The organism is Streptomyces sp. NPDC101490, from assembly GCF_044767145.1.
In the GTDB taxonomy this organism is placed as follows: domain Bacteria; phylum Actinomycetota; class Actinomycetes; order Streptomycetales; family Streptomycetaceae; genus Streptomyces.
Genome location: NZ_JBIWNI010000014.1, coordinates 47406 through 162748, shown reverse-complemented (window position 1 = coordinate 162748; position 115343 = coordinate 47406). Strand labels below are relative to the sequence as shown.

General features: G+C 73.4%; 75 protein-coding genes, 1 tRNA gene and 6 pseudogenes (1 of these 82 only partly in view). 43 read left to right on the top strand and 39 right to left on the bottom strand.

The window, feature by feature from the left end; all coding sequences use genetic code 11:
* Positions 1-303, top strand: partial view of an amidohydrolase family protein gene (locus ACIRQY_RS23885; protein ID WP_403928992.1) — the end only. 564 nt of this gene lie to the left of the window's left edge; 303 of the gene's 867 nt are visible here — the last part of the coding sequence; its start codon lies beyond the left edge, outside the window; the stop codon is at positions 301-303.
* 47 nt (positions 304-350) lie between these two features.
* On the opposite strand, the gene ACIRQY_RS23880 is transcribed toward ACIRQY_RS23885, so the two are convergent.
* Genes ACIRQY_RS23880 through ACIRQY_RS23870 form a run of 3 tightly spaced genes read right to left on the bottom strand, consistent with a single transcriptional unit; the run spans position 351 to position 2877 of the window.
* Entirely contained in the window at positions 351-1514 is a 1164-nt protein-coding gene (locus tag ACIRQY_RS23880) for an oxygenase MpaB family protein (RefSeq protein ID WP_351784915.1), read from the bottom strand.
* Positions 1515-1553: 39 nt separating this feature from the next.
* A complete protein-coding gene (locus ACIRQY_RS23875) occupies positions 1554-2609 on the bottom strand; it encodes a polyprenyl synthetase family protein (protein ID WP_403928989.1) in 1056 nt (351 codons plus the stop codon).
* Positions 2599-2877, bottom strand: coding sequence for a polyprenyl synthetase (locus ACIRQY_RS23870; RefSeq protein ID WP_351784910.1), 279 nt, complete (start codon positions 2875-2877; stop codon positions 2599-2601). The genes ACIRQY_RS23875 and ACIRQY_RS23870 overlap by 11 nt, the downstream gene beginning before the upstream one ends.
* Positions 2878-3252: 375 nt before the next feature.
* Between ACIRQY_RS23870 and ACIRQY_RS23865 the strand changes: the two genes are divergently transcribed.
* Positions 3253-4275: a metallophosphoesterase family protein gene (locus ACIRQY_RS23865; RefSeq protein WP_403928985.1), complete on the top strand. Its 1023-nt coding sequence runs from the start codon at positions 3253-3255 to the stop codon at positions 4273-4275.
* Between the two features lie 144 nt (positions 4276-4419).
* On the opposite strand, the gene ACIRQY_RS23860 is transcribed toward ACIRQY_RS23865, so the two are convergent.
* The gene (locus ACIRQY_RS23860) at positions 4420-5709 is read right to left on the bottom strand and encodes an MFS transporter (protein ID WP_403928982.1); all 1290 of its coding nucleotides are present in this window, start codon (positions 5707-5709) and stop codon (positions 4420-4422) included.
* Positions 5710-5874: 165 nt separating this feature from the next.
* On the opposite strand from ACIRQY_RS23860, the gene ACIRQY_RS23855 reads away from it, so the two are divergent.
* The 6 genes from ACIRQY_RS23855 (at position 5875) to ACIRQY_RS23830 (ending at position 12278) form a co-directional block, all read left to right on the top strand.
* Positions 5875-6915, top strand: coding sequence for an ABC transporter substrate-binding protein (locus tag ACIRQY_RS23855; protein ID WP_403928979.1), 1041 nt, complete (start codon positions 5875-5877; stop codon positions 6913-6915).
* A 259-nt stretch (positions 6916-7174) separates the two neighbouring features.
* On the top strand, positions 7175-8182 hold the full coding sequence (locus ACIRQY_RS23850) for a FecCD family ABC transporter permease (protein ID WP_403928977.1): 1008 nt from the start codon (positions 7175-7177) through the stop codon (positions 8180-8182).
* Positions 8179-8994 carry an ABC transporter ATP-binding protein gene (locus tag ACIRQY_RS23845; protein WP_403928974.1) on the top strand — a complete coding sequence of 272 codons (816 nt, stop codon included), beginning with the start codon at positions 8179-8181 and terminating at the stop codon, positions 8992-8994. Before ACIRQY_RS23850 ends, ACIRQY_RS23845 begins: the two co-directional genes overlap by 4 nt.
* Positions 8995-9338: 344 nt before the next feature.
* Positions 9339-10292: a Rossmann-like domain-containing protein gene (locus ACIRQY_RS23840; protein WP_403928971.1), complete on the top strand. Its 954-nt coding sequence runs from the start codon at positions 9339-9341 to the stop codon at positions 10290-10292.
* The gene (locus tag ACIRQY_RS23835) at positions 10289-11317 is read left to right on the top strand and encodes a GHMP kinase (protein WP_403928969.1); all 1029 of its coding nucleotides are present in this window, start codon (positions 10289-10291) and stop codon (positions 11315-11317) included. The genes ACIRQY_RS23840 and ACIRQY_RS23835 overlap by 4 nt, the downstream gene beginning before the upstream one ends.
* Positions 11238-12278: a pyridoxal-phosphate dependent enzyme gene (locus tag ACIRQY_RS23830; RefSeq protein WP_403928966.1), complete on the top strand. Its 1041-nt coding sequence runs from the start codon at positions 11238-11240 to the stop codon at positions 12276-12278. Before ACIRQY_RS23835 ends, ACIRQY_RS23830 begins: the two co-directional genes overlap by 80 nt.
* A gap of 98 nt (positions 12279-12376) precedes the next feature.
* Here ACIRQY_RS23830 and thpD read toward each other — a convergent pair whose 3' ends face one another.
* The 4 genes and pseudogenes from thpD to ectA form a co-directional block, all read right to left on the bottom strand.
* Entirely contained in the window at positions 12377-13276 is a 900-nt protein-coding gene (thpD, locus tag ACIRQY_RS23825; protein ID WP_403928963.1) for an ectoine hydroxylase, read from the bottom strand.
* A 160-nt stretch (positions 13277-13436) separates the two neighbouring features.
* A pseudogene (locus ACIRQY_RS23820) lies at positions 13437-13832 on the bottom strand (ectoine synthase); the annotation flags it as partial.
* A gap of 53 nt (positions 13833-13885) precedes the next feature.
* The gene (gene ectB, locus ACIRQY_RS23815; RefSeq protein ID WP_403928960.1) at positions 13886-15193 is read right to left on the bottom strand and encodes a diaminobutyrate--2-oxoglutarate transaminase; all 1308 of its coding nucleotides are present in this window, start codon (positions 15191-15193) and stop codon (positions 13886-13888) included.
* 98 nt (positions 15194-15291) lie between these two features.
* The gene (gene ectA / locus ACIRQY_RS23810) at positions 15292-15873 is read right to left on the bottom strand and encodes a diaminobutyrate acetyltransferase (RefSeq protein ID WP_403928957.1); all 582 of its coding nucleotides are present in this window, start codon (positions 15871-15873) and stop codon (positions 15292-15294) included.
* A gap of 432 nt (positions 15874-16305) precedes the next feature.
* Here ectA and ACIRQY_RS23805 point away from each other — a divergent pair, with 432 nt between their 5' ends.
* Positions 16306-16557: a hypothetical protein gene (locus tag ACIRQY_RS23805; RefSeq protein ID WP_403928954.1), complete on the top strand. Its 252-nt coding sequence runs from the start codon at positions 16306-16308 to the stop codon at positions 16555-16557.
* Between the two features lie 280 nt (positions 16558-16837).
* On the opposite strand, the gene ACIRQY_RS23800 is transcribed toward ACIRQY_RS23805, so the two are convergent.
* Positions 16838-18127, bottom strand: a complete 1290-nt coding sequence (locus ACIRQY_RS23800) for an FAD-dependent monooxygenase (RefSeq protein ID WP_403928951.1) — start codon at positions 18125-18127, stop codon at positions 16838-16840.
* A 98-nt stretch (positions 18128-18225) separates the two neighbouring features.
* On the opposite strand from ACIRQY_RS23800, the gene ACIRQY_RS23795 reads away from it, so the two are divergent.
* Positions 18226-19230, top strand: a complete 1005-nt coding sequence (locus ACIRQY_RS23795) for a helix-turn-helix transcriptional regulator (protein WP_403928948.1) — start codon at positions 18226-18228, stop codon at positions 19228-19230.
* Positions 19231-19328: 98 nt separating this feature from the next.
* Here the strand turns inward: ACIRQY_RS23795 and ACIRQY_RS23790 are convergent, their stop codons facing one another.
* On the bottom strand, positions 19329-21494 hold the full coding sequence (locus ACIRQY_RS23790) for an ATP-binding protein (RefSeq protein ID WP_403928945.1): 2166 nt from the start codon (positions 21492-21494) through the stop codon (positions 19329-19331).
* Between the two features lie 1226 nt (positions 21495-22720).
* On the opposite strand from ACIRQY_RS23790, the pseudogene ACIRQY_RS23785 reads away from it, so the two are divergent.
* Positions 22721-24125: pseudogene (locus tag ACIRQY_RS23785) on the top strand (hypothetical protein).
* 231 nt (positions 24126-24356) lie between these two features.
* Here the strand turns inward: ACIRQY_RS23785 and ACIRQY_RS23780 are convergent.
* From ACIRQY_RS23780 to ACIRQY_RS23750, 7 genes are all read right to left on the bottom strand, one after another.
* Positions 24357-24776 carry a hypothetical protein gene (locus ACIRQY_RS23780; RefSeq protein WP_403928942.1) on the bottom strand — a complete coding sequence of 140 codons (420 nt, stop codon included), beginning with the start codon at positions 24774-24776 and terminating at the stop codon, positions 24357-24359.
* 454 nt (positions 24777-25230) lie between these two features.
* Positions 25231-28029 carry a hypothetical protein gene (locus ACIRQY_RS23775; RefSeq protein WP_403928940.1) on the bottom strand — a complete coding sequence of 933 codons (2799 nt, stop codon included), beginning with the start codon at positions 28027-28029 and terminating at the stop codon, positions 25231-25233.
* Between the two features lie 550 nt (positions 28030-28579).
* On the bottom strand, positions 28580-30493 hold the full coding sequence (locus ACIRQY_RS23770) for a hypothetical protein (protein ID WP_403928937.1): 1914 nt from the start codon (positions 30491-30493) through the stop codon (positions 28580-28582).
* Positions 30490-34644, bottom strand: coding sequence for a DUF5682 family protein (locus tag ACIRQY_RS23765; RefSeq protein WP_403928934.1), 4155 nt, complete (start codon positions 34642-34644; stop codon positions 30490-30492). The genes ACIRQY_RS23770 and ACIRQY_RS23765 overlap by 4 nt, the downstream gene beginning before the upstream one ends.
* Entirely contained in the window at positions 34641-35795 is a 1155-nt protein-coding gene (locus ACIRQY_RS23760) for an AAA family ATPase (RefSeq protein ID WP_351784873.1), read from the bottom strand. Before ACIRQY_RS23760 ends, ACIRQY_RS23765 begins: the two co-directional genes overlap by 4 nt.
* A gap of 340 nt (positions 35796-36135) precedes the next feature.
* The gene (locus ACIRQY_RS23755) at positions 36136-41052 is read right to left on the bottom strand and encodes a DNA-binding protein (RefSeq protein WP_403928931.1); all 4917 of its coding nucleotides are present in this window, start codon (positions 41050-41052) and stop codon (positions 36136-36138) included.
* Positions 41049-41903 carry a DUF4132 domain-containing protein gene (locus ACIRQY_RS23750; RefSeq protein ID WP_403928928.1) on the bottom strand — a complete coding sequence of 285 codons (855 nt, stop codon included), beginning with the start codon at positions 41901-41903 and terminating at the stop codon, positions 41049-41051. Before ACIRQY_RS23750 ends, ACIRQY_RS23755 begins: the two co-directional genes overlap by 4 nt.
* Before the next feature lie 465 nt (positions 41904-42368).
* On the opposite strand from ACIRQY_RS23750, the gene ACIRQY_RS23745 reads away from it, so the two are divergent.
* A complete protein-coding gene (locus ACIRQY_RS23745; protein ID WP_403928925.1) occupies positions 42369-43130 on the top strand; it encodes a class I SAM-dependent methyltransferase in 762 nt (253 codons plus the stop codon).
* Between the two features lie 24 nt (positions 43131-43154).
* Here ACIRQY_RS23745 and ACIRQY_RS23740 read toward each other — a convergent pair whose 3' ends face one another.
* Both ACIRQY_RS23740 and ACIRQY_RS23735 read right to left on the bottom strand, forming a co-directional pair.
* Complete coding sequence (locus ACIRQY_RS23740) at positions 43155-44087, bottom strand: endonuclease/exonuclease/phosphatase family protein (RefSeq protein WP_403928922.1); 933 nt, start codon at positions 44085-44087, stop codon at positions 43155-43157.
* A gap of 313 nt (positions 44088-44400) precedes the next feature.
* Entirely contained in the window at positions 44401-45816 is a 1416-nt protein-coding gene (locus tag ACIRQY_RS23735; RefSeq protein WP_403928919.1) for a lamin tail domain-containing protein, read from the bottom strand.
* Positions 45817-46066: 250 nt separating this feature from the next.
* Between ACIRQY_RS23735 and ACIRQY_RS23730 the strand changes: the two genes are divergently transcribed.
* Both ACIRQY_RS23730 and ACIRQY_RS23725 read left to right on the top strand, forming a co-directional pair.
* Positions 46067-47185 (top strand): acyl-CoA dehydrogenase family protein, encoded by a 1119-nt coding sequence (locus ACIRQY_RS23730; protein ID WP_403928917.1) that lies wholly within the window; start codon positions 46067-46069, stop codon positions 47183-47185.
* 797 nt (positions 47186-47982) lie between these two features.
* Positions 47983-49008 carry a peptidoglycan-binding protein gene (locus ACIRQY_RS23725; RefSeq protein WP_403928914.1) on the top strand — a complete coding sequence of 342 codons (1026 nt, stop codon included), beginning with the start codon at positions 47983-47985 and terminating at the stop codon, positions 49006-49008.
* A 360-nt stretch (positions 49009-49368) separates the two neighbouring features.
* Here the strand turns inward: ACIRQY_RS23725 and ACIRQY_RS23720 are convergent, their stop codons facing one another.
* A complete protein-coding gene (locus tag ACIRQY_RS23720; protein WP_351784857.1) occupies positions 49369-49905 on the bottom strand; it encodes an NUDIX hydrolase family protein in 537 nt (178 codons plus the stop codon).
* Positions 49906-50201: 296 nt separating this feature from the next.
* Positions 50202-51191 carry a GAF domain-containing protein gene (locus tag ACIRQY_RS23715; protein ID WP_351784855.1) on the bottom strand — a complete coding sequence of 330 codons (990 nt, stop codon included), beginning with the start codon at positions 51189-51191 and terminating at the stop codon, positions 50202-50204.
* A gap of 511 nt (positions 51192-51702) precedes the next feature.
* Here ACIRQY_RS23715 and ACIRQY_RS23710 point away from each other — a divergent pair.
* From ACIRQY_RS23710 to ACIRQY_RS23680, 7 genes are all read left to right on the top strand, one after another.
* Positions 51703-53667 carry a beta-ketoacyl synthase N-terminal-like domain-containing protein gene (locus tag ACIRQY_RS23710; protein ID WP_403928909.1) on the top strand — a complete coding sequence of 655 codons (1965 nt, stop codon included), beginning with the start codon at positions 51703-51705 and terminating at the stop codon, positions 53665-53667.
* On the top strand, positions 53664-55208 hold the full coding sequence (locus tag ACIRQY_RS23705) for an amino acid adenylation domain-containing protein (RefSeq protein ID WP_403928907.1): 1545 nt from the start codon (positions 53664-53666) through the stop codon (positions 55206-55208). The genes ACIRQY_RS23710 and ACIRQY_RS23705 overlap by 4 nt, the downstream gene beginning before the upstream one ends.
* An 87-nt stretch (positions 55209-55295) precedes the next feature.
* Positions 55296-56480, top strand: a complete 1185-nt coding sequence (locus tag ACIRQY_RS23700) for an NAD(P)/FAD-dependent oxidoreductase (RefSeq protein WP_403928904.1) — start codon at positions 55296-55298, stop codon at positions 56478-56480.
* A 219-nt stretch (positions 56481-56699) separates the two neighbouring features.
* Positions 56700-59453 (top strand): nitrate- and nitrite sensing domain-containing protein, encoded by a 2754-nt coding sequence (locus ACIRQY_RS23695; protein ID WP_403928901.1) that lies wholly within the window; start codon positions 56700-56702, stop codon positions 59451-59453.
* Positions 59454-59489: 36 nt separating this feature from the next.
* Positions 59490-59918, top strand: a complete 429-nt coding sequence (locus ACIRQY_RS23690; protein WP_351784845.1) for a roadblock/LC7 domain-containing protein — start codon at positions 59490-59492, stop codon at positions 59916-59918.
* Positions 59911-60282, top strand: a complete 372-nt coding sequence (locus ACIRQY_RS23685; protein ID WP_351784843.1) for a DUF742 domain-containing protein — start codon at positions 59911-59913, stop codon at positions 60280-60282. The genes ACIRQY_RS23690 and ACIRQY_RS23685 overlap by 8 nt, the downstream gene beginning before the upstream one ends.
* Complete coding sequence (locus tag ACIRQY_RS23680; RefSeq protein ID WP_351784841.1) at positions 60263-60847, top strand: ATP/GTP-binding protein; 585 nt, start codon at positions 60263-60265, stop codon at positions 60845-60847. The genes ACIRQY_RS23685 and ACIRQY_RS23680 overlap by 20 nt, the downstream gene beginning before the upstream one ends.
* 75 nt (positions 60848-60922) lie before the next feature.
* Here ACIRQY_RS23680 and ACIRQY_RS23675 read toward each other — a convergent pair whose 3' ends face one another.
* From ACIRQY_RS23675 to ACIRQY_RS23650, 6 genes are all read right to left on the bottom strand, one after another.
* Positions 60923-61897: a hypothetical protein gene (locus ACIRQY_RS23675; RefSeq protein WP_403928897.1), complete on the bottom strand. Its 975-nt coding sequence runs from the start codon at positions 61895-61897 to the stop codon at positions 60923-60925.
* Complete coding sequence (locus ACIRQY_RS23670; protein WP_351784837.1) at positions 61894-62475, bottom strand: sigma-70 family RNA polymerase sigma factor; 582 nt, start codon at positions 62473-62475, stop codon at positions 61894-61896. The genes ACIRQY_RS23675 and ACIRQY_RS23670 overlap by 4 nt, the downstream gene beginning before the upstream one ends.
* 401 nt (positions 62476-62876) lie before the next feature.
* Entirely contained in the window at positions 62877-64895 is a 2019-nt protein-coding gene (locus tag ACIRQY_RS23665; RefSeq protein WP_403928894.1) for an ABC transporter ATP-binding protein, read from the bottom strand.
* Between the two features lie 478 nt (positions 64896-65373).
* The gene (locus tag ACIRQY_RS23660) at positions 65374-65706 is read right to left on the bottom strand and encodes a hypothetical protein (protein WP_403929060.1); all 333 of its coding nucleotides are present in this window, start codon (positions 65704-65706) and stop codon (positions 65374-65376) included.
* A gap of 479 nt (positions 65707-66185) precedes the next feature.
* On the bottom strand, positions 66186-67559 hold the full coding sequence (locus tag ACIRQY_RS23655) for an SLC13 family permease (RefSeq protein WP_403928891.1): 1374 nt from the start codon (positions 67557-67559) through the stop codon (positions 66186-66188).
* A 230-nt stretch (positions 67560-67789) separates the two neighbouring features.
* A complete protein-coding gene (locus ACIRQY_RS23650; RefSeq protein WP_403928888.1) occupies positions 67790-68545 on the bottom strand; it encodes an IclR family transcriptional regulator in 756 nt (251 codons plus the stop codon).
* A 99-nt stretch (positions 68546-68644) separates the two neighbouring features.
* On the opposite strand from ACIRQY_RS23650, the gene ACIRQY_RS23645 reads away from it, so the two are divergent.
* The 4 genes from ACIRQY_RS23645 (at position 68645) to ACIRQY_RS23630 (ending at position 74976) form a co-directional block, all read left to right on the top strand.
* Positions 68645-69811: a pyridoxal-phosphate-dependent aminotransferase family protein gene (locus ACIRQY_RS23645; protein ID WP_403928885.1), complete on the top strand. Its 1167-nt coding sequence runs from the start codon at positions 68645-68647 to the stop codon at positions 69809-69811.
* A gap of 231 nt (positions 69812-70042) precedes the next feature.
* Entirely contained in the window at positions 70043-73048 is a 3006-nt protein-coding gene (locus ACIRQY_RS23640; protein ID WP_403928883.1) for an FAD-binding and (Fe-S)-binding domain-containing protein, read from the top strand.
* A 302-nt stretch (positions 73049-73350) separates the two neighbouring features.
* The gene (locus tag ACIRQY_RS23635; RefSeq protein ID WP_351784824.1) at positions 73351-73971 is read left to right on the top strand and encodes a nitroreductase family protein; all 621 of its coding nucleotides are present in this window, start codon (positions 73351-73353) and stop codon (positions 73969-73971) included.
* Positions 73972-74334: 363 nt separating this feature from the next.
* Positions 74335-74976, top strand: coding sequence for a DUF1326 domain-containing protein (locus ACIRQY_RS23630; RefSeq protein WP_403928880.1), 642 nt, complete (start codon positions 74335-74337; stop codon positions 74974-74976).
* 112 nt (positions 74977-75088) lie between these two features.
* Here the strand turns inward: ACIRQY_RS23630 and ACIRQY_RS23625 are convergent.
* Positions 75089-75162: transfer RNA gene (locus tag ACIRQY_RS23625), tRNA-Trp, on the bottom strand.
* A gap of 201 nt (positions 75163-75363) precedes the next feature.
* On the opposite strand from ACIRQY_RS23625, the gene ACIRQY_RS23620 reads away from it, so the two are divergent.
* From ACIRQY_RS23620 to ACIRQY_RS23605, 4 genes are all read left to right on the top strand, one after another.
* Positions 75364-76341, top strand: a complete 978-nt coding sequence (locus ACIRQY_RS23620) for a hypothetical protein (protein WP_351784820.1) — start codon at positions 75364-75366, stop codon at positions 76339-76341.
* A 304-nt stretch (positions 76342-76645) separates the two neighbouring features.
* Positions 76646-78538, top strand: coding sequence for an HSP90 family protein (locus ACIRQY_RS23615; protein WP_403928877.1), 1893 nt, complete (start codon positions 76646-76648; stop codon positions 78536-78538).
* The gene (locus ACIRQY_RS23610) at positions 78539-81598 is read left to right on the top strand and encodes a hypothetical protein (protein WP_403928874.1); all 3060 of its coding nucleotides are present in this window, start codon (positions 78539-78541) and stop codon (positions 81596-81598) included.
* 231 nt (positions 81599-81829) lie between these two features.
* Entirely contained in the window at positions 81830-82198 is a 369-nt protein-coding gene (locus ACIRQY_RS23605) for a PRC-barrel domain-containing protein (protein ID WP_351784814.1), read from the top strand.
* Between the two features lie 277 nt (positions 82199-82475).
* On the opposite strand, the gene ACIRQY_RS23600 is transcribed toward ACIRQY_RS23605, so the two are convergent.
* Positions 82476-82817, bottom strand: a complete 342-nt coding sequence (locus ACIRQY_RS23600) for a YkvA family protein (RefSeq protein ID WP_403928870.1) — start codon at positions 82815-82817, stop codon at positions 82476-82478.
* Between the two features lie 236 nt (positions 82818-83053).
* Between ACIRQY_RS23600 and ACIRQY_RS23595 the strand changes: the two genes are divergently transcribed.
* Positions 83054-83914 (top strand): RNA polymerase sigma factor SigF, encoded by an 861-nt coding sequence (locus tag ACIRQY_RS23595; protein WP_403928867.1) that lies wholly within the window; start codon positions 83054-83056, stop codon positions 83912-83914.
* A 154-nt stretch (positions 83915-84068) separates the two neighbouring features.
* Here ACIRQY_RS23595 and ACIRQY_RS23590 read toward each other — a convergent pair.
* Positions 84069-84503, bottom strand: a pseudogene (locus ACIRQY_RS23590) (TetR-like C-terminal domain-containing protein); the annotation flags it as partial.
* On the opposite strand from ACIRQY_RS23590, the pseudogene ACIRQY_RS23585 reads away from it, so the two are divergent.
* Positions 84488-85069 (top strand): annotated as a pseudogene (locus ACIRQY_RS23585) (SRPBCC family protein); the annotation flags it as partial. The pseudogenes ACIRQY_RS23590 and ACIRQY_RS23585 sit on opposite strands and share 16 nt — an antisense overlap.
* Before the next feature lie 149 nt (positions 85070-85218).
* Here ACIRQY_RS23585 and ACIRQY_RS23580 read toward each other — a convergent pair.
* Together ACIRQY_RS23580 and ACIRQY_RS23575 are read right to left on the bottom strand one after the other, a co-directional pair.
* Positions 85219-86376, bottom strand: coding sequence for a pyridoxal-phosphate dependent enzyme (locus tag ACIRQY_RS23580; RefSeq protein WP_403928864.1), 1158 nt, complete (start codon positions 86374-86376; stop codon positions 85219-85221).
* 350 nt (positions 86377-86726) lie between these two features.
* Positions 86727-87437, bottom strand: a complete 711-nt coding sequence (locus ACIRQY_RS23575) for a PLAT/LH2 domain-containing protein (protein ID WP_403928861.1) — start codon at positions 87435-87437, stop codon at positions 86727-86729.
* Positions 87438-88200: 763 nt separating this feature from the next.
* Between ACIRQY_RS23575 and ACIRQY_RS23570 the strand changes: the two genes are divergently transcribed.
* Positions 88201-89292, top strand: coding sequence for an ABC transporter ATP-binding protein (locus ACIRQY_RS23570; RefSeq protein ID WP_403928858.1), 1092 nt, complete (start codon positions 88201-88203; stop codon positions 89290-89292).
* Between the two features lie 319 nt (positions 89293-89611).
* Here ACIRQY_RS23570 and ACIRQY_RS23565 read toward each other — a convergent pair whose 3' ends face one another.
* Both ACIRQY_RS23565 and ACIRQY_RS23560 read right to left on the bottom strand, forming a co-directional pair.
* Positions 89612-90757 carry an ROK family protein gene (locus ACIRQY_RS23565; RefSeq protein ID WP_403928855.1) on the bottom strand — a complete coding sequence of 382 codons (1146 nt, stop codon included), beginning with the start codon at positions 90755-90757 and terminating at the stop codon, positions 89612-89614.
* A gap of 116 nt (positions 90758-90873) precedes the next feature.
* Positions 90874-92139: a LacI family DNA-binding transcriptional regulator gene (locus ACIRQY_RS23560; RefSeq protein ID WP_403928852.1), complete on the bottom strand. Its 1266-nt coding sequence runs from the start codon at positions 92137-92139 to the stop codon at positions 90874-90876.
* 234 nt (positions 92140-92373) lie between these two features.
* Here ACIRQY_RS23560 and ACIRQY_RS23555 point away from each other — a divergent pair, with 234 nt between their 5' ends.
* The 5 genes from ACIRQY_RS23555 to ACIRQY_RS23535 all read left to right on the top strand — a co-directional run bounded on the left by ACIRQY_RS23555 (position 92374) and on the right by ACIRQY_RS23535 (position 100092).
* The gene (locus tag ACIRQY_RS23555) at positions 92374-93669 is read left to right on the top strand and encodes an ABC transporter substrate-binding protein (protein ID WP_403928849.1); all 1296 of its coding nucleotides are present in this window, start codon (positions 92374-92376) and stop codon (positions 93667-93669) included.
* A gap of 16 nt (positions 93670-93685) precedes the next feature.
* Complete coding sequence (locus ACIRQY_RS23550; RefSeq protein ID WP_403928846.1) at positions 93686-94657, top strand: carbohydrate ABC transporter permease; 972 nt, start codon at positions 93686-93688, stop codon at positions 94655-94657.
* Complete coding sequence (locus ACIRQY_RS23545) at positions 94657-95577, top strand: carbohydrate ABC transporter permease (protein WP_351784791.1); 921 nt, start codon at positions 94657-94659, stop codon at positions 95575-95577. The genes ACIRQY_RS23550 and ACIRQY_RS23545 overlap by 1 nt, the downstream gene beginning before the upstream one ends.
* A gap of 48 nt (positions 95578-95625) precedes the next feature.
* Positions 95626-96879, top strand: coding sequence for a glycosyl hydrolase (locus ACIRQY_RS23540; protein ID WP_403928843.1), 1254 nt, complete (start codon positions 95626-95628; stop codon positions 96877-96879).
* A gap of 180 nt (positions 96880-97059) precedes the next feature.
* Positions 97060-100092: an alpha-mannosidase gene (locus ACIRQY_RS23535; protein ID WP_403928840.1), complete on the top strand. Its 3033-nt coding sequence runs from the start codon at positions 97060-97062 to the stop codon at positions 100090-100092.
* Between the two features lie 295 nt (positions 100093-100387).
* Here ACIRQY_RS23535 and manA read toward each other — a convergent pair whose 3' ends face one another.
* The 4 genes and pseudogenes from manA to ACIRQY_RS23515 form a co-directional block, all read right to left on the bottom strand.
* Positions 100388-101557: a mannose-6-phosphate isomerase, class I gene (gene manA / locus ACIRQY_RS23530; protein WP_403928837.1), complete on the bottom strand. Its 1170-nt coding sequence runs from the start codon at positions 101555-101557 to the stop codon at positions 100388-100390.
* 245 nt (positions 101558-101802) lie between these two features.
* Positions 101803-102204, bottom strand: a pseudogene (locus ACIRQY_RS23525) (TetR/AcrR family transcriptional regulator C-terminal domain-containing protein); the annotation flags it as partial.
* Positions 102205-102440: 236 nt separating this feature from the next.
* Positions 102441-102692: pseudogene (locus ACIRQY_RS23520) on the bottom strand (TetR/AcrR family transcriptional regulator); the annotation flags it as partial.
* A gap of 113 nt (positions 102693-102805) precedes the next feature.
* Positions 102806-104344: an FAD-dependent oxidoreductase gene (locus ACIRQY_RS23515; RefSeq protein ID WP_403928834.1), complete on the bottom strand. Its 1539-nt coding sequence runs from the start codon at positions 104342-104344 to the stop codon at positions 102806-102808.
* 362 nt (positions 104345-104706) lie between these two features.
* Between ACIRQY_RS23515 and ACIRQY_RS23510 the strand changes: the two genes are divergently transcribed.
* From ACIRQY_RS23510 to ACIRQY_RS23500, 3 genes are read left to right on the top strand one after another with little or no spacing between them, the layout of a single operon-like run.
* Positions 104707-105129 carry a hypothetical protein gene (locus tag ACIRQY_RS23510; RefSeq protein WP_403928831.1) on the top strand — a complete coding sequence of 141 codons (423 nt, stop codon included), beginning with the start codon at positions 104707-104709 and terminating at the stop codon, positions 105127-105129.
* Positions 105126-105854, top strand: a complete 729-nt coding sequence (locus tag ACIRQY_RS23505) for a hypothetical protein (protein WP_403928829.1) — start codon at positions 105126-105128, stop codon at positions 105852-105854. The genes ACIRQY_RS23510 and ACIRQY_RS23505 overlap by 4 nt, the downstream gene beginning before the upstream one ends.
* Positions 105851-109459, top strand: coding sequence for a WD40 repeat domain-containing protein (locus tag ACIRQY_RS23500; protein ID WP_403928826.1), 3609 nt, complete (start codon positions 105851-105853; stop codon positions 109457-109459). The genes ACIRQY_RS23505 and ACIRQY_RS23500 overlap by 4 nt, the downstream gene beginning before the upstream one ends.
* Positions 109460-109782: 323 nt before the next feature.
* Here ACIRQY_RS23500 and ACIRQY_RS23495 read toward each other — a convergent pair whose 3' ends face one another.
* Positions 109783-110526, bottom strand: a complete 744-nt coding sequence (locus ACIRQY_RS23495; protein ID WP_351784773.1) for a carbonic anhydrase — start codon at positions 110524-110526, stop codon at positions 109783-109785.
* Positions 110527-111222: 696 nt separating this feature from the next.
* Between ACIRQY_RS23495 and ACIRQY_RS23490 the strand changes: the two genes are divergently transcribed.
* From ACIRQY_RS23490 to ACIRQY_RS23480, 3 genes are read left to right on the top strand one after another with little or no spacing between them, the layout of a single operon-like run.
* Positions 111223-112218: an esterase family protein gene (locus tag ACIRQY_RS23490; RefSeq protein ID WP_351796520.1), complete on the top strand. Its 996-nt coding sequence runs from the start codon at positions 111223-111225 to the stop codon at positions 112216-112218.
* Positions 112219-112231: 13 nt separating this feature from the next.
* Complete coding sequence (locus tag ACIRQY_RS23485; RefSeq protein ID WP_403928822.1) at positions 112232-113755, top strand: peptidoglycan DD-metalloendopeptidase family protein; 1524 nt, start codon at positions 112232-112234, stop codon at positions 113753-113755.
* 11 nt (positions 113756-113766) lie between these two features.
* Complete coding sequence (locus tag ACIRQY_RS23480; RefSeq protein ID WP_403928819.1) at positions 113767-115236, top strand: hypothetical protein; 1470 nt, start codon at positions 113767-113769, stop codon at positions 115234-115236.
* Positions 115237-115343 lie beyond the last annotated feature (107 nt).

The window sequence follows — 115343 nt, the reverse complement described above, 5'->3', positions numbered from 1 at the left end:
CTGCGGGAGTTCGCGGCCCGCCCGAACACCGTGTGCAAACTGTCGGGCCTGGTCACCGAGGCCGACTGGCGCACCTGGTCGCTCCGGGACCTGCGCCCGTACGCCGACGTTCTCCTCGACGCGTTCGGCCCGGCGCGGCTGATGTTCGGCTCGGACTGGCCGGTGTGCACCCTGGCCGCGTCGTACGGCCGGACGCTGGCGGTGGCGGAACGGCTCACGGACGCGCTGAGCCGTACGGAGCGGGCGGCGGTGTTCGGCGGCACGGCGACGCGGGCGTACGGGCTGGACTCGCTCACGGGCTGAACGCCGGGCCGGGGACGGCCACGAGGACGTCCCCCCGCCCGGCCGGGTCAGGGCGCGACCGTCGCCGCCGGGGGTGTCCAGCGCGCGGTGCGGGACGGCGCGGTGGGGACCCCGTACTCCTCCCTGAGGTGCTGGGGGACGGCGTAGTGCATGATCCGGCCCCGGGTCAGCGAGGACAGCTCGAAGAGCGTGGTGAAGTGGCCGAGCCGGTCCAGGGCCCAGGCGCCCAGCGGGGACTTGTCCTCGATGGTCTCCAGGACGCCGAGGAGGTGCGGCACCGCCTTGACGAGGGTGTCCCAGGGGGTGCTGCGGACCTCCAGCCAGTCCGCGCAGGTGTCCCCGACGAGATAGCGGATCAGGGCGGGGACCACGGGGTCGAAGAGGGTCCCCGGCACGACCTCCTCGTACAGGTCGACGAGCTGCCGGGTGAGATGGACGCCCTCGGGGGACGGCCCCATGTGCCGGACCATGTAGAGGTCGAGGAACTCGCGGGCCTCGTCGAGGGTCTCGGGCACCGCCTCCTGGTCGACGCCGAGCATGGCGCCGACCACCCGCCAGGCGTAGTAGTAGGCCGCCGCCCCCTCCTCGGACATGTGGATGCCGAGCCGGTGCAGACTGTCCAGGACGAGCATCGAGAAGAACATCTGCCCGCCGATCATGTCCTCCTGGCAGATCGGCACCCCGAGGCGGGCCGTGTCCCAGCGGTCCGCCCGGACCAGGTGGTGGCGGATGGAGGCGTGCAGCAGCCGGACCTTCTGCGCGGCGGGGATGAACCGGCTGCCCTCCTCGAAGGCGCCGGGCTGCATCAGCTGCACCGTGAACTGGCCCGTCGCCGCCATCCGGTTGGACGGGTAGTTCAGGCCGTGCGACGCGGACAGGAGCTTCGCCACGTGCGGGACGAGGTAGCAGGCGGGCATCGAGGCGAACGAGAGCGCCGTGGAGATGTGCACGTTGTTGTCGATGAAGAACAGGCGCGCCTTCTCCATCTCGTCCCAGTCCACCCAGGACGGCGGGGCGGCGGTGACCCGCAGGTACTCCCGGGCGACGTCGGGCAGTCCGTCCGGCAGCGGGGCGCCCGCCGTGGAGACGAAACGCATCAGGGTGTTGAACGTGCCGGTCTCGCCGCGTTCGAAGAGCGTGGCGACGGTGGCGTCGGCGAGCTCGTCGCCGCTCTCGCGCAGGGCGTTCATCGACGCCTCGGTGCGGGGCATGGGAGGACTCCTCTGAGGGGGAAGGGGGGTGGGGCGCGGTCAGGAGAGGCGGACGGTCGCCGAGTGCGCCAGGGAGGTCAGGGCCGAGGCGGCGGGTGCGGACACGTCGAGGCCGTGCAGGGCGCCGAGGGCCTCCTCCACCCGGGCGGCGATCATGCCCTCGACGCGCTCGGGCGTCCGCAGCCCGCGCATCACCTCCCGTACGGCCTCCAGACCTTCCCGGTCCAGGTCGGGGCGGCCGAGGAGGGCACGCAGCCGCTCGCGCTCCCCGGCGTCCGCGAGCCGCCAGGTCTCGGCGAGGAGGGCGGTCGGCCGCTGCCCCCGCACGTCGTCGGAGTCGGACTTCCCGGTGCGCAGCGGGTCGCCGAAGAGGCCGAGCAGGTCGTCCCGGAGCTGGAAGGCCTCGCCCAGTGGCAGCCCGTACGCCGTGTACCCCTCGCGCAGTCGCTCGTCCGCCCCGGCCAGGGCGCCACCGATCAGCAGCGGCTGCTCGACGGTGTACTTCGCGGTCTTGTACCGGATGACCTTCAGCGAGGCGGCGGTGTCCGGGGCGGTGCCGGTGTGGAGGATCTCCAGGCACTCACCGGCGACCAGGTCGCGGGCGAGCGCCGCCCACAGCGGCCGGGCCCGCCCCAGATAGGCGGCGGGCAGACCGCTGGTGGCGAACAGCTGCCCGGCGAGCGACATGAGGAGGTCGCCCACCAGCATCGCCAGTGACCGGGCGGCGCCCGCCGCCCGGGGATGGTGCCGTACGGCCCCGGCCAGGGCCACGTGCGCGGTGGGCCGTCCGTGCCGCAGCGGACTGTCGTCGATGAGGTCGTCGTGGACGACCGCCGCCGCGTGCACCAGTTCCATCGAGGCCGCCGCCCGCAGCAGGGCGTCGCTCTCGGGCTGCCGCGCGGCCCGCCAGCCCCAGTAGCAGAAGGCCGCCCGCAGCCGTTTGCCGACCGAGACCGCCGCCTCGACCTGTTCGGCGACCGGCTCCAGCGCCGGATCGACCGCCGCGAGCCGGTCGGCCTCCTCGGCGACGAACCGGTGCAGCACCTCGTCGACGCGCGCCGCGAACGCCGCCGCCTCCCAGCCCTCAGCGGCCATCGCGGGTCCGGGTGGCCAGGACGTGCTGGGCGAGGACCTCCAGATGCGCCGGTGGCACGACCGCGTAGCGGTCGAGGACCAGCCGTCCCCGCGCCATCAGGTCCCGCTCGGCGTCCGCCACCAGCTCCGCCGCGTCCGAACGGCCCGCAAGACCCCGTACCGTTCCCAGGGCCGAGCCGAGGGTGCTCACCGCGACGTCCGCGAGCCCGGCGAGGATCAGCACCGCCTGTTCGCCCGGCCCCTGGTGCTGCCCCGTCTCCCGTGTCATGCCGTCACTCCCACGCAGCTCGTCCGCGCGGCGCGGGTCGTGCGCCGCCGTGCGCAGTCTGGCGGCGCACGACCGGCGACCGGGGCCGGAACTCACGAACGAGTGATCTTCTCCGACGGACTGCCGAAGGAGCGGGGGGCTCGGGCCGCCCGGCACGGTAACCTCCGCCCTTCCGACGGCCGGGAGCCCGTCCGACGGGGTCTGTTCACCGGGTGGACACGCCCGCGCCGGGTGGCGGGCCGGGCGGACTGCGTATCCATGACGGGTCTGGACCGAAGCGCGGCGGACCGGGAGCGCGCGCGTGCGGGCCCACGCGTGGGGGCGCGGGGACGCGCGCGGCCCGGTGGCGCCGCACCCGTACGAAAGGAACTCCCCGTGGATCGCAGGTCTCTGCTCACGGCCGCGACAGGAGCGGTGGGCGCGGTCGCCGCGTCCCAGGCACCGGCCGGTGCGACGCCCCCGGCACATCCGGGTCCGGGCCGCCGCCCGGTCACCGCGTTCAACGTCATCAGCGACATCCAGGGCGACCTCCGCGACCTGGGCGTGGCCCTGGACGACATGCGGCGCACCAATCCGGCGAGTTCCGGGCTCGCCGTCGCCGGAGACATCACCCCGCGCGGCTACGACGCCGAGTACGCGGCGGTGACCGCCGAGCTGAAGCGCCACAGCCACCCGCGTACGGTCGCCTGGGCCATCGGCAACCACGAGTTCTACGTCCCCAAGTGGCGCGACCCCGAGACCCTCGCGCAGGACACCTGGCCCAACGGCACCACGGAGGACTCGCTGTTCCGGAGCTTCTACCGGTTCGCGGGCCGTGGTTCGGTGCGGGCGGAGCACTCCTTCGGCGGCGTTCCGGTGCTGAGCATCGGCACCGAGAAGTACATGCACTACCACGACCCGAAGCTCTGGGACGAGGTGTGGATCGGCGAGGCGCAGTTCGCCTGGCTGGAGGAGCGCCTCGCGTACTGGGCGCGGCGCCGCAAGCCCGTCATGGTCGTCACCCACCACCCCCTCCCGAACACGGTCTCGGGCAGTCACAACCGGCTGTACTCCCGCGACTACCTCCAGGCGGACCGTCTCCTCGGCATCCTCGGCCGCCACCGGGACGTCTTCCTGTTCTGCGGGCACACCCACTGGGACCTCGCCCTCTCGGACTGGTACGTCCGCCGGGTCGTCCCCGGCACGGCGAACCCCGAGGGCTTCTCCGTCGTCAACACCGGGGCCGTGCAGACGGGTTACACGGACGACGGCAAGGGCGGCGAGGTCACCGTGCCGGGCGCGTTCAACCAGGGCCTCCAGGTCGAGGTCTTCCGCGACCGGGTGGTGGTCCGCGCGCGCGACTTCGCGGCGGGGGCGTGGCTGAAGCAGATCACGGTCCCGCTCTCGACATGGATCTGAGCCGCCCGGCGTGATCCTGCCGGTCCACGGCCGCCACCCGAGGGGGTGGCGGCCGTGGACGTGGGCGGGCCGGGGGTGCCGCCGGGCGGAGAGCGGGCGTCTGCCGGAGGGCGGGCGTCGGTCACCTCCCGTTCCGGGCCGTCCTCACCCCTTCGCCGTCGGCGCCGTGCGCGCGAAGTGACGGGCCGTGGGGACGAGGGCCGCGGCGGCCGGTACGAGGAAACAGGCGGCGGCGCACACGGCGAGCACGGGGGTCACCCCGAACCGTCCGACGGCGGGCGCGATCAGGGCGAGGCCGACCGGTGCGAGACCGTACGAGACCAGGAAGTCGAGCGAGGAGACCCGGGCGAGCTTCTCCGGGGCCACTTCCCGCTGGGTCGCGGTGAACCAGGGCACGTTGAACAGTTCGATGCCGGTCCCGGCGGCGGCGTACGCGGCCACGACGACGACCGGGTGCACCGGAAGCATCAGGCTCAGCGGCGCGAAGCCGTAGGCCGCGAGTCCGGCGAGTGCCACCAGACCCTGTGAGCGGGGCCGCCACCGGGACATGACGAGCGCCCCGCCGAGCGCGCCCACCGTGTACGCGGTCATGGCCGCCGCCAGGACCCACTCGGAGCCGTAGCGGTCCCGGCTGACCAGCGGCAGGATCACGCCGGTCGCCGAGTACCCCAGGGCGATGACGGCGACGAGGGCGCCGAGCCCCGCGAGGAACCAGGGGTGACGGCGCGCCTCCCGTATGCCCTCCAGGAACTCCGCGCGGAACCCCGGACGCGCGGCGGGCCCTTCGGGCTGTGTGCTGTCCGCCGTCGCGGTGCCGTCCTTCGGCAGGGGCGCGCCCCTGCCCGGCACCAGCGCGGCGACGAGCCAGAGCGTCCCGATGCCGAACAGGAGCGTCCGGACGTCGAGGAAGGCCGCGAGCAGCGCCGTCAGGGCGGGCCCGGCGAGGGTGGCGGACCGTACGGCCAGGGTCAGGGCGGCGTTGGCCCGCTGACGGTGTGCCGGGTCGACGGTCTCGGCGGTGAGCGCCTGGAAGGCGGGGCGGCAGGCCCCCTGCCCCGCCCCGGCGAGTACGGCGGCGGCCGTCATCAGGGCGAGGGAGCGGTCGAGCCCCCCGGCGAGCAGCGGGGCCGACGCCGCCGCGGCGAGGCCGGACCAGAGCACCACCGCGCGGCGCGAGTGCCGGTCGGCCAGCACGCCGCCCACGGCGACGGCGACGAGGAACCCGGCGGTGCGCGCGGCCAGGACAAGCCCGAGTCCGGCGGCGTCCAGCTGGCGGTGGAGCACGGCGAGCCCCAGGACGAAGGGCAGGGCCCAGGTCGCGAGTCCGGAGGCGGTGGTGCCGGTCCAGAGCCGCAGGAAGGCGGGGTCGCGCAGGACCGTACGCGGTGGCGGTGGCGGGGACTTGGCCGGGGTCGGCGCGGGGGTGGTGGTCACGGCGGCAGGGCTCCTGGGAGGCCGGGGGGCGGCACGGAGGACCACCCCGGGGTCGTTAATGAAAATGATTGCCATTACAGTACCCTTCGAACGCGGCACTCCCGACCGGTGCACGCCCCACCCACCCCTGCCCGCACCCCGCCGCCCTCCCCGACCGGAGCACCCATGCGCCACCCCGCCCGAACGGGCCTCGCCCTGACCCTGGCCCTCGCCTTCGCGGCCACCGGCTGCGCCACCGCCACCGACGGAAGACCCACGAGCGGCCGCCCCGGGGCCGCCGGATCCGCCGGGACCGTCTCCGCGGTCAGCTGCGGCCACGAGGTGGCCCCCGCCGCCCCGCCCCGGCGGGCCGTCACCCTCGACCAGACCTCCACCGAGATCCTGCTCGCCCTCGGACTCCAGGACCGGATGGCCGGCACCGCCAACCTCAAGACGAAGATCCCCGCCGCGTACGAGGCGGCCTACGCCGACGTCCCCGTCATCGCCCCGAAGATCGCCACCGGGGAACAACTGCGGGCCGCCGCGCCCGACCTCGTGGTCGCCGGATCGGCCGACCTCTTCACCAGGGACCGGGCGGGCACCCGCGAGGAACTGGCCGCGCTGAAGGTCCCCACCTTCGTCAGCGCCGTCGACTGCCCCCGGCTCGACCCGGCGGACCGGAACCCCTTCGAGCTCCTCTTCTCCGACTACGAGAACCTCGGCGGGCTCTTCGGCGGCGACACCGCGCAGCGGGGCCGCCACCTCGCGGCCGAACAGCGCGCCGCCGTCCTCCGCGTCCGTGAGGGCAGCCCCGTGCGGCGGGACGCGGACCGCCCGACCATCGTCTTCCTCTACTCGGTCTTCAACGGAATGCCGTACGTGGCCGGGGGCACCGGACTGCCCAGCGAGATGAGCCGGATCGTCGGCGCGAAGAACGCCTTCGACGACATCGGCGAGGACTGGCCGGAAGTCTCCTGGGAGGAGGTCGCCCGCCGCGACCCCGACCTCATCGTGGTGGGCGACCTGTCCGAACGGGGCCGCCCCGGTGACAGCGCGGCGGAGAAGCGGGCCGAACTGGCCGCCCACCCGGTGGTCTCCCGCCTCCACGCGGTCCGCGACGACCACATCCTCCAGGTCCCCGGCATCGAACTGGACCCCTCGGTCCGCTCCGTGCACACCCTCGGGCTGCTCGCGGACGGCGTGAAGGACCTGGGCCGTGCCCACTGAGGGCGCGGGCACGCCGGTCGGTTCGATGGCCGCGCGCGCCGGGGCGCCCGACCCGCACGGCGGCTCAAGTGCCCTTCCTGTGAGCGTGGTTGATCCGCCCGTCGGCGCCGGGGCGGTGTCCGGCGGGTCCGTGCCCGCGCCCGGCTCGGCACCCGGATCCGTGCCCGACGGACCTGCGCCCGGTGGACCCGCGTCCGTACCGTCCAACGCCGGTGGGGAGCACGGTGGTCCCGGGGCCCCGACTCCCGTGCCCCGGGCCGTGTTCGCCCGGGGGTGGCGGGCGTCCCTTCTCGCCGTCGCCCTCGTCTGTTCGGTCGTGGCCGCCGTGCGGGTCGGCACCGCCGGGGTCGGCTGGGCCGACCTCGCCCGCGTCCTCGGCACCCGGCTCGGTCTGGACGTCGAGCCGCTGCCCCCGCTCATCGACTCGCTCGTCTGGGACCTGCGGCTGCCCCGCGTACTGACGGCCGCGCTGGTCGGCGCCTCGCTCGCCGTGTGCGGCACCGTCCTCCAGGCCGTCACCCGCAACGCCCTCGCCGACCCCTATCTGCTCGGCGTCTCCTCCGGCGCCTCCGCCGGGGCGGTGACCGTGGTCGTCCTCGGCGTCGGCGCGAGCACCCTGGGGGTCACCGGCGGCGCCCTCCTCGGCGCCCTCCTCGCCTTCGCACTGCTCCTCGCGCTCCTGCGCCGCACCGGCCCGGACTCCGTCCGTATCGTCCTCACCGGCGTCGTCGTCGGCCAACTCCTCGCGGCCGTCACGTCGTTGATCCTGATGGCGGCGGCGGACGCGGACACCACCCGGGCGGTGACCCACTGGCTCCTCGGCTCCATGGCACCCGCCCGCTGGAGCACGGTCGTCCTCTGCGCGCTCGTCGTCCCACCGGGCCTCGCGGCGGCCTGGTGGTGCGCGAACGCCCTCGACGGACTCGCGTTCGGCGCCGACACCGCCGCCTCCCTCGGCATCGGCGTGGCACGGACCAGGACGTTCCTGCTCGTCGTGACGGCCGCGCTCACCGCCGTCGCGGTCGCCACCGTCGGCGCCGTCGGCTTCGTCGGGCTGATCGTCCCGCACGGCGTCCGCTTCCTCGTCGGCCCGCTCCACCGCGCCCTGCTGCCCTGCTCGGCGCTCGCGGGGGCCGTCTTCCTGGTGTGGACGGACGCCCTCGCCCGGATCGCGTTCGCACCCCGGGAGATGCCCGTCGGAGTGATCACCGCCCTCATCGGCGTCCCCCTCTTCCTCCTCGTCCTGCGCAGGCGGGGTGAACTGTGAGGATCACCGCCGAGAACCTGAGCTGGTCCGTCGCGGGCACCCCCGTGGTACGCGGGGTCGGCGCGGACGTCGAACCCGGCGAGACCGTCGGACTGATCGGCCCCAACGGCTCCGGAAAGTCCTCCCTGTTGCGCTGCCTGGCCGGGCTCCGCGACCCCGACACCGGCACGGTCCGCTACGACGGGCGGCCCGTGCGCGACTGGACCGCCCGCCGGATCGCCCGGCACACCGCCTTCGTCGCCCAGGACCCGGCCGCCGACACCGATCTGCGCGTCGCCGAGGTCGTGGGCCTCGGCCGCACCCCGTACCGCGACCGCTGGCGCGGACCCGACGCCACCGACCGCGCGGTGACCGCCGCCGCCCTCGAACGCCTCGGGCTCACCGCGCTCGCCGGACGCTCCTGGAAGGCCCTGTCCGGCGGCGAACGGCAACGCGCCCACATCGCCCGCGCACTGGCCCAGGAGCCGCGCGCCCTGCTGCTCGACGAACCCACCAACCACCTCGACGTCCGCCACCAGCTGGAACTGATGGAACTGCTCACCGGCACCGACCGGACGGTCCTGGTCGCCCTGCACGACCTGTCGCTCGCCGCCCGGTACTGCGACCGGCTCCTGCTCCTGCACCACGGCCGCCTCGTCGCGGCGGGAACACCCGCCGAGGTCCTCACCACCGAACGGCTCGCCGAGGTCTTCGGGGTCGACGCCACCCTCACCACCGACGCCCTGGGACACCCGGCCGTCACCTACCGGGGCCCACTCGGGACGACCGGCCGCACACCCCGGCAGACCCGAACCGTCCACCGGTCCGGCTGACCGCGACCGCCGGGGCCGTCGCGTCCTGCCACGACCCGCCACGACCCGCCACACCCCGCACACCCCGCCACCTCCGCCCACCGGACGGGCCGTACGACCTCCGTCCGGACCTCCGGCCGTACGGCGGTGGTCCGGCTGTCTCCCGTACGAGCCTGCCGGGCCCACGTGACCGCCGTAACCCGACGTACCGCTGTCGCCGTAGCGCTTCACGGCCTCGCCCCGGCGGCTCGCCCACCGGCCCGGCCGGACGCGCCGACCCGGAGGCCGGGCCCGTCGTCCCTCGCCCCCCACCGGCCGGAGTCCCGGCCCCGTTCACCCCACTCACCGACAAGAAGGCCCACCCCATGTCCCTCCCGTCCCTCCCCGCACGCCCTCCGCTCCCCGCCTCCACCACCGTCCCCGCCTCCACCGCCGTCCCCGTGTCCGCGCCCCTCGGTCCCGTCGCCCGGCTCGTCGACGCGGTCCTCGCGGGGGAGCACGGCCCGTCACCCGCCTCGCTCGTCGCGACCAGCGTGTTCTGGATCCACCACGGCACCCGTCTCGCGGGCGGGGCCACCACGTACCTCAACCAGTACGTCCTGGTCCGTCTCGGCGGCTCCTTCGGCGGCTGCGCCTTCGAGGCGGGCGAGATCACCCCGGAGATCTGCCGCGCGTCCTCCGGAGCCCCGCTCGACGTCCTGCTGCGCACCGGCCCGCTCCCGCTGCGGATCGCCGCCCTCGACGCCTACCTCGCGGAGACCCGCCCGCACCGCGCGGCCGCCGAGGCGGGCGACGCGGAACGCGTCACCCTGCCCACGGGCACCCCGGAGGTCCGCGCGGTCGCGCGGGACGCCGCCGTCGCCGGACTCCTCGACGTGCCGAAAGGCGCCCGGGTCGCCCTCATCGGGGTCGTCAACCCCCTCGTCGCGGCCATCCGCGAGCGCGGCGGAGTGCCCCTGCCCTGCGACTTCAACCTCAGGGCCACCCAGTGGGGCGACCCCGTCACCGACGACATGCACGCCGTCCTCGACCGAGCCGACGCGGTCGTCGCCACCGGGATGACCCTGAGCAACGGCTCCTTCGACACCGTCCTGGAACGCTGCCGGGCGCGGGACGTCCCGCTGATCGTGTACGCGCAGACCGGCTCCGCCGTCGCCCGCGCCTTCCTCGGCTCAGGAGTGACCGCCCTCTCGGCGGAACCCTTCCCCTTCTCCCAGTTCAGCGCCGACGAGACGCCCCTGTACCGGTACCGCCACCGGACGGACACGACGCACTCCACCAGCCACACCGGGGCCGGAGTACGGGGGGACGGGGCATGAGTCCGGCCACCGGAACGCCACCGGACACCGGCACCGGCCACGCCCCCCGCCACCACGGCGAGCTCCTCCAGGGCGTCTTCCGCGACACCGAGGGCCGACGGTGCGCGGGTCTGGTCACCCTTCCGCTGCCCGGTCCCGGCAGCACCGCCACGTTCCGCCGCCGCCCCGGCACCCCGCCCGAGGCGCTGACCGTGACCCCCGCCGACCGGACGAAGGCCGCCCGCGCGGCGGCCCTCGCCGTCACCGCGTGTGCCGCGCGCCGCGGACTCCCTCCCTGCGGAGGCGAGTTGGGCTTGAGCGGGAGCGTTCCGGTGGGTCTGGGCATGGGCAGTTCGACCAGTGATGTGATCGCCGCCGTCCGCGCGGTCGCCGCCGCGCACGGGCTCCGCCTCGCCCCCGGAGCGGTCGCCCGGCTGGCCGTCCGGGCGGAACGGGCCAGCGACCCGCTGATGCTGGACGGTCGCCCCGTGCTCTTCGCCCAGCGCGAGGGCCGGGTCCTCGAAGTCCTCGGCCGGGCCCTGCCGCCCCTGCTCGTCGTCGGCTGCGCCCTCGGCGGCGGCGCCCCCGTCGACACCCTCGCCCTCCCCGTACGGGAGGCCACGGAAGCGGACGTCCGCGAGTACGAACGGCTGCGCGGGCTGCTGCGCCGGGCCGTCGCCACCGGCGACGCGCCCCTCCTCGGCGAGGTCGCCACCGCCAGCGCCCGACGGGGCCAGGAGGCCCTGGGGCACGCCGAGTTCGGCACCCTGACCGCCCTCGCCCGGCGGATCGGCGCGCTGGGCGTGCAGATCGCGCACAGCGGCGCGGTGGCCGGAGTCCTCCTCGATCCGGCGGCCCCCGGGGACCCGCGAGCCCGCGTCCGTGACTGTCTGCGCGCGCTGAGCGCCCACGGCATCCCCGCCACCCGTGTCTTCACCACCCTCCCCACCCCCAAGGAGTCCCCGCATGGACCGGCACGTCGCGGACGCGATCGGCAGGCCCGACCTGATACACCTCGACGACCGGCTCGTCTGTCTGCGCTTTGAGACGATGAAGGTGGTCTCCGCCCTCGCCGCCGTCCGCCATCTGCTCGACACCGGGGCCGTACGCCGGGGGGACACGCTCCTCGACAGTTCCAGCGGCATCTACGCGTACGCCCTGGCCCTGGCCTGTCACCGCCACGGGATGCGCTGCCACATCGTCGGCTCGTCCACCGTGGACCGCACCCTACGGGTCCAGCTCGACGTGCTCGGGGTGACCCTGGAGCAGATGGAGCCCTGCGACGACCTCAAGCTCGACCAGAAGCGGCGGGTCGAGCGCGTCCACGAGATCCTCGCCGCACACCCCGGGTACCACTGGATGCGCCAGTACCACGACGCCGTCCACCACCTCGGCTACCGGGCGGTCGCGGACCGGATCAGGGAGGAGACCGGCGGACGGAACCTCACCCTCGTCGGCGGGGTCGGCTCCGGCGTCTCCACCGGCGCCCTCACCCGTTACCTCCGCGCGGCGGCCGACCACCCCACCGATGTCGAACTCGTCGGTGTCCAGCCCTTCGGCAGCCTCACGTTCGGCGCCGAGCACACCACCGACCCGGAGATCATCATCGCGGGCATCGGCAGCTCGATCCCCTTCGGGAACGTCTCCCACGAGCTGTACGACACCCTGCACTGGATCTCCTTCGACGCGGCCCTCTCCGGCACGGTCGAACTCCTGCGCGGGCACGCCGTCTTCGCGGGGCTCTCGACCGGCGCCGCCCACCTCGCGGCCCGCCACGAACGCGACCGCGCCCCCGGCCGTACGGTCGTGTTCGTCGCACCCGACACCGGCCACCGCTACGTCGACACCGTCCACAGCCGCCACCGCGAGGCCGTGCCGCTGGCGACCCTCGCCCCGAAGGAGATCTCCGGCCAGCGCGAACTGGCCCTGCCCTGGTCCCGGATGCGGTGGAACCGCCGGCCGTGGGACCACCCGGCCGCACCCCGCACGACGGGAGCGACCGCGTAGGACGCGTGCCCCGGTCCGGTGCGTCCACGGGGACGCACCGGACCGGGGCGACCTCATGGAGCGCGTCCCGACGCGGTCGGCCGACGGCCGGTCGTGGGTCAGCCGACGGGGACGACGTCCCGCGCGGCGATGAACGACGGACGCCGGACCGGCGCGGCGAACGGCGGCTCGGGACGGTTCTCGACACTGTTGAAGACCAGGAACACATTGCTGCGGGGATACGGGGTGATGTTGTCGCCCGAGCCGTGCAGGGCGTTGCAGTCGAACCAGGTCGCCGAACCCGCGGGCCCCGTGAAGTGCCGGATGCCGCACGCCTCCGCGAACGTCGTGAGCGCCTCGTCGGACGGCGTCCCCGCTTCCTGCGCCCGCAGCGACTTCCGGTAGTTGTCCTCGGGGGTGGCCCCGGCGCAGCCCAGGAACGAGCGGTGCGAACCCGGCATGATCATCAGGCTGCCATTGGTGGTGTGGTTCGGGGTGAGCGCGATCGACACCGACACCGTCCGCATCCTCGGCAGCCCGTCCTCCGCGTGCCAGGTCTCGAAGTCGGAGTGCCAGTAGAAGCCGCTCGCGCCGAACCCGGGCTTGACGTTGACGCGGGACTGATGGACGTACACGTCGGAGCCGAGGATCTGGCGGGCGCGCCCGACGAGGCGCGGATCGGCGGCCAGCCGGGCGAAGACCTCGCTGGTCCGGTGCACCTCGAACACGGAGCGGATCTCCCGCGAGTGCGGTTCGACCACGGCCCGCTCGTCCTCCCGCACCGCCGGATCGGTGACGAGCCGGTCCAGTTCGTCCCGCAGCTCCGCCACCTCCTCGGGCGTGACGATCGCGTCCACCGTGGCGAAGCCGTCCCGTTCGTACTCCTCCAGCTCCCGGGCCCAGAAGGGCCCCGCGGTGCCGGGCGCAGACCACACGACGGGGTCCTTGCGGCCGATCAGCCGCTCGTCGGTGCCACGGGTCGGGTAGAGGTCGACGGGACGGGCGGGGGCGGAGGTCATGAGAGGTGGTGCCTTCCTTTGTCTCGTACGGGGGTGGGGGGCGGGGGCGGGGGCGGCCGGCTCAGCCGGGCTCGGAGCCGGAACCGGGCTCGGAGCCGGAACTGGAGGGGGAGCTGGACCCGGTATCGGACCTGGACCCGGATTCGGGCTCGGACCCGGATTCGGGCTCGGTGAGCAGCGGGTAGACGCCGTTCTCGTCGTGGTCCTCACGGCCGGTGACGGGCGGGTTGAAGACGCACAGGCAGCGGAAGTCGCGCTTGACGTGGAGGGTGTGCCGCTCGTGCCCGTCGAGCAGGTACATCGTGCCGGGCACGATCGTGTAGGTGCGGCCCGTCTCGTGGTCGGTCAGCTCGGCCTCGCCGGCGGTGCAGACGACCGCCTCGACGTGGTGCGCGTACCACATCGAGGTCCGGGTCCCGGCGTACAGCACGGTCTCGTGGAGGGAGAACCCGACCCGTTCGCGGGCCAGCACGATGCGCTTGCTCTCCCAGGTGCCGGACGCGGACCGGACGTGCCTTTCGGTGCCGTCGAGTTCGTCGAAGGTGCGCACGATCACGGAGGGACCGCCTTTCTGTGGAGGGGGGTCGGGCGCGGTCGGTGGAGGTCCGTTCAGGCGGCCCGGCCGCCGACCGCACGGAGTCCGGCCGTGTGCCGGACGGAGCGCGCGAGGATGCCGAGGCCCTCGTCGAGTTCGTCGTCCGTCGCCGTCAGCGGCGGCAGCAGCTTCACGACCTCGCCGTTCGGGCCCGAGGTCTCCAGGAGGAGGCCGAGTTCGAAGGCCCGGCGGCACACGGCTCCGGCGCGCTCGCCGTCGGCGAACTCCAGGCCCCAGACGAGTCCGCGTCCGCGCGCCCTGAGGGCCGTACGGCCGTCGTCGCCGCACAGGTCGAGCAGCGCGTTCTCGACGCGCCCGGCGCGGCCGAGGGTGCGGTCGCGGAGGGCGCTGTCGGACCAGTACGCGCGCAGGGCGGCGGTGGCGGTGACGAAGGCCGGGTTGTTGCCGCGGAAGGTGCCGTTGTGCTCGCCGGGCTGCCACACGTCCAGCTCCGGGCGGAACAGGCAGAGGGCCATGGGGAGTCCGTAGCCGCTGATGGACTTCGACAGGGTGACGATGTCGGGGACGATGCCCGCCTCCTCGAAGGAGAAGAAGTCGCCCGTGCGTCCGCAGCCCATCTGGATGTCGTCCACGATGAGCAGCATGTCCCGGCGGCGGCACAGCTCGGCGAGCCGCCGGAGCCAGGCGACACGGGCGACGTTGACGCCGCCCTCGCCCTGGACCGTCTCGACGATCACGGCCGCCGGGTGGTCGAGTCCGGAGCCGGGGTCGCCGAGGAGCCGGTCGAAGAGGAGGAAGTCCGGGGTCCGGCCGTCGAGGTAGTGGTCGTACGGCATCTGGATGGTGTGGCTGAGGGGGACGCCCGCCCCGGCGCGCTTGGCGGCGTTTCCGGTGACGGCGAGGGAGCCCAGCGACATGCCGTGGAAGGCGTTGGTGAAGGAGACGACCGTCTCCCGCCCGGTGACCTTGCGGGCGAGTTTCAGGGCCGCCTCCACGGCGTTGGTGCCGGTCGGTCCCGGGAACATCACCTTGTACGGGAGGCCGCGCGGCTCCAGGACCGTCGCGCGGAACGTCTCCAGGAAGTCCCGTTTGGCGGTCGTCGACATGTCGAGTCCGTGGGTGATGCCGTCGTCCGCGAGGTAGTCGAGGAGCGCGCGTTTCAGGACGGGGTTGTTGTGGCCGTAGTTGAGGGAGCCCGCGCCCGCGAAGAAGTCGAGGAAGGGACGTCCGTCCTCGTCGTGGAGCCTGCTGCCGCTCGCGCGCTCGAAGACGACGGGCCAGGCGCGGCAGTAGCTGCGGACCTCGGATTCGACGGTCTCGAAGACGGAGGGGGCGGCGATGATGTCGGTCGGTGCGGTCACGTTTCTCCTGGTTCGGTGCGGGTGGGGGTGCGGGTGGGGGAGGGAGAGGGGCGGCGGGAGGGTGCGGCCGGGTCGCGGCGGCGGGAGGCGCCGGTCCGTCAGGGCGTCAGGGGGCCGATGCGGTAGAGCACCTCGGACCGGTGGCCGTCACCGGTCTCCGAGGTCCCCGCGGCCCCGGACGGCGGCTCGGGGAAGACCGTGGACGGGAACAGCACCTCCTGGGCCACGGCCGCGCCCCTGCGGCGGGCGAAGGCGCGGAACATCCGGTCCGACGGTGGGTTGTCCGGGGTCACGGTCGCCTCCAGCGCGTCGAGTCCGTGCTCGGCCGCCACCCGGTCGGACAGGGCGTCGAGCAGTGCTCCGGCTACCCCGGTTCCGCGGTGCGAACCATCGACGGCGACCTGCCAGACGAAGAGCGTGCGCGGCGCGTCGGGGCGCAGATAGCCGGTGACGAACCCGACCGGGCGGCCTCCGGAGTCGCGGGCGACGGCGGTCGTGGCGGCGAAGTCACGGCACCACAGCAGGTAGCTGTAGGGCGAGTTGACGTCCAGTTCCCCGGCGTCGCGGGCGATCCGCCAGAGCGCGGAGCCGTCGTCCGCGTGGGCGCGGCCGATCGTCACACCGGGGGCGTGGATCCTGTCGGGTCGGGTGGTCCTGGGCGTCGCATGGGCGAGGGTCATGTGTGCCGAAGCTACCGAGCGGGACGGGGAACTTCCTGCGGCTGAGGGCTTGTACGCAACCAGCGCGCGTGATAGTTGCGCAAGGTTGCCGGGTGGCCTTGATCAACTCACGAGCGGCGGGAAAATCGCCGTGAAGTGGTCCATATCCTTAGTTTATAACGACCAGGTAACGGCTTGTGGGGAGGTGGTCATCTCCATATCGGATGTGAGAAGGTTCCGCGCCGCGGGTTTGGGGCGCTCGCGCGGGGTGATGCGTACGGGCTCGGGTCGAGCGCCGAGGGTCGGTCAGGCCCCGAAGGGTGGTCGGGCGACGAGGGCCGGTCGGGCCCCGAGGGTCGGTCGGGCCCCGAGGGTCGGTCGGGCCCGAGGGGTGATCGGGCCGGGGGTGGCCGGGTGTCGAGGGTCGGGGAGGCGTCGAGGTACCTTCACCGCATGTCACTCGCCCCCGACGACGAGGTCCAGAGCCGCGAGGCCCTGGCGGCCTTCGTCCGAGACCTGCACCAGGACTACCTCCGCCGAGGGCGAGAATGGGAGAACCAGAGCCTGGACCACTTCCTCGGAGCGCTCGCGGCGTGGATGGACGACGCGCCGGGCTGGTACCGGAACTCCGGGAAGGAGCTCCCCGACGGCGGCGACTGGACCTTCCTGGCCAGGGCCCTCCAGGCCGCCACCGTCTACGAGTGACCCCGCCCCCGGGGCCGGGCCGACTGGACGGAGAACGGCCTCCGGCCGGCCGTACGGACGTTCGCGGTACGCCGACCGGCGCCTGGGCCACGACCCACCGGAAGCCGCCGCGAGGAGCGATGTCAGACCCGGGGCCTACCGTGAGGGAGTCCTTAGTCACGCGTGCTGGCTGCTCGTAGCTGCTCGGGACCGACGCCCCGCCGGCGTGGAACCCGGGCGGGGCGTCGACGCGCCTGACGACGGTTCGACGGGCGCCGGTCGGAGCCGCCTTCCCCGATGCTCAGAAGCCGACGGGCCGTCTCGGTGCCGTGTGCTCATCGGCGCCGTGCGCTCCGCGATGCCGCAACCGGGCGGCGGCGGCCAGGACCGGGGTGGTCACGACGGTGGCGGCGGCGCCGAGGGCGGTGTCGGTGGCCAGGATCAGACGGACCGTCCTCATGGCGCGCGTGAGGACCTCGCTGCCCCGCCGCCGCATCCCCGCCTCGAACCGGGCCACCGCCTCGACCGTCGTCGTACCGTCACCGACATCACCCAGGTGCCGGAGCAGAGCCGCGGCGTCACGGATCGCCGCACCGGCCCCCATCCCGGCGGTGGGCGGTGTCGCGTGGACGGCGTCGCCCAGCGCGGTGACGCGGCCCGCGCCCCAGGGCGCCAGCTCGGCGGCACGGGTCGAGGCCGCGTGGAAGCGGTACGCCGCCACACCGTCCGGATCGGCACGGGCGATGACTTCGAGCGTGTGCCCGGCCCACCCGAACGCGCGGAACCGGTTCGACAGCGCGTCGCGCAACTCGCCCCCGCGCAGGGCACGGAGGGAGTCGGTCGCGGGCGACTCGGGGAACATGGCCCCCCAGATGTAGGTGGGACCGGTCGTGACGGACATCCCAAGCTCCGGGGCATCGAGCGCGGCCTTGCCGACCGGGTTGAGGAAACCGGTGTACAACGCCGCGCCCCGCGGGCCGATCGCCAGCCCCGAGCGGAGCCCGAGCCGCCGCCGCTCGGCGGGACCGAGGTCGGTGCGGAGAGTACGGCCCGAGAACCCGACGATGCCCGCGGGGCTGTTGGTCCGCCGTCCCGCCAGATGCCGGGCGACCAGGGAGTGCGTGCCGTCCGCACCGACCACCAGATCCGCCGGGACGGGCGGGGCGTCGGTGAACAGCACCCGGGGCACTCCGTCGTCGTCCTGCCGGACGCCGGTCACCGTCCGCCCCAGACACAGGTCGTCGCGGACCTCTTCGGCCAGCAGCGTACGCAAGGTGATGCGGTCGACATCGACGCTGGAGACACCGCTGAGATCCGGCCCCAGGCCGAGAAGCCGGCCGTGACGGTCCCAGATCGCGTCGCGGTCGCGCAGCCGCAGCGCCGAGGACGACGCGAGGAGCCGCCGCACGATCTCCGGCGCCACCAGTTCCCGCAGCGCCGACAGGGCCCGCCCGTCGAGGGTGATGTGGTAGCCGCCCGTGGCCGCCACATCGGTGTCACGGTCGAACACCTTCACCTCGAACCCCCTGCGACGCAAACCCGCGCCCAGCGCGAGTCCACCGATCCCGCCGCCGACCACGACAACACGCATACGAATCATCCTCTTTCCACCACCGTGGGATTGCCCGGGTGGTCGACAGTGGCACCGGTAGTGGACATCGAATGGCCACTACCCGGCATGATGAGACGATGGCGAGCACCTCACGACGCGCGTTGCGGCTGCTGTCCCTGCTCGGATCACGCCGCCTGTGGCCGCTGCGTGAACTGGCCGTCGCGCTCGAGACCGGCGAACGCACCGTACGCCGGGACATCGAGACCCTGCGCCTCCTCGGATACCCGATCACCACCGTCCACGGGCCCGATGGCGGATACCGGCTCGGGGCGGGCCACACCCTTCCGCCGCTGGTGTTCGACCACGGACAGGCCCTCGCGGTCGCGGTGGCCCTGCAGGCCGCGCCCAGCACGGTCTCCGGCCTCGGGGACGACGCGGCGCGGGCCCTGATCACCCTGGAACAGGCCATGCCCGCCGCGCTGCGGGAATCGATGAAGTCCCTGCGCCTGACGAGGCTGCGGGACTACTGGGAGTTTCCGGCACCCCCCGTCGACCCGGCCGCGCTCACCGCCGTGGGAGCCGCCGTCCGCCACCGCCACGTGCTCGTCACCGAGACGCTGCGCCCCGACGGCTCACGCCCCGGGAGCGCGGACGAGGACTTCGCGCCCGCCCGCCGCGTCGAGCCCCACCACCTGGTCGTCTGGGCAGGCCGCTGGTACCTGGTCGCCTACGACCTCGGGGACCACCAGTGGCGGGTGCACCGCGTGGACCGGCTCCGGACCCGCCCCACGACACACCGCTTCGGTCCGCGCGAGGCCCCCTACGACGACCTCGCCCACTACGTAATGAGCAGCCACGATCGCGGCGACACCCCCGCCTCCTGGCCGTGCACCGGCAACGCCCGGCTCGACCTCCCGGCAGGCGTCGTCGCCCGCTGGGCCCCCAGCGGCTCGGTCGTCGAACACCTCGACACCGAGCATTGCCGCCTCACCCTCGGCGCCTGGTCCTGGGCCGGGGTCGCGGGGATCCTCGCCACCTTCGACACCGAGCTCACCGACGTCCGGCCGCCCGAACTCGTAGAAGCGTGCCGACGGCTCGCGCACCGACTGACCTCTGCCGCAGTCACCGAGGGAGAGCCGTAGCCGACCTTGACACTGAGCACGGCCACATCCCCAGGCCGCACAAGGGAGAGGCCACGAAACCTTGCCGGGGACGCGTTCGCCCGTACGCCGACAGGTGGTCACGATCGGCCCGCGCCGTCCTCGGCCGTCCGCGCCGACGGTGTGCCCGCTCGGGGCATCGGGACGAACGGGCGCCGACGGAAGTCCGGCGGTGTGTGCGATCCGTCGGGGAACCGCCCCGCCGGTCCCGTGCCCTCCCCGCTCTCGATGTGGTCGAGCAGGAGCCTGAGCGCGTGCCGTGCCTGCGGTGCCGCCCCCGGCTCCTGGGCGAGCCGGGCCAGGGCGCGCCTGGTGCGGTGGCCCGCCCGGCCGCTGCGGCCCGCCCGGTGCTCGGCGAAGGCACGGGCGTACTGCGCGAGGGCGGCCGACCAGAGGTCGTCGCATCCGGTGGGCCGGGCCAGGGCCCGCTCGGCCGTCCGTACCGCCGCCTCCGGCGAGGTGTGGGCCTCGACGACGGACAGGGCCGCGAGACTCACCGAGGGCGGCGGTCCGCCGTACGCCCGCTCCGGAACGGTGTCGGCGGCCAGCCGGTAGTACCGCGCCGCCGCCTCCAGATCCCGCCGCTGCCACGCCAGCGTGCCCTGGACGTGGGCGACGCGGCCCACCAGCGCGTCGTCACCGGCCAGTACGGCGGCGGGCCAGACGAGTTCCACGAGCCGGTGGGCCGTCCTGGGGTCGTGCGCGGCGACCAGCCAGGCCGCGAGGCCCCGGCCCCTCGCCACCAGCGGACTGGCTGAGGGGAGGCGCGGCAGCAGCCCCAACAGCAGGGCGCCGCCCTCCGTACCGCGCCCGTGCACCGCCCACCAGAACCAGAGGTGGAGCACGGACTCGACCGCCGCCTCCGTCCGCTCGATCTGCGCGGCGGGGACGGAGAAGGCGGAGGGGAGGACGGGCTCCGGATCGTCGGCTCCGTGGGAATGGCGGTGGGGCCAGGCCGGGCAGGCGGCGTCACAAGGCGGCTCCGCGTGGTCCGAACGGGCGGACCGGTCCGAGGCGTCCGGTCGGTTCGGTCCGTCTGGATGAGCCCGTCCGTCCGGGCGGTCCGGGCCGTCCGGGCCCAGGGGGCTGTTCGGACTGCCTGGGTGGTCCGAATGGTCTGGACGGTCCGAGGCCGCAGGGTCGTCCGGTGTGTACGAGGTATCGGTCTGGGTCCGGGCCGAAGAGCCCGGCTGGGTCCAGCGGTCCGCAGGCCCCGTTTGGTCAGCGGGGTCCGGGCGGTCCGGATGGTTCGGGTCACCCAAGTGGTCCGAGTGGCGTGAGGGCTTCGGGTGGCTCGGACGGTCCGGGGGGTCCTCGTGTTCCGAGGGCGCCGGGCCACGGTCCGGTTCCGGGGTCGCGTCCGGCCCTCCCCGCCGTCGGGCCGGGGCCGACGGCGCGGGCCGCCCGCCCCGGGCCACGGCCATCAGATCGTCGTGCTCGTCGAGGACGATCTGCACCGCCTGCCGCTGGAGCCCCGTGTGCCACAAGGTCTCGGCGACTGCCGCGACCCCCCGGTAGTGGATCGCGTGCCGGGTAAGGAGGTCCGGTGACTCGCCCGCCCCCCGCAGCCGTTCGGCGCCGAAGTCGCGTGCCGCCCGCGCCATCCGGTAGCGGGGCACGCGCACCGCGCCCGGCTCGCCGATCACCCGGAGCACGCCCTTCGCGCCCAGCAGCGCCAGGCACGCGGGCACCTCCTCGGGCTCGACCCCGTCCCCGGCGCACAGATGGACCGCCGCCGACTCGCTGAACGCGCCCGCGAACACACTGGCCCTGCGCCACACCTTCCGGGCGGCGGGCTCGCACAGCGCGTGCACCGCGCCGATGGAGGCGCGCAGCGACCGGTGGCGCCGCAGGAGCGGCCCCGGTCCGGTCAGCCAGCACTGGTCCGCCTCCAGCCGGGCGGCGAGCTCCCGTACCGTCCGACCGCCCACCTGACCCGCCGCCAGTTCGATCGCGAGCGGTACCCCTTCGAGCATGCGGCACACCCGGGTGACGTCCGCGAGTCCGGCCTCGTCCCACTCCGCGCCGCCCGGCGCGCGGGCCAGGAACAGAGCGACGGCGGGGGCGGGCCCCGGCGCGCCCGCGCACGGGTCGACGGCCAGCGGTGCCAGGCGCAGCACCCGTTCGTCACCGAGCCCGAGCGCGCGGCGCGCGGTCACGAGCACGCGCAGCGCGGGCACGTCCATCAGCAGCCGCTGCACCAGGCCCGCGCATTCGACGCGGACGGGATCGACGTCGTCCAGCACCAGCAGGAGCCGGCCGCGCGCGGTGGCCGCCAGCGCGGCGGCGAGAACGTCCCCCGTACCCGTACCTGTACCTGTACCCGCACTCGTCCTCGTACCCGTATCGCTCCCCGTACCTGTGCTCGCATCGGTATCCGGAGCCCTGCCCGTACGAGCGCCCGCGCCCGTATCCGCTCGTGATGCGGCGCCCGCGCCCGGACCCGTATCCCGACCCGTGTCCCGGCCCCCATCCGGACTCGGACATGACGACCGCTCCAAGCCCGTGTCCGCACCCGTGTCCGCACCCGCCTCCGCCTCTGCCTCTGCCTCCGGCGGAACCCCCGTCGCCGCGGTGAGGGCCCGGGTCACCCGTGCGGTCAGGGCACCGGGGCCGGCGGGCACGCCGTCGTGCCAGCGCACCCGGACCACGGCCCGCCACGGCCCGGTGCCCGGGGGAGCCGCGACGGCCAGGGCGAGCCTGCTCTTGCCGACCCCGGCGGCGCCCGTCACGGTCACCTGCCGGTGACCGGTCAGCGCCGCCCGCAGCTCCGCGACCTCCCCGGAGCGCCCCAGCAGTCCGCCCCGCTCCGGGGACGGGCCGCCGCGCCCGGCGCCGCAGTCGTCGCCATGTGTCCACACCTTGGGATACTTCACGACCTCGTCGTCCCCGCTTCCCTGGATGACGCCCCCGTCCGAAGCTCGGCCATACGGCATGAAACCGCAGGCCCAGAGTGCAGAACCGTCACTGCAAACGGCGTCATGGCAACCCCAACGCGCGAGCGGAGCGCCGGTTTCGCCGCGACGTGCCGGAGCACACTTACCGGCGAACGGCCGTACACCAGAGCCACACCCGAGGGAGCCGCGCACCGCTCCGGTCCACCCGTGCTCGTGTCCGGCGGAACGCGTGTGCGTCAACCACGCACCTCCCGGTTCACTCGCGCCGCTGGCGCGGGCTCGTCAGACACCGGCGCCATCAGGCCAGTACGGGAGGTGTGCGTGCGGGCGTCGTGCGGGAGGTGACGGGAGGGATCTCCCGGAGGGCGCGGTGGTGCGCGGCGGGGCCGCGACGGCGGCGCGGGCTCCGGCAAACCCGTCGCACGGCGCTGGCCGGGGACGCCCCCATCGGGACTGTACGAAGTCACGGGGCGGCGGTGAGCTGGAGCTGTCGGGCTCCGCCCTCCCGGACCGCATCGCGGCCGTCCGGGTCCCGGGGGGTCACGGCGCACCGTCGACAGACTGGAGACGTCACGATGAGCACACCTCCTCCGGCCCCGCTCCGGGTCGCCCTCGTCAACGGAAGTTTCGAGCAGCCGTCCGTCACCGACATGGCGTTCCTGCCGGACGCCTCCCAGACCCAGGCTCCCCGGCACGTCCCCGGTTGGCTCACCACCGCGACGGACCACATGATCGAGATCTGGCACTCCGGGTTCAACGGGGTCCCGTCGGCGGAAGGAGAGCAGTTCGCCGAACTCAACGCCAACGAGGTCTCGACCCTCTACCAGGATCTCCCGACGACCCCCGGCAGCAAGCTCTACTGGCGGCTCCATCACCGGGGCCGCCTCGGCCAGGACACCATGGCCCTCGACATCGGCGCCCCCGGCAACGTGCTGGATGGAGCAGCGCGTCATCACGGACGGCAACACGGCCTGGGGCCACTACACGGGCACCTACACCGTCCCCGACGGCCAGACCCTCACCCGGTTCGCCTTCCGGTCCGTGTCGGCCGCGGGCGGCAACCGGGGGATCGGCAACTTCCTCGACGGGGTGTTCTTCGGCACGGCCCCCTACGTCACGCTCGCCAAGGCCGCGATCCCGGCCGGCCCGCTGGACGTCGGCGATGTCGTCACCTACCGGATCACCGCGCGCAACGAGGGCGGCGGCGCCGCCGAACGGCTCACCCTCACCGACGTCCTGCCCCTGGGCACCACGTACGTCCCCGGCTCGCTCCGTGTCATCGACGGGCCCGACGCGGGGGTGAAGACCGACCGGCCGGGCGACGACCAGGCCGCCTACGACCCCGTGGCGAAGGCGGTGGTCTTCCGGCTGGGCACCGGCGCCTCCGCCACCCAGGGCGGCAGCCTCGCCAACACCGCCTCGCTGCCGGGCGGCACCACCGTGGAGTACCGGGTGGTCCTCGGTCTGGAGACCGCCGGGACACGCGTCACGAACACGGCGACCGCCGCCTACGAGAACCGGCTCGGCCCGACCCCGGAGCCGCTGACCGCCACCTCGGGCGAGGCCGTGACCGAGGTCAGGCCCGCCGCCGACCTCAAGGTGACCAAGGCGGCCGACGCCACCACCGTGACCGTCGGACAGGTCGTGACCTACCGCGTGACCGTCCACAACGCGGGTCCCAGCCCGGCGACCGGAGTCATCGTCACCGACCGGCTCCCCGCGAGTCTCGTCTTCCTCTCCGCCGCCCCCGGTGCCTACGACCCCGCCACCGGCCGGTGGACCATCGGCGATCTCGCCGTCGGCGCGTACACGACGCTCGTCCTGCGGGCCAAGGCGACCAGGACCGGCCGCGTCACCAACACCGCCACCGTCACCGCCGTCGAGAAGGACCCCGACCCGAGCGACAACGCCGACTCCGTCACCGTCTGCGCCGAACCCGAACCGGCCTGCTGCAACCCCTGCGTCCCCAGGGCGTCGTAGCGGGAAGCCCGGGTCAGGAGCGGTCCTCCGCGACGGCTCCCCCCATACGCGACCGCCGGGCCCGCTGGTGAGGACCAGCCCGGCGGCCGGGGTCCGGGCCCCGTTCGGCAACCCTCTCCGCCGGACGGGGCCGGTCGGACCGACCACGACGTCCGTGGGCCGTGATGACGAGTCCACCGTCCTCGCCGTCACGGCCCCACCATGAGCGGCTGTGATCACTACACGGCGCCGCTACAGCTCGTAGTCCTGGGCCAGTTCCTCCCAACAGAGGCCGCGAAGCGCGAGATCGGCGTCCTCACCAGCCGGTACCTCCGGTCCCGGCTGGAACCAGACGACGACGAGGGAGGAACCGTCCATCGCCGGGTCGAGCGCCGTGGACTCGAAGACACCGACGCAGGCCACCGGAGGCAGCACCTCGACGGGACCGAAGGCGCCCGGGGTCTCCTCCGGGTACGCGCGGGAGGGCGGGACGAGATGGACCCGGCGGGAGGGAAACGCGCGCTCCGCCCCCCGCTGGAGCCAGCCGACCTTCAGGTCGTTGATGCGCTTGCAGGGGTAGCCCTCCAGCATCCCCCCGTAGGTCGAGGACATCCGCAGCTCGGTGAGCCGGATCGAACGACCGGACGAGAGGAGTATGTGACTCAGTGGCATGCCGACACCCTACGCACACGGCTCGCTCCCCTCGCTTCCCCTGACGTCCGGTCACTTCCGATACGCGGACTCACCGAGAGGCGGTGGCATGGGTTCCCGGCGCGGCGGTCCGGCCGGGTGCGGCTCGGACCGCCGCGCGGATCACCGGTACCCGGCGAACCGCGCACGTCGACGCGATCCCGGCCCGGACGGGAACGTACGGAAGGCGGGCACCGGCCCCCTTCCGGGGACCCGGTGCCCGCCTCGCGGGACTTCGCGGGACCGGCCGCGCTCCGGGCCGTGTCTCAGGCCCGAACGCCTCGGCCCCGTACATCGACTCCGTACAGGAGTTCTTAGACCGACCAACTCCGTACATGAGCCCCGTGCGTCAGCTCCGCTCCGTGCCCGGCGCCGCGTTCCAGCCCGTCATCTCAGAGCCGTACGAGCAGCGCCCCGGAGTCCTGGACGGACCGTGTCACGGCACGTCCCGTACCGTGCCCGTGAACTCCGGGCCGGAGACGGGCTCCCAGGAGCCGTCGTACGTCGTCAGCTGCGCCCGCACCGATTCGGTCGGCTCGGCGACATCGTCCCTGATCGTGGGCACGCGTATCTCCGTGCTCGTCTGGCCCGGCTCGATGAACGCGTTCAGATAGATCCCGCCCTCCGGCATCGCGGACAGCGGCACCGCGGGGTTCGGCACCTCGAAGACGCGCTCCGCCAGCCAGTCCTGGTCCACGTCCGCCGTGGACAACTCGGCGCCGGAGGTCACCGGAAGGAAACCGACATTGCCCAGGACGCCGGTGTCGGCGGGCTCGGACAAGGTCATGCGCCAGATCATGGCCTCGCCCTCGGCGACATCGGCCGCGACCGGCGTCAGGCTCACCTTCGGCATGGCGTCGTCGTTCACCGCGGTCACCCCGCCCCGGTGCGAGCCGACGGCCGTGCCGCGCACCGCCTTCACGAACATGTCGTACGAGGTGTCATAACCGAACCGGGTGTTGCCGCGCACCTCGACCGGTACGTCGATGTCGTGCCGCCCGGGACGCACCGTCACCAGACGGGACGTGTACGAGGAAGCCGTCTCGTCCACGGGGACGAACAGGCGGACCTGCCCGGCACTCCCGCCGGAGACCCGCACCGGCACCCGGTACGTCCGGACACCGGAGTCGCCCTCCATGACCTTGAGCCGACCGATGTCGACCCGTGCCAGCGCCGCCGGGCGCACCGCCGGAGTACCCGGACGCCACCCCGACGCGTCCATCAGCCAGGCGCGTCCCGTGCCACCGCGCGGGGCCAGCTCCAGCGTCGTGATCCGCTTCACGTCCACACCGGAACGCCCGGCGCCGGACAGCGGCACCCGGACCTCACGGGCCCAGTACGAGGTGGTCCGCTCGGTCCCGGGAAGCCCGTCGACCCGGACCCGGCCCAGCTGGGCGCGGCGCCCGGAGGCGTCGACGACCGTGACGTCGAGGTCCGTGCCCCTGCTGTTCGGCGGGACGATGACACGCAGGGTCAGCGCGTCGGAACCGGCCAGGGACACCGGCTTCTTCGACCGCACCGAGACCGGCGCGCCGGAACCGGCCCACTCCAGGGCGACGGCGTCACGGCCCGGCTCGGAACCGGTCTCCCAGTAAGCGAAGTGCGGCGACTGACCGCCCGCGTCCGGCGCCAGACAGGCCCGCGCGGGATCGGGGTCCACCTGGGCGCAGAGCCTGCCCCCACCGGACACGGTCACCGAGGACCCCGGCAGGAACGCGGGCGTGCGGTGCGCGCCGACGGCGTGGGCGAGGACCCTGGCCGGACCGGCCGAGGGGGCCCGGCGTCCGGTGCCGTCCAGGAGCGGGCGCACGCGGTCGTCGCCGTCGACGAACAGACGCGCCGCCGCCGCGATGTACGTGGCCCCCGCCGCCTGCTGCTGCGTGGCCGTCAGACGCGTCGGCGTCCCCGGGGAGCAGACCGCGTCGGTGCCGTCCTCGGACGAGAAGTCGTCCATCGACGGGGCCTTCGCCTGGCCCGGGGTCCACTCGCTGTTGAAGAAGTTGTGGTTGGCGCCGACCATGTAGACCGCGCTGTGCAGCGCGGCGCCCTTGCTGACGCCCCGGGTGCCGTCGACGTAGTCCTGGCCCTGGAGGTCGGACACGTCGCCGTCGCAGCCCGGCAGGACCGCCAGCGACGGGACGTCGGGGACCGGGTTGTTGCCGAAGGCCGTGGGGCCGATGAGGACGGTGCCCCGGATCTTCCAGCGCACGGTCCCGCGTGCGCCGTCCTGGTCGGCGGGGGCCGGGGAGAGGCTGTCGAGAGCGGCCCGGTTGACGCCCTCGCCGCCCCGGGAGTGCCCGACGAGCAGCACGCGCGAGAGGTCGGCGGAGGAGATGCCCCGCACCGAGGCGGGGGCGGACGCCTTGTTCGCGGACCAGTCGGCCCAACGGGCCAGGTGCTGCCGGACGAGGGAGGAGCGGGCCTGCGCGCCACCGTCCTCGGCGAGGTAGTCCTGCCCGTTGATGCCGTTCGCGGCGATGGACACCGTCACGTACCCCTGGGAGGCCAGCAGGCGCTGCGCGCGCAGATAACCCTCCTCGCTGGGTATCGCCTTCGTCCCCGCGGCACACGGCCAGGAGCCGGTGACGTCCTCGGTCCCCGGGGTGTAACAGGTGGAGTGCCGGCCGTGCAGGAAGAGGGCCACGGGCCGCTTGCCCGGCGCGTTCGCGGGGCCCACCACCGTGGCGCGCATCTCGACCGGCTCGGGGAACCCGGGCAGACGCACGGACTTGAGCGTGTACGCGCCGCTCACCGGGCGGTAGCGGCCCGCCACCCCTGGGTCCACCGGGTTCACCGGGAGCTGCGCCCCCGTGGACGCGGGCGGGGCGGGACGGAGCCCCTTCGCGCGGGCGGGCGCGGGGGCGTCCAGGCGACGACCGGCCGCCGTCACCCGCAGTGACGATCCGTCAGGGAGCTGGAGGTTTCCGAGCGGCAGCCGGAACGACCGGCCGTCCGGCTGCGCCACCGGCCGTCCGAGCAGCCGGTCACCCGTGTGGAACTCGACCCGGGCATCGCCCATGGGTACGGGTTCGGGAGAGGTCCAGAGCAGGTACCGGTCCGTACCGGCACCGGAGATCCGCCAGCCCTCGGGGAGTTCCGTCCCCCCGGCGCGGGCGCCCGGCGCGGGCACCGCGCTTCCTTCGGACGACGGCTGTGCGAACGCGGGTCCTGGTGACACCGCGGCCAGCGCGAGCAGAGCCGTCGCGGTGGCGACGCCGCGTGTGACACGTATCAAAACGAGATTCCTCACGATCGGTCGGCCGGAGCACGCTTGCTGCTCCGCTTGCGCGGGGGAGCGGGGCGTCCGAGGCGGCGCGGAGCGCGGTCGTGACGGCCGGAGACCGACTGGTCCCGGCGCTCCGGCCTCCCGGTTCTCGTGGATTCCCCCCGGAACCTTCGAAGTTCCGTCCCCCACGGGAAGGATGCGCACAGAGGTACGCGGGTTGCTCGTGGGATGTGAACAATGTGCGAGGGGCTCGACTTTGTGTTCGCTGATGCGGGTGGGATGGTACGGCGGCGTGACGAGGCCGGGGGACGGACGGGGCCGCACGGCGGGAGTTGAGCGGTGTGGGTGAGGCGCCTGTGCCCGCGGTCACGTTCGCGGTACTGCTGGTGCGTGGTGCGTGGTGCGTGGTGCGTGGTGCGTGGTGCGTGGTGCGTGGTGCGTGGTGCGTGGTGCGTGGTGCGTGGTGCGTGGTGCGTGCCCCCGCCTGTCCGGGAGCCTCCCCCAGGCCGTGCGCCTGGGGGAGGCATCCTGCCCGGCTTCCTACGGGCACCCCGTCCCCTCACGACCAGGACGCCACCACCAACGCCCTCTCCGCGGCGGCCAGATGGACCGCTGAGGCCAGCCACGCGCGCGCGTACCCGTCGGCCGACGGATCGCTGAGGCGGCCGAAGGCGTCACGGGGCCGCCGGTCCGCCTCCGCCGCCAGCACCTCCGCCAGGCGCGCCGCACCACCGAGACCGGCCCGGCGCAGGGGCACGGCGAAGGCCGCCGTCTCCGTACCGCGACCGGCCTCGGCCACCGCGCGGCGCCCGCCCGCCACGCCCGTCTCCAGGAGCCGCCGCACCCGCCACAAGGGCGCGTCCGCCAGCGGGTCCGGGCCCGCCGCCACCGGCTCGTACGATCCTCCGGGGGCCGTCCCGGACGGGAAGTGACCGCCCTGGAGGAGGTCGTAGCCGAGATCGGCCCGGCCCAGCCACTCTTCCGGCAGCCGCAGCGTCCGAGAGGACCCCGGCACCGGGCCGACCGCCAGCGGCCGGAGCGTCGCGGCCCGCTCCGGATCGGGGCGGCCGAGCACCCGCAGCTCAAGACCCGGATACCGCGCGATCCTGCGCAGGTTCGCGGAATGCGGCAGCTCGGGATGCGGATGCGCGGGGCGCAGCCGCAGTGACGGCCCGTCGCCCGCGACCCGGACCACGAGGTACTCCCCGACCGCGCCGACCACCACCACGTCACAGCCGAGCAGCGGCGCCCCGGACCCCTCGGCTCCCGGCCCGTCCGCGTCCAGGACGGCGGCCATCGCCTCCCGCACCGGCCGCGCGAACAGCGCGGCGGCGGGCTCGTCGGACCAGTCGACCCCGCGCAGCGGGGTCGCGGCCACCCCCCGGCCCGCGCCGAGCCGCCCGTCCGGAGACACGGTCGCGCCGACGATCCGCAGCCCCCCGCGTGCCAGCCCGCCGTGGTCAAGCACCGCCCCGCCGAGCGCCACGGACGCGGACCCCGCGCCCCTGGCGCGCGCCAGCCCTCCGGGCCGCACGTCGGAGACCGTGAAGCACGAGCCGTCGGGCGCGACGAGATGCGTGGACACACCCCCGTACCCCGTGGCGGAGAGCACCGGCTCGCGGCACAGGCCGTACACCCGGAGACTGCCGCCCTGCCCGTACGGCCGCCGGGAGGAGGCCGCGCCGGAACCGGCCGCCCCCGAGACGAGGACGGCGGCCTCGGACAGCAGCTCGCGGAAGGCACTCGTGAGGTCCCCGAGGCGCTGCCCCCGCCCGTGTTCCCGCGCGGACCGCAGCCCCCGGACGACCCGGAGCGCGGCCGCCTCGGCACGGGGCAGCCCGGCCAGCCGCGCGGTGTGGGCGGCCCGCAGCAACTCCGCCTGGAGTACGGCTCCGCCCGCCGTGACACCAGCAGACAGGGCCTCGGCCGCCGCCGCCCACAGCGCGGCGGCGGCCCGCGTCTGCGCCGCGGTGAGCGCGGGGGCGGGATCCTCCACCGCCATGGCGCCCGCGCCGGGACCAGGGGCCGCCGGGCCGCGCCCCGCACCACCCTTCCCGCCGGGCACGCCGTCCGGCCACGCCGGGCCGTCACCCGGCGGCCGCCCCGGGGTGCCGAGCGCGTCGGCGTCACCCGCCGCGCCCGCCGCCTCCGGACCGTCCGGCGCGCCGAGCACTTCCGGGTCCGCGATCGGGGCCGCGCCCAGCACCGCCGCCCGGTGCAGACAGCGCGGCGCCAGCAGACACGTACAGACCGCCTGTCCGGCGTCCACGACAGCCCCGGAAGGGCCGGGGCGCAGGGTCACCACGGCGTCCGCGCCGAAACGCACCTCGAAGGACCCGTCCGCCGCCGGAACGGCACCGGCCGCACAGCCCTCGATCGCGGCGTCGAGCTTCTTGCGCAGCCGGGCGCTCAACGACTCCACCGCCCCCGCGAGGACTTCGGGAGCGACGGGAGGCAGGACATCGGTGCTCAACGGGACTCTCCACGGAGGCGGTCGCCCACCCAACGGGCGAGGGCGAGCGGACTGAGGGCGGCCACCGGCATCCCGGCGGCGACGAGGCGCCGTGCGACCGGCACCGAGTAGCGGGGCGACCCGGTGTCGTCGAGCGCCGCGCAGCCGAGGAGATGCGCGCCGGACGCGGCGAGCGCGCGGACCTCGCCGAGCAGCCCGGCGAGCGGCGCGCCCTCCTCGAAGTCGCTGACCACGACGACGAGGGTGCGGCTGGGAACGGTGATCAGGGAACGGGCGTGCGCGAGCCCCGCGGCGATGTGCGTCCCGCCGCCGACCCGTACCTCCAGGAGCAGCGACAGGGGGTCCTCCACCCGGTCGGTCAGGTCCACGACCTGCGTGGAGAACGCCAGGAAGTGGGTGGACAGCGTCGGCACTCCGCCCAGCACGGCCGCCGTCAGCGCCGACCAGATCACCGACGCCTCCATGGAGCCGGACACGTCGACGACCAGGACGAGCCGCCAGTCCGCCTCCTTGCCCGCCCGGGTACGGAACACCGGCCGCTCCGGCACGACCACGACCCGTCCGTCGGCCGTGCGCCGGGTGTGCGCGAGATTGGCGCGCAGCGTACGGGCGAGGTCGAGACGGCCGCCGGGGCGCCGGGTCGGGCGCGGGGTGGAGAGCCCGTTCAACGCCGGGCGCAACCGGGTGGCGAGCTCCCGGGACAGTTCGTCGACGAGCCGCTTCACCAGGGGGCGCAGCCGGGTGAGCCGGGCCTCGGGCATTCCTCCGGCCAGCGTCAGCACCGAACTCAGCAGTTCGACCGAGGGCCGTACCGAGGCCGGATCCAACTGGGTGAGGACATCGGAGCGCCCCGCTTCGGCAGCCTCGGCGAGCACCTCCTCGCGCACGTCCGTCCCGAACAGCGCCTCCAGCTCCTCCGACCACTCCCGGGCGGTCGGGAAGGAGGCGTCCTGCCCGCCACCCGGCCCGGAACCGGCGTCCAGGTCGTCGGAACCCTCGCCGCGCCCCCGGCCGTACAGCTCGTCGAGGGCGTGGGCGTAGCGTTGTGCCCCGGCGGCCAGCCGGTCCCGGTGCCGCCCGAGCAGCAGCCGCCACCGGTCGGCCGCTCCGAGGCGCGGCTCGCCCCCGGAGCCCGATACGGAGGTCGACACGGAGCCCGACACGGGTCCGGTCACAGGTCCCGGTTCCGGGACGCGGACGGTGATCGCGCCGGGACCCGAGGCCGCGGCGGCCAGGAGGGCGGGACCCGATGCCACCGGGGATGAGGGTCCGGGGCCCGGTCCCGTAGGGGTCATCCGGTCGGATCCGGTGCCCTGACCGGTCGTCGGACCCGTGCCCGTGCCGTGCCCGACGGCCGTCGCAGCCGATGCCTCGGGGGAGGCGGAGGCCCCACCGGCCGTGGAGCCGGAGCCGGACGCCTGACCGGTCGCGGGACCGGAGTCAGCCGTCCCGTCCGTCGCGGGCCCGGAGCCGGTGGCCGTCGCGTCCGCCGGGTCGCGGTCCGTGCCGTCCCCGGACGTCCGTCCCCCGGCCCCGGAGCCGTACGTCTCCGCCGGGGGCAGGGCGAGGGTCTTCAGGGCGGCGAGTCCGGCCGAGTCGGCGGCGGCCCACAGGGCGAGCAGTTCCGGCGGCGCGTCCAGGGAGAGGTCGACCCGGTCGCCCAGCCGCTCGGTCACGGCGGTCAGCAGCCGCTCGCGGGCGGCGGGTGCCAGGACGTCGAATCCGCCCCGCAGCGCGGGAAGCCGGTCGAGGAACGCCTGGTCGGCCAGCGACTCGACCCGGTCCAGCAGCGGGGCCAGCGCCTCCGGTGACGCCTGGAGCAGCGGCCCCGCCGCCGTCAGCAGCCCCGTGAGACGCTTCGTCAGGGCCCGCCGCGCGGCGGGGACGGTCGCCCCGTCCACCCAGTCCGCGACCCGCTCGCCGAGTCCGGCGGCCGGGTCGAGGTCCAGGGTCACCCTGACGGCCAGTGCCGCGCCCTGTATCAACGGAGCACCGCCCGAGGCCAGTTCGGCCAGCGCCCGGTCCAGCCGGATGCCCAGGTGCCGGGCGGCCGACCGGTCGGCGAGGGCGACCAGGGAGGCGGCGTCGGCCGGATCGTCGCTGCCCGCGAGACCGGGCAGCGACCGCACGGCCGCGTCGAGCAGCTCGCCCGAGAGCACGGCGGCCGTGGCTAGGTCCTCCGGCGCGGTGCCGGGGTGGTGGCCCCGCCGCATCGCCTCCAGGAGGTCCAGCGCTTGGAGGAGTTCGGGCAGTTCGGCGGAGTCGGGCAGGACGGTCCGCGCCTCGCGCAGCCGTACGCCGACCAGCTCGGGCAGCTCGCAGCGTACGGCGGCGGTCAGCCCGGCCACGATCTGCGCCGGGGTCGGGCCGCCCTCGGCCGCCTCCCGGCGGGCCGTCTCGCCCAGCGCTCCCGCCGCCGCCTGGGCGACGGTGACCCCCCGCACACCCGTGAGGTCGAGCCGTGCCGCCACCGACGGCGTCCACCGCAGACGCCACTTGGTGCCGAGGGCGGTCCCGTCGCCGGTCGCGGCCACCCGCAGGGGCTCCCCGTAGGAGGCGCCGATGACGAGCAGGCGCCGGAGCAGCACCTCACGGCGCCCGTCGAGCGGGGAGCGGAGCGGATCGAGACGGACCTCACGGGGCTCGGTGTCGCCCGCGCCGGGCAGCCGCAGCCGCGCGAGGTCCTCCTCGACGGCGGGCCCCAGACCGGAACGGGGGGCGTGCGGAGAGACCCGGCCCCGCGCGGTGCCCACGAACACCGCTTCCAGGGCGCGGGCGAGCGCCAACCCCCGGCCCAGGGGTTCGCCCTGGCCGAGAACCGTGGTGACCGCCTCCAGGAGTTCGCCGCGTCCGGGCGCGGGCAGCCCGCGCAGGGCCGCGAGGTCGCAGGCCAGCCGGAGCGTCTCGGCGGCCTCGCCGGTACCCGCGGTGTGCCCGGCACGGCGCAGCTCCCCGCACAGGCCGGTCAGCGCGGTGGAGGCCGCCTCGCGCAACCGGTCCGCGTCACCGGCCGCGCCGAGCACGGCCTGCTGCCACAGCGGGTCGCGGATCCCGGCGGGGTAGCCGGACCGGGCGTCGAGCAGATCGAACGAGTACGGCACCAGCGAGGTCACCGCCGGGCCGACGTCCGCACGGGCCTTCGTTCCCGCCCGCCCGGCCGTGCCCTCGTGCGCCCCGGCGTCCGTCTCCGGGGCTTCGGTCGGCTCCGTCCCGGCGGTCCTCGCTCCCGCGACCAGCGCGGGGGCGTGGAACGCGCCGACGACGGCCGCGACCCGACGGCCCCCCTCCGAGGCCGCCGCGATCACCTGCCGCATCCGGGCCTCGCGGGCCAGGTCGGTGGCGGGCACGGGGGCGTCGGCGCGCAGGGCCCAGCCCACGCCCAGGGCGGCGCGGCGCACGGCCTCGGGGGAGCACCCGGGGGCCAGCACCTCCACGACGCGGTCCCACATGTCCTCGCCGTCACGGCCCGTACCGGTGTCGGCGAGCGCGGCGGCGAAGGACCGGTGGCGCGCCCCACCGAGACCGGCGTCCCCCGGCCCGTCGGGACCGACTCCGGTGCCGACTTCAGGGCCGGTGCCGGTGCCGGTCCCGGTGTGGGGCGAAGGACCGGAGTGCGTGTCCCGGTCCGGGCCCGTGCCCTGATCCGTACCCAGCCCGGGTCCCGTGGGAGGAGCGGCATCCGGGTCGGGATCCGCGGGGCCCTGAGCCGAACCCCGGTCAGGGGCCGTCTCCGGCACGGCGGGCCCGCCGTCGGCGGAGCCCGTACCCCCGGGGAGGTGAGCGCCCTCGCGCCCCCAGCCGGGGTCGGACAGCGGCAGGTCGCAGCAGACGACCTCCACGCCCCGGTCCCGTGCCCAGCGCAGGGCCGCGAGTTCCGGGGAGAAGTCCGCGAACGGGTAGAACGACAGCCGTCCGCCCTCGCCCGTTCCGGCCAGTGCCACCGGGGCGACGGTCTCGGGGTCGGCCAGGTGCTCCAGCCACGGCTGGAAGTCGGCCGGAAGCTCCACGCAGACGACCTCGGCGTCCGCCTCGTCCAGCAGGGCGGGCACCACCGTGGCCAGCGCCGGGCTGTGGTGACGCACCCCCAGCAGGTACGGCTCGCGCGACGCGGCGAGCGCGTCCACGGCCTCCCGGGGACCGGTCGGGGTCATCGCAGGCTCCCGCGCAGGTCCCAGAGACGGCGCCACATCGCCGAACCGGCCTCGGCCCGGCGGCGCACCGGCCCGTCCCAGTAGCCGAGGAGCCGCGCGTGGTCGGCCGGGTCGTCCTTGCGCACGACACCGAGGAGATGACCCGGCAGCAGGTCGAGGACGTCCCCGCCCGGCAGATAGGCGGCCGAGACCCCCATCGACGCCGCCACCTGCACGGCCTCGGCGGTCGACATCACCGTGCCGGGCCGCTCCACGTCCCAGCCCTCGGTGGAACGCCCGGAGCGCAGGTCCCGGAAGACGGTGACGAGGGCGTCGAGGACGGCGTCGTCCACCCCGAAGGCGGCGCCCGCCCGCTGGACCGCCGCGACGGCCTGACGGCGGATCAGGGCGGCCTCGGCGTCGGCGTCCGCGATCGGGCCCACGGTCTCGAAGTTGAAGCGGCGCTTCAGCGCCGCGGACATCTCCGAGACGCCCCGGTCCCGCAGGTTGGCGGTGGCGATGACGGTGAAGCCGGGGACGGCGGAGACCACCGCGTCCTCGGTGGCGGTGAGTTCGGGAACGGTGATCCGGCGGTCCGACAGGAGGGAGACCAGCGCGTCCTGCACCTCGGGCAGACAGCGGGTGATCTCCTCGACCCGCACGACCCGCCCGGTGCGCATGGCGGCGAGCACCGGGGAGTCGACCAGGGCCTGCGGGGTCGGGCCCTGGGCGAGCAGGAGGGCGTAGTTCCAGCCGTAGCGGAACGCGTCCTCCGTCGTGCCCGCCGTGCCCTGCACGGTCAGGGCGCTGGTTCCGCTGACGGCGGCGGCGAGCAGTTCCGACAGCATCGACTTGGCCGTGCCGGGCTCGCCCGTGAGCAGCAGCCCGCGCTCCCCGGCGAGGGTGACGACACAGCGCTCGACGAGTGCGCGCTCACCGACGAACTTCGGCGCGATCGCCAGCTTCGACGGCAGCCCGGTCCGCTTCGCGGGCAGCGCGAGCTCGGTCCCGTCGCTCCCGCAGACGAACGTGACCACCGCACGCGGGGTCAGCGCCCAGCCGGGCGGACGCGGCCCCGGGTCCTGCGCGGCGAGGAAGGCGAGTTCGGCGGCGTACCGCTCCTCGGCGGGCACGACCTGCCGGACGGGTGCGGACGATTCGGTGACGGTCATACGGGGTTCCTTCGGAGGTGCGAGTACGAGTGCGAGTGACGAGTACGAGGTGCGGGTGCGGGCTCGGGACGCCCGGGGCCGGGGCCCGGGACGTACGGGCCGGGGCCCGGGACGTACGGGACGGGGAGAACCTGAGGGGCAAGGGGCAGAGGACAAGGAAGCCGAGGGGCGGGGGAGCCCGGTCCGAGGCCCGCCGACGGATGTCCGTCCATCCGTCGGCCGGCCCCGGACCGGACTTGGCCCGGCCCGAGGCCCGTCCCAGGGCCCGCCGCCCGGACCGCGGTGCGGACCGCGGTCCGGCCATGGAACCGGGCCGGGGGCCCGGCCGGTCCTCAGCCGTTCATCGGCGGCGCCTCGTCCGGCGGACCTGGAGCTCCTCGAAGCGCGGGACGTCGCCGTCGGCCAGCCGCCGCCACGACCGGGCGAACAGTTCCGCCACCGGTTCGACCGGCACCAGCGTGCCGATCACCGGCCGGACACCCGCCACAGGCCCGTACATCGGCAGCTTCCACCGCTCCAGCGGCAGCACCCCGGACGACTGCTCCGCCCAGGCGCCCGGCAGGAACAGGGAACGCCCCGCCCGCGCCCGTACGGCCGTGACGACCAGTTCCCCGGCGGCCAGTTCGGCGCGCGCCGCCTTGAGGCGGGCCGGCTTCCACCCGGTCCACCGGGCCGTGTTCCGGTCGGTCGGATCGGGCAGCGCGAGCAGCATCAGATACAGCGCCGCCGCGTCCGCGCCGAGCCCGTGCGTGGAGGCGACCTCGTCCACGAGAGCGGGCACCGACCGGGACGGGTCCTGCGGCCACCAGGTGCCGTCCGGGTCCGTCCCGCCCGCGAGCGGCGTGCCCGGATCGGCGAGCAGCCGGGCGAACACCGGGTCGTGCGCCCGGAGCAGGGCCGCCTCCAACGGGGTCGGATGCTGCTCCTGCCCCCGCAGCGCCACCAGGTACGGGTCGGACCAGGTGGAGTCGAGCAGGGACGTCCGCAGCGCGGGCTGCGGCTGCATGTCGTGCGTGGCCATGAGCACCGCGCCGTACCGCTCGTACTCCGCGGTGGTCTCGGTCGGCGTCCCCGCCACACTGCGGAAGTCCGGCAGGCTCATGAAGTGCCCTGCCGCCAGCAGCAGTTCGGGCGATGCCAGGCGCTTCCGTACGGCAGTGAGCGCGGCGGGCAGCGTCGCCCGGAGCGGGTCACCGGCGGGCAGCCGGTGGGCGAGCCACGCCGCCAGGCCCATCGAACCGATCAGCACCGAGGAGGTGAACGGCGTCTCGTGCGGGACCACGGGCGCCGGACGGTCGTTCTTGATGTGCCAGGCGATGTCGGTGCCCAGCTCGGGCGAGGCCGCCGGGTCGAGCATCGCGGGCAGGGCCCGGAGCACGGGCCACGCGCTGCCCGCCGCGCGCGCCGCTTCGGTGACCAGCCAGTCGGGCACCGGAGTCCGGCGTCCCACCCGCGCGTTCCACACGGCCGCCGCCGAGGCCACGTCGGGCCCCTCGCTCCACAGCCGGGCCGGGTCCTCGGGCAGCAGCGCCGCCACCACGGCCCGCCGCACGTCCTCGGAGAGCGCGCGCAGTTCGTCACGGCCCTGCGCCGCCTCGCCCACCTTCAGACCGAGGGTCTTGCGGAGCTCTCCCGGAAGGAAGTTGTTCTGCCAGGTGTCCACGTCGGGGATGCCCGCGAGCACCAGCCGGGACACCGGGCCGGAGGCCCCCGTCAGCCGCCCGAACTCCTCCGCCGGACCCGGCAGGAACGGGATCTCCCCCCGGGACCCGGCCTCCCGCAGGAAGCGGGCCACCCAGTCGGCGGCGCGGCCCGGATCGCCCACCGGTTCGACGTCCAGCGCGGTGTAGGGGCCGGGCACCTCGAAACGGCCCTGCGGGTCGTGGAACAGCGCCCCGAACCTCGCCCCGTCGGCGACGCTCTCGCTGTACTCGGTGATGCCGAGCGCGGCGCCGCCGCCGAGCGGCAGGACGCAGCGGTGGCCGAGGGGACGGGCCGCGCCGTCGGGGGTCTGGAGCTGCGCGGGCCCGAGGTGGAGCACGACACGGCGCCAGTGGGCGTCCGAGGCCGCCGTGGAGCCCAGTCCCAGTGCGTCGATCCGGGCGAGGAGGCCGAGCAGTGCCTCCCGGTGCTTCGGGACGCTGCCGGGGGCGACGGCCCGGTAGGCGAGTGCCGAGGGCACGTCGAGGAAGGCGGTGAAGGGCAGGCCGGAGTGGGGCAGCGGAGTCAGGTCGAAGTGGGTCAGGCCCGGCCGTGCCTGCGCGGTGGAGTCGTTCCGCGCCGTGTCCAGTGCCTCCAGGAAGTGGTGGAGGACGTCCTTCTCGGAGCCCCGGCGGTAGTGGTTGGTGCCCGAGATGCCGAGCAGGGCCTCGCCGATCAGCTGGTCGGCCGGGCCCTCGGCGCGGGCCGGGGGCCGTTCCGCCGTGGGGTCCGTGCGCGCGGCCACGGCGTCGAGCGCCTTCTGCTGCTGGACGGCGAACCGCAGCACCTTGACGACACCCGCGACGAGCTCGGGCGTGGTGATCTCCGGCAGGGCGGTGGCCACCAGCGGAGGAAGGTCCGCCGCGAGCTCCGCGGCGGCGGCCGCCTTCAGCAGGGTGGCGGCCGTCCCGGCGTCCGCCGAGCGCAGCGCCGCCGACCCGGCCGTGTCGCGAGGGCGCAGCGCGTACAGGTGGGACAGCGGGGGCAGCGCACCCGCGGCGCTGTGGAACACCCGGTCCGAGTCGCCGTCGGACGTCGCGGTGACGACGCCGTCCGGGTCGCTCAGGGACAGCTTCCGCCATTCCTGGGTCACGGCCCTCGGACGGTCGTCGCCGGGGAAGGTGAGCCCCGTGACCGGCAGGCCGGAGCCCTCGGGCAGGGTGACGCGCCGCCCGGAGGTGTCCTCGGCGGACCAGCCGTCGCCCGGGAGGCGCACGACGCGCCAGCCCAGCAGGCCGTCCACCGGTGTGCCCAGGGCGGAACCGGCCACCGTCGGGGTGGGGCGCAGCCAGGAGTGGGGCGCGGACAGTTCGGCCCCGGTGCCGTGGGCGCGCAGCGCGTCGGCGAGGAAGCCGGGCTGCGAGCGGCGCCCGTAGCTGCCGGTCGCCGGGTCGTACTCGGTCCAGCCGCCCTCCTCGTCCCGGCCACCGGCTTCCCACACCCAGTGCGAGGTGCCGTCGGAGAGCGTCATGCGCTCGTGGGGCAGCCTCGTGTCGCCCCGGTGCAGCACCCCGCCGCCGGTGGCCCGGCCGCCGCCGGGCAGCGGCAGGGTGGGGTGCGCGGAGCGCATGGACCAGTAGTCGGCGCCGCCGTCCAGGGTGAACACCCGGTCGGGTGCGGTGTGCCAGTAGCCCTGTGCGGCGTCGCCGCTGCCGTAGGACGTCCAGAACACCAGCAGTTCGCCGTCCACGAAGTGGAAGCCGTGCCGGAGCGACTGCCCCGAGGCCGGTATGCGCAGGTCGTGCGTGAGGACGGTCGCGTCCGCGCCGACGACCCGCACCTGGGTGCCGTTGGCCACGATCAGGTGGGGCCAGGCCTCGGCGACGGTCAGTCCTTCGGTCTTGCCGCGCACCGGGGACAGGTCCGCGACGGCCTCCTCCCAGGCGGGCCAGTGGAGCTCTTCCCACAGTCCGCCGCGCAGGGTGCGCGCCAGGGTCTCGCCGAGGTCGGCGGAGGTGGCCGCCGCGACCTCGTCGGGGGCCAGTGCGAGCGCCTCGGCGGGCAGCCACGACAGTCGCTCGATCGCCTGCGGGACGCCGGGCAGTCCGGCCGCGACCGAGTCGCGGGCGACGCCGGCCACCCACTCGGCGAGCATCGGGCGGCCACCGGGCGACGCGGCGAGCCGCCGTATCACGGCGGTGTCGGAGGAGCCGCCGCCGCAGCGGTTCGCGGCGTTGCGGAAGGCGGTGCGGAACCGGGGGTCGGCGGCGAGCGCGAGCAGGTCCCGGGGCTCCTCGCCACATGCCCAGTCCGACAGGTTCAGGGACACGTGGCTCCGGCGCCGCTCGTCCGGTGTCGGATCGCCGACGGGCACGCCGAGGGCGAGCAGCAGGTCCAGGAGGTCCACGTCCTCGACGCCGATCTCCAGGAACCCCTTGTCCTCGGGCCGTTCCGCGAGGTCGGCGCGGAGCCGTCCGGCGGCCCGTTCGACCAGGGAGAGCAGGACGCGCTGAGTGGGGCGGGGGCCCCAGCCCCGGTGCCGCGCGGTGTGGAAGCGCTCCAGCCATCCGGCCGTGCCGTCGGGGCAGCGCTCCTCGGGCAGTGCGTCCGGGGCGGTCAGGCCGTTCTCCGCGCCGGACTCGGACAGGATGCCCAGCCACAGCTCGTCGGTGTCGCCGTCGCCCACCGGCGGTGTCAGGGAGAGCAGGGTGCCCCGTACGGCCGGTTCGCGCCGGGCCAGGGTGACCAGTGCCGTCCGGTGCGCCTTCCACCAGCCCGCGGGTGCCCGAACCGTCGCCGGGAGCGGCAGCAGTTCGGCGAGGTACGCCTGCTCCTCCTCGGAGCCGGGCAGTCCCGCCGCGCGGGCGAGGCGCCGCAGTTCGGCGGCTGCCTGGGCGGACGGGGCGAGACCTCCCGCGGTCCGCCGTACGCAGAGGCGCCGGAAGCGCCCGTACGCCTCGGCGGGCGCGAGCCGTGCCGCGAGTTCCCTGCCGTAGGAGGTGAGGACCTTCACGGGCAGGGCGCCCGCCAGCGCGAACTCCAGGAACACCGCGTCGGTCCGGTCCTCGTCGACCGGCAGGCCGTGCTGGGCCTCCGCGGTGCGGGCCCGGCCGAACAACTGGCCCGCGTAGGTGGTGTTCTCGACGCCGAGGAAGATCCGCGCGGCCTGCTCGTAGAAGACGGGCAGGAAGTGGGGGACGGCGGAGGCGAGGCGTCCGGCGAGCTCGTTGCAGGCGTCGAGGGCGGCGCCGGGCTTGCTCTTCGCCTGCCGGGCCAGCCGGTCGAGCTCGGGCACGACGGCGAGGGCGTGGTGCCCGTCCTCCGGGTGGTGCACGAGGACCCATTCGGGGAAGCCCAGTTCCTGGCGCTGCCCGAGGCCCACGACGACCGGGGTGCCCTGCGGTTCGAGTCCGAGGAACCCGGCGGCGAGGTCCTCGGCGGGGCCGAGTTCGGCCGTGGCGAGCCGGATGACCACCCGGTCCTCGCCGAGCGCGGGGTGGCGGTAGGTCCGTGCCGTCAGGTCGACCGCCGAGGAGCCCGCCCCTTCGGTGTCGGCCGGGAGTACCGCTCCGGCCCTGAGGAGTTCCCTGTCGTCGGCAGTGGTCGTGCTGGTCACGCGCCCTCACCCTTCTCGATCGTACGGCCCGCGTAGAGCGCCGCGGCCATGCGCATTCCTTCGGACCAGGCGACGGGCCCGACCTCGGCGAGCCGCACCGCGCGGCCGTTCCCGTCGCGCCAGCCGAGCCCGCCGGTCTCCGTCTCCCCGTCCCAGTACGGCTCCCCGATCCACACGGACGCCTCCGTGGTCCGGCCTCCGTCGCGCACCCCGAGCGTGGCGTAGCCGCCGGAGACGCGGTAGCCGAGGGAGGTGGCGCGCGCGGCGAGCCCGAACCGGGAGGCGAACGTGCCGCCCGCGAAGTCGCGGACCTCCGTCGCGGTCCCGGAGAGTCCGGTGGCGGGCCGGGTCCAGGTGGCGCGGTGGATCTGCTCGACCCGCTGGGTGATGCCGAGTTCCGCCGCGAAGTCCCGTACGTCCTCCAGGTCCGGCAGGAGCACGGGGTGGGGGAGGGTCACGGTGCGCGGCGAGATCCGTACGGTCTCGCCGTCGAGGTCGACCACCTTCAGCGCACCGTCCTCGGTGGCGTCCCGGAGGAAGCCGACCTCATCCGGGTCGTCGCCGACGACCGCCATGTCACGGAGGGCGGACTGCCACGCCTCGTCCGGCCACACCCGTGCGATCAGCGCGGTCGGTACGGGGAGCGAGGACACCATCCAGCCGTCCACCTGGGCCACGCACGCGGCCGCGTGCCGGTCCAGCCACTCCGCGAGCCGCCGGAGCCGGTCGGTCTCGGGATGGTCGCGCAACGCCTTCGGCAGCGTCTTCAACTGCCGCCCCCCGGAGCGTCGTGCGACCACCCGCCCGTCGTCGAGGGCGATCTCGTATTCCCCCGCTGCAAGCCACGCCATGAGCCGTGCCCCTCCGCATGTTCCGTCAGATTCCACGCAGCTCGAACGAAGGGGTCGAAACCCCCGAACCGCGGTATGAGCGGAGACTATCCAGGGCCACTGACAACGGCCGCGCGGGCGCCGGGAGTCGGGTCGGATCCCGCACGCGGACGCGGACCGGAAGCGCGTGCGGAGCGTGTCGGAACACTGGTCCTCCTCGACCTCATGAAGCGCGTACGGCCCACGGACGTGGGCGCCCCGAGCCTGGCGGCCCGGCCCCCGCGCGTCCATCACACGGGGCCTCCCCGGCCCGGACGCGCGGGCGGAGGGCCCGGAGCGGGGAGAGCCGGGCGGGACGCGTGACGCCGCCCCGGGGCACAGCGGAACGGGGCCGGGACAGGGCCGGGACAGGGCCGGGACAGGGCCGGGACAGGGCCGGGACAGGGCCGGGCGGCGCCGTGCCGGGGGACCTGAGACGATCTCCGCATGGCACGGAGCTTCGAGGATCTGGTGGCGGAGGCGGACTCCGCCCCGGTGGAGGGCTGGGACTTCTCCTGGCTGGCGGGAAGGGCGACCGAGCAGCGCCCCTCCTGGGGGTACCAGCGGCTGATGGGCGAGCGGATGGCACGGGCCACGGCGGCGCTCGACGTGCAGACCGGCGGTGGTGAGGTCCTGGCGGGAGTCCCCGCGCTACCGCCGCTCGTGGTCGCCACCGAGTCCTGGCCGCCGAACGTCGCCAAGGCCACCCGGCTGCTGCACCCGCTCGGCGCGGTCGTCGTCGCCGACGAGGACGAACCCCCGCTGCCCTTCGCCGACGAGGCGTTCGACCTGGTGGTCAGCCGCCACCCGGTGACCGTCTGGTGGGAGGAGATCGCCCGGGTCCTCCGGCCCGGCGGCACGTACCTCTCCCAGCAGGTCGGCCCCGCCAGCGTCTTCGAACTGGTCGAGCACTTCCTCGGCCCCCAGCCCGAGGAGATCCGCCGCAGGCGCCACCCCGACGACGCCCGCCACGCGGCGCGGGCCGCCGGTCTGGACGTCGTGGACCTGCGCGCGGAGTCCCTGCGCACCGAGTTCATGGACATCGGCGCGGTGGTCTACTTCCTGCGCAAGGTGATCTGGATGGTGCCCGGCTTCACCGTCGACCGGTACGAGGACCGGCTGCGGACCCTGCACGACCGGATCGGCCGCGAGGGCCCCTTCGTCGCCCGCACCACCCGCTTCCTGATCGAGGCCCGCAAGCCCGCCTGACCCGGCACCCGGGCGGACCCGCCGTCAGGGCCCCAGGGCGATCCGCGCGGCGACGGGCAGATGGTCGCTGCCGGTGGCGGGCAGCGTCCGGACCGACGGCACCACCGCGCCCCGCGCCAGGACCTGATCGATCCGGACCACCGGAAGACGGGCGGGGAAACTGAACGCGAACCCCCGCGCCGGAGCCGCGAGCACCGAGGTCAGCGGCGCGAGACCGCGATCGTCCACCGAGCCGTTGAGGTCTCCGGCGAGCACCACCCTGGCGGTTCGCTCGGCGGCCAGTTCCCGCCCGAGGAGGACGGCGCTCTCGTCGCGCCGGCCGGAGGCGAGGCCGCCGGACCCCACCCGCACGGACGGCAGATGGACCACGTACGCGGCGACGTCCCCGTACGGCGTGCGCACCAGGGCACGCAGCGCCCGGTTCCAGGGCCCCTCGATCCCCCGCGGCCTGATGTCCAGCGGGCGGACCCCGGTGAGCGGATGACGGGACCACAGGCCGACGGTGCCGCGCACCACGTGGTACGGGTACCGGGCGGCGAGTTCCGTCTCGTACGACCCGAGGGCCGGGGCCACCAGTTCCTGGAGCGCGATCAGATCCGCCCCGGCACCGGCCAGGGCGCGCGCGGTCCCGGCGGGATCGGGGTTCTCGTCGCCGACGTTGTGCTGCACCACCAGGAGTTCCCGTCCGCCCGGCGCGGCGGCGGGCAGCACCAGCCGCCCGTACGAGAACCCCCAGACGGCCGCGGGCAGCAGCAGCGTCACCAGCGCGACGGCCGAGCGCCGGAGCAGCGCGACGACGGCGAGGAGCGCCACCACCGCGCCCAGCCAGGGCAGGAAGGACTCCAGGAGACTGCCCAGGTGTCCCGGGGTGTCGGGCACCAGCGAAGGGAAGGCCAGGAGGACCGCCGCCGCGACGCCGAGACCGGCGACGACCCGGCCGGAGCGACGCCCGCGCACCCGCCCGCGCCGCCCGGAAGCGTCGGACCCGCCCGGAGCACCCGCATCGCCGGAACGGCCCGCACCACCAGCCCCTCCCACACGACCCGCACCACCGGCCCTACGGGCCCGGCCGGTACCACCGGCCCTTCCGTCGGGATCCGTGCCACCAGCCCCATCAGCCCCACCGGTACGACCGGAACCGCCCGTACCACCGGCGCTTCCCTCGGCCCGTGCCCGGTCCTTCGGGCGCTCCGCCGTCCCCACCCGGACTCCCTCCCTCGGCTCGAAGAGCAGGACGAACGGAGGGAGGGAGCGGGTTCCCGGACCGGTCTCAGCAGCTGAGGGTGCCCCTGCGGAGCGCGTGCCCACCGGTGTTGCCGTCGTCGGACCAGTAGACGGGCTTCGCACCGCCGACGCACTCCTCGGCGCCGCTCACGGAGAAGCCCTCGTTGTTCAGGTCCGACATGCCGGAAGGACGGTCGAGGACCGCGGTCACCGCGAAGACGCCCGACGCGTTCACCCGGAACGTCCGGTGCTGACCACCGCAGGTGTCGTCACAGACCACCCACAGACGCTCGGCCCCCGGCTCCCACTGCACCTCCATGACCCCGCCCATCCCACTGCCCACCGTGGCGATGCGGGTGGAGGCGCCCGAGTCCGCGAGGACGTAGCCGTACACCGTGGCGGTGCCCTCGACACCGAGGAAGAAGACCCCGCCGGTGTGGGCGCCGTAACGCGCCGGATCGTAGGCGGCGCCGGTCGACGCGTCTTTGAACCCGGCGCCGGTCAGCGCCGCGTCCGGCACCCAGGTGATCCCCTCGAAGCCGAGGTTCGCCCCCACGGAGGGCAGACCGGAGGTGAGGTTCCACTCCTTGGCGGCGGTCAGCGTGCCCGCCGTCCCCGCCGTGTCGTACCGGAGCACGGACAGCCTGCTGGTGCCGGAGGCGTCGCCGTTCCGCTCGCTCGCCACGTACACCCCGCCCGCCGAGCCCGCCCCGGTGAGCGTCACGCCCTCGCTGTCGGGGCTGCCGTTGCCGGACGGGAAACGCAGGGTCTTGCCCTTGGACCAGCCGTTCGCCGTGTCCGGCTTCCAGCCGGAACCGTCCTTCACCAGACGCCACAGCCTGCCGGAGTTCTGGGCGGCCCACAGGACACCGCCCTCCTGGCGGAGACCGCTCAGGTCCTCCCCGAAGACGTTCGACCCGTCGGCGGTGGCGACCTGGCCACCGCCCGGCCAGGCGACCGCGCCCGGTGTCCCGCCACCGGGCCCGCCGCAGGCGTTCGGCCCGCCCAGGGTCAGCTCCGCCGTCCCGAACGTGCCCGAGCCGTCGGGGCAGCGCGACCACGAAGGAGCCGAGTGCCCGGTCCAGGAGAAGCCGTCGACGAGGGTCGTGCCGTCCGGCAGGTACAGGCGCGCCTTGTCGGCGGAGCCGAGCCCGAACGACCCGTGCACGTCGAAGGCGCGGAACCCGCCGGGAGCCAGCGTCGTCCCGGCGGGCACCTTGTAGCGGGAGCCGTCGTCGTCGTCGTCCTTGAGGATCCAGCCGGAGACGTCGACGCTCGCCGTCCCCTTGTTGTACAGCTCGACGGAGTCCGGCACGGACCCCGTCGTCACCACCTCGTTGACGCGGATGTCGTCCGCAGGCGCCGCCTGCGCCGGGGCCGCCTGGAACACCCAGGCGGCCAGCAGGGGAGCGATGAGGGCGAGGCGGGGGCCACGGCCCCACCCCCGAGTACGTGCGGTCATGTCGTCCGTCCAGGGAGAGCGTTCCGACAGGGCGGCACGAGGATTCCGGCACCGGCCGAACGAGTGGCCTCCGGCGGCTGAGCGCTCCGTGAACGGCGGACGAACCGCCCGCTTCCCGGCCGCCACCCCCGGACCTTCGCCCGGCCCGCGCCGACCGGCGCGCACCGGCCCGCGTGCGTCTTCCGTTCGCGGGGGAGTGTTCCCCGGTCGGGAAGAAACGTATCGCGGAGCCAGAACGAGGTGATCGTCCGTGCGCAGCACGCCGGGACGGGGAACAGCCCTGGAGACCGAGCCGGGACTCGCGGGGGAACCGCTGGTCGCCGCGGTCGCCGACGTCGCCGACACCGTGCTCCGGCCGGTCGCCGAACGGACCGCCGTGACGGGCGTCCCCCTCACCCATCTGGTGGAGCTGGCGCGCTGCGGGGCGTACGGACTGGTCGGATACGAGCCTCCGGAGGGCAGCGGACACACCCACGCGCAGGTGGTCCGCGAGGTCCACGAACTCCTCTCGGCAGCCGACCCCTCCACCTGGTTCGTCCACGTCCAGCACTTCGGGCTCGTGAAGGCGCTCAGCAGGAGCACCAACACCGCGCTGCGGGACCGGTGGCTGCCCGCACTGGTGACTGGAGGGAAACGGTCCACCGCAGGGTTCGCCTACCTCCGGCAGCCCAGCCCGCCGGTCACCGCGGAGGAGACCGACGACGGCTGGCTGCTGCGCGGCCACGTGCCCTGGATGACCGGCTGGGGCATCACCGACATGGCGGTCCTCGGCGCCGTCGCCCCCGGCGACCGGGCCCTCCTCGCCCGGGTCGACTGCGGACCCGGGGCCGGCGACGGGCTGGTCGCGGCGGAGTCCGCGCCGCTCTGGGCGATGAACGGCACCCACACGGCCGCCGTGGAGGTCCGGGACGTCCTCGTACCGCACGAGGACGTGATCTCGCTGGAACCCAGGACCGACTGGGTCCGCGACTACGACCTGGAGAACGCCAACGCCCAGCCCGCCGTGTTCGGGCACCTGCGGACCGCCGTCGATCTGCTGCGCGCCGCCGCGCCCCGCGCCGGAACCGCCTACGAGACCCTCGCCCTCCGCCTCGCCGAGGAGGCCGCCCGGCTGCGCACCGAGGCCTACGCCCTGCGCGACGAACAGCCGCCGGAGAAGGAGGTGGCGGCCAGGACGGAGATCCGGGCCGCCGTCCTCGACCTCGGGGTCCGGGCCGCCACCGCCTGCGTGGCCGCGACGGGCGGCCGGGCCGTCCGCTACGGCGACACGGCGGGGCGGCTCGCCCGGGAGGCCCTCTTCCATCTGATCCAGGCCCAGACCCCGCGACTCCGCGGGGCCACCGCCGACCTCACACTCCGGGGCCTCTGAGAGCCGGGGGGGACGGGAAGGATCGGGGGAGACCGGGGTGCCAGGGGCAAGCCGGAGCGCAGGAGGCAGGAGGCAGGAGGCAGGAGGCAGGGCCGCTCGGCCGGAGGGAAGCGGGGGCGGCCGGAAGCAGCGGCCGGAAGCAGGCTCGACCCCGTCGAGGTCCTCGACCTCCCTGACGAGGGCGAACTCCCCGGCGAACTCCGCAGGACCGCCCGCGCACCGGACGCCGCCAGGCCTGCCCTCCGGGCCTGCCCTCCGGGCCTGCCCTCCGGGCAGACGGCGCTCCTTCCGAGACACGCCTTGGTCCCCCTCGACTGCACCGCCTGCGGAACCCGTACGCGCCCCCTGCTCACCCTCACCCTCATCTTCACCCTCGGCAGCGGCCACGCCCCGGGCCTCCGCTCGGCCGCTCCGGCGAGATCCGCGTCCTCACCTGCCCCACCGACCCCACGCGTCCCTTCCGTCCGAACCTGCGGGAGGACCGGCCCGGCCGGACTCGTTCGAGTGAACAGCGGCCTTCCCCGCGTGACCCCGGGACCGGCTCCCCGCGAAGATCACGGAGGCTTCACCGCGCGGCCGTTGATCACCCGCGCACGTCCCGGACCCCACACGGGACCGGCGTCGCCCGCGTGGCGCGGTCCCGCGTGCCGTATCCACATCGTTAACATCGGCGCCGCCGGGGTCGACGCGTCGATGCCCGCCGTCACTCACGGAACCGGTCTCCTGTCGCCCGGCCGTGCGGGTGTGCGAAGGCCCGGCTCTTCCGCACGACGAGGGCAAGGGACACGGACACGGCCATGGCGCAGGGACCGGGCGATCACGACCAGGAGCCGACGGTGGAGGCCGAACTGGCGAGGCTGCTGCGCCGCTGGTGGGAGGAGGCCGGGACGCCCGGTGGCGGGCGGCCGACGCAGCAGGCCCTGGCCGCGCGGCTGGGCGTCGACCAGACGACGCTGTCCCGCTATCTGAACCCCCGCCACGTGGCGACCGCGCCCCTCAGGGTCGTGGAGCTCCTCCACGCGCAGCTCCGCGCCCCGGCGGCGGAACTGCCCAGGGCACGGGAGCTCTGTGTGACCGCCCTGCGGGAGCACAGCCGCCACCGCACCCCCGACGGCGGGGCGGACGAACCACCCGCACTGGCGCACCCGCCCCACGACCCCGGGGGAACGGCCGACAGCGGTACGGGCGTCCCCGCCGCGCCCGTCGGCTTCCGCCGCCACTGGCTCCTCCCGGCCCTGTTCACGGCCGCCGTCGCGGTGTCCTTCACCGCCGGGGCCGCCGTCAACGAACGCCTGTCCGCGCGGGACTCCAGGATTCCGGCGGCCGGAGCGGCGCACGCGACCGGGGCGCCGTCCCCGTGGCCGCTGCTGAGCATCGACGACGCCGACCAGTTCACCCGTGCCCGCGCCCTCCAGCACCTGCTGAACGCCCAGGGGTACGACGTACGGGCCGACGGCTTCTTCGGCCAGGACACCAAGGTGGCGGTGATGGACTTCCAGCGCCGCAGACTCCTGCCCGCCGACGGCAAGGTGGGCCAGCAGACCTGGCCCGAACTGGTCCCGGACGTCGGGCCCGGCTCCCACTCCTCCGCGGTGCGGGCCGTCCAGGAGCTCCTCAACAACGTGGGGCAGGGCGGTACGCCGGTGTCGGGCAGGTTCAACGCCACGACGACCCAGGACGTGCGGTACTTCCAGCACACCCACGGTCTGGCGGACACCGGCCGCGTCGACACGGACACCTGGCTGTCCCTCCTGGTGGAACAGCTCCCTCCGGTGCGGATGCCGGACCTCCGGCGCACCACCGCCGGGGCGGGTCACGGGTGACCGGCACCGGTCCGGCCCTCCGCGCACGGGCCGCCGGGCCCGGCGCCCTGCTGCGGCCGGTCCCTGCATGACGGCATAACCGCAGGTCGGAGCCGTGCATATATGCCGCATGGATGTGCCTCGGAATACAGGCCGTAACCCCTTCCCCAAGCCTTCCGCCGGGTTGACCCTGATGGCGGGGCCGGCCCTCGGGGCGGCGCGACCGGGTGTTCGCCGGACGTGTGCCGCCGGGCCGCCCCGCAGGGGGACGCACATTGAACGGGGAAGCGTATGAACGGGGAAATACGTCACCGCCGCACCTGCCGGACGACGGGAGAGGGTGCCGGTCCGCCCCACGGGAGGACCGGCACCCGGACGGACTCAGTAGGTGTGGCCCACGTGGGCGAGCGCCTGCTTCAGGAGCATGGCGTGACCGCCCGGCATCTCGCCCTGCACCTCCGGGGACGCGGCCTCCCGCGGGCTGAACCACACCAGGTCCAGGGCGTCCTGACGGGGCCGGCAGTCGCCGGTCACCGGCACGACGTAGGCGAGCGAGACGGCGTGCTGACGCGGGTCGTGGTACGGGGTGACCCCCGCCGTGGGGAAGTACTCCGCGACGGTGAAGGGCTGCATGGAGGCGGGGACGCGGGGCAGGGCCATCGGCCCGAGGTCCTTCTCCAGATGGCGCAGGAGCGCGTCACGGACCCGCTCGTGGTGCATGACGCGACCGGAGACCAGCGTGCGGCTCATGGTCCCGTCGACACCGATCCGCAGAAGGACGCCGATGCTGGTGACTTCGCCGCTGTCGTCCACCCGTACGGGTACGGCCTCGACGTAGAGGATCGGCATCCGGGCCCTGGCGACGTCCAGCTCGTCCTCGGTCAGCCAGCCGGGCGTGGTCTCGGTCAGATCAGACATCGCCTCATCATACTTTCCGGTCAGGGGGTCGGCCCCGATGACACGTCCTGCGGGCGGGGGAGTCCGGCGCCGGCGTGCCCGGGGTTCAGCTCCGGCGGTCCACGTCAAGGACCGGGACGGCGACCCGGCCGAACCGTATCGGTTCGCGTGCGGTGCCGGGAGACGGCTTCCGACCGTCGTCGCCGGGTTCCCCGTGGGGCGGGAGGGTGCTCGGTGCCCCTGTGGAGCGCGGGAGACCCCGCGGCCCACAGGAGCACCGGGACCGCCGGGGACCCGGGGACCGGCGGGGGGCGGCCTCAGAAGGGGCTGGGACCTCCCCCGGTGCCGAGGCGCTCGAACCGCTGCTGCATGTTGGCTGAAAACGCTCGGGGGTCGGCGACCGTCGCGGCGGTCATGGCCACCGTCAGGATGCCGCTGATCGGCGCTCCCGGAGACGTTCTGACGGGAGTGCACAGGAAGTCGAACTCCTGGTATCCGCCGTGGTCGGCGGTGGGCAGCGAGGCCCGGTGGGTGATCGGCTGCCCGTCACGGAAGGCCATGTCCATGGCCCCGAAGACGCCGGCCGCGTGCAGCCCGGGCAGCTCGGTGGCGCCGGGCTGGTACTGGCGGCCCTTGCCGAAGAGCACCGCCTGGCGCCCGTTGGCGTACCGCAGCACATGGCGGGCGCCCTCGGTGAGCATGATCGGGAACGGTGCGCCGTCGAAGACGGCGAACAGCTCCTGCTGCTGCGCGAGAAGGCTGTCGCGCAGCTTGAACTCGGACACCAGGGTCTGCGCCAGGTCGTGCATCAGCTCCTTGGTCTGCGCGTCCCACGTCCGGGGGGAGGTGTCGGCCACGCACAGGGTGCCCAGGATCATGCCGTTGTTGTCGCGCAGCGGGGTGCCGAGATACGAACGCACGCCCATGTCGTTGACGAGCGGGTTGCCCGCGAAACGCGGGTAGTCGAGCACGTCGTCGAGGGCCAGCTGGGAACCCTGCGCCACGACGTGCGGGCAGAACCCGTAGTCGCCGGGGGCGTCCCGCGCCACCGCGCTGCTCAGGTCGAAGGTGATGCCGTCGTCCGTGCCCGACCGCTCGTCGGGGGAGGCGTCGGGCGCCCGGGGGACGTACATGCCCCGGAACATCTGCGTCTGGTCGTTGATGAAGTTGACCATGGCCAGTGGTGCTCCGGTCACGGTCGCCGCCACCCTGGCGACTCGGTCGAAGGTGGCCTCGGCGTCGGCCGAGTTGAGACCGAGGGCCTGCAGTCGCTGGCGCCGGGCCTCGCCGCTTGTCTGGGGGTCCATGAGAGCACATGAAAGCAGATCCACGCATCTGGTGGATCGTCACCTCGACCCGTTCGAAACGGGGTTGACGGCGTGATGGCCGGGGATGTCCCGGACCGTGACGGATGGACACGATCGATTCGCCTGAGTGCCGACAAAGCGGCAAATTGTATCGTAAAAAAACATATGTTTCAACTGCCTGTAACTATTTCACGCCAACTGATTGACGGGAGGCGAGGAAAAGTGGCAAGGCATATGACAATCGTGCGGGGTTGATCTAGGAGGCGTGGATGATCAGGTCGGGGTGGGGAAGAGATGTCGGGCATCGCCACGACGGGACCAGGACCCGTGTCCGGGCGCGTTCCACCCGAAGCACGTGAACGCCGCTGCGGCGAAACCGGGTCGGTCCCTGAAAAGGCCTCATCCCGAGTAGCACGGGTCCACGCACGCCGTGCCACCCCAGTCGCGACCCACTGGTGGGTGCTGCTCGAAATCGTACGTGCTGAGGCGCGGCATCGAGGGAGTTTTCCGAATGAACCAGACGAACATTGACGCGCGCTCAGTGGCCGTGGTCGGAATGGCCTGCCGATTTCCGGGCGCCACGGACATAGACGAGTTCTGGCAGCTGCTGTGCGACCGCACGGACGCCACCGGCGACTCCCCGGCGGAGCGCTACGACGCCGACTCCCTGTACTCGCCGAAGGCGGAACCCGGCACCCTCGGCAGCCGCCGCGCCGGGTACGTCGACGGCATGGCCGACTTCGACGCCGACTTCTTCGGCATGTCCAGCAGCGAGGCGGCCGAACTCGACCCCCAGCAGCGCCTGCTGCTGATGGCCTCCTGGGACGCCCTGGAAGAGGCCGGACTGTGCCCCGACCGCCTCGCGGGCAGCCGGACCGGCGTGTTCGTCGGCGGAACCAGGGCCGACTTCGTCGAGCGCGCGTTCCGCAACGGCCCCCGGGCCATGACCGCCGCGCAGTACCTCAACTTCCGCTCGGTCATCCCCGCCCAGGTGTCGTACGCCTTCGACTTCCGGGGGCCGAGCATGCTGATAGACACGGCCTGCGCCTCCTCGCTGTACGCCGTGCACAGCGCGGTGCAGAGCCTGCGCGCGGGCGAGAGCTCCCTGGCCCTCGCGGCGGGCGTGAACCTGGTCATGCGCCCCGACGAGGGCATCATGATGACGCACGCCGGGACCATGTCCCCCGACGGCCGCAGCCGGTTCGGCTCCGCGCGGGCCGACGGCCACGCCCCCAGCGACGGCGTCGGCGTCGTGGTCCTCAAGCGGCTGACCGACGCCGTCGCCGACGGGGACCGCGTCCTCGCCGTCGTCGCGGGCAGCGCCGTGGGCACCGACGGCCGCACCACCGGCCAGCTCCTCAACCCCTCCCTCACCGGCCAGCTCGACGTACTGCGCTGGGCGTACGAGGACGCGGGCGTCGCCCCGGGCGAGGTCGACTACGTCGAGGCCCACGGCACCGGCAGCCCCCTGCTCGACCCGCTGGAACTGCGGGCGCTCGGCGAGGTCCTGGGCGAGGGCCGCCCGGCCGACCGGCCCCTCCTCGTCGGATCGGTGAAGTCCAACATCGGGCACGCCGAGGCCGCCGGCGGCATGGCCGGACTCATCAAGACCGTGCTCTGCCTGCGGAACGGGAAGGTCCCCGCCAGCCTCCACGCCGAGGAACCCACCCCCCTGGTGGACTGGGACCGGCTGCCGCTGGCGATCCCCGGCACGCTCCAGGACCTCCCCGTCCAGGACCGTCCGGCCGTCGCGGGCGTCTCCGGCCAGGGCGTGTCCGCGCTCAACGCCCATGTGGTGCTCCGCCAGGCGGTCCTCCCCGACCCCGGCCCCGCACCCGAACCGCCCCCGGGGACCCCCTACGTCCTCACCCTGTCCGCGCGGAGCCCCGAGGCCCTGTGCGACCTGGCCGCCGCCTACACCCGCTACCTCGGCGAGGACGGCCGGGGGAGCGGCCACTCCCTCCGGGACATCTGCCACAGCGCGGCCGTCCGCCGCACCCACCACACCCACCGCCGGGTGGCCGTGGGAACCAGCCGGGAGGAACTGGTACGGGCCCTCACGGGCCACGACGGCGACGGAACCGCCGGTACGGAACTGCCCGAGGCCTCGGCCGCGGCCGTCCGGCGCTACCTCACCGGTGAGGAAGTGGACTGGGAAGTGGTGTTCGACGAACCCGGGGCGGCCGTGCCGCTGCCCCGCTACCCCTGGCAACTGCGCAGGTACTGGCCCGGCGAGGACCGGGGGACCGCCACCGAGAGCGCGGCGGACTGGCTGCTGCGCGAGCACGCCCGCACCGCCTTCGACGACGGGTCGAGGCTCTCCGACATAGGGATCGACTCCCTGGCCAGGCTCCAGCTCATCGTGGAACTGAGCCAGCAGACGGGACGCCAGATCGACCCCGAGGAGGTCGGGCGGCTCGCCACCGTGGGAGAACTGCGGACCTGGACCTGCTCACTCGAAGCGGGTGTCCGATGAACGCGCCGCGCGACGCCTACGGCTGGTTCGCCCGGTCCGCCGCCCGGTACGGCGACCTGCGGACCGCCCTCGAAATCGGCGGACGGACCCTGACCTACCGGGAACTCGACGCCCTCGCCGCCACGATCGCCCGCCGCCTCCTCGAAGGCCCCGGCCCCGCGCCCCGCCGCGTCGGACTGCTCGCGGGACGCTCGGTCGCCGCCTACGCGGGCTACCTCGCCGTCCTGCGGGCCGGTGCCACCGTCGTCCCGCTCAACCCCGAACACCCCGCCCCCCGCACCGCCGCCATAGCCGAGGCCGCCGCCCTCGACCTGGTGCTCACCGACACCCCCGGCGCCGCGTCCCCGCTGGGCGTACCGGAACTCCCGCTCGACGCCACGACCGGAGCCGTCGTACCGCCGCCCGACGAGCGACCGTCCAGCACCCCGTCGCCGGACGCGAGGGAAGCCGACCCCGACGACATCGCGTACATCGTCTTCACCTCCGGATCGACCGGCAGCCCCAAGGGCGTCCCGGTCCTGCACCGCAACCTCGGCGCCTACCTCACCACCATGGCCGGGCGGTACGGCATCGACGCGGACAGCCGGATGTCCTCGGCCTTCGACCTGACCTTCGACGGCTCCGTCCACGACCTGTTCGTCGCCTGGGCGGAGGGCGCGACCCTGGTCGTCCCGAGCGGCGCGCAACTGCTCTCCCCGGTGGCCACCGTCAACAGCCTGCGGCTCACCCACTGGTTCTCCGTCCCCTCGCTGATCTCCTTCGCCGAGCGGCTGCGCACCCTCGCACCGGGGAGCATGCCCACCCTCCGGTGGAGCGTCTTCGGCGGCGAGGCCCTCACGCTCGCCGCCGCCCGCGCCTGGCGGACGGCGGCACCGCACAGCGCGATCGAAGTCCTCTACGGGCCGACCGAACTCACCATCTCCTGCACCGGCCACCGCCTCCCCGACGACCCCGCGGACTGGCCCGTCACACCGAACGGCACCGTGCCGATCGGAGACGTCCACCCGGGCACCGAACACCTCGTCCTCGACGAGGACGGGCTGCCGTCCGACACCGGTGAACTGCTGGTGCGCGGCCCCCAGCGGTTCCCCGGCTACCTCGACCCGGCACAGGACGGGGGCCGCTTCCACCCGCCCCTGACGGACGGCGGGGACGGCGTCACCGACGAGCACTGGTACCGCACCGGGGACCGCGTCGGCCGCCAGGACGGTCTCCTCGTGCACCTCGGCCGCACCGACCACCAGGTGAAGGTGCGCGGACACCGCATCGAACTCGGCGAGGTGGCGGCCGTCCTGCGCGATCTCACCGGAGTGCGCGAGGCGTACGTCCTCGCCGTGCCGGACGCCCACGGCTCGCCGGAACTCCACGCAGCCGTCAGCGGCGGCGACTGCGACCCCCAGAAGCTGTCCGCACAGCTCATCGATCGCCTCCCGTTGTACATGCGTCCACGGCGTATATCCGTCTTCGACAGTTTGCCGCTGAACGCGAACGGAAAGATCGATCACGGAGCGCTGCTGGCGGAACTGTCCCGCTCGGCCTGACCGACCTCGTGCGGTCCGGCCGGACGGAGACCGATCTCCGTACGGACGCGGTCCACCCATCACCACACTCTCGACGAGGCAGTGCCCATGTTCGATGTCATCGTGGTCGGAGCACGCGTCGCGGGCTCCGCGACAGCCCTGATGCTGGCCCGCGCGGGCCACCGGGTCCTGGTCCTCGACCGCGCGTCCTTCCCCTCCGACACCCTCTCCACCCATCTCATCCACCAGCCCGGCATCGCCGCCCTCGCCCGCTGGGGCCTCCTGGACGACCTGCGGCGCACCGGATGCCCTCCGCTGGAGCACGTGGCCTACGAGGTCGCCGGAATCCGCCTCGAAGGCTGCGGCCGGGGCGTGGACGGCCAGCACGCCGCCTACGCGCCCCGCCGCCACATCCTCGACCACCTGATGCTGGAGGCCGCCGCACGGGCCGGGGCCGAGGTCCGCCAGGGCTGCCGCGTGACGGGACTCGCCCACGACGACACGGGCCGCGTCGTCGGTGTGGAGGGCACCCACGGCGGAACCCCCTTCCGCGCCCGCGCCCGCCTGGTCGTCGGCGCCGACGGGATGCGCTCGACCGTCGCCGGTCTCGTCGGCGCCCCCCTCACCGTCCACCACCCGCGCCTCACCTGCGCCTACTACTCCTACTGGCAGGGCCTCCCGGCCGGTCTCGAACTCCACGAGGCCCCCGGCCGCTGGGTCGCGGCCGTCGCCACCCACGACGCCACCCTCGTCCTCACCTACTTCCCGCAGTCCCGCTTCGAGGAGGTCAGGGCCGACGCGGAGCACCACCACCTCCGCCAGGTCCGGGACACCGCACCCGACCTGTACGAACGCCTCGGCGCCGCCACCCGCGTCGAGCGGCTGCGCGGCACCGGCGACCAGCAGAACTACTTCCGGCGGGCGGCCGGACCGGGCTGGGCCCTGGTCGGCGACGCCGGACACCACAAGGACTCCATCACCGCCCGGGGCATCAGCGACGCCTTCCTCCAGGCGGAACTGCTCGCCCGGCACGTCACCGCACGTCTCGACGGAGACCCGGCCGCCCTCGACCGGGCCCTCGCCGCCTACGGGGACGACCGGGACGCCGCCCTGCTGCCCGGCTACGAGGCGACCCTGGCCGTCGGGCGCCTCGACGAACAGCACCCCCAGCGGCTGGCGCTGCTCCGCGCGATCAGACAGGACCCCGAACTCACCTCCATCTACTTCGACATGGTCGCGGGGGCCGCCACCATGACCGATCTGTACACCCCGAGACTCCTTACCCTGCTGTGACCGAATTCGACGGAACCGGTCATCAACTCACGTACCACCCGAACCTGTTGACGGGGTCTCAAGGCGGTCTCCGGGGCCGCCCCCCAGGGCGGACTCCTGATACGGTGCCGCTTGATCACCGGCATGGCGGCCCCACCACCAGGCGCCACGCCACAGGCCGGTCCGGGCCGCTGAACATCAACTTCACCGTCGTCAGCTCGCCACGAGGAATCATTTCAGATGTCAGGCACCAGCGACCCGAAGCCGCGTCACCGGCTCGCCCCGCGCAGGTCTCTCCGCACGCAGCTGATCATGCCGATCGTCGCCCCCGTCATCGCCCTCACCGGCCTGTGGGGCTACACCGCCGTCGACCTGACCGGTGAACAGACCCAGCTCCGCAACGACGCGGAGAGAATCGGCACCACCGGCGGCCGGGCCCTGAACGTGGTGTCCCACCTCCAGAGCGAGCGCCGCCTCACGGCCCTGTGGCAGAGCACCCGGTCGGACGCGGCACGCACTGCCCTGGACGGGGCCCGCACCAGGACCGACGCGGCCGTCGCGGAGTTCCGGGCCACCATGCCCTCCGTGGACGCCGCCCTCAGCGGCACAGCCCACACCTTCGAGGCGTCCCTGGACACCCTGGACACCCGACGCCAGGCCGTCGACACCCGTACCGTCTCCCCCGACGAGGCCTTCGGCGACCTCACCGGTGTGATCGAGAGCGGCACCCATCTGATCTCCTCCGCCGTACGCAGCGAGGACGGTCCGCTCGCACGCGGCGGCAGCTCCACCGCGGCCCTCGTCAGGCTCGTCGAGATGCTGTCGCGCGAGGACGCCCTGCTGACCGCCGCCGTCCCCAAGGGCGGCCTCCCGACGCCCACCCACCACCGCTTCGTCCAGTACCTGAGCGTCCAGCGCGACCTGCGCGCCTCGCTCTCCGCCGAGGACCTGCCCGAAGGGGCCCGGGGCCGGTACGCCGCACTCTCCGGCACCCCCCAGGCCTCCTCGGTCACCGCCATCGAGGACGCCGTCGTCGTCGCCTCCGACACCCGGCTGCCCGCCGCCACGAAAGCCTGGAACGCCGACGCCGAGGTCCTCCTCACCGACCTCCGGGAGATCGCCGCGGGCTCCCTCGGCGAACTGTCCGACACCGCCTCCGACCGGGCCACGGGGCTGCTCGTCGGACTGATCGCCGGGACCCTCCTCACCGGCGCGCTCCTCACCGCGGGCGCCGTCCTGGGCCTGCGCACCCGCCGCTCGACCCTCAAGGGGCTCGCCGAACTCCAGAGCCGCACCGAGGAGATGGCCCGCCAGTGGCCGGAGGCGGTCGCCCGCTCCGAGAAGGGCGAGCCCTTCGCCCCCTTCCCGCCCTCGCACCACCTCAGGACCGCCGGGGAACTCGAACTCCTCGGCGCCGCCGTCGAACGCCTCCGGCTCACGGCCGCCGACACGGTGCTCAGCCAGTCCCGGGGCCACGCCGGTGTCGAGAAGGTCCTCGGCCAGCTCACCCGGCGCACCCAGACCCTGATCCACCGCCTCATCGCCCTCCTGGACGACCTGGAGCGCAAGCACGGCGACTCCGACCTGCTCAAGGACATCTTCAAGGTCGACCACCTGGCCACCCGGGTACGACGGCACGCCGAGAACCTGGTCATCCTCGGCGACACCCCGCCCAGCCGCCGTATGACCGAACCCGTGACCATCACGGACGTCATGCGCAGCGCCGTGGCCGAGACCGAGCACTACACCCGCGTCAAGGTGGAGAACCTCCCCCCGACCAAGCGCCTCGCCCTGGCCGGACGGGCCGTCGCCGACGTGACGCACCTGCTCGCCGAACTCGTCGAGAACGCCACCAACTTCTCCCCGCCGTACACCCAGGTCGTCGTCAGCGCGGTGCCGGTCGCCGAGGGCGTCGTCCTGCACGTCGAGGACCACGGCCTCGGCATCCCGGCCGAGCAGCTCGTCCGGTCCAACCAGCTCCTCGCCCACCCGCAGAAGCCCGACATGGCGGCCCTCGGCGCCGACCCCAGGCTCGGACACTTCGTGGTCGCCAGGCTCGCCCAGCGCCACCAGATCCGGGTCGAACTGCGCCCCTCCGTCTACGGCGGCACCCTCGCCATCGTGTTCCTGCCGGCCCGGATGCTGGAGGAACTCGGCTCGCCCGTCATGGACCAGCTCCGGGCCGCCGCCGCCCAGGCGTCCGCCGGAACCCTCGCCGCCGACCCGACCCCGCAGCACCAGGTCACGCCTTCCTACGAGTCAGTGACCTCCGAACTCTCCGACCCGGCACCCCGCGCCCGTCCCTCGGACGCGCCGTCCGGCGCGGGAGGCGCACCCGGGAGCCACACCGACCACGGGGCCGTCATCAGCGGCCAGGTCGTGGGCGGCCCCGTCGTCGGCGACCAGAGTGCCGGTGGCCGAGCCTCCGGCGGTCAGGGCCTCGGTGGCCAGGGCGGTGAGAGCGTCGCCGCCCAGGAGTGGGACACCCACAGCCGCGTCCCCGACCTCAGCGGCTTCCCCACCTACGGCGGCGCGGGACTCGTCTCACCGGAACCCCGGACATCCGCCCCCCTCGACGAACCGCACCGGACGGCGGCGGTCCACGAACCCCCGCACGCCGCCCCCGCGCCCCCGCGCGCTCCCGAACCACCCCGAGCGGCCCCCGCGCCCACCCCGGCCCCCGCGCCCCGGCGCGCACCCGGACCCCCGCACGCCCCGGCGCCCGCCGCGCCCGGCGGCGACCAGGTGAAGGTCCCCGGCGAAACCCCCAGGCTGCGGCAGCCGGAGATGCTGCCGCAGCGCACCCGGGGGTCCAGCCTCGCCGTACAGCTCCGGCGGGAGAACGAGGAGGCGAGCAGCGGGATGGACGGCGACGGCGGAGGGCCCCGGTCGCCCGAAGCCTCCGCCCGGATAGTCGCCGCGATCCGGCGGGGTATGGATCAGGCCACCGGAACCCATGCAGTGCCGGACACAGACGGTCGGCAACCAGAATGACCAGACGGGGGATCCGACGAACCGTGAAGGAACACAATGACTGATGTGCCTATCAGCAGGCAGCTGGACTGGGTCCTGGACGACCTCGTGGGACGCATCCCCGAGATCCGTTGCGCCATCGTGCTCTCAGGGGACGGCCTCCTGATCGGCAAGTCGCAGGGCCTGGTCCGTGACGACGCGGAACGCCTCTCGGCCGTCGCGTCCGGGATGCACAGCCTGGCCCGGGGCACCGCGCAGTACTTCAGGGGCGGGGCGGTCCAGCAGACCGTCATCCAGATGGAGCACGCCTTCCTGTTCATCACCGCGGCGGGTCAGGGGGCACGCCTGGCGGCGCTCGCCTCCCAGGACGTGGACGCGGGGATGATGGCCTTCGAGATGGGGACGTTGGTGAAGCAGGTTGGAACGTACCTCAGTGCCGCACCGAGGATTAGCGACGGCCTCGCAGCACACCGCCAGGATGCCTGAGCCACAAGGGTTCGACGGACCGGCCACCGGACGCCATCTCCGGCCCTACACCATCACCGGTGGCCGGACCCGCCACAATCACTATCACTTCACGCTGATCACTCTCGTGGTGACGCGCTCACCCGACGTGGGCCTCACGCACGAGAGCCCGGAGGCCGCGCAGATCCTCGATCTGTGCCGCCACCGGGCCGTGGCGATCGCCGAGATCGCCGCTCATCTCGACCTGCCCGTGAGCGTCGTCAAGGTGCTCTGCGGAGATCTCCTCGTCGATGAGAAGATCATCGTGCAGGCGCCCCCCTCACAGTCCGACAAACCGAGCGTGGACCTCATCGAAAGGGTCATCGATGGCATCCGCCAGCTCTGAACCGGTCACTCTCCCCACGGCGGTGAAGATCCTCGTCGCGGGGGGCTTCGGCGTCGGCAAGACCACCATGGTCGGCTCGGTGAGCGAGATCCCTCCGCTGGAGACGGAGGAGCGGCTCACCCAGGTCGGGCAGAGCGTCGACAGCCTCGCCGGTGTCGAGGGGAAGACCTCCACCACGGTCGCCATGGACTTCGGCCGCATCACCATCAGCCCCGAGCTCGTCCTGTACCTGTTCGGTACGCCCGGACAGGAACGTTTCTGGTTCATGTGGGACGAGATCGCCCACGGCACCCTGGGAGCGCTGGTCCTGGCCGACACCCGTCGGCTGGAGGCCTCCTTCGGCTCCATCGACTTCTTCGAGGAGCGGGGCATCCCCTTCGCCATCGGCGTCAACTGCTTCAACGGGGAACGCGCCTGGACCACGGCGCAGGTCCGCAACGCCCTCGACCTGGACCCCGCCGTCCCGATCGTGCTCTGCGACGTCCGCACGCGTGAGTCCAGCAAGGAACTCCTCCTCGCCGTCCTGGAGGCCGCCCACCGCAAGGTCTCCCGCCAGTTCGCCTGAGCCGACCGGAGGGAGACCCCGGGCCACGGCTCCGACGCGAGCCGCGGGGCGGCCTCCGTCCGGCGCGCGGCGCGCTCAGGCGTCCGCCGACGCCGCCGTGTCACAGGGATCGGCGGTGACGACGAGGACCCCCGGCTCGGTCCCCTCCGGCGCCGAGGCGCGGATGACGAAGGACTCCCATGCCTCGGGCCAGACGGTCGACGCGTTCCAGAGGACACCGGCGAGGGAGACTCCGGAGAGGTCGACCTGACGCAGGTCCTCTCCGGTGAAGTCGTTGCTGACCGCCTCGACCACCGCGACCGCGCGGGACAGGTCGTGGGCCTTCACCCACGCCTGTTCGAGGTCGTCGGCGAGGTCCCGGGTGACCATCTCCGACCCCAGGTGACCGACGGGTTCGGCGAACACCGGTACCAGTTCTTCCTTCAGGAGCTGATGGGCGTCGCGCACGGCCCGCTGGAGCAGCTGGGCGTGGACGGCCAGGGAACGCTCCACCGCCCGCAGGTACTCGGGAGTGGAGTCGGCAGGGGCGGAGTCGTGTTCCGTGAGTCCCTCGGCCTCTTCGAGGAGCCGTTCCAGTTCCCGTATCGAGGAGGGGATCCGCGTGTCGGCGGCGTCGGACCCGATCAGCTCGATGACGTCCCCGGTGATCCGGCGGGCACCGGCCAGAGCGGGCATCAGCTCCCCGGGATCGTAGGAGCGTGCGGTCCGCAGGGCACGCCCCCGGTATCTGATGCGTACGGAGGCGACCCTGTCCGCCAGCGGATGGCCGTGCGCGCGGAGGGAGCCCGGGTGCTCGGCCGACGCGTCGTCCGCGTCCCGGTCCGCCTCGCCCGTCAGACGCAGGGAGACGGAGGTTCCGAGCGCGCGGTGCACCGCGGCGAGCGCACGCCCGAGAGTGAGGTCGGGGTCGCGCAGTTCGGGGACGCCGCCCCCGGCGGACAGCCGGTCCCGCACCGCCGTGACGAGCCGGTCGTGGGCGGTGGTGAGCAGAAGGCCGAGAGCCTCGTCGGGGTGCCGTCCGTGTGCCTCCCGCGCCGGATCGGTGTTCATTCCCCGTCCCTCCCCGCCCGCACCCGGCCGCCGTCGAGGCTCAGACCGGACTTCAGGGCGGCGCGGGCGCGGGCGAGGTTCTGGCGGACCGCCGCCGGTGTGATTCCCATGGCACGTGCGCACTCCTCGGTGGTGAACCCGTCCAAGGTCCATGCCATGGCGGCACGTTGCTTCGCGGGGAGGCGGAGCAGCAGGGCGATGACCCTCCGGCTCTCCTCGTCCATCTCGGCGGCCTGGACCGGGGTCTGCCAGCGCATCGTCAGCTCGTGCGGCTCGGGCGTCTCCGGTACGAGTTCCTCGGGCCGTACCCTCTGCTTCACCCAGGACCGCCAGGCGACCGTGCGCAGCCACGCCCTGGGATGGGTGATCGAGAGCCCCGGAGCGCACATCTGTGTGAACGCGTCCTGCGCCGCGTCCTGTGCGGCGGCCCAGGAGGCGCCGTTGAGGAGGAGGAACCGGACCAGCAGGGGGTACTGCTCCTCGTGGAGGGCCTCGGCCCACTGGAGTCCGGAGGACGGCGCCGGCGCGCCGGTCCGTGACGAGGCCGTCGCGATCTCACCGCTGGGGAAGTCCTCCATCCCGGTCACCTCCGCTCCGATGGGACGTGGCGGTGACCTGCCGGCCCTCCGTGCGTTCCCTGAGCGTTCCCCACGGCACGGTGTGACGGACGCGTTCGGTGGTTCCCGCGTCCGCGATGCGGGCCAGTTCCACTTCCGCGCTGAGCCTGTGGCGGGCGACTCTCACCACGCCGCTCACGATGCTGACAAGAACAGTGGCCACCACCCCTGCCACGACCGGATCCACTCCGCTGTCTCCCTTCTGCCAGGACACGGTGTGCCCCGTCCCGCGGGCACTGCACAACAGTGCCCGCGGGACGGTGAGTTGTGACATGCCGCAGGTCAGGTGGCAGGTGGTGGGGGAGTGCCGTCGGTCTGCGCCGGAGGAGACGGGCCGGGACCTCCTCGCTCCTCCCGGCAGGTCATGCGCGTGCCTCCGGTACGTCCGTGGTGACGGGCGGCGCCGATACGGGCGCGTCCGGGTCTCCGGGCTGTGGTGGTACGGGGGCGAGGCGGAACTGGCGGGCCTGGAGTTCGTAGGCGTCGCGGAACGCCCCGGTCCCGGTGGCGGGGTCCATGAGCGCGGTGAAGGTGCCGCTCTCGACGACACGCCCCTCGTCGAGCACGTAGATCATGTCCGCGTGACGTGCGCTGGCGAGCCGGTGGGTGATGAGGACGGTCGTCTGTCCCTTGTCGGCCAGCCGGTGGATCTGGTCGAAGACCCGCTGCTCGGCGGCGGCGTCGAGCGCGCTCGTCGGCTCGTCCACGATCAGCAGATCGCCGTGGCGGAACCGGGCACGGGCCAGCCCCAGCTTCTGCCACTGGCCGCCCGAGATCTCCTGCCCCCGCTTGTACCCCCGGGCCAGCAGGGAGTCCAGACCGTACGGCAGACGGGCGATGACCTCGTCGGCGCCCGCGTACTCCGCCGCGTCCCGGACCCTCGGTTCGTCCCAGGAGCGCTCGCTGCGCCCGATGCCGATGTTGACCCGGGCGGTGAACGGCCACCGGTAGAAGTCCTGGGCGACCATCGCGACCCGTGCGAAGACCTGGGCCCGGTCCGCCTCGGTGGTGCTCACCCCGCCCCACAGGACCCGTCCCGAGCTCGGGAGCCGTACCCCGCTCAACAGGCTGACCAAGGTCGTCTTTCCGGAGCCGTTCTTCCCGACCAGGGCGACGGTCCTGCCGTGCGGGATGACCAGGTCCACGTTCCGCAGGGACGGTTCGTCCTTGCCCGGATAGGTGTAGGTGACGTTCTCGAACCGGATCTCGTCCACCTTCCCGGGCAGGTCCGTCCCGCCGTCGGGGACGGCCCGGTCCACCGCCTCCTCGCACAGCCGCTCCAGATCGGCGATGAACAGGGCCTCGCCCTGGACCTCGGTGATCCGCAGGACGAGATCGGTGATGCTCGACGAACTCGTACGGATCGCCAGCACCGCCGTACCGGCGATGGCGAGGTCCATCCGGCCGGACCACAGCAGGGCCCCGAGGACTCCGTACGTCGTGAGGGTCGCGAGGCCGCGCGCGGAGTCCGCGACGAGGTTCACGCGCGCTCCGGTCCAGGCCAGCCGGGTCTGCTCGACCTCGCTGGTCTCGGCCATCAGCCGGAAGTGCTTGAGCAGCAGGGGGGCCACCCCGTGGACACGGACCTCGGCGGCGGCCTTCTGGTCGATCAGGAGCTGGCTGAGCAGCTTCGACGCCCGTACGTGCTGCACGAACCGGTGCCAGCTCGTGTACTGGTGCCGGGTCATGGTCAGGGAACCCCAGGCGCTCGGCAATGCCATGAGCATCAGGAGCGGCAGCAGCGCCGGGTGAAGGACGGTCAGCACACCGGCGGCGGCGATCAGCGAGATCATCGAGGTCACCACGGCCGTGCAGTAGCCGACCATCCGCCGGGCGGCGTCGGCACCCCACTGCGCGGTGTCCATCAGCCGGTGGAACGCGTCGTCCTCGATCGCCTCCAGCTCCACCCGCGCCACCAGGCCGAGATAGCGCTCGGTGGCGACCCGCTGGGCCTTCGGTTCCAGGACGCCCGTCGCGGCGGCGGAGGCCGACCGGCAGACCGAGCCGATCACGGAGAGGACGCCGACCAGGGCGACGGCGGGCAGCGCGGCGCGCAGTCGGCCGGGGATGTCGCCGGGGGCGAGCAGGGCGACGAGGAGGGAGTTGACCGCGACCAGGGACACGGCCTGGGTGAGGCCGCGCGCGATCTCACTGGCCGCGACCAGGGCGAAGGCGCGAGGGTCGGCGTCCCGCGCGAGACGGACGGCGAGGCGGACCTGCCGGGGCAGTGAACGGCCCATCTCCCACAGGCCCAGGCCCGCCCAGGCGCCGGAGTGCGCGGCGAAACCCTGGTCGTAGGTGAGCTTGCCGCCGAAGAGCAGCCGCTCGGACTCCGAGGCGTCCGCCTCGACGGTGGGCGCGGTGCCCGGTGCGGTCGTCATGCGCCCCACCTCGTATCCGGACGTGCTGTGCGGGCCGAGGCGTGGCGGGGCAGGCCGGTGGTGGTGGGAGGCGCGGGAGGAAGGTCGTTCCGGTACGTGGGCAGGGGACGCATGGCGGGCTCCGGGAGGTGAGTGGGGGTGTCGCCGGGCTCAACGAAGGACACCGCCCGGTCGAACACACGTTTTTCGGCCTGTTGTGAGACCCGCAGCCGAGCGAAAGCGTGTTCGTGCCGGATACATCGACCCTTGCCCGGTCAGGGCGGTGCCAGGAGCGGTCCGTGGCCGAAACGCCGATGGACGGTTTCGGGGGACGGCTTCCCGCGCCGGTCGCGGGGTGTCCACCGGGCCGCCGCACGGCGGCCGTGGGCAGGCCCCGCCCCGACGTTCGCGCACACCGGACCCTCCGCGTCCTCGCCGGGCCGGGCGGCGAGCGCGCGTCAGGCGGCCCCGCCGCCGAGGAAGTCGTACGCCCCGGCGCTCACGCCCTGACGCCCGCCCCCGTGAGGGCGGTGACTTCGGCGAGGAGCGCGGTCCGCGTGAGGGCGTCGCCGCCGGTCGCGGGCACGGTACAGGCGCGGGCACCGGCGACGGCCCCGTACAGGGCGCACCGCTCGAAGGAATCGCCGGACAGCCTGCCGAAGAGGAATCCGGCGGCGTACGGGAGCGGCAGCTCGGGGACGTACACGATGGTGTCGACGCCCGAGCCTCCCAGGACGAGGACGTCGTACGCGCTGCTCCTGGCCGTTCCTCTCGACAACAGGGCCGCGACCGCGCACGGATCGCCTCGGGAGTCAAGCAGCCGGTCGATCAAGTCGGCAAGATTTTGCAGGGCATTTCAGAATGCCTTGCGGGCGGTGGGCCAGGGGTTGTTCGGGGGCTCGGGTGGTGGTGCGCAGGGTGGTCCGGTCGGTGGTCCGGGGAGGGCGGGGCGCGAGCGTTCCGGGCGTACGGGGTCGGTCTCCGGTAAGGGGGAGTGTCACGGCGGTAGGACTGTGCCGAGTGCCGAGTGCCGAGTGCCGAGTGCCGAGTGCCGAGTGCCGAGTGCCGAGTGCCGAGTGCCGGGAGGTGGGTTGGTAGGCGGGTTGGTAGGGACGGACGGACGGAAGGAAGGGGACGACCGTGGGAGGTCGGCCCCTTCCGTGGCGACGTGCGTCGGCCCGGCCGTCGGCCTTTCGGTGCTTCCAGTGGCTCTCGGTGGATCGGCGCGTGCTTGCGCTGTCCCTGTGCCAGACCCGCGACGGCTTTGCGGTGGGCGCGCGTTCTCCCTGAAAGGCACCGGCCGGGTGTCGCTCAGAGCCAGCCGGGCACCACGAAGATCGCCCAGGTGACCGGTGGGGCGATCACCGCCATGCTCATCCCCCAGGCCATCAACCGCCGGAAGACGGCGTCGCGTTGCTCCTCGGGGGCGTTGGTCGTGACCAGCGCGCCGCTGGTGGAGATGGGCGACGAGTCGACCACCGACGAGGAGATGGCAAGTGCCGTCACCATCCCCACGGCGCCGACCTCACCGGCGAGCAGGAACGGCACGGCCAGCGGGATGAGCGCCCCGAGGATGCCGGTGGTCGACGCGAAGGCGGAGACCACCGCGCCGATGGCGCAGATCAGCAGCGCCCCCAGCAGCGGCGCCCCGATCCCGGCGACGCTGGTGCCGAGCCAGTCGATGGTGCCGATGCGTTCCATCATGCTGACGAAGGTGACGATCCCGCAGACGAGCAGGACGGTCGACCAGGCGCAGCGGTCCACGGCGCCCTTCGCGGACTCGGGGGACAGCAGCGACAGGACGACCGTCACGGTCAGCGCGAGCAGGCCCACGTTCAGCTCGAAGAAGAGCGCCCCGACGACCAGACTGAGCAGCCCCGCGAGAGTGAGGGCGCGGACCCGGTCCAGGCGCAGCGCCGTGGGCCCGGTGCCGGGAACGGTGTCCGGGCTCGCCTCGGGGGGAGCGGTCCGCACGGCGGTGGCGCCGCCGACGGAATCCGCCGGGCCGCCCCGGGGGCGTGGCGCGGGTGCGCCGCCCGCACCGATGGAGGGGTCCTCGGGGGAGTCCTCGGCCCGTCGCCCGAGCAGCTTCCTCCCGCCGAAGAGGAAGAACACCACCACGCACAACAGCACGTTGAACACGAACGAACTGGCGAACAGCAGCGTCGGACTGCCCGGCAGCCCGTTCCGCTCCACCACCCCGTTGGTGATGGAGCCGAAGATGCTGACGGGGGAGAATCCGCCGGCGCTCGCGCCGTTGATGATGAAGAGGCCGAGCAGCACCGGGTTGATGCGGTAGCGAGCCGCGAACCCCATGCCGATCGGGGCGATGATTGCCACGGCGGCGGGCACGACCGCGCCCACCGCCGTGAGCGTCGCGGTGACCAGGAACATCACCCAGGGGATCAGGGCGATGCGACCGCGCACCGCCCGTGTCGAGGCATGCACCAGCCAGTCGACGGTGCCGTTGTTCTTGGCGATGGCGAACAGGAAGGTGACACCCACGAGGACGACGAAGAGGTCTCCGGGAAACCCGCCGAAGATCTCGTCCGTGGTCTCGTGGACGAACAGGGTGCCGACGATGAACGTGGCGACGATGGCCAGCGCTCCCATGTGCACCGAGGTGAAAGTGGCGATGGTGAACACCAAGGCCAACGCGACGATGGAAATGACATGATCTGACACGAGGCTTCCCCGCCTTCGGTCGAGGGTCATGATGCGGGCGCACCGGCTCAGCCCTCCAGGGGGGAGGGCGGGGCGGAGTGGTGTGTGCCGTGGCCCGGCAGAGGTGCCGGTGACCTGTTTCCGATGCATTGAATTCCGTCATGCGGAAAGCATGTTCCGCAGTGAGGAGTATGGAAGCCTCGTCGAACTGGGTGCGTCAAGGGGTCGCGGCAGAACTTCCCCCGGGGTGATCAGAGTCCGGCCGCCCTCCCGAGGAGCTTCCCGACCCGGTCCGCCGCCTCGCGCACCGCCGCCCCGAGGGCCGCCCGTGAGGTGTCGGTCATCCGGCTGCTCGGCACGTTGACGCTGATGCTGGCCACCGGAGTCGTGCCGTCCGCCCCGATCACCGCCGCGGCCACCGCCGACACGTCGTCCCGCCACTCCCCGGAGTTGGTCGCGTAGCCCCGCGCCCGGATCTCCGCCAACTCGGCCCGCAGCCGCCCGGGATCGGTGATCGAGGCGTCGGTGAACCGGGCGAGCCCGTCCGCGATGTACCGTTCCACGGCCTCGGCGGGGCTCGCCGCCAGCACCGCCTTGCCGTTCGCCGAGGCGTGTGCGGGCAGGTTCTGCCCGAGCGGAAGCACGATCCGGACCGGCCGACTGGTCTCCAGGCGCTCGATCAGCACGATCCGGCCGCCCTCCGGCACCGCCAGATGCACCGTCTCGTCGGTCTCCCTGCGCAGTTCCTCCATCACCGGCACCGCGATGTCCCGGAGCCCCAGCTCACCGGTGGCGCTGCGGCCGACGTGGAGCGCCTTCGTGGTCACCGCCCAGCGCGTGGGCGTCCCGGCGGCCTGCCGGATCCAGCCCGCCGTGTGCAGGGTGACCAGGGCGCGCTGCACCGAACTCTTCGGCAGGTCCAGGGCGCGCGCCAGGTCGGCGACGCCGATCGGCTGCCGCGCGGCGACCTCCTCCAGGGTGCGCAGCGCGTTGAGGACGTTCTGCATCCATTGACTCCCTCGCTCGGAGAAACCTATGCTCCGCCATGCCACATCACGGTACGGCGTGCCGTCTCACGGCACAAGGCTTTTCGGAGGGGTTTTCCCATGACGCTTCGCACCGGCCGCCACTTCCTCCAGATCCCCGGCCCCACCAACGTCCCCGACCAGGTCCTGCGCGCCATGGCGGCACCGACCATCGACCACCGGGGCCCCGAATTCGCGGAACTCGGCCTCCGGGTCCTCCAGCGGATCAAGCCGGTGTTCGGCACCACGAACCCCGTCGTGATCTATCCCGCCTCCGGCACCGGCGCCTGGGAGGCCGCTCTCGTCAACACGCTCAGCCCCGGCGACCGCGTCCTGTGCTTCGAGACCGGACACTTCGCCACGCTCTGGCAGGAGATGGCGGGTTCCCTCGGTCTCGAGGTGGACTTCGTGCCGGGAGACTGGCGCCACGGCGCCGACCCCGCCGAACTGACCCGGCGCCTCGAAGCCGACATCAGCCACTCCCTCAAGGCGGTCTGCGTCGTCCACAACGAGACCTCGACCGGTGTCACCAGCCGGATCGCCGAGATCCGCCGGGCCCTCGACGAGGCGGGGCACCCCGCCCTGCTGCTCGTCGACACGATCTCCTCGCTGGGCTCCATCGACTACCGGCACGACGAGTGGGGCGTCGACGTCACGGTCGCGGGCTCCCAGAAGGGGCTCATGCTCCCGCCCGGCCTCAGCTTCAACGCCGTCAGCGACAAGGCCCTCGCCGCCTCCAGGACGGCCCGGCTGCCCAGGTCGTTCTGGGACTGGGCGCCGATCATCGACTCCAACCGGCGCGGCTACTTCCCGTACACCCCCGCCACCAACCTCCTCTACGGACTCGCCGAGGCACTGGACATGCTCGACGCCGAAGGACTCCCCGAGGTGTACGCCCGGCACGCCCGGCATGCCGCGGCGACCCGGGCGGCCGTGCACGGCTGGGGCCTCGACGTGCTCTGCGCCGACGAGCGCGAACACTCGGGCTCCCTCACCGCCGTGCTGATGCCCGAGGGTCACGACGCGGACAAGGTCCGCAAGGTGATCCTGGAACGGTTCGACATGTCGCTCGGCGCGGGACTGGGCCGACTCTCCGGACGCGTCTTCCGCATCGGTCACCTCGGCCACTTCAACGACCTGACCCTCGCCGGAACCCTCGCCGGGGTCCAGCTGGGCCTGGAACTGTCCGGCGTGCCGACCGACCCCGCCGGTCTGGGCGCCGCCCTGGACGTCCTGCGCACCCCCTGACGCCCCTGACGGTCCCTGACGACCCCCGACCGTCCGGAAACCACGGCGATACGACGTCCGTGCGCGCTGCCCGCACTGTCCGAGCCGTCCGGACCGTCTGAGCCGCACGGGTCCGCTGGGACCCGCTGGGACCTGCCGGACCCGCTGGGACCTGCCGGACCCGCTGGACCCTCAGGACCGCGCTGTGCCCCGGCCCCCTCCCGTACCTCCTCCACCTCTGGAGCCGCACCCATGACCCCGCCCCACGGAGAGACCCGGACGACCCCGCCCCCGACCTCCCCTGCCTCCTCCACCTCCCTTTCCTCTCCCGTCTCCTCCGCCTCCTCCGTCTCCCCCGACGACCGTGAGCTCCAGCGACGGCTGAGCCACGACCTCGACGGCGAGGTCGCCTTCGACGACTACACCCGCCATCTCTTCTCCCGCGACGCGAGCATGTACGCGATCACCCCGCGCGGCGTCGTCTTCCCCCGCCACACCGGAGACGTCCAGGCCACCGTGGCGGCGGCGATCGAACACGGCGTCCCCGTCCTGGCCCGGGGCGCCGGGACCAGCCTCGCCGGACAGACCGTCGGCCCCGGTCTCGTCCTGGACTTCTCCCGCCATATGAACCGCATCCTCGAACTGGACCCCGAAGCGGGTACGGCCCTGGTCGAACCCGGAGTCGTCCAGGATCAACTGAACCGCGCCGCCGCCCCGTACGGCCTGATGTTCGGCCCCGACACCTCCACCAGCAACCGCGCGACCATCGGCGGGATGATCGGCAACAACTCGGCCGGCAGCGGCTCGCTGCGCTACGGCATGACCATCGACCACGTCCGCGCCCTCGACGTCGTCCTCTCCGACGGAACCACGGCCCGCCTCGAACCCGTGGACGAGGCCGAGCGCGAGCGGCGGGCCGCCCTGCCCACCCTGGAGGGCCGCCTCTACCGCGACCTCCCCGCGCTGGTGACGGCGAACGCCGACGCCATCGCCGAGGGCTTCCCCGAGTTCTGGCGCCGCGCCTGCGGCTACCGCCTCGACCGCCTCGCCCGTACGGACCTGCCGTTCGACCTGGCGAAGTTCGTCGTCGGCTCCGAGGGCACCCTCGCCCTCGCGACCCGGGCGCTGGTGGACCTGGTGCCCAAACCCGGCCGCACGGTCATCGGGGTGGGCCACTTCACCTCGGTGGTGGCGGCCATCGAGGCGACGGAATCAGCCCTGGCCTGCCATCCCGCCGCCGTGGAACTGATGGACCGCACGATCCTGGACCTGTCCCGCCGGAAGATCGAGTACGCCTCCCTCGGCACCCTCCTCGAAGGCGACCCGGAAGCCCTCCTCTTCGTCAGCTTCACCGGCGACGACGAGACCGAACTCATCGACCAGCTCCGTCAGCTCACGACCTCGTGGAAACGGTACGGGCACGGCTACCACACGCTCCAGGCCGTCACCCCGCAGCAGCAGTCGGCGCTGCTGAAGGTCCGCAAGTCCAGCCTGGGCCTGCTGATGGCGGCGGGCGAGGGCACCAGGAGACCCCTGGCCTTCGTGGAGGACACGGCGGTCGATCCGGTGCACCTCGCCGAGTACACCCGCCGCTTCAAGACGATCCTCGACGAGCACGGACTGTCGGCGGGGTTCTACGGACACTGCTCCGTGGGCTGTCTCCACATCCGCCCGTTCGTCGACCTCACCGACCCCCAGCAGGTCGCCACTATGCGCAGGGTCGCCGAACGCGTCAAGGACCTCGTCACCGAGTACGGGGGCGTCAACTCCAGCGAACACGGCGACGGCCTGGCCCGCAGCGAGTTCAACCGGGAGATCTTCGGGGAGGACCTCTACGAGGCGATGCGCGCGGTGAAGGGACTCTTCGACCCGGACGACCGGCTCAACCCCGGCAAGATCGTGGACGCCCCGGCCATGACCGAGAACCTCCGCGACCCGGCGCTGCCCCCCGCCGCCGAACTGCGCACCCGCCTCACCTTCGACGTGGTGGGAGGAATGCGGGGCGCCGCCGACCGCTGCATGAACATCGGCCTCTGCCGCAAGAGCGACACGGGCGCGATGTGCCCCTCGTACATGGCGACCCGCAACGAACAGGACTCCACCCGCGGCCGGGCCAACGCCCTGGTCAAGGCGCTGTCGGAGCCGGACCCGAAGCAGGCCCTCGGTGACGAACGCCTCCACGAGGTCCTGGACCTGTGCCTGATGTGCAAGGCGTGCAAGAGCGAGTGCCCGCTGGGCGTGGACATGGCGTCGCTGAAGGCAGAGGCGCTCTCCCACCACCACGACACCCACGGCATCCCCCCGCGCTCCCGCCTTTTCGGCTCGATCCGCCTCCTCAACCGGCTGGGCTCCGCCACCGCGCCCCTCTCCAACCTGCCCGGCCGCATCGGTCTCCTGCGCCGCCTGATGGAACGCACCCTGGGCATCACGGCCGCCCGTCCACTGCCCCGGTTCGAACGCCGCAACCTGGTCCGCTGGTTCGGCGGACGACCGAAGGCCATCGGGACGGCGGCACCACGGGGTACGGTCACCTATCTGGCCGACTCCTTCACCACGTACACCGAACCGAGCATCGGCCGGGCGGCCGTGGAACTCCTGGAGCGGGCGGGCTGGGACGTCCGCCTGGAGAGCGGCGGCTGCTGCGGGCGCTCCAGCCTCTCCAAGGGCCTCCTTGACGACGCCAACGACAAGGCGTTCAAACTCGCCCACCTGCTGGCGGAGACGACCCCGCCGGGTTCCCCGATCGTCGGCTGCGAACCCTCCTGTCTGATGACCCTGCGCGACGAACACCGCGCGCTGCTCCCCGGCGACAAGGCCGTGGCCGATGTCTCCGGCCGGGTCCGGCAGGTGGAGGAACTCCTCCTGGAGGCCATCGACGAGGGCAGCGTCACCCTCAGTGCCACGTCCTGGCCGGCGGGCCGCCGTCTCCTCTACCACGGTCACTGCCATCAGAAGGCGGAGGTGGGCACGGCGGCGACGGTCGCCCTCCTGAACCGGATCCCGGGGGTGGAGGTGGTCGAACTGGACGCGGGCTGCTGCGGGATGGCGGGCTCGTTCGGCTTCGAGGCGGAGCACTACGACGTGTCGATGACGGTGGGCGGGGACCGGCTGTTCCCGGCGGTCCTCGCGGAGCCGTCGGAGACGGTGATCGTGGCGACGGGAGTCTCCTGCCGCCAGCAGATCTTCCACGGCACGGAACGCGACGCCTGGCACCCGGTGCAGCTGATCAGGGAGGCGCTGTCGGCCCCCGGGGAATGACGGAGGGGAGCACGGTTCCACGGAGCACGGTTCCGCACGGCGGGCGGGTGGGGGAGATCCCCCGGGAACGCTCGGGACGAGTCGGACGGGGTCCCGCCGGACGAGTCGGGCGGGATCTCGCCGTGTGACTGGTTATGGCGTTTACCGGGGGACACCGCCCGTGCTGTGCTGCCCGCATGGACCAGACCAATGAACTGAAGGACCTGCAGCAACAGAAGGACTCGGGGGAACAGAAGGACCCGGGGGAACCGAACGGTACGCCGGTCGCCGGCCCGGCGTACCCCACGGTTCCGCTCCGGCCGATGACCGTACCGGCCGGGGAGGCCGAGGAACGGGCCCGTGCCTTCCACGAGGTGATGACCCGTCGCCGTACCGTGCGCGACTTCTGCGACCGTCCCCTGCCCGAGGGTGTGGTCGAGCTGGCGGTCCGCACCGCGGCCACCGCGCCCAGCGGGGCGAACGTCCAGCCGTGGCGCTTCGTCGTCCTGACCGACCCGGAGCGCAAACGGCGACTGCGCGAGGCGGCCGAGGAGGAGGAGCGGGAGTTCTACGCCCGCCGGGCCTCCGACGAGTGGCTGGAGGCCCTGGCACCCCTGGGCACGGACTGGAGCAAGCCGTTCCTGGAGGTCGCGCCCGCGGTGATCGTCGTCTTCGAGGTGCACAAGGGGCCCGGCACACCGCGTCCCTACTACACCAAGGAGTCGGTCGGCATCGCCGTGGGCCTGCTCCTGGCCACGCTCCACCAGGCGGGCCTGGCGACGCTCACCCACACCCCGAGCCCGATGCGCTTCCTGAACGAGGTCTGCGGCCGTCCTCCGGAGGAGCGGGCGGCCTATGTGATCCCGGTCGGCTATCCGGCCCATGACGCCCAGGTGCCCGACATCCACCGCAAGCCCCTGGAAGAGGTGATGGTACGGCTGTGACCTGACGGCGGGTCCGCCGGCCCGTGTGGGGAGACACGGGGCGGCCTTTCCGTCTCGGCTCGGTGTTCTTCGGACAATCCCCGGTGGCTTCTCCTCTTTCCCTCACGACGCGAAGCCGGTCCTTATTCGAGGCCTCGGCCGAATGGCGGGCGGGTGCGCTGTCCTGAAGTGTTCCCTGGTTCCGGTCGCGCCTACAAGAAAGGGGCGGCCACTCCGTCGAGTTCGGCCCCGCGTCCGGCTCGAATGATTCGTGCGGGTGTGCGGTTTCGATTGCCTGAGGAAAGCGGAGTGGGCATGGCTGGTTAGGTTCGGCCGAACCAGGCTGCTTGCATACCCCTGGGGGGTACAGGGAAGGTGAAGCGCATGAACACAGGAAACTGGCACATCAAGGGCGAGTGGTTCGACGTGTGCAGCTGCTCCCTGCCATGCCCGTGCACTTTCGCCCAGGAACCCACCCACGGCTCATGCCTTTTCACCCTCGTCTGGCACATCGAGGAAGGGCACTTCGAGGACGAACGCCTTGACGGTCTGACCGTCGTGGCCCTGGGGGAGTTCTCCGGCAATATGTGGGAGGAGAACACGCAATCCTCGATGAGAGTGATGTTCTACATCGACGCGAAGGGCACGCCTTCCCAGCGGGACGCCCTGGAGGAGATCTTCCGGGGGAACGTCGGCGGATGGCCGGGCACGTTCGGTTCCCTGATCGGTGAGGTGCGTGAGGTCAGGTACGCCCCCATCGTGTTCGAGGCGGCAGCCGACCTGGAGTACTGGCGCGCCGGTGTGGCGGACGCGGTGAAGGTGGGTGCCAGGGCGCTGACAGGTCCCACGGCCGATCCGGCCCGGCGCGTGCAGCTGATCAACGCCCCCGGCGCGGAGGTCGGTCCGGGCCAGGTCGCCACGTGGGGCGTCGTCACGGCCGACCAGGCCGAGGGCTTCGACTTCTCACGGAAGTACCGGGGCGGATCGAGCAAGCACTTCCCGTTCGACTGGCGCCCGGCCACCTGAACCGCCCGTGCGGCGCGCCGCCGGGTACGGGACGGGTCATCCCCGTGGCCGGGTTCCGTCGCGTCGATCACGGAAGCCGGTGCACCCGGGCGGGTGCACCGGCTTCTCCGGGCAGGGGTGACAGGAGTCGAACCTGCGACATCCGGTTTTGGAGACCGGCGCTCTGGCCGGCTGAGCTACACCCCTTCGGCACGCCCTCAGCCTCCCACCGTCGCGCCCCACGGCGCCAGCGAATACTTCGCGCCCCACAGGATCGCCGCCGGTCCGACGGCACACGGCCCCGGCGCATTCGGAGATGCGGCTGTCGGTCCGGCGTGATAGTCACTACACCCACGGGGTGGAACGATCATCAGCCATCCCGTCCGAAACACGGCAAGGGGTGGGGACATGGCGTTGCTCCGGGACATGGGGCTCACGCTGGGGAGATGGACGGGGCTGTCCGTCGCACGGCTCGACGAGAACGCCGGGGACCCGGAGGCGGGACGCGTCCGGGGGGCCGCGAACGCCGGGGACTGGACCACCGTGCGGGAGATCCTCGAAGCGCGGCCCGAGAACGAGGACCGTACGGGTCTGCTGTGGGCCGTCGGGGAAGCGGCCGGGGCGGAGCGGTGGATCGCCGATGTCCGGGCGGCCGACCCCGACGCGGTCCTGCCGGTCCTCGTGGCGGCCGTCCGCCACATCAGCTGGGGCTGGGAGGCCCGCACGGACGCCCGCGCCCAGCACGTCTCCCGTGAGCAGTTCCAGGTCTTCCACGAGCGTCTCGGCCAGGCCGAGGAATGGCTGTACGAGGTGGCCGAGCGTGAACCGGGCTGGATCTCGCCCTGGTACGCCCTCCAGGTCACCGGCCGCGGCCTCCAGGTCGGCCAGCAGGTCGCCCGCCGCCGCTTCGAGGCGGCCGTGCGCAGGGACCCGTACCATCCGCGCGCGCACCAGCAGCAGCTCCAACAGGTCTGCGACAAGTGGGGCGGCTCGCACGCGGAGATGCACGCCTTCGCCCACGAGTCCGCTTTCGCGGCCCCCGGAGGCACCTCGCTCGGGCAGCTCGTCGCCGTTGCCCACCTGGAGCACTGGCTCGCCCTCGACGCGGGCGACGACGCCCGCTACATCCGTGACCCCGAGGTGGTCCGCTCCCTGCGGGAGGCGGCCGAACACTCGTACCGGCACCCGGACTTCGTCGACGGCCCCCGTGGGCTCCAGGTCCACAACACCTTCGCCATGGCCTTCTCCCTCGCCGGGGACGTCGTCTCCGCACGGGAGTGCTTCCGCGCCACTCGGGGCGCCGTCACCGAGTTCCCCTGGTACTACATCGACGGTTCCGACCCGGTGAAGGCCTACCGCCGCCACCAGAGCTACACCGGACGCTGAGGAGAAGGCCGAACCGTCGCGGGTTCCGCAGCCCGCGCCCGCCCGGCAGGCCCCAGAGGCCGCCGACTGATCCGGTACGGCACCTGATCCGGTACGGCACTCCATCCCTTACGGCACCGCGTCCACGGGCCCCGGGCTCCGCCCGTCCCGCGCTCGTCCCCTCACGGCGCCCGCGTACCGTGCGGGTCCGTGCGCATCCGGTGACCGCGACCGTACGGCCCCACGGCTCACACCCACCCACCACCCACCCGCCCATCCGTCCGCGCCGACCAGCGCGCGGACGCGCATCGAAGGACCACTCCAGGTGTCCCCTTCCGAGACCGCACACACCTTCCAGGTCGATCTGCGCGGCCTGGTCGACCTGCTCTCCCACCACCTCTACTCCAGCCCCCGCGTCTACCTGCGCGAACTGCTCCAGAACGCCGTCGACGCGATCACCGCCCGGCAGGCCCTCGACCCCGAAGCACCCGGCACGATCACCGTCCGGACCGGGGACACCCTCACCGTCACCGACACCGGCATCGGACTGACCGAGGCCGACGTCCACCGGTTCCTCGCCACCATCGGCCGCAGCTCCAAGCGGACCGCCGGGGGCGGCCTCGACGGCGCCGGACTCGACGCGGCCCGGGGCGAGTTCATCGGCCAGTTCGGCATCGGCCTGCTCGCCTGCTTCGTTGTCGCCGACGACATCACCGTCCTCAGCCGGTCCGCCGCCGACCCGGCCGCGCCCACCGTCGAATGGCGCGGCCACTCCGACGGCCGCTACACCATCCGCACGCTGCCCTCGGACACCCTGCCCGAGCCCGGCACCACGGTGAAGCTCGTCCCCCGCGCCGACAACACCGAGTGGACCGCCCCGGACCGGGTCGTCTCCCTCGCCCGCCACTACGGCGGTCTGCTCCGCCACGAGGTCACCGTCGTCGGCCCGCGCGGCGAGGCCCACCGCGTCAACGAGGCGCCGCCCTGGGAGCGCAACCACCGCTCGCCGCTCGCCCGACGCGAGGCCCTCACCGCCTACTGCCGCACCCTGTTCGACTTCACCCCGCTCGACACCGTCGAACTGGACCTCCCGGCGGCAGGTCTGCGCGGCGTCGCCTACGTCCTGCCCACCGCCGTCAGCCCCGCCCAGCGCGCCGGACACCGCGTCCACCTCAAGGGGATGCTCCTCACCGACCAGGCGCCCGAACTCCTCCCCGAGTGGGCGTTCTTCGTGCGCTGCGTCGTCGACACCACCAGCCTGCGGCCGACCGCCTCCCGAGAGTCGCTCTACGAGGACGGCACGCTGTCCGCCGTACGGGACGCCCTCGGCGACCGCATCCGCGACTGGCTCACCGGCCTCGCCGCGAGCGACCCGGCCCTCCTGCACCGCTTCGTCGACACCCACCACCTCGCGGTGAAGGCGCTCGCCCGCCACGACGACGAACTCCTCAGGATCGTGCTGCCCTGGCTGCCCTTCGAGACCACCGACGGAAACGTCACCCTGGAGGAGTTCGCCCGCGCCCACCCCACCCTCCTCGTCACCCGGAGCGTCGAGGAGTTCCGGCAGGTCGCGCCCATCGCCTCGGCCGCCGGACTCGGCGTCGTCAACGGCGGCTACACCTACGACCGCGACCTCGTCCACCGGCTGCCCGAGGTCCGGCCCGGCACCTCCGTCGCCGACCTCGACCCGGCCACCGTCACCGCCCACCTCGACGCCGTCGCCCCCGCCGCCGAACTCCGCGCAGCCGCCTTCCTCGCCGTCGCCCGCGAGACCATCGGCGTCCACGACTGCGACGTCGTCCTGCGCGACTTCCAGCCCGTCACCGCGCCCGCGCTGCTCCTCGACAACCGCGACGCCCGCCACGAGCGCACCCGCTCCGGCCTCGCGGCCGAGAGCGACGGACTGTGGGCCGACATCCTCGGCTCCCTGCGTGACGACACCCCGCGCGCCCAGCTCGTCCTCAACCACCTCAACCCGCTGGTCCGCCAGGCCCTCACGATCGGTGAACGCGGCCTCGCCGTCACCACCGCCGAGGCCCTCTACGGACAGGCCCTGCTGCTCAGCCGACGCCCGCTGCGCGCCAATGAGAGCGCCCTGCTCAACCGGGCCTTCATCGGCCTGCTCACCCACGCCATGCACCACACCGGTACGACGGACCCCGGCGGGACGACCCCCGGCACCACGGGCACCGGCACCGGGCCGCGGAAGGAATCGTAGATGCTGGACACCCCCGAGGCCGTCGTCGAGGCGCTCCGCGAGAACCACGACCGTCCCCACGGACTGCCCCGCACCGTGACCGCCGAAGATCTCGTCGAGGCCGCCGAGGCGTTCGAGCAGCAGGACGTCCTCGTCACCGCGCTCCTCGAACTCATGACGGCGTACGAGTTCACCGGCGAACACCGCAAGTCCCCCGTCACCTTCGCCCGCCTCCTGAAGCTCTGGGACACCGACCGCGCGCTGTTCAGCGAAGGGGAGGGGCACCAGGTCTTCTGGCGCTTCAAATGGGTCACGACCTCCCTCCTCGAGGTGCCCGAGATGCCGCTGGCCACCGTGCACGGCTGGATCGACCGGATGCGCGAGCGGTACGAGGAGGCGGACCACGGCCTCCAGCCGGTGGCCGCGATGCGCCACCGCGTCGCCGAGCACACCGGCACCGGCGCCGCCGACGCGTACGACCTCTGGGCCACCCGGCCCCGTACCGGCCTCAGCGACTGCGAGGCGTGCGAGATCCGCCAGCACGCCCGGCACCAGGCCGAGCGGGGCGACGACACCGCCGCCCTGGACACCTGGCGGCCGGTCCTCGAAGGACTCCAGAGCTGCGAGGAGGAACCGCAGGCGAGCCAGGCCCGCGCCCTCCTCCCGCTGCTGCGGTCCGGCCGCACCGACGAGGCCCGGTCCCACCACCTCACCGGCTACCGCAAGGTCCGCGGCAGAACCGGCACACAGGAAGAGGTCGGGCTCCACCTGGAGTTCTGCGCCCTCTCCCGCAACGAGGGCCGGGGCCTGGAGATCCTCGCGGAGAACCGTTCCCTCTTCGAGGCGACCGCGGCCCCCCTCTCCCACCTCGGCTTCCTCAGCGGCGTCGAGGTCCTCCTCGCCCGCCTCACCGGAGCGGACCACGACGACACCGCCGTCGCGGGCCCTCCCGGCCGCACCTGGACCGCCGCCGGGCTCCTCGCCCACGTACGGACCGAGGCCGACGCCCTCGCCGCCGCCTTCGACGCCCGCAACGGCACGCCCGCCGTCGGCGACGCCCGCCGTGCCCGGCTCGACCGGCGCCCCCTGCTCGACGAGCCGCTGCCGCTCGGCCTGCGCGCCGTCACGAGCGGTCTCGCCCCGGTCGCCGCGCGCGCCGCCTCCGTTGAGATCCCCGAGGACTTCGGCACGCTCGTGCGGGAGGCCCGCCGCCTGGCGCGCGAAGGGAACCCCGGCCAGGACCGCCTCTGGAAGAAGATCGGCGAACGCCTCGCCGAGGACCCCGCCGTCGCCGGGGACGAGACCGGTCCGGTGGAACTGCTCCACGCCGAGATCGCCGAGCAGCGCGCCCACGACCTCTGGAGGGAGGGCCAGAGGGACGAGAGGGCCGCCGTCCTCGCGGACACGATCGAACGGTTCGAGCACCTCCGGATGCCCTGGCACGCGCTCTCCGGCCGCGCCCTCCTCCTCGTCGGCACGACGCCCCGGAGCACCGCCGACTCCGAGGGCGACTCGGCGGCCGACCTCGGTGCCGACTCCGCCGTCGGCGGGGCCCCCGCCGACTGGACCGAGGTCCGGGAAGCCCTCTCCGACCTGCTGAGCACAACCGAGAAGCTGCTCGTCGACGTTCCCCTCGACGGCGAGGCGCTCGGCGAGGGCGAGGCCGCGTACGGAGCCGACCTGCGCGTCGAACGCACCCTCGCCTATCTCGCCGTGCGCTTCTGCGCCACCTCCCTCGCCTACCGGGAACTCCTCGACGCACCGGGCCGGACCGGAGACGGCGGAGAGGAGGCCGCCGACGGGGCGGCCGTGCCCCCGGCGCCCGACGCCGAGGACCTCCCGCGGCGCTTCGAGGAGCACGCGACGGCGCTCCACGCCGAGGCGGAGCGGCTGGGACATCCGCACCAGGCCGCCAACGCCCACCAGTTCCGTGCGGAACTCGCCTGGCGGAGCGGTGACCTGACCGGCGCCGAGCGGGAGCTCCGTACCGCGCTGGAAATGATCGAAGCCGCCGGACGCCCCTGGCGCAGGCCGCGCCCGAGCGCCCTCCTCGCCCAGGTGCTGCTCGGCCGGGAAAGGCCGCAGGAGGCCGTGGAACTCCTCCACGGCGCCCTCGCCGACGCCGTCGCCCACGACGACACGACCTTCGCGTACTCCTCGACGTACATGCTGCTCGGTCATGCCTCCACGCACCTCGGGGACCCCTCCGGTGCGGTCCGGCACCTCTCGGAGGCCGCGGCCCGATTCGACCAGGAAGGGGTGGCCCGGGGCGCCACGGAGGCCCGCCTCCAGCTGGCGGACGTCCTCTCCCGCTCCGGACAGCGGGCCGACGCCGTGGCCGTCCTCGAATCCGTGCTCGCCGACGAGGAGACCGCCGGACTCGACGAGCGCACCCTCGCCCAGGCCCGTCTGGATTTCGGCAGGGGACTGCGCGACCTGGAGGAGTACCTCCCGGCGGCCGAGCAGTTCCTGGCGCTCGCCGACACCGTCGCCGACTGGCCGGACCAGGACCGCCCGGTCCTCACCCTGGTCGCCGCCGAGGCGGCCACGGCCCTGGCCCTGGCCGACCGCTGGGACGCCGCCACCACGGTGTACGAACGGGCTGTCGCCGCCCACGCCGAGGCCCCGAACCCGCCGCAGATCGTCCTGATGATGCGTGAGTTCGCCCGGCTGACGGTGCTGGCCCACGAGGCCGAGGGAGTGGACACGGCGCTCGGACACCTGGCGCGGGCCGACGCGGTGCTCGCGGCCGTGCCCGACGCCGACGGCTTCGCCGACTGGTTCGAGCGCGGCGAAGTCCACTACAGGCGCGCCCGCGTGCTGTCGGTGGCCGAGCGTTTCGAGGAGGCCCTGCCCGAGGCGGAGGCCGCCGTCGCCGCGCACGAGGAGGGCGGCGCGGACGGTGAGCTGCCCCGCGCCGAAGCGGTCCGCCTGGCCGCTCTGATCGAGGGCAACGGTCTGGAGCGCGTCGACGCGGCCGTCGTCCGGCTCACCGAGGCGGCGGCCCGCTGCCGCGGGACGGGCCACGAGGAGGCGGCCGACGTCCTGGACACCCTGTGCCGTCAGTTCCGCGCGCGCTGAGACGCCCCGGACGACGGGTGGCCCGGGCGACCGGCACCACAGGGCCCCCGCCGTCCGGCTCGGCCCTCCCCACCGCTTCTCCGGGGCGGTGGGGAGGCGATGGGGAATGGATCGGGGCGGGAGGGGCAGGCGGAGCTCAGGGCGGAACGCGTTCCGCTCCGTACGGACGAACGGAAAGGGAGGACGGCGGCGGCACGGGCCGTCCTTCGACTACCGGAGGAGTTGTTTCGTGTGACTGAGCACCTGTGGAACTACCAGCCGACCGCCGGCCATCTGGCCGGTACCGATCTGAGCGGCTACAAGGTCGAGGCGCTCGACGGTGGCATCGGCAAGGTGGACAAGCACTCCGACGAGGTGGACGACGCCTATCTCGTCGTGGACACCGGACCCTGGATCTTCGGCAGGGAGGTCCTCCTCCCCGCGAGCACCGTGGTCCGGATCGATCCGGACGACCGGAGGATCTTCGTCGACCGGACCAAGGCGCAGATCAAGGACGCTCCCGAGTTCCACCGCGAGAAGCACCTCGGCGAGCCCGGCTACCGCGACGAGCTGACCGCGTACTACGGACTGGGCGGCCCCTTCGGCGGTCGCCTCCTCTGAGGCACCGCGCCGCATCCCAGGCCTCGGGAGCTGTTTCCGAGGCACGGGCCACCACGTCCGTAGCCGCGCGGCACCCGTGTGGCACCGCGCCCTCCTCCGGCCTCGCCGCGAGGAGGCCGCGCGTCAGGGAGGCCCCGGACTCGTCGAGTCCGAGGCCTCCCGCCCGCGCCGACCACACCGACCCTGTCTGCGCCGACCCCGCCCTTCGCGCCGCCCCCTCCGCGCCGCCGCCCGCCGCCGATGGGATGCCCCCGTCACTGGGGAGGCGGAACCCTTGTCACTGGGAAGGCGGAACCCTCGCCGGACCGCCGATCCGGCCCTCCGGTTCGGCAGAGACCTTCTTCGTGACCACTCCGTTCCTGGTGGCCGCCGCGTGCAGCGCCCGGAGGGCGACCAGGAGCACACCGATGTCGTCCAGATAGACCGGGTCGGGGATCAGGTCGACCGGCGAGACCGTGTAGACGACCGCCGCGTAGAACAGCGCCTTGTTCCGCAGCGGGACACCCGCGGCCAGCAGCAGCTTGCGGGCCCGGAAGACCCGTACCAGCAGAACGGCCGCCACCCCCGCCCCGACGAGTGCGAGAACCAGCCCCGCGACGAGCCAGAGATCCTTCTCCATACCGCTCTCCTGCCCCTGACGTTTCCGGTACCTACCGAGCCCCGCGGCCTGCGGCTTCGCCCGTACTCCTGGCCTTCGGAGGGTACGGCCCCGAGCGCGTGACCGCGAAGCCCGGCGGCCCGGCGGACGGTGGGCGCACCCCGTCCCGCCGACCTCGTGGGCATGTTCCGGGGAGGCGGGGGTAGGCGAAGGCCTCACGGGACAACGCCTGCCACAGACGAGAGAAGGTCATCAAAGTGCCGACCGCGGTGACGACGGACACGAGGGCCGGAAGCGAGACGGGTACGGAGGACCTTCCCGTACTCGACTCCCCCCGCAAGGTCGCTCCCAAGGACGCGCGCGAGTTGTCGAAGCTGTTCTTCGACAGACTGACCGTCCTGGAGGAGGGGACACACGAGTACCAGTACGCGCGCAACACACTGATCGAGATGAACACCTCGCTCGTCCGCTACGCGGCGGGCCGGTTCCGGGGTGCCCGCGGCGACGAGATGGAGGACATCGTCCAGGTCGGCACCATCGGGCTGATCAAGGCGATCGACCGCTTCGACCTCGCCCGGGGGGTCGAGTTCACCAGTTTCGCCGTCCCCTACATCGTCGGTGAGATCAAACGGTTCTTCCGCGACACGTCCTGGGCCGTCCACGTACCGCGCCGACTCCAGGAGGCCCGGGTGGAGCTGGCCAAGGCGACCGAGGAGCTGAGCTCCCGGCTCGGGCACGCGCCGACGGTGGCGGAGCTGGCGAGCCTGATGGACCTCTCCGAGGGCGAGGTGATCGAGGCGCGGATCGCCGCCAACGGATACAACTCCACCTCGCTCGACGCCTCCCTCGGCGGCGAGGGCGAGGACGACACCGCTCCGCTCGCCGAGTTCATCGGGAGGGAGGACCCGGCGCTCGAACTCTTCGAGGACTTCCACACGCTCGCGCCGCTCCTCGACCGGCTCGACGAGCGCAGCCGCCGGATCCTGCACCTGCGCTTCGTCGAGGAACTGACGCAGTCACGGATCGGCGATGAACTCGGCATCTCCCAGATGCACGTGTCCCGACTGCTCTCCCGGGCCCTGGAGCGTCTGCGCGGCGGGATGCTCGACGAGTCGTAGGCCCCCGGCCGGGCGACCCGGGGCCGACAGGACGCCTTCGACGGAGCGGCTCCACCGGTGACGTACCGGTGGAGCCGCTCCGTGTGCGGTGGGATCCGGGCGGGGGCGATCCGCACGGGCGGTGCGGCGGCCGGTGCGTCCTCGGCGGTGCGACTCAGGCCCGGAGCGCCAGGACTCCGTCGAGTTCGGCCGCGTAGAGCAGGGCGGGGTCGATGCCCATGCCGGTGAAGTGCCCGGCGAGTTCCAGGGACAGGACGCCGTGCAGACGGGTCCAGAGGATCAGGAAGCGGTGGAGTGTGCCGGGCGGGGCGGGGTGGCCCGCCGTCCATTCGCGGTGCTCCTCCAGATGGGCCCGGAGGGCCTCGGCGGCGGGTCCGTCGCCGGGAGTCCCGTCCTCGGGGAGCGCGGCGCACGCGTCGAGGAGGGTCGTCATGATCTCGGCCGATACGGCGGTGATGTCCGCGGGCGCGTGGTAGCCGGGGACGGGGGTGCCGTAGACGAGGAAGTACCGCTGGGGGTCCTTCAGGGCCCAGTCGCGCAGGGCGTGCGCGAGACCGGAGAGGCCGGCGCCGTCTCCTCGGCACCGCCGCCCCCGCCGGGGCCACCGGCTCCGCCGCCCCGCGTCCGGACCGCCCCCTCACCTGCCGGGGCCAGGGAGTCGACCCCGGGGCTCTGGTCCGGCACCGGGCGGAGACCGTCATCGACGCCCCGCTGTCCGTCATCTGGAAGCTTCAGACGGACGTGGAGAGCTGGCCTGCCTGGCAGCGGCCCGTCACATCCGTGGAGCGCCTGGGCCACGGCCCCCTCCGCCCCGGTGCGGCCTTCCGGTGGACGATGCCGATCCCTCCGAACCCGGCGACCCCCGCCACGCGTCTGGACATCACCTCGACCGTCCGGCAGATCGAGCGGCGGGCCTGCGTCCGCTGGACCGGACCCGCGACCGGAGAGGGGCTCCTCATCCACGGCGTCCACGTCTGGACGTTCACGCCGGTCCGGGGAGGCGTCCGGGTGAGCACCGAGGAGACCCACACCGGCGCCCAGGTCGAGGCGAACGTCCCCTTCGCGACGGCGCTGCTGCGCGAGGGCCTCGAAGCCTGGCTGCGCGACCTGAAGACCGCGGCCGAAGCCCGCGCGCCCCACCACGACACGCGCTGAGGACACTTCGCTCCTCCGCCTTCGGCCGGAGGGGCTCACCGGGGCGGGTGCGACCCGTGGTCGCCGAAGGTGTGGCGGAGGTTCGGCGGGAGTCGTTCCTGGGTCGTACGGACCACCGGTCTTCTGAGCGCGGGGGCGGCACAGGCCCGTCAGCGCGGAGCTGCGTCGATCAGGCGTTCCATCGCCGGAGCCGTCTTGAGGGCCGAGCCGGTGAGGATGACGACCGTGACCTGGCCCGGTTCGATCACGCCCCGCCGGGCGAAGCCGGTGACGGCGGCGGCTGCCGTGGCGCTGGTGGGTTCCGCGTACAGGCCCTTGCGGGACAGGCCCAGGACGGCCTTCCCGATGGACAGCTCCGGGACCGCGAGCATGTCGCCGCCCGAGGCGCGGATCGCGCGCAGCACTTCCGGGAGGCGTACGGGATGACGGATCGCGGTGCCCTCGGCGATCGTCGGGGCCGTGTCGACGGGGACCTCCGTCTCGGCCCCGGCGCGGAAGGACGCGTACAGCGGGGCGCAGTGGGCCGGTTGGGCCACCAGCAGGCGCGGCAGCCGGTCGATGCGGCCCGCCGCGAGGAGTTCCCCGAAGCCGATCGCGCAGCCGAGGACCGTGCTGCCCGCGCCGGCGACGGTGACCACGTTGTCGGGGGCGCGGAAGCCGAGGTCCTCCCAGATCTCGTAGGCGAGGGTCTTGGTGCCCTGGAGGAAGTACGGGTGCCAGTTGTGGCCCGCGTAGACCGCACCGGCCTCGGCACGGCGCACGGCCTCGGCCGCGGTGGCGTCGCGGTCGCCGGGGACGCACTCGATGTCCGCGCCGTACGCCCGGGTCTGGAGGATCTTGGCGGGCGAGGTGTGCTCGGGGACGAGGACCCGGGCACGGATGCCCGCGGCGGCGCAGTACGCGGCGATCGACGAGCCGCCGTTGCCCGAGCTGTCCTCGATGATCTCGGTGACACCGTGATGGGCGAGGTAGGAGACCAGCAGACTGGCACCGCGGTCCTTGAAGCTCCCGGTCGGGTTGGTCCACTCCGTCTTGTACGAGACGGGCACGCCGTCCCATTCGCCCTCCAGGAGCGGGGTGTTGCCCTCTCCCAGCGTGACGGGGGTCAACGGCGGAGGGAAGGCGGCGCGATAGCGCCAGAGCGAGCGGCGGGAGGTGTCCACGTCGGCGGGGGCGAGGCCGGGGAGCGGGGTGACGGTCAGCGGTGCCCCGTCGTCGCCGCGCCAGCGGTGCGGGTCGGTGAGGGGGTAGGTGCGGCCGGAGCGCTCGTCGAGGTAGGCGGGGGCGGCGGGGCGGGCGGTCGTCATGGGCGACAGGTTTCCAGAGGGGGAGGAGCTGTCAAGGGGATCTCATCGCCGACAGCCCGTGTCGAGGATGGGAGCGGCCCGAGCTCCGAGCGGGTGAGACCGGGTGCCTCGGTGTCGGGTCGTACCCGTCGTGACGAGCGGGATCGTCGACCGGATCGCCACCCCTTCACCGTACCGCCGTGATCCGTCCCCTGGGCCCGTACGTACGGCGGTGCCGACCGTGGGGGACCGCCCGCCGTTCGCGCGGCGGCGAAGGGCGGGCGGTGGAGGGCGGGCGGTGGAGGAGGCGCGGTGACGGGGATGCGGTGACAGGGGTGTGATGACCGGGGGTGCGGTGGGGGTGCTGGGGGTCAGCCCGTGGTGGTCGCGGCGATGGTGGCGGTGAGGTGGTCGTCCTCCAGCCAGTTGTTGTAGACGAAGCTCGCCCAGTGGCCGGTGGTGGTGTCGGTGATCTTGATGTTGCCGAGGTACCAGCCGGATGCGCTTCCGGAGTTGTCGGACTCGACGTACACGGACTGCAGCGTGCCGAACTCGGCGAGCGGGAGCGTGAAGTTGCTGGTGGTGTCCTGCTCGAAGTCGTTGTCCGAGCTGTCGAGCAGATGGCGCCCGCTGTCGCCGAGGGCGCCCTTGACGGTCAGGTAGATGTTCGAGTTGGTTCCCGCGTTGTGGACGTCGCCGGTGTACACCGCCACCTGGTAGGAGGCGGCCCTGCCCTGGGCCGGCATACAGGCGGTGACGTCGTTGTTGATCCAGCCGTTGTAGTCGAACTCGTACTTCTTGCCGGTCGCGTTGTCCGTGACGTTCACCGTGGTGACGTACATCTCCGAGGCGGACTCGCCGCCCTGGTGCCACATCTGGAGGTAGTTCAGGTCGCCGACGCCGGCGACCCCGGCCAGGGTGAACTCGTAGCTGCCGCCCTCCTCGAAGTCGTTCGCGGCGGTGTTGAGCTTCTGCTGGTCGGTGCTCTGCCCGTCGACCCCGCCGAGCTTGATGTACACATCGGCGTTGGTGCCCGCCCCTTCGACGGTGCCGATCGTGACGGTGACGCTGTATCCGGACATGGGTGTCCCCCGGTGCTGGTGATCGTGTGGGTGAGGTGTGCGATCGGTGAACTGCTTGATCGCGGACGGAATTGAAGCAGTCGCGCAGATCGGCAACAAGGGACCGTGACGCCCCTGCTGTGACGGTTGTAGTGCTGAGGGGCGCGTGGTGTGTGTGGTGCTCATGAGGTGTCCGGGATTGCCGCTTGACGGGGGTGGTGATTCCCGGGCTTGCCAGGAGCACGTGTGGGCCCGGGGGGCCGCGCCGAAGGCCCTCCGTCGTGATCCGGCCGATCCGGTTGCCGAGATCGTCCGGATTCCCGCTGCCCCGCACGGACGATCACGTGGTGGCAGAGTGCGGTTGTTCGACTCCGGAACGTGTTCGTGAGTCTTCAGGCCAAATGCCCGACGGCACATGCCCGATGCCATATGCCCGGCACCCTGTGTCCCGGCCCGGACGGCCGTGGGTGCGTCCGTGGCTGCCGCCGTACGAAGGAGAGTCGGGTGAACGTCCCAGTGGCGGAGGGGGTGAGGGCCGGGGGTCCGGGTCCTTCGGTGGGGATTCGCGGGTCCTGGTGGGCCTTCGGGCCCGCCCGGACGCGGGTCGGACGTCCCCTTCTCGCCGGAGCGGCCGGGTCGCCGCGCGGAACGCTTGACCGCCCACCGGTCCGCTGGCGAGGGTGAGGTCAATTGGTCTACACCAGTTGGCGCGGCGGATCGCGGCGCATCTCTCATTCCACTCGGACCGTCCGGCACGTACCGCCGGTGATGGGAAGGAACCACCGTGGCAGGCATCGTCTTCGACAACGTGTCGCTGACCTACCCGGGGGCCGACGCGCCCACCGTCAAGAACCTCGACCTCGACATCGGTGACGGCGAGTTCCTCGTCCTGGTCGGTCCGTCCGGCTGTGGTAAGTCGACCACGCTGCGGATGCTGGCCGGCCTGGAGGACGTCTCCGAGGGCGAGATCCGGATCGGCGGCCGCGACGTCACGGACCTCCCGCCCAAGGACCGGGACATCTCCATGGTGTTCCAGAACTACGCGCTCTACCCGCACATGACGGTCGCCCAGAACATGGGCTTCGCCCTGAAGATCGCCAAGGTGGACAAGGAGGAGGTCGAGCGGCGCGTCCAGGAGGCGGCCCGCATCCTCGACCTCAGCGAGTACCTCCAGCGCAAGCCGAAGGCGCTCTCGGGCGGTCAGCGGCAGCGCGTGGCCATGGGCCGCGCGATCGTCCGCGAGCCGCAGGTCTTCCTCATGGACGAGCCGCTGTCCAACCTCGACGCCAAGCTGCGCGTACAGACACGCGCCGAGATCGCCGCCCTCCAGCGTCGGCTGGGTACGACGACGGTGTACGTCACCCACGACCAGGTGGAGGCGATGACCATGGGCGACCGGGTGGCCGTGCTCAAGGACGGTGTGCTCCAGCAGTGCGACCCGCCGCGCACGATGTACGACGAGCCGGCCAACGTCTTCGTCGCCGGGTTCATCGGCTCTCCCGCGATGAACCTCTTCACCCTGCCGCTGACCGACGAGGGCATCCACTTCGGCGGCAGCCTCATCAGGATCAGCGACGCGGCCCGGAAGGCGGCGGGCGCCGACAAGGTCACCCTGGGCATCCGCCCCGAGCACCTCGACTTCCACGCCAAGCACAGCGACAAGGGCCTGCCGGTCACGTTCTACACGGTCGAGGAACTCGGCTCGGAGGGCTTCGCGTACGGCCGACTGGATCTGGGCGACGGGCAGGACGCCCCCATGACCGTGCGGACGTTCGGCCGCGAGGAGGGCCTGCGGGGACAGACGGTGCGGGTGATCCCCCGGGAGGACGAGATCCATCTGTTCTCCGCGGTCACCGGTGAGCGACTGCCCTCCTAGCGACCGGCCGTTCGCCATGACCGGCCCTTCGCTACGACCCGGCCGGTCGTCGGGAGTTGGTCGGGAGAGCGGTCGGTGGTAGGGAACCGGTCGGGAGAGTCGGGCGGAGGCCCGGGAGCGGCACCGTCGCTCCCGGGCCTCCCCGCGCGTTCACGGGGCGGGGCTTCGGGTGTGCTGCGGGGACGAAGCCGGGGGCCGCGCGCCCGCTGTGCCCGGCCGGGACGACGTGAGGCCGGGCCTCGTCCGGTCCACCGGGACGGCACGGGGGCCGGGACGCGCCCCGAGCGCGTCCCGGCCCCCCGTGGCCGTTCGTCCGGGGTCAGATGCCGAAGGCCACCGCCGCCGCTCCGACCAGGCCCGCGTCCGTGCCGGCCTGCGCCGGGACCACCCGCAGCTCACGGGTGAAGGAGAGGGTCGCGTACCTCTTCAGCTCGGCCCGTACCGGCTCGAAGAGCAGATCGCCCGAGGCGGCGACCCCGCCGCCGATCACGACGACCTCCAGCTCGACCAGCGCGGCCGTCGCGGCGACCGAGGCGGCCACCGCGCGGGCGGCCCGGGCGAAGGCGGCGAGGGGGACGGGCTCGCCCCGGCGGGCGGCGTCGGCGACCGTACGGGCCGTCACGTCCTCCCCGGCGGGCGGGTTCCAGCCCCGCGCGAGCGCGTACCGCACGATGCTGGGGCCGCTGGCCAGGCGCTCCACGCAGCCCCGGCCGCCGCACGGGCAGGGTTCGCCGTCCAGGTCGACGCTGAGGTGCCCGATGTGCCCCGCGTTCCCGCTGCGGCCCGTGTACAGCTTGCCGTCGAGGACGAGCCCGCCGCCGACGCCGGTGGAGACCACCATGCAGAGGGCGTGGGTACGGCCACGGGCCGCGCCGTTCCAGAACTCGGCGGCGGCGATTGCGGGGCCGTCTCCGATCAGCCGGACCGCGAGCCCCTGTCCGCCACCGTCCGTACGGAGGAGGTCACGAAGCCGGTCGACGAGGGGGAAGGCGCGCCAGCCGGGGATGTTGACCGGGCTGACGGTCCCGGCGACGGTGTCGACCGGGCCCGCGCAGCCCACCCCCAGGGCGTGGACGCGCGCCCAGTCCGGATGGGCGCGCAACTCGGCGAGGACGAGACCCACCTGACGCATCAGGGCGTCGGCGCCCTCGGTGGCGGGGGTCGGAACCTGGACGCGTGTCACCAGGGAGCCGCCGGTGTCGACCAGGGCGCCCGCGATCTTGGTGCCGCCGATGTCGATCGCGGCGACGACCGCGTCGGCGGGAGCCGGGGGAGCGGAGTGGGGCTCGGTGGTGGCGAAAGGGGAGGCGGGGTGGGGTTCGAGGATGGTCACCGGGGGAGCGGCGGCGCGCCCGGCCGTGGGGGGCCGGGAAGCGGAATGGTCCTCGGAGGCGGTGGCAGTGGCGGTGGCGGGACGGGGGGTGAGGGGCATGTGCTGGTACTCGCTCGCTGGGGTCGGGGACATGGGGGTGTCGGGTGGTGAAGTCGCGCGAGGGCGGGAGGGGGTGGGCCCCCGCGCGGGCCGGGCGCGTCACACGAGGGGCAGCCCCGCGTCACACGAGGGGCTGCCGGGCCGGACGGTCACCGGGTGTCGGGTGAGGAAGCGGAGGTCCGGGGTGCGGGACGCGGACCCTCGGCGGGGGCCGGTACGTCCGGCGGGGGCGGGCCGCAGCTCTCCCGTACCTCCAGTCGCGGCGGCGGGTCCTGGAGGCGGCGCGGCTCGGCGCCGGCCAGGAGGTGCAGTACCTCGGCCGCCGCCCGGCGGCCGAACGAGCCCGGTTCCCGGGTGAGGGCGCTGAGCCGGGGATGGAAGGTGCGGCAGACCGCCGAGTCCTCCCAGGACACGAGGGAGACGTCCTCCGGAATCCGCAGGCCCCGCTCGGTGGCGACGCCCGCCGCCGTCACCGCCATGACCTCGTTGTGACAGATGAGGGCCGTGGGCCTCAGGGGTGCCCCGAGGAGGCGACGGGCCGCCTTGATCCCCTGCCGGTCGGAGAAGTCGGTGGTCACCGAGACGATGTGGTCGAGCTGGAGGCGGCGGGCGGCCGAGCGCAGGGCGGCGATCCGGCGGGCGGTGTGGGCGAATCCGGGGGGACCGGCCATGTGGGCGATCCGCCGGTGCCCGAGCTCGTGCAGATGGTGGACGATCAGGTCCATCGCCCCGGCGTCGTCCGCCCAGATGGTGGAGAGCCCGCCGCGCCGCCGCTTCGGGGTGCCGGTCTCGGGCGCGCCGGTGTCCGCGCCCTCCAGGGCGCCGATGACCACGGCGGGCAGACCGAGCGCGGCGAGGGTCCGCAGGCGCGGGTCGCCGACCCTCGGGTCGACGACGATGACGCCGTCGACCCGGCGCTCCGCCCACCAGCGCCGGTAGAGCTCGCACTCCGCCTCGATGGTGTCGGTCATCTGGAAGACCAGGGCGTGGTCGTGCGGGGCGAGGGCCGTCTGGATGCCCGAGACGACCTGGAGGAAGAACGCCTCCACGCCGAGGCTCTCGGCGGGGCGGGCGAGGACGAGTCCGATCGCCCGGGAGCGGTCCCGGTCGGGGCCGGGGCCGGTCGCCGGGACCCGGCGGCCCAGACGCGCGGCGATGGAGACGATCCGGCGGCGGGTCTCGTCGGACACCCCGGGGCGGTCGTTGAGCGCGAAGGAGACCGCGGTCGGCGACACCCCGGCCTCCCGGGCGATCTCGTCGAGGGTGGGAGCGCGGGGCACGGGCGGGGTGGGGACGTCGTCCCAGGAGGGACGGCGGGCGGTGCCGGGGGGACGACGGCCGACCGGGTCCCGGGGCGCCGGGGGATACCTCCCGGGGCGATGCGGGCCCTCGTTCCCGTTCAGCTGCGCGCACATGTCCGCGGGAATCCCTTCAGGTCGTCGCTGCCGGCCTCAGTCAAACGCGCGGTGGGGATCCGCGTGTAGCGCCCAAAGGCCACAGGTTTAGAAACTTTAGTCCTCTTTAGTTCCGCTGACCTGCGATGTCGTCCTTCAGCGGCCTCCAACGCGCTTTGACCTAAAGCTGATTCGGATCCAAGGTGAGGGCAGCTCGACCCACCAGAGTTATCTGCAGCAAGGAGTCAGCCACTCATGTCCATTTCTCGCAGCGCCGCGATCCGGACAGCCGTCGGACTCGGAACGGCCCTCTGTGTCGCCACGGTCACCGCCTGTGGCGGAGGCTCGTCGAAGGCCGGATCGTCCAGCGACGGAAAGGTCGAGGGAACCATCAAGTTCCAGACCTGGAACTTGCGGGCGAACTTCAAGGACTACTTCGAGGGCGTCATCGCGGACTTCGAGAAGGAGCATCCGGGCGCGAAGGTCAAGTGGGTGGACCAGCCCGCCGACGGCTACCCCGACAAGCTGAGTGCCGATGCCTCCGCCGGTTCGCTGCCGGATGTGGTCAACCTCTCGCCGGACCTGGCGTATCCGCTGGCCAAAGCCGGTCTCCTGCTGAATCTGGACAAGGACGAGGTCGCCAAGAAGTACAAGCCCGAGTATCTGGAAGGGGCCTGGAAGGGCTTCGAGATGCCGGGCATGGACGGCACGTACTCCTTCCCCTGGTACCTGAACAGCGGCCCGCTCTTCTACAACAGGACGATGTTCGAGAAGGCCGGTGTCGACGCGGGTAAGCCGCCCAGGACCTTCGACGAGCTGTTCGCCGTGGCGGAACAGCTCGCGAAGAAGGGCGAGGCGACGCTCGGGCAGCCCCCGACCGTCGAGGACTTCGGCCGCTACGGCGTCGAGGCGATGGACAAGGAGGGAAAGCGGATAACGCTCAACAGTGACAAGGGCGTCGAACTCCTCACCAAGTTCAAGAAGTTGTACGACGACGGCGGACTGCACAAGCAGACCCTCACGCTGAAGGACGACTCGACGGGCACGAAGTTCCTCCAGCAGGAAATCGCCATGAACCCCGGCAGCGCCCACGACCTGGACAACTTCAAGAAGAACGCGCCGTCGCTCTACGAGAACATCGGAATCACCGAGGTCCCGACCAACACCGGCAAGCAGAACATGTACCTCCAGGGTCTGTCGGTGAACTCGCAGAGCGAGAACACCGCCACGGCCGTCGCGTTCGCGCACTTCCTCACCAACGCGAAGAACCAGGAGGCGTTCGGTCACCAGGTCGCGGTCTTCCCGTCGACGAAGGGCTCGCTGGACAAGGAGTACTGGACGAAGGCGGACGGCACCGAGGAGGGCAAGATCCGGGTCGCGTCGGCCAAGATGCTGCCGACCGCGGTGAACTACACGCCGGTCCTGTTCAGCGACGAGATGAAGACGATCCTGCGCAACGAGATCGCCAAGTGCTTCACGGGCAAGTCGAGCCCCAAGGCGGCCCTGGACAGCGCCGCCGACCAGATGAACAAGCTCCTCGAGCAGAACTGACCGGACGGTGAGCCCCGTGAGCACCACCCCCGCGCAGGACCGGGCCACCGGTTCCGCGCCCGCCACCCGGGACTCCGCCGCCCGCCGCCGCGCGACCTCGCGCGGCGGCGGGCGGGGGCGCCGCACCCATCAGCCGCTCAGCCCCTGGCTGTTCCTGGCTCCGGGACTGCTGATCACCCTGGCGTTCAACCTCTACCCGTTCTGCGCCACGGTGTGGAAGTCCCTCACCGACGCCCGGACCCTCACCGACGGCGAGTTCGTCGGCCTCGCCAACTTCCAGGCCCTCTTCGCCGACGAGCAGTTCTGGATCGCCCTGCGCAACAGCGCCCTCTACGTGGTCGTCGTCGTCCCGCTCCTCGTGCTGCTGCCGCTCCTGCTGGCCCTCCTCGTGCAGAAGCACATCCCCGGCATCGCGTTCTTCCGCTCGGCGTACTACACGCCCGTGGTGGCGTCCGTGGTGGTCGTTGCCCTGATGTGGGTGTGGATGCTGGACGACAGGGGCTTCATCAACGCGGCCCTGGAGATGATCGGCGTCGACCCGGTGCCGTTCCTCTCCAACCAGTGGCTGCTGCTGCTGAGTTCGATGATGCTGACGGTCTGGAAGGGCCTCGGCTACTACATGATCATCTACTTGGCGGCGCTGGCCAACGTGCCCCGCGAACTGCACGAGGCCGCCGAGGTGGACGGCGCAGGACCGATCCGCCGCTTCTGGTCCATCACGGTGCCCGCGGTCCGCTCGACCATGGTGCTGGTGGGCGCGCTGTCCGCGGTCTCGGCCTTCAAGGTCTTCTCCGAGGTCTTCATGATCGCCGGTCCCACCGGCGGTCCGGGAGGCCAGGACACCACCCTCGTGATGCTGATCCAGCGGGTCGGCACCGGCCTGCAGGGCCGTACCGGATACGCCTCGGCGATCTCGATCACCCTGTTCGTCCTGACGCTGATCCTCATGCTCTTCGTGCTGCGGGCCGACCGGAAGGACAAGGACTGATGGCCACCACCAGCGACATCCCGGCTCCCGCCCCCGCCCGGGAGACCGGCTCCTCCCCGAAGCCGAAGCCGAAGCCCCGGCGCCGTACCGGCCGACGTACCCCCACCTGGGTCCTGGTGGCCCGTTACGCGGTGCTCGTCCTGGTCCTGCTGATCATGATCGGCCCGTTCCTCTGGCAGCTGTCCACCTCGCTCAAGGGCGCCACCGAGGACATCTTCACCTCGCCGCCCCGGCTGCTGCCCGAGCACCCGACCTGGGACAACTACAAGGGCGTCGCCGACATCATCCCGGTGTGGGACTACATCCTGAACTCCCTCAAGGTCGCCGTCACCAACGTCCTGACCAACGTGATCGGCGCGGCCATGGCCGGATACGCGCTCGCCCGGCTCCGCTTCAAGGGGCGGGCCGCCGCCGCACTCGTCTTCGTCCTGGCGCTGCTGGTCCCCATGGAAGCGATCATGATCGCCCAGTTCGCGACCATGCGCACGTTCGACATCAACGACACCCTGGTCGCCGTGGTGCTGCCCGGCTGCATCGGCGCCATGAACGTCCTGCTGATGCGCAACGCCTTCAGCAACATCCCCTACGAGATCGAGGAAGCCGCGATCGTCGACGGGGCCAACGTCTGGCAGCGGTTCGTCAAGGTGGCGCTGCCCGCGGTCAAGGGCACCCTCGCCGTCGTCGCGATCTTCGCCTTCATGGGCGCCTGGGACGACTTCCTCTGGCCCCTCATCGTGCTCTCGGACTCCGAGAACTTCACACTCACCGTGGGACTGAACTTCCTGCACGGCACCTTCGCCAACAACCAGCGGGTCATCGCCGCGGGCACCATCATCGCCGTGGCCCCGCTGATCGTGATGTTCGCCTGCCTCCAGCGCTTCTTCTTCCGGGGCGTCGGCGAAGGCGCGGTCAAGGGCTGAGCCCCGCACACCCGCCCGCCGGCCCTCCGCATTCCCCAGGGAGACCCCTTGCCCACGCCCCGCTTCGGCGTCAACTACACCCCCAGCCAGAACTGGTTCCACCACTGGCTCGACTACGACCCCGGTGCCGTCCGCGCGGACCTGGAGTCCATCGCCGCCCTCGGCCTCGACCACATCCGGGTCTTCCCCCTCTGGCCGTACTTCCAGCCCAACCGGACCCTGATCCGGTCGCGCGCCGTCGACCACCTCCTCGACATGGTCGACACGGCCGGTGAACTGGGCCTGGACGTCAACGTCGACGGCCTCCAGGGGCACCTGTCCAGCTTCGACTTCCTGCCGGCCTGGACCCGCACCTGGCACCGCCGCAACCTCTTCACCGACCCGGACGTCGTCGACGGCCAGGCCGCCTACCTGCGCACCCTCGCAGGGGCCCTCGCCGACCGGCCCAACTTCCTCGGGATGACCGTCGGCAACGAGATCAACCAGTTCTCCGCCGACCCCCACCCCGACCCCGACCGGGCCACCCCCGGACAGGTGGACGCCTGGCTGACCCGGATGCTCGCCGCCTGCGAGGAAGGCGCGCCCGGACTGCCCCACCTGCACGCCGAGTACGACGCCACCTGGTACCAGGACGACATGCCCTTCACTCCGGACCACGCCGCCCGGCACGGAGCCATGACCGCCGTGCACTCCTGGGTGTTCAACGGCACCGCGCAGCTCCACGGCCGCGTCTCGGTCCCCACCGAGCACCACGCCGCCTATCTGGTGGAACTCTCCAAGGCGTGGGCCCGCGACCCCCGGCGGCCGGTATGGCTCCAGGAAGTGGGCGCGCCCGCCCCCCTGGTGCCGCCGGAGCACGCCGCCGCCTTCACCGACGCCACCCTGCGCAACGCGCTGGACTGCCCGGACCTGTGGGGCGTCACCTGGTGGTGCTCCCACGACGTCTCCCGCTCCCTCGCCGACTTCCCCGAGCTGGAGTACGGACTCGGTCTCCTCACCGACGCCCGCGAGCCCAAGGACACCGCGCACGTGCTCGCGGCCCACGCCCGCCGGTACGCCGAGGGCGGCCCCGTCGCTCCGCCCGCGCCGCGTACCACCGCCCTGGTCGTCGACGCGGGGGACGGCCCGAGCATGCCCACCCGGTCGGTGTGCGCTCCCGGCGGCGCGTTCTACGAGGCGTACTTCCGGCTCGTCGCCGACGGCGTCCGGCCCACGGCGGTCCTGGCCCCGCTGGCGGACGACTCCGCCCATCTGGCGGCCCGTGGCATCACGGAGGTGGTCACCGTCGAGCAGGTCCACTGACAGCCGGGCCCGCCGGGGCCCGCTCCCGCCGGGGCCCGCTCCCGCCGGGGCCCGCTCCCGACGGGCCCGGGCCCGCCGAGGGCCGCTCCCGCTGAGGATCCGGCACTCGCCCTCACCGCCACCTCTCACCACCACCCCCTCACCGCCACTCCCGCACCACCCGCTCCGAAGGAGACCCTCATGCACGACGACCGCGGACTCGTGGAGGCCCGCCTCAAGCGCGTCCTGGACGAGCGCGTCCGACCCGCCGTCCACCCCGTATCGGTGCCGATGCGGATCGCCGTCTGGGAAGCCCCCGGCGAGCCCGTCCCCGTGGCGGAGGGCCTCGCCGCCGTTCCGGGGCCCGCCGCGGTGGGCGACCGGTGGGGCAGGCCGTGGGGCACCAGCTGGTTCACGGTGACCGGCACCGTACCGGCCGAGTGGACGGGGCGCACGGTCGAGGCGATCCTCGACCTCGGCTTCGACGAGAACATGACCGGCTTCCAGTGCGAGGGCCTCGTCTACACGCCCAACGGAACCCCTGTGAAGGGCCTCAACCCCCGTAACCACTGGGTGAGGGTCGCCGCCTCCGCCGAGGGCGGCGAAGAGGTCGAGTACCGCGTCGAAGCCGCGTCCAACCCGGTCCTCCTGGACTACCACCCCTTCCTGCCCACCCGCCTCGGCGACATCGAGACCTCCCACAGTGACCCGCTGTACCGGCTGGCACGGATGGACCTCGCCGTCTTCGACGAGACCGTGTGGCAGCTGGTGATGGACCTGGAGGTGCTCGGCGAGCTGATGGCCGAGCTTCCGGTGGAATCCGCACGCCGCTACGAGATCGTGCGGGCCGTCGACCGGGCGCTGGACGCGGTCGACCTCCAGGACGTCAACGCGACCGCCGGAAAGGCGCGTTCGCTCCTCGAAGAGGTGCTGTCCTCGCCTGCCGAACCGTCCGCCCACCGGGTCTCCGCCGTCGGACACGCCCACATCGACTCGGCCTGGCTGTGGCCGCTGCGCGAGACGGTCCGCAAGGTGGCGCGCACGACGTCGAACATGACGGCGCTCCTGGAGGAGGAGCCGGACTTCGTGTTCGCCATGTCCCAGGCCCAGCAGTGGGCGTGGATCAAGGAGCACCGGCCCGAGGTGTGGACCAAGGTGGTCGCGGCGTTCCACGACGGCCGCTTCGTGCCGACCGGCGGCATGTGGGTCGAGGCCGACACGAACATGCCGGGCTCCGAGGCGATGGCCCGTCAGTTCGTGCACGGCAAGCGGTTCTTCATCGACGAGTTCGGGGTGGACAACGAGGAGGCGTGGCTGCCGGACACCTTCGGGTTCGCCGCCGGGCTTCCGCAGATCATCAAGGCCGCCGGTTCCAAGTGGCTGCTGACCCAGAAGATCTCCTGGTCGCAGGTGAACAGGTTCCCGCACCACACCTTCCAGTGGGAGGGCATCGACGGCACCCGGATCTTCACCCATTTCCCGCCCGTCGACACGTACAACTGCGCGATGAAGGGCAGCGAGATCGCGCACGCGGCGAAGAACTTCAAGGACAAGGGCGTCGCCCGGCACTCGCTGGCCCCCACCGGCTGGGGTGACGGCGGTGGCGGCACCACCCGCGAGATGGTCGCCAAGGCGGCCCGGCTGCGCGACCTGGAGGGCTCGCCCCGGGTGACCTGGGAGACGCCCGTGGACTTCTTCGAGAAGGCGCAGGCCGAATACCCTGACCCGCCCGTGTGGGTGGGCGAGCTCTACCTGGAACTGCACCGCGCGACCCTCACCAGCCAGGCGGGCACCAAGCAGGGCAACCGGCGCAGCGAGCACCTGCTGAGGGAGGCCGAACTGTGGGCCGCCACGGCCTCGGTGCGGACCGGGTCCCCCTACCCGTACGAGGAACTGGACCGGATCTGGAAGACCGTGCTGCTCCACCAGTTCCACGACATCCTGCCGGGCTCCTCGATCGCCTGGGTGCACCGCGAGGCCGAAGCCACCTACCGCCGGATCGCGGGCGAGCTGACCGCGATCATCGAGGGCGCCCAGGACGCGCTCGCGGGTGAGGGCGGCACGCCGCTGCTCTTCAACGCGGCCCCGCACGCCTGGCACGGAGTCCCCGCGGGCGGCGCCCGCGTCCCCGTCCCGGCCGAGGGCGCGCGCCTCACCGAGATCGGCGACGGCTCGTACGTCCTGGACAACGGGCTGCTGCGGATCGTCGTGGACACCCGGGGCCTGGTCGTCTCGGCGTACGACCTCCGCGCGGGCCGGGAGGCGGTGGCGCCCGGCACCCCCGCCAACCTCCTCCAGATCCACCCCGACTTCCCCAACATGTGGGACGCCTGGGACGTGGACGCCTTCTACCGCAACACGGTCACCGACCTGACGGACGCCGACGAGGTCGGGCCCGACCCGGAGGCGACGGAGGACGGCACGGTGGCGGTCCGGATCACGCGGTCCTTCGGCGCGTCGAAGGCGGTGCAGGTGCTGTCACTGCGACCGGGCTCGCGCCGCCTCGACATCGACACCGAGGTCGACTGGCACGAGACGGAGAAGTTCCTGAAGCTCGCCTTCCCGCTGGACGTGCACGCCGAACGGTACGCCTCCGAGACCCAGTTCGGGCACTTCTACCGGGCCACCCACACCAACACCTCCTGGGACGCGGCCAAGTTCGAGGCGTGCAACCACCGCTTCGTGCACATGGAGGAGCCGGGCTGGGGCGTCGCCCTCGTCACCGACTCGACGTACGGGCACGACGTGACCCGCCAGGTCCGCGAGGACGGCGACGGCGGTACGACGACGACACTGCGCGCCTCGCTGCTGCGGGCCCCGCGCTTCCCCGACCCGGAGACCGACCAGGGCGTCCACCGCTTCCGCCACTCCCTGGTGCCGGGCGCGACGATCGAGGACGCGGTCCGCGAGGGCTACCGGGTGAACCTGCCGGGCCGCGAGACGACCGGCGCCGGTGAGGTGGCTCCGCTGCTGACCGTGGACGACGACGCGGTCGTCGTGACGGCCCTGAAGCTCGCCGACGACGGCAGCGGCGATGTGGTCGTGCGCTTCCACGAGGCTCGGGGAGGCCGGGCGAAGGCGGTCCTGACACCGGACTTCGACGCGGTCGACGTGGTGGCCACGGACCTCCTCGAACGCCCGCTGGAGGGCGCGGTCGCGGAGCCGGTGGACGGGGAAGTGCCCGTGGAACTGCGCCCGTTCGAGCTGCGCACGCTCCGGTTCCGCCGCGGCTGAACCCGAGCCGGGGGGGGGGGGGGGGGGGCGCCCCCCCCCCCCCCGCGGGCGCCCGCGCGGGGGCGGGCGCCCCCCGCCCGGCGGCGGGGGGGGGGCGGGGGGGCGGGGGGGGGGGGCGGGGGGGTGGGGGGGGGTTGGGGGGGGGGGTGGGGGGGGGCCCGGGGGGGGGGGGGGGGGGCCGCCCCCGGGCGGGGGGGGGGGGGGGGCCCCCCCCCCCCCCCCCCCCGGCGCACCTGCGCAAGGGGCCGCCCCCGACGTTCTCGGACGTCGGGGGCGGCCCCTTGCGCAGGTGCGGTCAGACGACCGGGACCGTGGCCCGGAAGACGTCACCGTCGCCCGTCACCGTCGTGCGCTCGCCCGCCGGGACGTACACCGACCGGCCCGGACCCAGGATTTCCACGTCCCCCGCGCCCGCGCCGACCCGCACGGACCCCTGCGTGCACAGCAGGACCTGCGCGGTCGGCGAGGTGAGGTCGTACGGGCCGCCGCCCGGGGCCACGGTGTGGAGGTCCAGCCGGAAGGCATCGGTGGCGGCGGCGTACTCCCGTGCTCCGTCCCGCCCGGCCGAGGGCCGCTGGACGGCCGGGGGAGTGGGCTCGAAGCGGACGACGCGCAGCAGTTCGGGGACGTCGACGTGCTTCGAGGTGAGGCCGCAGCGCAGGACGTTGTCCGAGTTGGCCATGATCTCCACGCCGAGCCCGTGCAGATAGGCGTGCGGGACTCCGGCGCCCAGGAACAGGGCCTCGCCGGGCAGGAGCCGGACGTGGTGGAGGAGCGCGGCGGCGATCACGCCCGGGTCGCCGGGGTGGTGACGGGCGATCCCGGCGAGATAGGCCCACTCTCCGCCCAGCCGTCCGGCCGCCGCGCTTGCCTCCTCGACCACCGGGGCCAGGACGCCGGAGCCGCCCTGGAGGATCGCGGTCAGTGCCTCGCGCAGGGCGTCCGGAGCCGGGTGTCCGCGCAGCAGCTCCACGTACGGCTCCAGGGCCTCCACCCCGAGCCCTTCGAGGAGCCGGGCCGCGTCGAGGGGCTCGCGGAAACCGCACAGGCCCTCGAAGGGCGTGAGCGCGCAGATCAGCTCCGGCTTGTCCGACGCGTCACGGTACGTGCGCTCCGGCGCGTCCACCGGCACCCCGGCCTCCTCCTCGGCGGCGTACCCCTCCCGGGCCCGGTCGAGGTCCGGGTGCACCTGGAGGGAGAGCGGCTCCTCGGCGGCCAGCAGCTTCAGGAGGAACGGCAGGCGCGGCCCGAACCGCGTCGCGACGCCGGGGCCCAGCTCGGTCTCCGGCGCGGCGGCTATCACGGCGTCGAGCGGTCCGCGCGGGGTCCGCGAGGGAGCCCCGGGGTGCGCGCCGATCCACATCTCCGCCTGTGGCTCGCCGGTCGGTTCCTCACCCAGGAGGGCGGGAAGGGCGGTGGGGGAGCCCCAGGCGTAGGGGCGCACGGTGTTGGTCAGACGGTCCATGGAACTGCTTGCTTCTCTCTGTGCTGCTCCGGGAGGGATACGGAAGGCATACGTGCTCCACCCTTCCCAACGAGATGACCAGGAACAATGGACCTTGGTCCCTCTCATGCTCCTTTATGGTGAAACACGGTCACTTCGGCAGCTGTCAGTGGCCGTCCCGACAGGTTCCCGCCCCTGAGCACCCGTGCCTTGAGCGGACGAGAGCACCGGTGGGAGAGCGCGTGCCGTGACAGGAACCGCGGGGCTCAGGGGGCCGTCCGCCGGGTGAGGCCGTCGAGGAGCAGGTCCAGGCCGAAGACGAACTCGTCGTCGGTGGCGACCGAGGTGAGGCTGTGGGCGGTGGCGGCGATGGCCGGGTGGACGGACGGGTCGAGCCGACGGTAGAAGTCGGCGAGTGGCGGCCCGTCGGGCTCGCGCTGCTGGACGGCGAAGCCGATGACGTAGTGGCCGACGGCGGTGAAGGCGCGGGCCGCGAGTCCCGGGGGCAGTCCCGCGCCCAGGAGCGCGGCGAGGACGCGTTCGCGCTGGACGAGCGCGTTGGGGCCCAGGGGGACGTGTGCGATGAGTGCGGGCAGCAGGTTCGGGTGGCGCAGCAGAGCGGCGCGCAGGCCGTGCCCCATGGCGGCGAGAACATCCTGCCAGCCGCCCGGCGGCGCGGGAGCGGTGGCGTGGCGCCCCCCCCCCCCCCCGCGGGGCCCCCCGCCGTCGGTATAAGCGCGCCGAGGGCGAAGTGGCGGGGCGGGGGGGGGGGGGGGGGCCCCGGGGCGGCGCGCCGGCGGGCCCCCTGGGCGGCGACAACACCCGCCCCGCCCCCGGGGGGGGGGGGGGGGGGGGCGCCGCCCCCCCCCGGGGGGGGGCCCACGACGAGAGTGATGATCTCGTCCTTGTTCGCGAAGTGCCGGTAGAGGGTGGCGGTGCTGGAGCCGAGGGTGTCGGCGAGCATGCGCAGCGAGAAGGCGTCCACCCCGTGCTCGTCGATCAGCCGCAGCGCCGTGGCGACGATGCGGGCGGCATCGAGGGCGGGGCGGCCCCGGCCCCGGCGGGCCGTGTCGGGGGCGGCGGGCCGGGCGAGCCACCAGGCGGGACTTCCGGGCGCGGGGGAGGGACCGCCGCTGGGTGCGGGGGTGGTCGTCATGCGGTGTCCTTGCCTCGCGGAGCCGGGGCCTGTGCGTGTTCGACGGGCGGGCCCCACGGTAGTGGGCCGCCCGGCGCCGGGAACACGCGGTGCGCTGCTCCCGGCGGTGTCGTTCAGACGGTGTGGCGGGGCGGGGCGAGCCGCTGGAGGGCGTCGAGGAGACCGTGGCCGGGGGCCGCGGCGGCGTCCGGCCGGAGGACGTGGCCGATGTAGCCGTCGGGACGGACCAGGACGAGGGTGTCGGTGGTGATGCCGTAGGCGCTCAGAAGGGCTTCTTCGTCCGGGGTGCGGGCCGTGACGGACTTCAGGAGGACGTGCCGGTGGAGCGCCGCGCCCGTGGTGGGCCACGGCAGGGCGGCGAGGGCCTCGGCGGCGCGGTGGCCGAAGGCGAGAGCGGTGAAGTGGGGGCCGCGGTAGAGGCCGAAGAGCCGGGCGCCGTCCGGGACGGGGGCGTCGGGGGCGCGGTCGCCGGGGCGCAGGGCGTCGGTGACCTGGCCTGCCAGGGGGGCGAGGGGGCCACCGAAGTAGGACAGGCCGAGCTGACGCTCGTCGTCGCCCCGCGACAGGGCGCGGACGGCGGGCCGCTTGAGCCCGGCGTACAGCTCGGTGGAGCGGCCGAGGACCTTCGCCGCGACCGGGCGACGCTCCCCCTCGTAGCTGTCGAGCAGGCTGTCGGGGGCGCCCGCCAGTACCTGCTGGAGCTTCCAGCCGAGGTTGTAGGCGTCCTGGACGCCGGTGTTGAGGCCTTGGGCTCCGGCGGGAGTGTGGACGTGCGCGGCGTCGCCGCAGATGAGCAGCCGTCCGCGCCGGTAGCGGCCGGCCAGGCGGATGTTGGGGCGGAAGACGGACGCCCAGGTCGGGCCGTGCAGTCGTAGCGAGCGCCCGGCCCGGCGGCGCAACAGGGCGGCCAGCGCTTCCTCGGAGAGGTCCACGGGCTCGTCCGGCCGGAGGGGGATCATCAGCTGGAACAGGTCGCCGGACGGCAGCGGACAGGCGGCCGTGGAGCGGCCACCGGTACGCGGCCAGACGTGCCAGCGGTCGCGGGAGAGCCCGTCGATCCGCGCGTCGGCGATGATCATCCGATCGGCCTCGTCGGTGGTCCCCTCGAAGGCGGCGCCGATCGACTTGCGGACCAGACTGGACCCGCCGTCCGCGCCGACGACATAGCGGGCGCGCAGCCGTCGGCCGTCAGCGGTCCTGACGGTGGCGGCATCGCCGTCCTGGACGCACCGCTCGACCGGGGTGCCGAATTCGATCACGGCGCCGTGTTCCACTGCCGCCCTGTGCAGCAGGGCGGTCGTCGCGTACTGGGGGAGGAGCAGGATCTCGGGGTACGGGGTGGCGGCGGCGGGGGCGGGGCGCTGCATCTGCCACGACTTGGTGAACGGGCCGATGTGCAGGCCCATCGGCGGGTAGGCGCCACCGGAGGCGCGGGCCGCGTCGATCACGCCGAGGTCGTCGAAGACTTCCAGGGTGCGCGGCTGCACGCCCTTGGCCCGCGACCCTTCGAACGTTCCGCGGTCGCGCTCCAGTACCCGGACGGCCAGGCCCCGCCGGGCGAGGTCCAGCGCGAGGGTGAGGCCGACGGGCCCGGCTCCGACGACGATCACGTCCGCGTCGTACGACGTGTGGTGCTGCTGCTTCTCGGTCACGCTGAATCCCCTTGTGTCCGTTGGCGATGGATCCGCTGCACTATTTACGGCGACACTGTAGCCGTAAATAGTTGGTGCCCGGATCCGCCCCAACGGCGGCCGTCGCGGAATCCCCCGCCCGACGGCGACGCGGCGACGTGTCGGTGGGGGCCGGTGGGGGCCGGTGTGGACGTGGCGCCCGGCGGAGCGCGCCGAGGCCTCGACCAGGGCCGACCGATCGAAACCGACGGCCGGGCCCGCAGCAGCCGGACGGCGCTGAATCCGGCCAACTTGGGTGTGGGAGAACGGAGTTTCCCTTCCCTTGGGCCCGACCCGGGAGCATCCCGCTACTTTTGCCTGACGCCAACGGACGGGGGGTCCCCATGCTGTCCTGGACCGAGGGAACGCTGTACGGCGCGGGCGGCGGACTGGTCGTCGAGGCCGTCGTGAGTTTCGGGAGACTGCACGCGTGGCAGCAGGCACGGCATGCCGCGAGGACGGCCTCCGAAGTGCTGCCGCGGCTCGGCGCGTACATCGACCCGCCCGCGGACCTCCTCGCCGCTCTCTTCCGTGTCGTGCTGGGGGGCGTCGCGGGCTGGCTGCTCCACGGGGAGCTGGCCGGAGTGTTCGCGGCCGTCGCGGTCGGAGCCTCGGCGCCCGCGGTGCTCGCCCAGATGGGAAGCGCCACCACCGTCACCGAGCCGCTCCAGATCGGGGCCGTTCCCGTCGCTCCGGCCACCGTCCCCGGGCCGCCGCGGCCCGGGCCGCAGGCGCCCGACCAGAGCCGGGGGGAGGCATCCCCGTGAGCCGAGCGGCGGTCCCCCCGCGCCTATGGACGTCCCTCACCGGCGGACACCGCGTCAGCCCCCGGCGTACGGCGGAACGCGGACGGGCCGGATACACCCTGTGGCAGCGCACCCGCGCGTCCTTCAGCGGTGTCGTCCTCCCTCCGCGTGCCGTCCCCGCCGCCGTCCCCGTTCCCCGGCAGGTACCCGTGCGACGCCGGGAAGCCGGTGACGGGACACCGGGCTGGTTCAGTCTGCCGCCCCTTCCCACGGTCGCCGCACTGACCGCCTCCGGGAGCGACACGGTCGTCCTGGAGACCACCGCCCCCGACGGCCGGACGACCTTCCTGCTGCGTCACCCCGCGGGTGACACGTCCGAGTACGGCCTCGAACTGGTCGTGCACGGCGGCGTCGACGCGGACCGGCCGCTCCTCGTCACCGTCTCCTACACCCGACAGGACGGACGCGAACGCGTCCTCCTCGTGCCCCTGATGCCGGCTCGCTTCGGGCCCGCGGCCTCCTACGTCCGCCTCAGCGGGTTCGGACCGGGCGCGGCATGGGCCGCCGTCGGCCCCGCACCCCTGCGGACGGACACCGACGTGACCACGGACACCGACTGGACCAGGGACACCGTCGTGGACTCCGTCCGCGCGGCACTGAACGAGACGACCCGTGACGCCTGGCGGCGCGTCAGCGAGCTCGTCGGTGACGACGTACGCGAAGCCATCGGCAGTGCGCTGGGATGACCTCCGAGGAAGAGACCTCCGACAGAGTGACCCCTGGCAGGGAGTCCTCCGACGAAGCGGCCTCCGCCAGGGCGGCCTCCGCCAGGGCGGCCTTCGCCAGGGCGGCCTCCGACGGGGAGCCGTCCCGCCGAGGCGGACGGCACCGCACCGCGCTCGAAGCGGTCCTCCGTGAGACGAGCCCTCAGGGCGCGATGCACGAGCTGCTCGGCGATCGGCAGTTGTGGTGGAAGTGCTGTAGCGAGGCGGCTCGCACCGATCCGTCCTGGCTGTTCTCGGACCACGCCGAGCAGCTGACCGCCTGGATCGAGGCGACGGCCCCGGACGGCCCGTCCGACAGGATGTCACCTGCCCTGCACACCTATCTGCTGGCCCGCGCCCTGAGCACACCGGAGGACCGGACAGCCGAACACGACGAGGAACTGACGCGCGTCCGAGGTGTGTGGGCGAGCAGTGGTCTGCTGTCCGCCGCCACCGCGCCCGGCCTCGCGCTGCCGTCCGGCCAGGGCCTGGACCACATGGGGGCCGACACCGCCGAGAGGCTGAACGCCCTCCTGGAGCGACTCCCGCGACTGCCGGTCGACGAGCGCGAACGCCGGCCCGCGTCGGACGGCATGGTGGTGGTCGCCGCCCTGCTGATGGCGGGTTGCGAGCCGCGCGGTCGGCCGTCGGTCCGCGTGCCGGTGGTGTTCGGGGAGACGGACCGCCACGACGACGATGAGGAACCCGGTACCACCGGTGTCCTGGAACTCCGTGAGTTCCCCGCCGGACCCCCGGGTCTCTACCCCGACCCCCGGTCCATGACCGGGCTGCGCAGCTCCGACGGCCAGTTCGCCACGGCCCTCGGCCGGGCCTGGGCAGCGGCGGGGCCCGGACGGGGCTCGCGCTGTGTCCTGTGGCGCCTCGTCTTCACGGACCGCCCCGTCCCTCCCACCCGGATCGAGGGCCCCTCCCTGGGAGCCGCCTTCGCCCTGAGCCTGCGGGAACTCCTGCGGCATCCACGGACGCGACGGCCCAGCGTGGCCTGGCTGCGCGGTGTCTTCTACGGCTTGCGCCCGCGCACCGCGGTCACGGGGGCGCTGGGCCACGGTGAGCGGCTCATCGGCGTCAGCGGAATGGAGAGCAAGCTGCTCGCCGCCCGCCGCAGAGGACTGCGTCTGGTCGCCCCCGCCGCGAACCGGCCGGAGGCCGCCCACGCGCCCGAACCCGCGGACGTGAAGTTCGCCGAGACCCTTCGGCAGGCCGACCGCTACGCCCGGCGCTTCCGTACCGCCCGCCTGTTCACCGCACTGGCTCTGCTCGCGGCGGCACTGACGTCCGGAGCGGTGGTGGAGCACCGGGCATCAGCGGCCAGGGAGCGGCTGGACACCGCCCACCGGCTGGCCGACGTGTCCGAGAGCCTGCTGCGGAGCGACGTGGGACTCGCCGGGCTGTTCGCGGAGCGGGCCTACCGGCAGCACGCTGATCCGCTGACCCGCCGGGCGCTGTTCCGCGCGGTCACGGCGAGCCCCCACTGGACCGCGAGCACGCGCGCGAGCGGAACCATCTCCGCGACAGCCGCCTCGGGGGACGGCAGACACGTCCTCGCGGGTACGAGGGACGGCCACGTGGAGCTGTGGACGCTCGACGGCGGACGGTTCGGCGGCCACCACAGGAGGCTGGGCCGCCTGGGCGGCGCGGTGGAGACGGTCGCGGCCGATACCGACGGCACCACCGTCGTCGCCACCGACCACCGTACGGTCACGGTGTGGGCGGACGGGAAGGGCGTCGCCGCGCCCGTGCTGCCGCACGGGCAGCCGCCCACGGCGATCGCGGTCTCCCCTTCGGGGCGCTTCGTCGCCGTCACCACGACGACCTCGGAGTACGGGCTCCCGCGCACGCTGTCGGTCCTCGACCGGGTGTCGGGGCGCACGGGACGCCTCGTGCTCGACGGCATGACATCGGATCCCGCGGGCCTCGCCTTCGATGGTGACACGGAACTGGTGACCGTCGAGTACGGCTACGGGACATGGAGCCGTATCTCCGTGAAGCGGCTCACCCGCACCGCCGGTGGCACCGTGGGCTTCGGCGTCCACAACTCGGCTGCCGCGCTCGCCTCGGACGGCAGCTACTTCACCTACAGCAACAAAGGTTCCCCGCTGCCGGTATGGCCGTCCCGGGGCAAGCCCCAGGTCGACAGCCCGGAGCTGGGCGCGGAGACGGAACCGGGCGCGCCGACGGCCCTGGCGGTGAGCCCCGGGGGAACCCATGTGGCCACGGCCATCGGCTCCACCCTCCGGGTGAGCCGGACGTACACTCCCGGCCGGAAGACGTACCCGCCGGGCAGGAAGCCGTCCAGGCCCCTGGTCCTCCCCGGGGCGGGACCGGTCGGCCCGGGCACCCTGGCCTTCGTGGGTTCCGGCGGCGACCGGCTCGTCTCCGCCGCCCGCGACGTGCTCACCCTGTGGGACCTGGAACAGCGATCCCGTATCGCGCGGGCCGTCGAAGTCCCGATCACCGGATCCTGCCTGGGCTGTGACGCGCCCCGGGTGTCGGTGTCGCCGGACGGGCGCGACGTGGCGGTCCTCGACAGTGAGGGAACCGGGCTGTCCACCCTGAGGCTCGGTGCCGCCGCGACGGAGCGGCAGCGTAGTCTGCCCGCCGTCCTGAACCTTCCCGGGCTCGCGGAACTGCTGTGGCGGCCCGACAGCGAGCGCCTGTTCGTCGTGGCGCCCGACGGCAGCGCACAGATCCTCGCCCGGGAGCGGGTGTGGCGGACCGTCGGATTCTGGCCCGCCGTCCCCGACCCGCGCGGGCTCGCCGACGCGCCCGCACTGCTGCGGTTCCTCCCCGGCGGCGGCACCGTCGCGGAAGTGCACACGTCCGGCACGGTCCGCTTCAGGGACCCGGAGTCCGGCAAGGTCCTCCGTGAGGTGCCCGGCCCGCGATCCATGGCACCGACGACCATCCCCCGACGAGGTCCGGGCCGTGGCCATGTGGCACTGGACGCACGGGCCGAACACGCCGCACTGATCGAGTGGCCCGCCCTCGGCGAGGCCGGCAGCCCCCGCATCCGCGTCATCGACACGAAGTCCGGCCGTGTCCGGACACTCGACGCGGCCGACGTCCGGGGCATCGCGTACGCCGACGACCGCCTCCTGGTCCAACGCGCCGACGGAGCCCTGGAGACATGGACCGCGTCCGGGAGCCGACGCACGGGCAGGGTCGAGGGCACGGCGGACCTCGTGGTCGGCCCGGTCGTCGGCGGAGACCTCGTGGCCGGGACGACGTCCGAGGACCACACCGTCCGCCTTCTCGACCTGACGTCGGAGAGCACGCTCGGCACGCTCCTGCTGCCCGAGGGCAACAAATCGACGTCGACGGGCCTCGCCGTCACCGAGGACGGCACGAAACTCATCACCGCGACAGAGGCCGACTTCTCGGAATCCGACGATCCCGAACCGGACGGGCCCACCACCGACGACATGGGGCAGATCATCGAATGGAGGATGGATCCGGACGCCTGGATCCAAGCTGCCTGCTCATCCGCCGGTACGGAACTCCGGCCGGACGACTGGGCGCAGCACATGGGTACGGAGCCTCCGCCGTCGCTGCGCTGTGGCGGGTGAGACCCGACGGAGTTCGGCGCGGCACCCGGCCCCGCCGGGCGTGCTCACGGTGGCCGCCCGCCTGCCGGGCCCCGAGGACCACGAGCGGGACCACGGCCCGCGCTCCTCCCCTTCCCTTCCCCTTCCCCGTCCTCCGGACCCGCTGGTCCGGGCCACCGGCTCGCGGGGTGACCGGTGGGCCCGCGAGAACCCGGGCCGACCGGTGGGCCCGGGAGAACCCGGGCACACGATCCACGCCCGCGGGACGAAGCACATGGCGGGGTGCCGTGGGCGAGGCCGTCGGCGGTCCCGGGGCAGCGGCGGTGACCGGTCCCGGCAGCCGGTCAGGACACTTCGTGGACCCGCTGGCTGGTCAGCTCGTACCGGGCGCCGATCACCGCGAGACGCCCGTCGGCGATCCGGACGGCGAGGTCCGGCTCCGCCACCAGAAGGTCCCGCACCCGCCGTACGTTCTCGGTGACCGCCGCGTCCACCCGTGCCTCACCGTGGAGCCGGTGGTCGATCGCCGGGCGGATGCGGTCCGCCAGGAAGCCGATGTGGGCCGGAAGCTCCACGCCGTCGTCGGCATGGACGGCCGCGGCGACCGCCCCGCACCCCTGATGGCCGAGGACGACGATCAGCGGGACGGCGAGCTCCAGCACGCCGTAGGCGATGCTGCCCAGGACCGCCTCGTCCAGGACCTCGCCCGCCGACCGCACGGTCAGCAGATCGCCCAGCCCCTGGTCGAAGACCAGCTCGGGCGGCACCCGCGAGTCCACGCACCCCAGCACCACCGCGAAGGGATGCTGCCCACCCACCAGGGCCCTGCGCACATCACCGGCCCGGTCCGGATGGCTCTCGTGGAACGTCCGCCACCGCACGTTCCCCTCCGACAGCTCCCGCCACGCCCGCACCGGCCCGGAGGGCCGTGGCCCGGCGGCCGCCACCGGTGCGGGCCGCGCGCCGGACGCCGCCGACGGCCCGCACACCAGCCCGGCCACCAAGGCCGCCAGCCCTCCCAGCCCCGCCCGCACCAGACGGCGCCGCGCAGTGAACACTCCCGGCCCGTCATCACGATTGACGTTCATGCCCGGACAACCTAGACCCGCCCGAGCCCCGGACACCGGGCCCCGACCCGGCCCCGACCCGGCCCCGGCCCAGCCCCGGCCCAGCCCCGGCCCAGCCCCGGCCCAGCCCCGGGCGGGCTCCGGGCGGGCTCCGGCCCACCGGGGGCCCGGCCCGGCGCCCGTGCCGTGCGGCCGGTTCCCGCCGCCCGCCCCGTACGTTCCCGATGCCCGAGCGGGTGAAGCACACCGACGCCGTGATTGACCGCCTCCGCCAGACGGGCGAGGAGCCGGGGAAGGGACCGCTCCCGGGCAGCGCCGCCGCGACGATCCGCGACCGCGCGTTCTCCCGCCGCATCAGGATCGGTGTCGCATCAGGATCGGTGTCGCGGCCGAGGCCGGGGACGGCCTCGGGTGCATTCCGCCACACCGTCCCGGTCCGGCGCCTCCCCACGATCCCGCTCAGGCCCCCGCGGTCGTCCACCCGCTCGCGCCCCGCAACGAACCAGCGGCGACGACCGGACGAACTCCCCCTCGAAGCGGAACAGTTCACAGGGATGTCACCACCCATGGCCCTCCGGCGATGATCGTTGAAGACACCGCCTAGCCCAACCGGTCACACCTGTCAGTCCGTAAGGTTCCGGATTCATCGCCGGGGGAAGCGTCGCTACCGTCCATACGCCCAGCGCTCGGTACCGTCACGTCTACCTGGAGGTCACGTTGACCGCGCACCACCCCACCCGCAGGAGCGTCCTCAAGTCCGCCGGAGGGCTCTCCGCCGCCCTGGCCCTCGGCGCCGGAGGCGTGCTCGGCTCGGCCTCCTCCGCCGCGGCGGCCGGTGACGGCTTCGGCCTGCGCATCGTGGACCGCAACGAGAGCGACCCCCGGATGTGGTACTACCGCTTCGCAACCGACGCGATCGGCTGGAACCCGGGCCCGGGCGTCAACGTCCTGCTCCCGGACGACTACCACTGGAGCGGCCGCACCTACCCGGTCCTCTACCTCTTCCACGGCGGCGGCACCGACCAGGACTTCATCACCTTCGACCGCGAGGGGGTCCGCGCCTGGACGGCGGGCCGGCGCATCATCGTGGTCATGCCCGACGGCGGCCACGCCGGCTGGTACTCCAACCCCGTGAGCTCCAACGTCGGCCCCCGCAACTGGGAACACTTCCACATCAACCAGCTGCTGCCCTGGGTCGAGGCCAACTTCCGCACCTTCGCCGAGTACGACGGCCGTGCCGTCTCCGGCTTCTCCATGGGCGGCTTCGGCGCCCTGAAGTACGCCGCCAAGTACTACGGCCACTTCGCCTCGGTCAGCGCCCACTCCGGCCCGGCCAGCCTGCGCCGCGACGGCGGCCTCGTCGGCCACTGGGCCAACGCCTCGGCCGCCGCCCTCGACCTCAACGGCGGCACGATCTACGGCGCCCCGTTCTGGGACGAGGCCAGGGTGACCGCCGACAACCCCGTCCAGCGCATCGAGAGCTACCGCAACAAGCGGGTCTTCCTCGTCGCCGGAACCAGCCCCGACCCGGTCAACTGGTTCGACACCGTCAACGAGACCCAGGTCCTCGCCGGACAGCGGGAGTTCCGCGCCGCCCTCGACAACGCGCGGATCCCGCACGAGTCGTACGAGCTGCCCGGAGGCCACTTCATCCGCCGCGACATGATGCAGCGCGACATCGACGGCATCATCGCGCGCCTGCGCAAGGCGTGACAGGGAGTCAATCGTGCTGTTCGGTCTTCCCCGGCGCGCCCTGCGCGTCCTCCTCGCCGCGACCGCGGCCCTCGCGCCCGTACTGCTGGTGATCCCGTCGGCCGGCGCCCAGCCGCTCGCCCGGGCCGCCGCCTACACCGCGGCCTGCCCCGCGGAGGGAGAGGTCACCCAGCCCTACCACCCCGGTCACAACGGCGTGGACATCGGCAACGCCATCGGCACACCGATCTACGCCATCGGCGACGGCGAGGTGACGATCTCCGGATACACGGGCGACTACGGCCAGTGGATCCGCATCCTGCACCCCGACGGGCGCATCTCCGAGTACGGGCACATGTACCAGCGGTTCGTGGCCGTCGGCGAGCACGTCACGGCCGGCCAGCGCATCGCCCTGATGGGCCAGGAGGGCAACTCCACCGGCCCCCATCTGCATCTGCGGATCTGGGGTGACACCTCCACCTCGTACGGCATCGACCCCGAGGTCCACCTCGCCGAACACGGCGTGACCCTGCCCTGCGTCCCCGGCGGCACCCCGCAGCCCAGACCCCTGACGTACCCGGCGGAATCCGGCCGGGTGGTCTCGGCCCGGTCCGCCGACGGGCGCCTGGAGGTCTTCGCGGCCGGTGCCGACGGAGTACACCACGCCTGGCAGCTCGCACAGAACGCCGAGTGGTCCGCCTGGGAGTTCCTCGGCGGTCCGGGCAACGCGGAGCTGGCCGTCGCCCCGAACGCGGACGGGCGCCTGGAGGTGTTCGCGATCAACGGCAACACCTTCCAGCACCGCTATCAGCTCGCTCCTTCCGGCGGCTGGTCCGGCTGGGAGAACTTCGGTGGCGGCGGGCGTGACATCGCGGCCGGGGTGAACGCCGACGGCCGGATCGAGGTCTTCGCCTCAGGCCCGGTCGGGCTCTTCCACAGGTACCAGACCGCCCCCAGCGGCAACTGGTCGGAGTGGGAGCCCACCGGCGGCGGGCCCGCCGACGCCCGGGTGGAGATGGAGAAGGCCCCGGACGGGCGTCTGGAGGTCTTCGCCCTGAACGGGAACACCTTCCAGCACCTGTACCAGACGGCCGTCAACGGCGGCTGGTCGGCTTGGCAGGACTTCGGTGGCGGCGGCCGGGACCTGACCGTCGACCACAACCAGGACGGCCGGATCGAGGTCTTCGCCTCAGGACCCGTCGGCGTCTTCCACAAGTACCAGACCGGCCCGACCACCTGGTCCGGCTGGGAGGGCACCGGCGGCCCCGCCGACTCCCAGCTGACCAGCGAGCGCACCTCCGACGGCCGGGTCGAGGTCTTCGCCATCAACGGCAGCACCGCCCAGCACCTGTGGCAGACCGGGGTGAACGCTCCGTACGGCACCTGGGAGAACTTCGGCGGCGGCGGTACGGAGATCACCGCCACCAGCAACGCCGACGGCCGGATCGAGGTGTTCGGCACCAGCCACGCCGGGGTCCACCACAAGTGGCAGACCGGGTCGTCGACCTGGTCCGACTGGGCCTGGGTCAACACCACCGCGGGTCCCGCGATCAACTGAGGAGACAGCAGGTGAGTACCGGACAGCGCTTCCGAAGAGCGCCCCATCACATCGTCCTCTCGGCGTTCGCCTCGCTGCTCCTCGCGGCGGGCATCCTGACGGGCCTCGCCCCGTCGGCGCAGGCCGCGTCGAGCGACCTGTGCGCCCAGGTCGGCTTCGACGCCGGATTCCGGGGCGACGGCCTGGTCACCGCCATCGCCGTCGCCCTCGCGGAGTCCAGCTGCGACCCCTCGGCGACCAACGTCACCAACAACACGCCCCCGTCCCGCGACCGAGGGCTGTGGCAGATCAACGACTACTGGCACCCCGAGGTCGACGACGCCTGCGCCTACGACGCGCGGTGCAACGCCGACGCGGCGTTCACCATCTCCAACGGAGGCACCAACTGGCAGCCCTGGTCCACGTACAACGCGGGCGTCCACCGGCGCCACCTGGACGAGGCGCGTGCCGCGGTGGACCGGCTCGGCCACCCCGGCCCCGGGCCCGCCCCGGTGGTCTACCCGGCGGAATCCGGCCGGGTGGTCTCGGCACGCTCCGCCGACGGGCGCCTGGAGGCGTTCGCGGCCGGTGCCGACGGGGTGCACCACGCCTGGCAGGTGAGCGTCAACGGGGCCTGGTCCGCCTGGGAGTTCCTCGGCGGTCCGGGCAACGCGGAGCTGGCGATCGCCCCGAACGCGGACGGGCGCCTGGAGGTGTTCGCGATCAACGGCAACACCTTCCAGCACCGCTTCCAGCTCGCTCCTTCCGGCGGCTGGTCCGGCTGGGAGAACTTCGGCGGCGGCGGGCGTGACATCGCGGCCGGTGTGAACGCCGACGGCCGGATCGAGGTCTTCGCCTCCGGACCCGTGGGCGTCTTCCACAAGTACCAGACCGCCCCCAGCGGCGGCTGGGCCGAGTGGGAGCCCACCGGCGGCGGCCCGGTCGACGGACGCCTGGAGGTGGAGAAGTCCCCCGACGGGCGTCTGGAGGTCTTCGCCCTGAACGGGAACACCTTCCAGCACCTTTACCAGAGGGCCGTCAACGGCGGCTGGTCGGCGTGGGAGGACTTCGGTGGTGGCGGCCGGGACCTGACCGTCGACCATAACCAGGACGGGCGGATCGAGGTCTTCGCCTCAGGACCCGTCGGCGTCTTCCACAAGTACCAGACCGGCCCCACCACCTGGTCCGGCTGGGAACCGACCGGAGGCCCCGCCGACGCGCAGCTCACCAGCGAACGCGCGCCGGACGGCCGGGTCGAGGTCTTCGCGATCAACGGCAGCACCGCCCAGCACCTGTGGCAGACCGGGGTGAACGCCGCGTACGGCCAGTGGTCGGACTACGGCGGTGGCGGTACCGAGATCGTCGCGGCCACCAACGCCGACGGCCGGATCGAGGTGTTCGGCACCAGCCACGCCGGGGTCCACCACAAGTGGCAGACCGGGCTGTCGACCTGGTCCGACTGGGCCTGGCTGAACACCACAGCGGGCCCCGCCGTCGACTGACCCGACCACCGCGGCCGGCCCGCCCCCCCCCCCGCGGGGGCCGCCCGCCCCCGGCCCCCCCCCGGGCCGCCCAGGCGGCGAGCCCCGGGAACCACACCCCCCCCCCC

Excerpts from the sequence above, each read along its gene's own strand:
- ACIRQY_RS23690 (WP_351784845.1), top strand. The coding sequence starts at position 59,490 with ATGACTGATGTGCCTATCAGCAGGCAGCTGGACTGGGTCCTGGACGAC.
- ACIRQY_RS23650 (WP_403928888.1), bottom strand. The coding sequence starts at position 68,545 with ATGCAGAACGTCCTCAACGCGCTGCGCACCCTGGAGGAGGTCGCCGCG.
- ACIRQY_RS23685 (WP_351784843.1), top strand. The coding sequence starts at position 59,911 with ATGCCTGAGCCACAAGGGTTCGACGGACCGGCCACCGGACGCCATCTC.
- ACIRQY_RS23805 (WP_403928954.1), top strand. The coding sequence starts at position 16,306 with ATGTCACTCGCCCCCGACGACGAGGTCCAGAGCCGCGAGGCCCTGGCG.
- ACIRQY_RS23870 (WP_351784910.1), bottom strand. The coding sequence starts at position 2,877 with ATGACACGGGAGACGGGGCAGCACCAGGGGCCGGGCGAACAGGCGGTG.
- ACIRQY_RS23760 (WP_351784873.1), bottom strand. The coding sequence starts at position 35,795 with ATGACCGTCACCGAATCGTCCGCACCCGTCCGGCAGGTCGTGCCCGCC.
- ACIRQY_RS23840 (WP_403928971.1), top strand. The coding sequence starts at position 9,339 with ATGTCCCTCCCGTCCCTCCCCGCACGCCCTCCGCTCCCCGCCTCCACC.
- ACIRQY_RS23560 (WP_403928852.1), bottom strand. The coding sequence starts at position 92,139 with ATGTGCGCGCAGCTGAACGGGAACGAGGGCCCGCATCGCCCCGGGAGG.
- ACIRQY_RS23495 (WP_351784773.1), bottom strand. The coding sequence starts at position 110,526 with ATGAACGTCAATCGTGATGACGGGCCGGGAGTGTTCACTGCGCGGCGC.
- ACIRQY_RS23855 (WP_403928979.1), top strand. The coding sequence starts at position 5,875 with ATGCGCCACCCCGCCCGAACGGGCCTCGCCCTGACCCTGGCCCTCGCC.
- ACIRQY_RS23675 (WP_403928897.1), bottom strand. The coding sequence starts at position 61,897 with ATGAACACCGATCCGGCGCGGGAGGCACACGGACGGCACCCCGACGAG.
- ACIRQY_RS23835 (WP_403928969.1), top strand. The coding sequence starts at position 10,289 with ATGAGTCCGGCCACCGGAACGCCACCGGACACCGGCACCGGCCACGCC.
- ACIRQY_RS23880 (WP_351784915.1), bottom strand. The coding sequence starts at position 1,514 with ATGCCCCGCACCGAGGCGTCGATGAACGCCCTGCGCGAGAGCGGCGAC.
- ACIRQY_RS23720 (WP_351784857.1), bottom strand. The coding sequence starts at position 49,905 with ATGTCTGATCTGACCGAGACCACGCCCGGCTGGCTGACCGAGGACGAG.
- ACIRQY_RS23620 (WP_351784820.1), top strand. The coding sequence starts at position 75,364 with ATGGCGTTGCTCCGGGACATGGGGCTCACGCTGGGGAGATGGACGGGG.
- ACIRQY_RS23695 (WP_403928901.1), top strand. The coding sequence starts at position 56,700 with ATGTCAGGCACCAGCGACCCGAAGCCGCGTCACCGGCTCGCCCCGCGC.
- ACIRQY_RS23875 (WP_403928989.1), bottom strand. The coding sequence starts at position 2,609 with ATGGCCGCTGAGGGCTGGGAGGCGGCGGCGTTCGCGGCGCGCGTCGAC.
- ACIRQY_RS23765 (WP_403928934.1), bottom strand. The coding sequence starts at position 34,644 with ATGACCCCGACCGGTCCCCGGGAGGCCGTGGACGCGCTCGCCGCGTCG.
- ACIRQY_RS23780 (WP_403928942.1), bottom strand. The coding sequence starts at position 24,776 with ATGCCACTGAGTCACATACTCCTCTCGTCCGGTCGTTCGATCCGGCTC.
- ACIRQY_RS23545 (WP_351784791.1), top strand. The coding sequence starts at position 94,657 with ATGGCCACCACCAGCGACATCCCGGCTCCCGCCCCCGCCCGGGAGACC.
- ACIRQY_RS23635 (WP_351784824.1), top strand. The coding sequence starts at position 73,351 with ATGACCGTACCGGCCGGGGAGGCCGAGGAACGGGCCCGTGCCTTCCAC.
- ACIRQY_RS23645 (WP_403928885.1), top strand. The coding sequence starts at position 68,645 with ATGACGCTTCGCACCGGCCGCCACTTCCTCCAGATCCCCGGCCCCACC.
- ACIRQY_RS23555 (WP_403928849.1), top strand. The coding sequence starts at position 92,374 with ATGTCCATTTCTCGCAGCGCCGCGATCCGGACAGCCGTCGGACTCGGA.
- ACIRQY_RS23745 (WP_403928925.1), top strand. The coding sequence starts at position 42,369 with ATGGCACGGAGCTTCGAGGATCTGGTGGCGGAGGCGGACTCCGCCCCG.
- ACIRQY_RS23725 (WP_403928914.1), top strand. The coding sequence starts at position 47,983 with ATGGCGCAGGGACCGGGCGATCACGACCAGGAGCCGACGGTGGAGGCC.
- ACIRQY_RS23800 (WP_403928951.1), bottom strand. The coding sequence starts at position 18,127 with ATGCGTGTTGTCGTGGTCGGCGGCGGGATCGGTGGACTCGCGCTGGGC.
- ACIRQY_RS23710 (WP_403928909.1), top strand. The coding sequence starts at position 51,703 with ATGAACCAGACGAACATTGACGCGCGCTCAGTGGCCGTGGTCGGAATG.
- ACIRQY_RS23795 (WP_403928948.1), top strand. The coding sequence starts at position 18,226 with ATGGCGAGCACCTCACGACGCGCGTTGCGGCTGCTGTCCCTGCTCGGA.
- ACIRQY_RS23500 (WP_403928826.1), top strand. The coding sequence starts at position 105,851 with ATGACCTCCGAGGAAGAGACCTCCGACAGAGTGACCCCTGGCAGGGAG.
- ACIRQY_RS23665 (WP_403928894.1), bottom strand. The coding sequence starts at position 64,895 with ATGACGACCGCACCGGGCACCGCGCCCACCGTCGAGGCGGACGCCTCG.
- ACIRQY_RS23535 (WP_403928840.1), top strand. The coding sequence starts at position 97,060 with ATGCACGACGACCGCGGACTCGTGGAGGCCCGCCTCAAGCGCGTCCTG.
- ACIRQY_RS23670 (WP_351784837.1), bottom strand. The coding sequence starts at position 62,475 with ATGGAGGACTTCCCCAGCGGTGAGATCGCGACGGCCTCGTCACGGACC.
- ACIRQY_RS23610 (WP_403928874.1), top strand. The coding sequence starts at position 78,539 with ATGCTGGACACCCCCGAGGCCGTCGTCGAGGCGCTCCGCGAGAACCAC.
- manA (WP_403928837.1), bottom strand. The coding sequence starts at position 101,557 with ATGGACCGTCTGACCAACACCGTGCGCCCCTACGCCTGGGGCTCCCCC.
- ACIRQY_RS23830 (WP_403928966.1), top strand. The coding sequence starts at position 11,238 with ATGGACCGGCACGTCGCGGACGCGATCGGCAGGCCCGACCTGATACAC.
- ACIRQY_RS23630 (WP_403928880.1), top strand. The coding sequence starts at position 74,335 with ATGAACACAGGAAACTGGCACATCAAGGGCGAGTGGTTCGACGTGTGC.
- thpD (WP_403928963.1), bottom strand. The coding sequence starts at position 13,276 with ATGACCTCCGCCCCCGCCCGTCCCGTCGACCTCTACCCGACCCGTGGC.
- ACIRQY_RS23700 (WP_403928904.1), top strand. The coding sequence starts at position 55,296 with ATGTTCGATGTCATCGTGGTCGGAGCACGCGTCGCGGGCTCCGCGACA.
- ACIRQY_RS23510 (WP_403928831.1), top strand. The coding sequence starts at position 104,707 with ATGCTGTCCTGGACCGAGGGAACGCTGTACGGCGCGGGCGGCGGACTG.
- ACIRQY_RS23750 (WP_403928928.1), bottom strand. The coding sequence starts at position 41,903 with ATGGCGTGGCTTGCAGCGGGGGAATACGAGATCGCCCTCGACGACGGG.
- ACIRQY_RS23600 (WP_403928870.1), bottom strand. The coding sequence starts at position 82,817 with ATGGAGAAGGATCTCTGGCTCGTCGCGGGGCTGGTTCTCGCACTCGTC.
- ACIRQY_RS23705 (WP_403928907.1), top strand. The coding sequence starts at position 53,664 with ATGAACGCGCCGCGCGACGCCTACGGCTGGTTCGCCCGGTCCGCCGCC.
- ACIRQY_RS23565 (WP_403928855.1), bottom strand. The coding sequence starts at position 90,757 with ATGTCCCCGACCCCAGCGAGCGAGTACCAGCACATGCCCCTCACCCCC.
- ACIRQY_RS23715 (WP_351784855.1), bottom strand. The coding sequence starts at position 51,191 with ATGGACCCCCAGACAAGCGGCGAGGCCCGGCGCCAGCGACTGCAGGCC.
- ectA (WP_403928957.1), bottom strand. The coding sequence starts at position 15,873 with ATGACCCTCGCCCATGCGACGCCCAGGACCACCCGACCCGACAGGATC.
- ACIRQY_RS23580 (WP_403928864.1), bottom strand. The coding sequence starts at position 86,376 with ATGACGACCGCCCGCCCCGCCGCCCCCGCCTACCTCGACGAGCGCTCC.
- ACIRQY_RS23640 (WP_403928883.1), top strand. The coding sequence starts at position 70,043 with ATGACCCCGCCCCACGGAGAGACCCGGACGACCCCGCCCCCGACCTCC.
- ACIRQY_RS23735 (WP_403928919.1), bottom strand. The coding sequence starts at position 45,816 with ATGACCGCACGTACTCGGGGGTGGGGCCGTGGCCCCCGCCTCGCCCTC.
- ACIRQY_RS23680 (WP_351784841.1), top strand. The coding sequence starts at position 60,263 with ATGGCATCCGCCAGCTCTGAACCGGTCACTCTCCCCACGGCGGTGAAG.
- ACIRQY_RS23575 (WP_403928861.1), bottom strand. The coding sequence starts at position 87,437 with ATGTCCGGATACAGCGTCACCGTCACGATCGGCACCGTCGAAGGGGCG.